A 114,828-nucleotide genomic window follows, 5' to 3' on the forward strand; every position below is an offset into this window, starting at 1 on the left:
GGCATGCTCCTTCTCCTTGGCGGCGGGGTGTACATGCTGAATGTGCATAATATCGATCAATGGGTCTGGAAAACGGGTCTGCTTGCCTTTTGCTCGCTTTTTTGGGTGGTCTATGGAATAGCAGCCCGCATTCCTGTGCTCCATTTATGCGGATGGCTAGCGGCAATTCTCGTCTATGCATGGCTGCTGTCGCAATTTATGGTGGATTCAAAATGGTATGAGATTCAGCTTTACTGGCTGCCGCTTGCTTGCTTGTTCGGCTGGAGCAGCTGGTTTGTTCACCGCTGGTCTAAGCCTGTATCAGCGGTTCTTTTCTTAACCTGTGCGCTGGTTTGGTTTATGCCTGAGCTGTATGCGATGTTTGTGGATGAAGCGATTTGGCTACAGCTGCAGCTCCTTTTCAAAATAGCGCTGGGCGGCGGTATACTATTTTCAATGCGAAAAAAATGGATGGTGTGGATTGTATAATGTTAAAACTTTCTAGACGTCTGCAGCTGATTGCAGATTACGTAACCGCGGGTTCGCGTGTTGCCGACATCGGCTCCGATCATGCGATGCTTCCCGTATATTTGCTCCAAATCGATAAATGTCCTTCAGCCATTGCAGGAGAGCTGAATCGCGGCCCTTTCGAGGCGGCAAGAAAGCAGGGAGCGGATGCAGGTCTTACCGCGCGCCTTACTGTGCGACAAGGAGATGGTTTAAATGTGCTGCAGCCCGGTGAAGCTGATACTGTGACAATCGCCGGAATGGGCGGCAGCTTAATGTGCGATATTTTGGAGGCAGGACATGCAGCCGGGAAGCTGGACGGGGTCATGGAGCTTGTGCTGCAGCCAAATGTAGGCGAAGAAGTGGTGCGTGGATGGCTGCTTAAGCACAATTGGTATTTAAAATCGGAAAGCATCGTTGAAGAAGACGGGAAAATATACGAAGTTATGCATGCGGTTCGAGCATCCGATGCTAAATCGCGCAATCTAGAGCTGTACGATGGTCATTTTCTGAGGCTTGAGCTTCAGGATGAAAATTTATTTAAAGTTTTGAAGCAAATGGGACCGCATTTACTTCGCGATCCACAGCCTGCGCTGTTCAAAAAATGGCGTCATGAGATGAACAAGCTTGACCGCATTTGCGAGCAGCTTGCCGCATCTGAGCTTGCGGAATCCGCTCTTAAGCTTGAACAATTCCAAGCGGAGATGAACGTGATTGAGGAGGTTTTGCAGTGTTTGCCAACGGTCACACCGTAATACAGCTAATGGAACAGCTTGCTCCAAAGCATTATGCGGTTGAGAATGATAAAATCGGCCTTCAGCTGGGCACGTTGAATAAGCCGATTAAGAATATTTTGGTCGCGCTAGATGTAACGGACGCCGTAGTCGATGAAGCTATTGAGCAAGGCGCTGAGCTGATTATCGCTCACCATGCCATTATTTATCGTCCGCTGGCTAAGCTGGATACGTCCACAGCTGCAGGCCGTTTATATGAGAAGCTTATTAAAAATGACATTGCCGTATACATTTCCCATACGAATCTCGACGTGACGGACGGGGGAATCAACGATTGGCTTGCTGACCTTGTTGGCATCGTTCCTGAAGGACGTCAGTGCTTAGAAGAGGTGCACATGGATAAATTGTACAAGCTTGTTGTATTCGTTCCGGAAAGTCATCACGAGCAAGTGCTGCAAGCGATTTGGCGCGCAGGAGCGGGAGAGATTGGCGGTTACAGCAATTGCAGCTTCAATATATCAGGCACAGGGACATTTGTTCCTGGACCGGGAACGGCTCCTTATATTGGCGCACAAGGCAAACTGGAGCGAGTTGATGAAATACGGATTGAAACGATTGTGCCCTACAGCATTCATCGCAAAGCGGTACAGGCGATGCTTAAAGCGCATCCTTACGAGGAGGTCGCTTATGACTTGTATCCCATTGATTTAAAGGGACGTTCGTTTGGACTCGGCCGGGCAGGCAAACTTTCGCAGCCGGTGACGCTTGGCGAGCTTGCAGAGCAGGCAAAGAGGATATTCGATGTTCCGGCAGTCCGCGTAGTCGGATCGCTGGATCAGGTGGTACGCAAGGCTGCTGTACTCGGAGGCGCCGGAGCCAGATATGTACGTCATGCTGTATTTGCCGGAGCGGATGTGCTCATTACCGGAGATATCGATTATCATACGGCTCACGACGCGCTTGCGGCGGGTATGACGATTATTGATCCGGGTCATAACATAGAGAAGGTCATGAAGCAGCAGGTCGCCGATTGGCTTAATAAGCAGCTGATAAGCAGTAAATATGAAACGTCGGCTGCTGCTTCCGTCTTAAATACGGAGCCGTTTACGTTTGTATAATATACGAATAAATAAATTTGGATAAGTTGGCATTCGTTTCAGGGTTGAGCTTTTGTGAAATAACTTGTATACTTAACGATACCAAGGAAAGTTTGACAGACAATCGCTGGCGGCCTTGTTGCCGCGAGAGGAAAGTCCGGGCTCCACAGGGCAGGATGCTGGATAACGTCCAGTCAGCGCGAGCTGAAGGATAGTGCCACAGAAATGGACCGCCGATGGCCGGCTTTTAGCCGGCACAGGTAAGGGTGGAACCGTGGTGTAAGAGACCACGAGGAGCATAGGTGACTATGTTCCTGGTAAACCCCATCTGGAGCAAGACCGAGAGGACGCCGCAGCTTTACGCTGCAGCCTTAGCCTGAGGCGCGTCCGGGTTGGTTGCTGGAGCCGTACAGTAATGTGCGGCCTAGATAGATGATTGTCGCTTCCTCGTGGGAGGGTCGTTCCCGTTTGAACCACTAGAAGTACAGAACCCGGCTTACGACAAACTTTCCGTACGACTTTACACATAAGCAAAGAGCACCCTTCGCTTGCGAAGGGTGCTTTATTGTGTCAGCTGATAATTACTTTTCGTATTTGGACACGATGCGATCCAGCCTGCGTTTAACCTGATCCGGGTAGGTTTGCAGCGCGCCTCCAAATTTCGAAGCGGCTCGAAGAGCTTTGTCGACATCAATTTCACCGTATCCGAAATAATCATCCTTGCCCTTAGCGCCCAAATCAATAGTCGATTTCCTCATAAGCTCCATAACCTCGACGTTGGAAAGCTCAGGGTTGACGGAACGAATCAATCCGGCAAGCGCAGCGACATGCGGGCTCGCCATTGACGTTCCCGACAATGCTGCATACTGACTGCCAGGATAGGTGCTGGCAATACTGTCTCCAGGGGCTGCGACGTCAATATAATCGCCGTAATTTGAGAAAGAAGCCTTTTCCTTATTGCTTTCCGTTGCTGCGACAGCGAATACTTCCGGATAAGCTGCAGGATAACCCGGCCGATCCGTATTATCATTGCCGCTGGCTGCGATCATGACTACGTCACGATCATAAGCATACTTAATCGCATCATGAAGGAAGTCAGCCTGCGCGTAGTTGCCTAAACTCATGTTAATGACTTTCGCGCCGTGATCAACGGCCCAAATAATGCCTTGAGCAACGGAATAGGTAGAGCCGGCGCCGCTGCTGTCCAGCACTTTAACAGGCATAATTTTGTTATACCAAGATATGCCGGCTACGCCTTCACTATTGTTGACTGTTGCGCCGATGATCCCAGAGACATGTGTTCCATGACCGACATCGTCATCCGGATCAGTATCTTCATTTACAATGTTAATGCCTTGTATTAGTTTTCCTTTTAAATCCGGGTGATTGCTTTGTACGCCAGTATCAAGCACCGCGATAATGACTTTGCCGTCTCCTTTGGATACGGTCCAGCCCTTCTCTGTTTCGATGGACGGTAAATTCCATTGATATTCCGAGTAAAGAGCATCGTTTGGAACGATGGAATTCGCAGTTTCATTCGTCAAGTATAAGTAATGCGGTTCTGTGTATTCCGTATTCCATGTTTGCTTGAAATATTGAACAAGCTGATCCGTTTCGATGTTTTTGGAGCGGAAGACGAACGTGTCCCCGATATGTTTAACCGATTCCGCATTGATATCTCGTTTTACGCGATTCAGCTCAGCACCGGAGAGCGGCTTGGCGAAATGGACAACGACATCGCGAACATGATAGTGGCTTGCGTTGCCGTTGTCTTCGCCGCTGCGGACAGCCATATCGGTCGTTGAATTAGGCTTTACGGATTCTATTTTGTAATTCCCCTCTGCCGGATAAGGGATTAACCGAAGATTACGCATTTGGTGCTTTTCAACAGATTTTAAAATATCTTGTTTAATAACACCGACAACGCCGATACTGAGATGCTTGGAATCAGGTACGCCAAGCACCATGTAGCGGCTGCCATCCTTCGCTGTGAAGGCAGGGGATTCAAATTTGGCACCCTTGCTAACTTGGGCTTTGGCATCTGCGACATATGATTCGGCTTGCCGGTTCTTTGTTTGCGGCAGAGTGCCGCGGTTAACGCTCCGTTTGCCCGATATCCAGCTAATGTAGGTCATGTGCATATGCTCATGCATCAAATGTTTAATTTGCTGAACAGCTTCTGTTTTGGAGCCCCCGCTTGCGCTCATCAGCTGTTGAAAGTCCTTGGAGCATTCTGCCTGGCATAGCATGGCAGTTGCTTTCATATCATTTTGCAAGGCAGCCATTTTGAGCGTATGTTCCCGCTTAGCTGAGAAGCTTGACGTTTGCGGCGTATTTTTGATGTCTTTTGGTGTGAATATAGGCGTCGTAGGTATAAGCAGGGCGGCTAAGGCTAAAATTGTAAGGGCACCAATCCATTTTCTCGGCATGCTTGAAACCTCCATTGATCGTTCTAATTAGAGCTAAGTCTAATCTATAGAATCGGATTTTAACGCAGAAAATATGCGACCAAAAGAGTTAAACGCCAGTACCACTTCATTGTAATTTGTGGTACGATAATGATGATTGTAGTTTTTACGTGTGTTTGGATTATGAAAGGGGAATTACCTATATGCCAACTGCTAACGTCAAAGAGCTTACTGAATCAACCCGCACTAAGCTAAAGGACGCGGTAAGTCAACTCGAACCGTTTCTGAATAACAATGCTTTGATTCAATTAACCGGAGAGGATAATGGCGAAGAAGCCCAAACTTTTTACAAAGGCCTGTTATCTGATTTGAGACATTTATTGGTGTTTTCTGAAGTCTCGGTTGAAAAGCTGGGAGTATTGCTCAGAAGGCCCAATTTCGATACGGATTATGCGGAACGCGTGCTGTATGAAGTTTACCATCATTGCGTAAGCGCGTTTTTCTATCCAAAGAATGAATGCTATTCCGAAGATGGCCGTTATGCATATACCGGTCAGGATGCGATTCGATTCCGTTTCAAGCCAAACCGTGATTCACGTGATATCGTACTTAACGTTTCAAAAATTTTCGAGGAGCTGCGTGACGAATTGGCCTACTACGAAAATGACTACATGACACAGCGTCGCATGCAAGGACAAAAATAAGGCAGAATGAATCACCTCCTGTCAGGGAAACTTGATAGTGGAGGTGATTTTTTTATGCCAAATGGCGTGGCCTGTAGTGTAGCTAACTGCAGCTTCTGGAAGGAAGGCAATAACTGCGGCGCAAGTGAAATCCAAATTGAAATTGATCAGCATGCAAGTGCTAATTTCAATGAAGAATTTGCTGCAGATGATCTAGGCTTATTCCATCAGGACCAAGCAAAGACATCCAAGGTAACATGCTGCCAGACCTTTAAACCGAAGGAGTGATGGTCGATGGGAAATTATGAAGACGATTATAAACAATTGTTGGATGAACGAGATCGATCAGTACATGCAAGCCATCCAGTTGTGGGGAAGGACGACTTGCTAGACGTAAATGAAGAAATGGCTGCTGATTTTGCAATCAGCAATCCAGTTGTTGCGGAGCGGGGAGAGGAACGGCACGTGGAACGAGCGGAGCGGACAGAAGCACGTTCGGGCGGCTACGCGCTCGGCTGGGTTTCGCTTGTATTTGCAATTGCGTCATGGTTTATATGGCCGTTGTTGCTTGGAGCTACAGCTGCAGTGCTTGGCTTCATCGCTTACCGGCAAGGCGCACGCGGGCTCGGCGGTTGGTCTATGGCGATCGGGATTATTGCAATGGCATTAAATTTAATTATCGTGCCCTTTTACTATGCTGTAACCTAAACGCAGAAGAAGCTCCATCCCGGGTATCGGGCTGGAGCTTCTTCTTATTTCAGGGCTTGCTCGCGATGCTTTTGTACTTCTACGTTCAAAGCAAGCATTTGCCTGTCGAGCAAATGGATCATATCGGCAGAGTCTTTAAGCTGCTCCTGAATATGTGGCGGAATTTGTTCATTGAATTTATAATAGATCTTATGCTCCAGGCTTGCCCAGAAATCCATGGCGGTCGTCCGGATTTGAATTTCTACAAGGACATTCTCCGTTCGATCCGTAAGGAAAACAGGTATTTCGATTAACAAATGAATGCTTTGGTAGCCATTAGGCTTTGGATTGATTACGTAGTCCTTGATCTCAACGACCCGGACATCGCTTTGCTTGCTGATCATATCTACGATTTGATAAATATCGGTGGAGAAGGAACAAATGATGCGAACGCCGGCTATATCACGAATATGCTCTTTTGCATCCTCAAGTGTTATATCGAGTCCCTTGCGCTGCAGCTTCTTCATAACGCTCTCCGGCGCTTTTATTCGGGTTTTCATATGCTCGATTGGATTATAGTCGTGAATAAATTGAAATTCTTCATTTAAAATGTTAAGTTTCGTTTCGACGGCATCAAGAGCAAATTTATAAGTTAAAAAAAAATGAGCCCATTGCTTTAGTTGGTTAGTTTTCATGTGCAGATCACTCCTGAAATAACAAATATGCATAAATGTAATGGTCAGATGAGACGGTTTCGGAATGTAAAAGGTTGTACTATTATAATGGTCGATATTATATGCCAAGTCAAATTTGTGAAAATGATAAATGTCAACGGACGGGAGAGTTAAAGATGGTGATAGACATCCATAACGTTTCATGGAATCGAAATCATAAATTGATATTGCAAAATATGAACTGGACGGTAAAAGAAGGGGAGCATTGGTGTCTGCTTGGGTTAAACGGCTCAGGAAAAACGACGCTTCTGAATATGATCAATGGTTACATATGGCCGACCGAAGGCAGCATGTCAGTGCTTGGCAAAACCTTCGGCGAATATGATTTGCGCGAGCTTCGCAAAAGCATCGGCTGGGTCAGCACATCGCTGCAGCAGAAGCTGTACGGCAGTGAAACCGCATTGAAGATTGTGCTTAGCGGTAAATTTGCAACCATTGGGCTTTATGACCAGACTGATACCAAGGATTTAGGCCGCGCTGAAGCGTTGATGAAATTGCTTGGCTGTACAGCCTTAATGGAACGTACTTATGATACCCTTTCTCAGGGAGAACGGCAGCGGGTACTCATTGCAAGGGCGCTAATGGCATCGCCTAAGCTGCTTATTTTGGATGAGCCGTGCACAGGTCTTGATGTGTTTGCGCGCGAGCAATTGCTGCAGATGATCGGCACCGTTGCGGCGGAGGAGAATGCTCCTACGATCATATATGTAACGCATCATGTCGAAGAAATTTTACCTTGCTTTACGAAGACGCTATTAATAAAGGAAGGGCAAGTTTTCGCTGCTAATCATACATCGGACGTGCTGACATCAGCTCTGATGAGCGATTTTTTTGAAGTGCCGGTTGAGCTTTTAAGGCGAGACGGGAGAAACTGGCTGTCCGTAAAGGGGGCTTTATGGAATTAGCTTTACAAGAACTGGAGCAGCAGCTTCCTGAACCAAGCAGATGGAAAAAAATTAAAGCATGGTTTAGCAGCCGCTTTACAATCAGAAATGACCGGGATTATTTCGTATGGCGGGTCGCTGCCGGAAGCACCGCATTATTTGGTTCATTAGCGATGCTGGTTGCCGTACTGGGTATGCCGACCGGATTAGGTACTGCCGTAGATATTATTGTTTTTTTAACGCTTAATGCGACTGCTATGAGCATTGCTGCTATATTGTTATCATTCTTTTTTAGTCTCATTTATTTGCCCTTGCCTCGAAGATTTGCCGCTGTATGGTTGTATGTTACAATCGAGACTTATTTGATCTTCTATTATGCCGAGTTGGGTGTGCTTATGTCGATTGTTGGTTCGTTGGCGTTCACGCTTATTGGTGCCTTAGCCGGCAGTTTATTGGGCTGCTTATTAAAACTGAAAATAAAGCCGAGGAACAAGCTTATCCTTGTACTTGGGTTCTCAATTGCAGCAGCAGCGGCTTATGAGTTGGTTGACTGGCCTGGACCGGCCGTCGTACCGCAAAGAGAGGCGGCGCAGAACGAACTAACAGATGAAAGCACCGCTTCATTAAACTTACCTAATCCAGCTGAGCAGGGAAATTTCTCTTTTCAGGCTTTCACTTATGGGAGCGGGCAGGACAAGCATAGAGCGATTTTCGGAGATGAGGTGAATGTGAAATCCGCGTCAGCTGATGCGTCTGCCTATATTAAGAAATGGTCAAAACTCAAAACCTGGTTTTGGGGGTTTGATGAGCATGCGCTGCCCTTAAATGGGCGCGTATGGATGCCACAAGGCCTCGGACCGTTTCCGATCGCATTAATTGTTCATGGGAATCATCTTATGGAGGACTATTCTGATGGCGGATACAGCTACCTGGGTGAACTGCTTGCGAGCAAAGGCATCATTGCGATCTCTATTGATGAAAATTTTCTTAACTACTCGGTTTGGTCGGGGATACCGAACGATGATATGAAGTTGCGGGCTTGGATGCTGCTCAAGCATTTAAAGCAAATCAAGCAGCTAAGCGAAGCGGCGGGTAATCCCTTTGCCGGGCGGGTTGATTTGAAGCATGTCGCTTTGATCGGCCATTCGCGCGGCGGGCAGGCCGTTGCCATGGCGGCGGATGCGGAACGATGGTTTAAGGATGATAAAACTTTGGACAACCTAAACGACATTATCATCGAATCTGTTGTTGCGATTGCCCCAACCGATAAACAAGTTGACGATAAATCGGCCCGCTTATCGGATGTAAATTACTTGACGCTTCAAGGAGCCAGAGATGCAGATGTAAACAATTTCTATGGTGACCGTCAGTTCATCAGAACGACGTTCAAGGAGCAATCTGAAAAATTTAAAGCAGCGTTATATATTGCGGATGCAAACCATAGTCAGTTCAATTCAGAATGGGGAAGGATGGACGAACGCCCGCCCGGCGGCTTGTTCCTAAACCGCAAACAACTGTTGGAGGCTGATGAGCAGCGCCAAATATCTAAGGTGTATGTGTCAGCTTTCCTGCAAGCAACCTTGCTTGGAAACGAGAAATATAAACCGTTGTTTAAGGATTATCGCTTAGGAAAGGCTTGGCTGCCAGACACATTGTATACGAATCGATATGAAGAATCGGCTTTTACCGAAATTGCGCGCTACGACGATGGAAAACGCAAATCTGTGCTTAAGGATGGCGGTAAGGCCAGCGCTGCCGGTATGAAGTCATGGCAGATCGCCGCTGCAGAGGACCGCGACGGGAAAAACAAAGGAACAAAAGGAATCGAGCTGGAGTGGAAGGAACCTGGCGCAGAGTACGAGCTGGAGATTTCATCCGTTACGAGTGCGGAAGCGGATGGGCTAATGAAAGGAAATCTTGTGTTTTCTATGGTGAATCTGGAACGCGATCTAATCTCCCCTAAGGGAAGGGCAGAAACGGCAAACTCCGCTGCGGTGGAGACTGAACTGCCGCCGTTGCCAGCTGTAGAGATAGAGCTTACAACTACCCAGGGGGTCAGCAGGAAGCTGGAGCTTGCCGATATTATGCCTGTTCCACCGTCCGTTTACACGGCGTTTATGAACTTGTCTTGGCTTGAAGAACGGATGAAGAAGGAAAAGTACAAGGAGTCTACAGAACCTGTATTTCAAACCTACATGCTGCCGCTTGAGCAGTTTGGCCCTGATAACAGGCCGATTACAGCCGGGGATATTAACCGGATTACGTTCCGGTTCGTCAATGGTCCCGGGAAAGTTATGCTCGATGATATTGGATTTATGCCATAACAGTATGCAAAAGCGGGATGCCTGATTGCAGGGAGTCCCGCTTTTGCACCCTTCACAATAAAAAATATTCAAAAAATAGCTTTAAATATTTTGTTTTTCTTTACCGTCGTTTTATTTGGTGAGAAGAAGATGGTAGAATGGATGATGCCATTTTATAACATGGTATGTTTTTTTAATCTTTACTAATGAGTTAAGGAGTGATCTCATGACGAATCCTAATGATGAACTGCAGCAAGAGCAGCAGCGTGTAGATGACGTAACGGGTATTATACGTTTTCGGATAGAAGAATTACGTAAACAGGTTGGAGGCATGCGCGGGGATATTGTCGATATTCGTCGAAATTTCTGGGACGATGTTACTCTTAACTTCGAAGATCCGACAGAATCTGCAGAATCGCATGCAAGCATGAAGCAGCAAGCGGAGGTGCTTTCGGAGCGTGAAAGAAGCCACCGGCATGCGGAGGAGCAGCTTAAAACACTATTAAAGCTGGAGCGTTCTCCGTATTTTGGAAGAATCGATCTGATGGAGAGAGGTCAATCAAAATCGGAGCCAATTTATTTAGGTGTCGGCTCACTGCTGGATGAAAGCGGCTATGAGTATTTGATTTATGATTGGCGGGCGCCAGTCTCCAGCCTGTATTATGATTATGGTCCGGGACCGGTGCAATATGAAACGCCAAGCGGGACAATTGTTGGTGAAATGTCGCTCAAACGTCAATTTATTATTCGTAACAGTCAAATCGGCAGCATGTTCGATACGGGCGTCACAATCGGAGATGAGCTGCTTCAGGAGGTTTTAGGCAAACAGTCCGATGCCCAAATGAAAAGTATCGTAGCTACGATCCAGCGGGAGCAAAACCGCATTATCCGCAACGAACGGGCAAGGCTGCTTATCGTGCAGGGAGCAGCGGGAAGCGGTAAAACGTCCGCAGCGCTCCAGCGTGTAGCCTATCTGCTTTACCGCTACCGGGGGTTGCTTAATGCCGATCAAATCGTGCTATTCTCGCCAAATCCGATGTTTAACAGCTACGTGGCAACCGTATTGCCAGAGCTTGGTGAGCAAAATATGCAGCAAACCACCTATCAGCAATACCTTGAACATAGGCTGGGCCAAACGTATGCGCTTGAGGATCCTTTTTCGCAGATGGAATATACGCTGGCTGCTGTTAACGATCAGGGGTATGGGACGAGAATAGCTGCTATCACCTACAAATCCGGAGTATCCTTCATGCATTTGATTGATGGTTACGCGGCAGAACTCGGTCATGCGGGCTTAGCGTTTAAAGCCGTCACGTTTAAAGGCCGCACGTTGATTGCCGAATCGGTTATTGCTGAGCAATTTTATAAATGGGATCGATCGGTTTCGATCGGCAACCGTATGCGTTTAACAGCGGAATGGATGCTGAAGGAGTTAACGAGATTAAGCCGCGAGGAGCGCGAGCAGGATTGGGTGCAGGAGCATATTGAGCTGCTCGATCAAGAGGCATATGCGAAAGCCTATGAGGAGCTGCAGCGGAAAAACCGGTTTGCGGGTCATTCATTTGATGATTTTGAAGCGGAACGGGACTATTTGGCTGCAATGGTTGTACAGGAGAGGTTCAAAAAGCTGCGCAGACGCGTGAAGCGTTTATTATTTCTGGATGTTCCGGCGATTTATAAGCGTTTGTTCGAGAACAATCGGTCTATGCTGGAGTGTTTAAAAGCGGCAGAGCATCAGCTTCCTGACAAGTGGAAGGAAATAAGTGAGCAAACTATTGTAAAGCTGAATAGCGGAACTATTTTTTACGAGGATGCGACACCGTATTTGTATTTGAAGGAAAAACTTGAAGGATTTCATACGAATACATCGGTTAAACATCTATTTATCGATGAGGCGCAGGATTATTCGCCGTTCCAATATCATTACCTTAAACGTATTTTCCCGAATTGTAAAATGACCGTACTTGGTGACCTGAATCAGTCGATTTTTGCGCATGCCGTCGCGGGTAACGGGTTTGAACCTTTATCGGAGCTGTATAGCAGGGAAGAAACGGAGAAGATCGTACTGACAAGAAGCTACCGCTCAACGAAGCCTATCGTGGCGTTCACAAGCCGGATGATTGAAGGCGGCGATCAGATTGAGCCCTTCAATCGGGATGGCAAAGAGCCGACGATAACCAAGGTGGCTGATCATTCGGAGCTAATGAAAGAAATGAAAGGACGAATCGATCAATTGGTAAGACAGGGCTATCAATCGATAGCGGTCATTTGTAAAACGGCTGAAGAGAGTAAACGCGTGTTTTCTGCCTTGCAGAAGCATCTTCCTGAATTGCGTCTTATCGAGAAAGAAACGGTTACCTTTGAAAAAGGAGCTATTGTCATTCCATCATATTTGGCGAAGGGTGTCGAATTTGATGCTGTCATCATTAGCAATGCAAGCAATGAGTTCTATGGACGTGCAAGTGAAAGGAAGCTGTTTTACACGGCTTGCACGAGAGCGATGCATGAGCTTCATCTCTTTCATACCCATGAGCTCACTGCATTTATACGGTAGTCTTATTTTCTAACTTCCGACCAAATTTCATGAACATCAACCTGAAGCTCCGAAGCGATCAGCTCTGCTGTGAGTCTTTGGGGCTTTAATATTTTTCCGTTGCGAAGCTTGGAGATCGTTTGAATCGAAATGCCGGTTGAAGCAGATAAATGACCGGCCGTTATGTCTCTTTTGGCCATCCATATTCGCAGCTTCATCGAGGCTTCGGCTTTGTCGTTTACGGGGCTAAAGCCCCAGATGACAAATGCAAATTCCAACACTTCGCCGAATCCGTCGAAAATAGGTGTGAACGTTAGGGACAGCTCAAGTTCGATGCCGCTAAGCTTATTTGTTTTAAGCTTTAAGCAGCACTCTTTTTTCGACAAATAGGCCTGCTTTAGTACCTTCTTCATAGGGCCATGCTCCGTATCGGTAATGAATTGCAGCAGTGTTTCGTTTTTCATATTTCGGTCTGCTTCAAATAACAGGGGAGCCGGGCCGGCTCTCAATAAACGAACGCGCTGATGGCTGTCAACGATGCCGCTAATCAACACTTTATTTCTCTCCGTTTGCTGCTCAATCCACTTGTAGGGAGTCAGATCCTCAAAAATGATGAAGGCCCGATTGGAATCATCCTTGCTGCTTTTTGGCAGCGGCTGTTGATCGATGCGTACGGGTATTTGGCGCTTTTGCTTCGTATATAGGATGACTTCACTTTTTAACACCTGCCTTGAAGCGTCAAACTTATATTTTTGTAGTAAACAACTGCTTGGCTTGGATTGCAGCTCCTTGAGTGTGTAGCCCGATAATCGAAGAAAGGCATGGTTCGCATCATCGATTTGCACTTTGCGATCGCTCTGGCTCATTAGAAGCATAGGCTGGTCCATCATTTGATAAATTTTGCGGTAAATCGACAATACATGACACTCCTCTAAAATGCATTCAACTTCCTAACAAATAAGTAAAAGTATAAAATAGCCGATGTAGACAAACAACCCCATGAATTTGACATTTTCGTTGCAAATCAAATGACTATTTAAGTTTAATTAATTAAACTCGGTAGCTTAATTCGCACATAGAACGTGCAAATAGTGTCTATTTTGATCTAAATCGCCCGTAATTAACGTATATGAGACTTTATTCTAATTCAGTTTCCCTATAATATGATAGCAGACATTTGCACCGAGCAGGTATGAGCAAATAGGCAAACAATCAGGGGAGACAATGACATATGAACCACTGCAGCATTGAAAACTGTATGAAGCCGATTAAAGCCAAGGATTTGTGCGCGATGCATCATCAACGATTGCTGCGTCACGGCGATCCTCATACCGTAAGACCTCGCCCGGTTAAGCAAGTCTCGAATTGCAAATGGGTGAATTGTCCTAAAATGTCAATTACGAAAGGTTATTGTGCCAAACACTATTACATTCAACGAGTCATAGGCACGTGTTAGATTCATGTTACTTTATATGACATGGAATAAATTAACCTGTCGAAATCTATGAAAAAGACTGTGTTATTTTTCAACAAACCATGTATAATGTGGTTAAAGTGATTCTGGCTCAGCTGACTTTGACTCATCATTGACATCCAAGAGGGGGTGAAACCACGTATGGTTCAAAAGGCACCTAACGGCTTATCACACAAGGATTTATATTTGTTTAACGAAGGAAGCTCCTACCACAGCTACCGTTTTATGGGTGCGCATCTGATCCAAATGGACGGTATTGACGGAGTTCGATTTACAGTGTGGGCACCGAATGCAGCAAAAGTTCGAGTTATCGGCGGTTTCAATAATTGGGACGGGAAGCATCATCCGATGAAACGGATTGGCACCACAGGTATATTTACCTTATTCGTTGCGAATATCGATGAAGGTGAAATGTACAAATACGAGATCGTTACGCCTGAAGGGAACATCATTCGGAAAGCCGATCCCTATGCATTCTATGCTGAGCGGCGGCCTGGAACGGCATCAATCGTATCAAGCTTAAGCGGTTATGAATGGGGTGACGGCGATTGGCAGCTGAAGAAGCGAGAGCTTCCGGCTTTTACCAACCCGCTGCTCATTTATGAGGTTCATGCCGGCTCTTGGAAAATCAAAGGCAAAGAAGATTATTATACCTATGAAGAATTGGCAGACGATCTGATTCCTTATACAGCGGAAATGGGTTATACGCATATCGAGCTAATGCCAATTGCTGAGCATCCGCTAGATCAATCTTGGGGCTATCAGATAACGGGTTTCTATGGCGTAACGAGCAGGTACGGCACGCCAAAGCAACTGATGCGGTTTGTTGACAAATGTCATGAGTACGGAATCGGTGTTATTTTGGACTGGGTGCCCGGACATTTCTGCAAGGACGATCACGGCTTGCGTCTTTTTGATGGAACGCCGATTTACGAGGGTGCTGATTCTAACCGGGCTGAAAAGCCGCTATGGGGGACGCTTTCCTTCGATTTTGGCAAAAACGAGATTGTTAGCTTTCTCATTTCCAATGCGTTATATTGGATGGATATGTATCATATCGACGGCTTGCGTGTTGATGCTGTCGCTAGCATGATTAATTTACATATGGATAAACCGCCAGAAATGCACACTTTCAACTACCTCGGCGGTCCTGACAACTTAGATGCGCTCCGCTTCATTAAGAAGCTTAATGAAACAGTGTTTCATTATTACCCCGATACACTAATGCTTGCTGAAGATTCTTCCGCATGGCCAGGTGTTACAGCACCAACCTATCAAGGCGGCCTCGGATTTAATTTTAAATGGAATATGGGCTGGATGAACGATATGCTGCGCTATATGGAGCTAGATCCGTACGATCGTCCGCACCACCATCATCTCATCACATTTTCACTCCTTTATGCTTTTTCTGAAAACTATGTTTTGCCTCTATCACATGATGAGGTTGTACACGGAAAACGCTCTCTATTAAACAAAATGCCTGGAAGCTATGAAGAAAAATTCGCGCAATTGCGGCTGTTTTACGGGTTTTGGATGTCCCATCCCGGCAAGAAATTGTTATTCATGGGCAGTGAATGGGGCCAGTATGACGAATGGAAAGATGCCGATATGCTGGACTGGATGGTACTCGATTACGATTCGCATCAGCACATGCACCATTATGTGAGAACGCTCAATCACATGTATTTAAATCAGCCCTCGCTTTGGGAGCGGGACAGTGAACCTGATTGCTTCGAGTGGATCGATGTTCATAATGCGGCGCAATCAGTCATATCCTTTATCCGCCGTGGAAATTCGGGTTTTTCGATAATAATTGCTAATTTTTCCAGAAACGACTACCAGCAATTTCGTATCGGTGTTCCAGAGCCAGGTTCTTATCGCTCTTTCATAAATAGTAACGACAAGCAATTTGGCGGAACGGAAACACAAACAAAGCTTTGCTACAGCAGTGAAAACGTCGCTTGGCACGGTCAGGATCAAAGCATTATGCTGCACTTACCACCCCTTACGTTCCAGTATTTTACATTAGAACCGAGGGTATAACATTGAGAGGGAGTTGGTGTCCATGTGCCGAAAAGAAATGATAGCCATGCTGCTCGCAGGAGGCGAAGGTAAAAGGCTAGGCGTACTTACTAAAGATTTAGCTAAGCCAGCTGTCTATTTTGGTGGTAAATACAGAATTATTGATTTTACTTTAAGTAATTGCGCACATTCGGGCATTGATACGGTAGGCGTTTTAACGCAATATCAGCCGCTCGAGCTCAACCGTTATCTTGGTATTGGAAGTCCATGGGGACTTGACCGCCGTGATGGGGGCATGACTATTTTGCCGCCTTACATGAAGCAAAAGGGTGGCGTTTGGTACAAGGGAACGGCGAATGCGATTTACCAAAATATGTCCTTTATTGAACCTTATAATCCAGAATATGTTCTTATTATTTCCGGCGATCACATTTATAAAATGGATTACGAGCTCATGCTGGATCATCATAAGCGCTCTGGCGCTGACGTGACGATCGCTGGCATCGAGGTGGACTGGAAAGAAGCCAGCCGCTTTGGCGTTATGCACATCGACGATGAGGATCGTATAACCGCGTTCGAAGAAAAACCGAAAAATCCGACAAGCAATATCGCATCAATGGGCGTTTATATTTTCACGTGGTCCGAGCTCCAAAAGTATCTGATCTATGATGAGGCAAGCCGTACCTCCAATCATGATTTCGGCAAGGATATTATTCCTGCCATGATGAGAGACGGCAAACGACTTCACTCTTATCCGTTCAAGGGATATTGGAAGGATGTCGGTACGATCGAAAGCTTATGGGAAGCAAACATGGATCTGATCGCGGAGGAGCCGCCGCTTGAGCTTGCGGATTCCGACTGGCGCATTTACTCGGTCAGCCCTAATCAGCCGGCTCAGCATATCGGGGCTACGGCAGAAGTATCCGCTTCTTTAATTACGGAAGGCTGCAAGATTGAGGGCGTCGTAGATCGATCTGTATTGTTCTATGGTGTTAAAGTCGAAAAAAATTCATTGATATCCGAGTCTGTCATCATGCCTAATGTACGCATTGGTGAAGGAGCGCGCATATATAGAGCTATTATTGGTGAAGGGGCAGTCATCGAAGCGGGTGTTACAATCGGAAGCCCGGATGATAGTGCCATTACGGTCATTGCTGTCGACCAATTCGTGACAAACGATCATATGCTGCAGGAGGTTGAGCACTCATGAAGCATAAAGTCATGGGCGTTATAAATTTAATTCACGAGACTGATGAGCTTGAAGGATTAACGGCGGGCCGCTGCCTTGCTACTGTGCCCTTTGGCGCGCGTTACCGCTTAATCGATTTTGTATTATCAAGCATGGTTAATTCAGGCATCTCGAAGGTCGCAGTATTCGCCCATACGAAATATCGTTCGCTTATGGACCATCTGGGATCGGGTAAGCATTGGGATTTGCAGCATCGCCAAAGCGGATTGTTCGTGCTTCCGCCAGCGACTGACGATATCCAAGAGATCAGCCGCGGGGATTTGTATCATTTCTATCAGCAACGCGATTATTTTAACCGCTCATCGTTAGAATATGTGGTTATTACTCGCAGCCACATGGTGTGCAACATCGATTTTGAGAAGGTTATTCAATTCCATTTGGATCGGGAAGCCGATATTACGGTCGTATGCAAGCAGCAGCAGCAGGATCTGTTTGCGGGCAAAGCCCGTAAGGTGAAGCTAAACGAGGAAGGCCGAGTTACTGCAATCCAAGATCATTACGGCCGCATGTCCAGCGATATCAGCTCTATGGAAATGTACGTCATGCGCAAGGACTTGCTCATGGATCTAGTAGAAACTTCTCTTGCCCAAGGTCAGGATCACCTGGTTCGCCATGCGATATTGTCTAGACTCGACAAGTTGAAAGTTTATGGATACATGTATGAAGGTTATTTGGGCGTTGTGAATACGCTGAGCAGCTACTACCGCAATAATATGAATTTGCTTGACCCCGATGTATGGTCGGAACTCTTCTACCAGCCGGGATCGATTTTTACGAAGATCAAGGATGAACCGCCGGCTCGTTATTTAGTTGGCTCCAAAGTTACGAATTCGCTAATTGCAAACGGCTGCCGCATTGAAGGTACCGTCATCAACAGCATATTGTTCCGCGGTGTGCACGTTCAGAAGGGTGCCATCGTTAGTAATAGCATCGTCATGCAAAATGGGGTTATCGGCGAGAACAGCTTTTTGCAGCACAGCATTTTAGATAAAGATGTTCGCGTAGAAGCGGACCGCGATATCCGGGGCGCCGCAAGTTCTCCTTTCTTAGCCGGAAAACGAAAAATTATTTAATTCGATGTTGTCAATTTAGCCAAAATACAAAAAAACAGTTAGTTTGTGCCGCGAAAAATGCGCTTTAACGCAATAGGAAGTCGAAAGCAGTTTCCAATTGGGTTGATGCAAGCGCTCATGCGGCGTCAATAAGGAAGGAGAATCCTATGAACATTTTGTTCGCAACCTCTGAGGCGGTTCCACTAGCGAAGACGGGGGGACTTGCCGACGTTGCAGGGGCGCTCCCTAAGGCGCTGAATAAGCGGGGCGTTGATACCAGAGTTGTATTACCAAAATATGAAGAAATTCCTGATTCGCTCATCGGGCAGTTCGAGCAAATCACTCATTTTACCGTATCGTTTGGCTGGCGCAATCAATACTGCGGATTGTTGAGGGCTGAGCTTGACGGAGTTACTTATTATTTAATCGATAACGAGTTTTATTTTAGGAGAAAAGGGCTTTACGGCTACGGTGATGATGCGGAACGGTTTATTTTCTTCTGCTTTGCGGTGATGGAAGCTGTACGCTACATGGATTTCCATCCTGACATCGTTCATTGCCATGATTGGCAAACCGGGCTTATACCGTTCCTCCTGAAGACGAAACACTACTTCGATCCGGCTTGGGCTTACACCAAATCGGTATTTACAATTCATAACCTGAGATACCAAGGCTTATTCGGCATCGATCAAATGAAGGATTTGCTTGGCGTAGGCGATGAGTATTTTCTAACCGATAGCTTGGGTTTTTACGGTGCCGGGAGCTGCATGAAGGGCGGTCTCGTTTATGCGGACAAACTGACGACGGTCAGCGCGACCTACGCTGAGGAAATTCAGACTGAATACTTTGGTGAAAAGCTGGATCCTCTGCTGCGTTACCGTTCATGGGACTTAACCGGAATTGTGAACGGCATCGACGATGAATTGTTTGATCCTATGAATGACAGCGCGTTAGCGGTTCCTTATAGAAGCTCGCTCAGCCGCAAACGGAAAAATAAAGTGGAGCTGCAACGCGAGCTGGGGCTTCCACAATCCGAGGAAATACCGCTGATTGGAATCGTAACCCGATTAGTCGAACAGAAGGGTATTGATCTTATTGCGGCTACCTTTGAGGAGCTGCTAGAAGAGGACGTTCAATTTGTTATATTAGGTGCCGGTGAAGGGCGCTATGAGCATTTTTTCAATGATGCGGCTTATCGTCATCCCGATAAGGTTGCAGTGTGGATAGGCTATGACGATAATCTGGCACGCCGCATTTATGCAGGCTCGGATATGTTTGCGATGCCGTCGCAGTTCGAACCTTGCGGTCTCAGCCAACTTCTTGCGTTGCGCTACCTTTCCGTCCCGATTGTTCGAGAGACTGGGGGACTTAAGGACACGGTACAAGCCTATAACGAATATACTGGCGAAGGTAATGGCTTCAGCTTCACGAATTACAATGCGCACGATTATATGTATACCGTACGCAGGGCGTTAGCGCTATACCGTAATGAGGAAGTCTGGAAGCAAATCGTGAGTAACGGTGAAAAAGAGGATTATAGCTGGAACCGTTCCGCAAAAGCCTATATATCCGTTTACTCTCAACTTGTACCGCATCGAAAGGAGAAAGAGCCATGGCCCGTCATCTTGTAATCGGCAACGGAAAGATGCTCCTTAATTTGGATCAACACTGTTATATTCGGGATATTTATTATCCGTTTGTTGGACAGCTAAATCATGTGGGCGGACAGTATTGCCGCTTGGGTTTGTGGGTGGAAGGTGCTTTTACCTGGCTGGATGAGCCGGAGTGGAAGTTTGATCTAGATTATATCGAGGATTCCTTAGTAACAAATATTACAGCTAAGCATCATGGTTTAGGCATTGAGCTTCACATGAACGACGGGATTCATCAACGCGAGTGCATTTACATTAAGCGCGTTGTCATCCGGAACAAAACAAACGATACGAGAGAAGTTCGCTTGTTTTTCCATCAGGATTTGATGATCGATGGAACGGAGGTTGGCGATACCGCCGTCTATTATCCGGAAAACCATACGCTTTATCATTACAAGCGGAACAATTATTTTATGTTCAACGGCTTCTCTGATGAAGGCGGCATGACCCAGTATTCGACAGGTATCAAAAGGTTTCAATCCGCAGAAGGAACTTGGCGAGATGCGGAGGATGGCGTACTCATGGGCAATTCTATTGCCCAAGGCTCCGTTGACAGTACGATCAGCTTCCGCACGATCCTTCCTCCAAACGGAGATAAAACGATTTACTATTGGATGTCAATCGGCGAGAACCTTGAAGAAGTAAAAGAGCTGAACCAATACGTACAAGAGAATCATCCGGAGAAGCTGCTCAGCAGAGTCGTCATTTACTGGAAGCATTGGCTTCGCCGCGCAGAATCCAATCTTGGAGATTTGCCGTATGATGTTGTGAAGATGTTCAAGCAAAGCTTGCTGCTCGTTCGAACGCAGGTCGATGAGCGCGGGGCCATATTGGCTGCGAATGATACCGATATTTTACAGTACAATCGCGATCATTACAGCTATATGTGGCCGCGCGACGGCGCTCTTATTGCTGACGCGATGTCAATGGCAGGATATCAGAGCGTCATCGCACCATTCTTTCATTTTTGCGCGCAAGCCTTATCCCCGGAAGGTTATTTGTATCACAAATACAATCCGGACGGTACGGTAGGCTCTAGCTGGCATCCGTATATTGTGCAGGGCAGCAGACGATTGCCGATTCAGGAGGATGAGACGGCGCTTGTGTTGTTCGCCTTGTGGAAGGACTACTCAAGAAATCAGGTCATCGAGCTGCCGCAATCTTTATACAGCAACTTAATTCGGAAAGCTGCAACTTTTTTGAGCTCGTATATGGAGCATTCCTTGTCGCTGCCGAAGCCGAGCTACGACTTATGGGAAGAACGCTACGGCATTTGGACCTATACGGCAGCTTCCGTATACGGCGGTTTGATGGCAGCCTCTTTTTTTACGGATTTATTCGGAGATTACGAACGCAGCGATCATTACAAAAGCACGGCTCAAGCTATCAAACAGGGTATTATTACTCATCTGTGGGATGAGGAAACCGGCCGGTTCGCACGAGGCCTTATTCAGAAGGATAATCGTTGGGTTAAGGATATGACGCTAGAGAGCAGCTTGTTCGGCGTTCTTGAATTTGGCGTGCTTCCCGTTGATGATTACCGTGTCGTGCAGACGATGACGGCGATCAAGGAAGGGCTGCAAGTCAAGACTCATATTGGAGGTATCGCTCGTTATACGAACGATTATTACTTCCAGCAATCCGGTGAAATCGATAAGGTTCCGGGCAACCCGTGGATTATTTGTACGCTTTGGGTAGCCAACTTTGAGATAGATTCAGCTAAGACGCTTGAAGAGCTCGAAGGACCTCGCAATACGCTGCAATGGGTGTCTGATCATGCGCTCAAAAGCGGATTGCTGCCGGAGCAGCTTAATCCATACGACGGTTCTCCATTATCCGTAGCGCCGCTCACCTGGTCGCATGCGACCGTCGTACACAGCGTCAGCAAGTATGCTGAGAAATATAAACGTTTGAAAAGCAAAGCCGAGGCAAGCGGGCTGAAGTAGGAGTAACAATCAATTGAAATAAACGGGAAGAACCCACATGCGATAAACGGCATGCGGGTTCTTCCTGTTTATTTGCTATATGTTTTTTTCAGATATGCATGAAATAAAACGTATGACTCATAATAACTAATTGAATATTCGGCAAAGATAATAAAAAATTTTTCGAAATTTTGTATTGATTTAAGAAATTTTTTTTCATATAATTGAAATGCTTGCGCAGCGTTTTAACCTTAACAAATTAGGAGGGCACACCGCTCATTTTGTCACATGTGAATGATCTTTGTTTAGCCGATAAAAAAAAGGTGAGTCATTGACGCTTCAGTCAACGGTTCACCTTTCATCCTTAAATGAATTGCGTATTAAATTCGCGTTTCGGAAATCGCTTCACGTACTTTATCAAGTGATGTTTTTGCTTTATCTTTGTTGATGATCATGACATTCACATAAAGGGCATCAATTAAGCTGAGCTGTCCGATTCTTGAAGCAAGAGCTTCTGACCGGTACTCGGTTTCATCGGAGCTGGTGTGAAGCGACACATCCGCATTCTGGCTGATTGGTGATTTTGGAAAACCGGTTATGGCAATTGTCTTGGCACCGTTAGCGTTTGCTGTCTGGAGGATACGAATCGTATCTTTATTCGTGCCGGAGTGGGAAATGACGACTGCTGCATCTTCCTTAGTAAGCTGTGCCGCAGACATGAGCTGGAAGTGCGCATCTGTAAACGCAAAAGCCTGTTTTCCCGAACGGATGAATTTATGAAACGCATCCATCGCAATAACGCCGGAACCGCCTATACCGTAAAAATGAACGCGGTTTGCTGCTGCAATAAAGGATACCGCTTTGCCAAAGTCTTCGCCGTCTAGGATTTGAAAAGTATTTTCCAGCGTACGTATATTGGATTTAAATACTTTTTCGGCAATTGCTTTTTCATTGTCATTCTCATTTATTTCTTCATAAATTTGCTGAATAGGCGACATAATTTCAGATGCGAGTGCGATTTTCATAGCTTGATAGCCTTTATATCCGATATGCTTACAAAAACGAAAAACGGTTGCTTCTGCGACATTTAGATCGTCCGCAACCTCATTGATCGTGCTATGAATAATTTTTTCGGGATTATTTAATATGTAGGTAGCGATTTTCTTTTCTTTCTCGCTGAATCTTGCGTAATAAGAACGGATTTTTCCGAGCATGTTTTGCACCATAATAGTTGCTTCCCCTCGCGTAATAGCTTATTTCATGAGAAGTATAACATAAACGGCAAGTCGATCATACATTTCATACATTCGCGCTTACGAAGTTTGCTTTGCGCAAAAAACGACTGGGAGATGAATCACGATGCAAATTGGTATTATTGGTTTAGGTAAAATGGGTTATAATTTGATGCTTAACGTAATGGAACATAGCCATAAAGCCGTAGTATACGACGTAAATACAGATGCGGTCGAAAAAGCAGTAGAGGAAGGGGCCCAAGGCGCTGCTACCATTCAGCAACTGGTTAACTCCTTGCAGGCTCCGCGCGTCATTTGGATGATGGTGCCGGCAGGAGAGCTGACCGACTCGGTTATTGAGCAGGTTAGAGGCTGGCTTGAGGCTGGCGATATTTTGATAGATGGCGGAAATTCTAACTATAAAGAATCGATTAGACGGGCTGAGAAGCTTGCGGAGCAGGGCGTTCACTTCCTGGATGTCGGCACAAGCGGAGGTACATCTGGAGCAAGATCCGGCGCTTGCACGATGATTGGAGGAAATAAAGCGGCATTTGATTCGGTGGAGCAGTTGTTCTCCGACATTTGCGTTAAGGACGGATATTTGCATGCCGGAGACAGCGGCAGCGGCCATTTTTTGAAGATGGTTCATAATGGGGTTGAATACGGCATGATGCAGGCGATTGCGGAAGGCTTCGAGCTGCTGGAAAAAAGCGATTTCGACTTTGATTTCGAGAAGGTCGCACGGGTATGGAACAACGGGTCGGTTATTAGATCGTGGCTGATGGAGCTAACGGAAAACGCGTTTACGAAGGATGCGCGTTTGGATGGCTTAAAGGGTATCATGCATTCCTCGGGAGAAGGGAAATGGACACTCGAAACAGCGTTGGATTTGCAAACCGCAACGCCTGTTATCGCATTGTCGCTTTTGATGAGATACCGCTCTCTGGAGGAAAATACATTCTCGGGCAAAGTCGTTGCAGCGCTGCGCAATGAGTTCGGCGGACATAGCGTTGTTAGCTCTTAATACTGCTGATTGAATATTTGCCGGAAGAACGGTATTGTAATAATGGCAGACATTCGAGCAGGATGCCGGCTGTTGAATGGGCAAATGCAAAGGGAGGTAAAGAGATGAATATGAAATATGTAATCGGTGTTGATATTGGAACGACGAGCACGAAGTCGGTGCTCTTTACGGTTAAGGGTGAAATTGTGGCAAGCCATGGTATAGAATACCCGCTTCACTCACCATCCCCTGCCATTGCGGAGCAGGACCCGGACGAAATTTTTAATGCGGTGCTGGGTACAATCGGACAAACGATTACAAAGAGCAACGTTCAGCCTAAGGATATTTTGTGCGTTTCCTTCAGCTCAGCTATGCATAGTGTAATTGCTGTAGACAATACAGGCACGCCGCTTACGAAATGCATTACGTGGGCAGACAATCGCAGTATCGAATGGACGAATAAAATAAAGAACGAATGGAACGGGCATGAGATTTATTTGCGTACAGGCACGCCGATCCATCCGATGTCACCCTTATCAAAGCTCACATGGCTGCGCCACGACCATAAGGAGCTGTTTGACCGTACTTATAAATTTATTTCGATCAAAGAATACGTATTTTTTAAGCTTTTCGGCCGTTATGTAATCGATTATTCCATCGCTTCCGCGACAGGTATGTTTCATTTGAAAAATTTGCAATGGGACGAGGAAGCATTGCGCGTAGCCGGAGTTACGGCAGACCGGTTGTCCGAGCTTGTTCCTACAACGTATAAGCTGGAGGGCTTGGAAGAGAGCTATGCGAAGCAAATGAATTTGCTGCCGTCCACACCGTTCGTAGTTGGCGCAAGTGATGGCGTGCTGTCCAATCTGGGCGTCAATGCAATCAAGCCGGGTGTAGTAGCGGTTACCATCGGTACGAGTGGTGCTATCCGAGCGGTGACGGACAAGCCGGTAACGGACCCGAAGGGCAGAATTTTTTGTTATGCGCTGACGGAGAACCACTGGGTTATTGGCGGACCGGTAAATAACGGGGGCATGATCTTTAGATGGGTTCGTGATCAGATCGGTACGGAAGAGATCGCCTCAGCAAAGCGGCTTGGCATCGATCCTTATGAGCTGCTTACGGATCTTGCCGCGAAGGCGAAGCCGGGCTCGGATGGACTTATATTCCATCCGTATCTATCCGGCGAGCGCGCTCCGCTTTGGGATGCGAATGCGCGAGGCTCTTATTTCGGACTTGGGCTTCACCATAAGAAGGAGCATCTCATTCGCGCTGCGTTAGAAGGCGTTATTTATAATTTGTACAGCGTGCTAATGGCGCTTGAGGAATTAACAGGCAAGCCGACGAAAATTCAAGCGACAGGCGGCTTTGCAAGATCGGAGCTATGGCGCCAGATGATGGCTGATATTTTCGATCAGGAGCTGCATGTGCCGGAAAGCATCGAAAGCTCGTGTTTAGGAGCAGTCATTCTTGGATTGTACAGCTTAGGAGAGGTTGATTCGCTAGATGTCGTATCCGACATGGTAGGGGGATCGCATTTTCATTTGCCGAACAAGCAAAATGCACAGATCTATTCCGAGCTGATGCGGATCTATATCCGTGTTTCTCGCCTGCTGACTGAGGAATATGCCAACATCGCTGCTTTTCAGCAAAAATGGGTTTAGTTAAATAGGAAAAACAGCCGGGGATGCCGGCTGTTTTTTTGTGTTTTTGGTCTATTTCATGAGCCGTATTTCTTCAAAATAGCCGACAAGGCGAGCATGGGCCATACATAGTTATTGCTCGGATAGTGGACGTACATGCTGCCCGGAAGTAAGGCTCCTGTAGGATAGGTATAGGTCCAATCCCGCCGTTCAAGCGATTGGAGGAGTGCGTTCACCCCACTCTCCAGCGCAGGAGTTGGTTTTGTGTATGCGGCAGTAAGCGCGTCGAGCGCCCAAGCAGTCTGGGAAGGGGTGCTGGCATGAAGCGGCACGTAGCGCTTTACTTTATCGCTAAGGCATGATTCACCCCAGCCTCCGTCATCATTTTGGATGTCTAGAAGCCATTTGATCCCCTTCTTAATGGCTGGATGATCCGCAGGAACACCCACTGCGGTCATTCCTTGAATGGCAGCGCCTGTGCCATGGATGTAAGCAATTCCCCAGCGTCCGTACCAACTGCCATTTCTTGTTTGCTGCGACAGCACCCATTGCACACTGTCATCGAGCCATTGATGGCCGATGGTCATGCCGAGCTCATTGCCCAGAAAGCTGAGAACACGCCCTGTCAGGTCAACCGTCGAAGGATCTGTCGAGATGTCTGCGGAGCCCTCGAACGTAAAGAAGCTTGCCGGCAGCTGATTTCCCTCTCGTTCGAAAGCAGGCCAGCCGCGATCATCATTGCGCATCGCTAATACCCAGTTTAGACCTCTTTGCCAATTGGCGTATAATCCATTTGCGACCGAAGTATAGGGACGAATGGCGCGAAGCGCTGCGGCGCTGTCGTCGACGTCGGGATACAGCGTATTGACGTCGGAGAAGCCCCAGCCGCCAGCCGGTGTATTCTGCAATCGGATGGCCCAGTCGCCTAGACGGTTTTGCTGCCTGTTTAACAAATAAGCGCCTGCCCGTTCCAGAGCGTTGTGGCTAGGCGGAATTCCCGCTTCCCGCAGCGTATAGCTAATCATAGCTGTATCCCAAACTTCAGAGGACGACACTTGAAGATGCGGCCGATCTTTGCAAATGATTGAATAAATTCCTGTCAATAATCGATTAATGGCGGATGATTGAGGGGAATAGTCAAGAGCGAGTAAAGCTAAAATCATCAAAATCGTCGCTGTTGAAAAGGTAAGCAGCGTGCCATTAGGTTCCAGGCGCTCAAACATAAAAGCTTCAGCCTGATCGAGTGCGGCTTTGGAGCTGGATGGAAGCAGGCTGGTCAATGGCAAGCTGGATATAAATTCATTCAAAGCCGATATCCAGGTGGAATCATTCGTAAATGCGCGTGAGCTGCCAACGAATAAATCGGATAAATTAGGCATCGTCACCGGTCTGCGCACGAATTGCTTATTAGCCATAATTAAAGTCGGCACAAGATGAACGCGCGCATGACCGGAGATTGAGAACAGGTCCAAACCGATTCCAAGATCCGAGAAGAAGGCTTCGAGCGGAATCCGCAACAACCTGGGCCATTCGGCTTGGCCCGTAGCAGCAAAGATGACTTGAGTGAGCAAGTTTCTAACCTCTGATAGCCCTCCAAGGTACAGAATGAACTGCTTCGCCATTAACATGCGCGGATCTGCGGCATGGTAGTAGCCCGCATACAGCAGTGCAAAATAGGCCTCGGCAGTCGCCTCCAAATTACCCTCTAACTCGTCCGGATAGATCTTCCATGCACCGTTTGCTTCTTGCTTGGAGGCTATTCGCGCAGCAAGCAAATGAATTAAATGCTCATCCGCTCTTCCAAGCAGACGAAGTAAAATGATAAGATAGCTATCCGTCATCGTTCCTGAATCAAAGCACATCCGCCATACGCCGTCTTGCGACTGCGTCCGGAGCAGATCGGCGGTCATTTCATCTATCCGTGCACGGATCCGGTTCATATCCATTCGGCGCGTTCATCCTTTGCAACTTTATTGCTCTATTTATATGCGCCAGGATGCGTTGACAGTAGGGGATCACAGCATTTACAGCGCGAAAATGGAAAATGCATCCTAGTCTCCGGCCGTTAACAGCCTCTGAATAAACATATTAACAGCCATCGTAGCCGCCCCTTCCTTATGATGAATAATTGAAAAATTACGCTCAAAGCGTTCCTTATTCAGACGCAATTCGTTTAATTCTCCTGATTCCAGCTCTCTTCGGACGATCCAGCGTGAGAGCAGCGCTATGCCTAAGCCGGACACAACCGCCTCTTTAACGCTTTGGCTGCTATTGAAAATATAAGAGCGTTTTAGGGTCAGACCCGCATCCCGCATGAATTGATCACTGAAGGCGCGTGTACCAGAACCGCTTTCTCTCAGCACCCACACTTGATTTTGAAGCATTTCGGTGTCTACAAAGCGTTCCGTTGTTAGCGGGCTAGCTGAAGGAGCGATTAAAATCATTTCATCCTTCATATAGGGTGTAATGACCAAGTCCGTTGCGTTGGTTTCACCTTCAATGAGCCCTACATCCAGTTCATTGGATCGAACCGCTTGTACAATCTCCTCTGTATTTCCGATCGTGACCTGCATGGCAACGAGCGGGTATTGAGCAGCAAATTCAGCGAGCCGTTTAGGAAGCACATATTCGCCTATCGTAAAGCTCGCACCGATTTGAATGGCTCCTGTTACTTTATCCTGCAGCATTTGAATGTCTTGCTTGGCTTCCTCATATAAAGACAAAATTTGCTTCGCTTTTTGATACATCACATCGCCAGCTTCGGTAAGCCGGACCTGCTTAGGAGAGCGGTGCAGCAGCTTTGCGCCAAGCTCGTTCTCCAGATTTCGGATATGCAGGCTTACACCGGGCTGGGAAATATTCAATAAATCGGCTGCTCTTGAAAAATGACGTTGCTCCGTTACGGCAACGAAGACACGCAATGCTTCGATAATCATTAATATCCCTCATTATTATTAGTGATTTAGGCAGTTATACCATAATAATAACGCAAAATTACGTAGAAAACCATTTCAATCATAAGTAATCGTAATGATATAGATAGGAGATAGGTATTTCACTTTCTGCAGCGTGAGCTGTATAGTGAAGGCATAGAGGACAGCAGGTTTAGTCCTGATGCAGAGGTGACGGACATGGCACATAAAAACGGGTTTGCTATCTTTAATTATAAAGGCTTAGGATTTACGCAAGGCTTAGCGATTACCATGTTTATTGCTATTGTTGCAAAATACATCTCGATGCTGCCTTTTTTAAGCGTGATGGGTCAGCTGGTTGCGGCGATTTTACTCGGAATCGTATATAAAGCGTGGGTAGGCGTACCGGAGCCGGCAGTGCGGGGTATTGCATTTTCGAGTAAAGGTCTGCTGCGGATCGGCATTATACTGATTGGACTGCGTTTGAATCTGATCGACATTTTACATGCGGGTCCAAAGGTTTTTGCGATAGCGGTAATCAATATTACATTTACGATTTTTGTTGTATACGGGCTAAGCAAATGGCTGAAAATCGATAAAAAACTGGGCATCTTGACGGCATGCGGAACGGCGATTTGCGGTGCTGCCGCTGTGGTGGCCATTTCGCCGCAATTAAAGGCAAGCGATAATGAAACGGCCATTAGCGCAACGACAGTCGCAATTCTTGGTACGCTGTTTACGCTCGTCTATACGATTCTTTATCCCGTCCTGCAATTAAGCGACGCAGGCTATGGTATATTTTCGGGCGCTACGCTCCATGAGGTTGCCCATGTTATAGCGGCGGCTGCGCCTGGAGGGCAAGAAGCGATTGACCTGGCCGTAATCGTCAAAATGTCGCGGGTAGCGATGCTGGTTCCAGTCTCCATAATGATTGGCCTGTGGAATAGGCTCGGAGCCAATAAACCGGAAAGATTCAGCCTGAAAAAGCTGCAGATTCCTTGGTTTATCGTTGGTTTTCTGGCGATGAGCGGTATGAATACAGCGGGCATCATCCCTGAAGCCCTGACCGTCCAACTGATTGCCGCTGCTTATTTCCTCATCGCAATGGCGATGGCGGGACTTGGCCTTGGCGTTGATCTCGTTATATTTAGAAAGCAGGGCAAAAAACCTTTTGTTGCAGCATTAATCGGTTCCGTATTGTTAGCCGGGCTTGGCCTGCTGCTCGTACACGGCTTTCAATTGGCATAATTCGCGTGCAGCAATAAAGTCCGCATGGATGCAAAAATCCGTGCGGACTTATTATTAGTTTCTCACGAATAAACTGGCTTATATTGTACCGTGACTATGCTGTGGCTTAGAATATGCCAGAGCGCAGAATGATAACCAGCAAAATGAAGAGGACAAGAATAACGCCCGTACTAGTCCAGATGCCTCCGCAAACCGGTGCGCAGCCCGTCCCAACGCCTGCTACAGGGTATCCCATGGTTCATACCTCCTGATTAATATTGTTTTTTGTGATGCATAGCTCACACTGTTAATGTATGCCGGAAACTTTGTTGTGCACTGGACGTTTGTACCGGTGTATATGCATTTACACATATGTCTATGCGGAAACAGCTGTTTTTGCAACGTACAGAGGCCTTGCCAGGCAGCTGACCTTGTTAACAGCCTATTGGAGGGTAGGATTTGGGACGGGGAAACTGACGGATATGTTTGACGCGCGACACGCCGGTAAGGCACATGCCGTTGCCGGCTTGAATGCTGGATGCGGAACCTGCCGTAATAACTTGAATATGGCCGACGGTTATTTTCGGTTTGCAATTGGTTCGCTGAAGCGATATGACCTGTCCGTTATCATATTCGGGATCGTCCAGAAAGGGCAGTGGACGATAGAATAGCGGATACGATTCAAAAAAGACGTCGCCCGCGGCAGTATGGTCCTCTTGCCGCTGCAGCGCAATCCCCCGCACAGTAGCATTCGTTACTGCGCGGTCACCAAGCTGGACGTAACCTGCCTGGGCGACGTTTATAATACAAATCGAGCCTACATTCGCTGTTCGAATCGGGTAAGTGTTCTCGGCTTGTTCTTTCATTACAATCACATTTTCCTAACCTTCGTTTTGTGTATCGTCTGTATCATCAGGTAATGGAAAGGGGGCCATCGGGCTAACGATAACGGACTCGGGCGGCGTATCGAACATGGAATATAAGGAGACGTTGTCGGTGTCTCCCACTTGCAGCATCGATGCAGTTGATATACCGAGTATTTCAATTTGACCAACGCTCAAATGATGGTTTATAACGTTGAATTTTAACATTTATTCCATTCCTCCAGATGCAGGTGTGCCGCTTTGCAGCTGGCGCATGTAAGCGAGCAGCGCAGCATCGGCATCCCTCGTTGTTTTGGCAAGGACTCTTGCGGCGACCGTTTCATCAATATCTGCCGGTTGCTGATCCGCTGTGCTAGTATCCGGTTGCTTCATATAATAATGGATGCGGTTAGGCAGCTGTCTGCGGACATCCTCTATAATAATGCGTCTATGATACGGGTCTAGCGGAATGCTAAACTCTTGCTCGAATGCGAGCAGCCTTTGCGGAGCCGCGTCATCCAAATAACGGTTCATCTCGGTAAAAATAGCGTTGTATGTTTCGCTTGGCGGAGGGATAGACGGGCCTGCGGAAGGAAAAACCTGCGGCTTCGTCACCTCTATCTGCTCAATACTGCCGGGAAAAGACTCACCGTCCGCACCTGGCGCTGTCATGCCGATATTTAAAGTGCCGTCGAGCTTTTCTACCTTTAATTGGTCGAAACGATACTCAATCTTTTCTATATTGTAAGTAGGACGCGCTTCGAGCTTCTTTACCTGCTCGGATAAAGCAGCTACCTTCGCATCAAGTGCTTGAAGCTGCTCCTTCTGCTCATTAAGTTTATGTTGTACTTCAAGAGACCACATTTGCCAAGGGGACAGCTGATTGGGCTGCTGCATGAGACTGCTCCTCCTTCTCGTAAATTGCTCTTTCGTGCCCCTAAGTAGGGTTCGGCAGAGGCACGAAGGATAGGGGACTACCCTCGCCGAGCTGTGGAGCGGGCTCGGTGAACCCGCCTGTATTATAGAGCTGAGACAACGAGCGGATTGACCCGGCGCTGCCGACCTGCAGGACGGAGCTGTTCGATATGTTGTCTACGCGGAACATATGAATCGTGATTTGCTGATGGATCGTTAGACTCATACGACACTCACATCATTATTCGTATTATCCTGTACGTCGGGATCGATGGAGTTCGTAGCGCTGACAGCATTGTTCGAGTTCGCTAAACTGCCGGTCAAGAACGAGCCTGAGCCCGCATAAGTCTTTGTAGCGCTGGAAGGCGATACTTCAAGGGCATCACCGAACTGAACGATGGAACCAGTGCCGGTGCTAACTATTTTGACAAAGCCGATGACAGCTGGCATAAGCATCCTCCTTTTTCATGTGCACTTTTTAAGCTAATTGCTGTACGTGATATATCTTATGCGGCATTCGCCCAGAGGTTCCCGGAGCTTAAGTATCCTGTATGAAGCTGGGCGCATATGATGGTAGGAATGCTGGAAGGCGGGTGTTTGCTGGTGACATCCAAATGGGATGATATGGAGCGATGGTTGGAGAGGCAGCAGTTTCCCAAAGGGTTTGAGCTGCTGCGTGAACCGGATTGGGTGGAGCAATACGTGCGCAAAATGATGACTAGGGCGCTGCCCGAAGCGGCCGGCGCAATAATTGGGGGAGGTTCCGCTACCTTTTCTGAAACACGCCATTTTGTTCATGTTAAAATAAAATTACCGGAAGGCTTTGAAAAAGAGCAGCTGAGGTTGTTTGTGCGTGAGGACCGGCTGCGGCTTGACGGCTTGCCGAATGGCAAAAGCGAGACGATCAAGCTGCCAAAGCTTGTGAAGCCGCGCGTCTGCAAAACGCTTTTAAAGGACAACGTGCTGCAAGTAAAGCTGCAGAAGCGGCCGACCAACCGTAATTATCATGAGGCTATCGTTCGGTGGTAGCGCAAGCTGGACAGGGATCGAGGGCGCATATCCGCCGGATGTGTGCTTTTTTTGTCACGAAATCGACAGGGTTTGCAGCTGGCTAATAGCTGAGCTATCCCTTATAATGTCTAGTGAACATGTACATATTAGCAAACAAGGGAGTGTGTTCGGTGTCACTAGTCGATGTGAGCAGTGTATCTGCTTCGTTATTCATACTCGGTATCGTGTTTATCATGCTAATTTTCGGTTTACTCAGCTTCGGAATTTTACGCATGTTTCAGCAGCGGTTCCGTATGGGCTGGTTTAGCTTCGGCGGTGCGGTTGTCAGCTTCATAGTCTTTATGATTATATTAAACAAGTGGTATCTATAGCCGTTCTATAGCTGCTCACAACCGGAGGAATTGGCTTGTTCTGGACAATCGTATGGTTTTTCGTCAATATGCTGTTTGTCGTATCTATTATTGCGTATTTGTTTATGTATCGCTCTTATACGGAAACGAAGCGGCAATCGGGCGATTTTGCGCTCATCAAACGGCTGAACGCAAGGCGAAAGCTGGTTGGGGTTCTCAGTATCGTGCTATTCGTGGCGATGGCGGCCAGCTTTATGATCAACATGAGATTGAATGGATAAGAGGCTCTCATTGACGAGAGCTTTTTTTTTCGTCATTATGGAGAGAGACAATTATTAGTCCGGAGGTTCGACATATGCATACAATGGAAGACATTATACGACGCATGTCTAGTCAAGGATTACGAATTACGGATCAAAGAAAGACGCTTGCTAGACTGTTTTCGGAGACGCAGGGTTATTTGGCCCCGAAGGAAGTCTATGAATATATGGGGAAATCTTATACCGGTCTCAGCTTTGATACGGTATACCGTAATTTGCGTGTCATGGAAGAGCTGGGCGTGCTGGAGCAGGTTATTTTCGAGGATGGCGGCAAGTTTAAGCTGCATTGCAGGGAGCATGATCACCATCATCATATGATTTGTTTACAATGCGGCATGACTTATCCGATAACCTTCTGTCCAATGGAGCAAACGGCCGTTCCCGAGGAGTTCCGGGTCATCAAGCATAAATTCGAGGTGTTCGGCTACTGCAAGGACTGTATTCAGGATGAATCGCCGGCAAGCTTAGCCTAATGCTGAAACAACGAGTGATGCGAAAGGTGACGCAGGCTCCTATACATTTTTATCAAAAGGTTATATCACCTTTGACTCCGCCGTCATGCCGCTTTTATCCAACCTGCTCGATGTATGCGCTGGAAGCGATCGAGAAGCATGGAGCAGCTAAAGGCTCATGGCTCGCGGTTAAGCGCATCGCGCGCTGTCATCCGTTTCATGCGGGAGGATATGATCCCGTACCGCCTCCAACAGCGGATAAGACAGATGCTCCTTGACAGAGAGGGCTCTGTTTCGGTATATTTTGATTTATAAACGGGTAAAGTGATTACTAGATTTCTCCATATGTCCGAGGAACGGATAAGTACAATAGAACAACTTTTGCAGAGAGCCGGGATTGATGGTGCAAGCCGGTAAGGGACGCTATTGGAATATGGTCCGGGAGGATTCGCTTTCAAGCTGCAGCATATGGTACCGGCTGGGTAAGGGAGCGACGCGAAGCTGGCGTTAACGGCGATAGCCGCCGAGTAGGCGGCACACGAAGCTTTCCCGGAAAGCCTGTTTAACTGGTTTTTCGTGATTGAAATTTGGGTGGTACCGCGTGAGTTCTAACTCTCGTCCCATGATGGACGGGAGTTTTTTGCGTTTTTTTGCAGTGAAAATGGAATAGGGGGATTTCTTTTGACGAAAAAAAATACGTTTTATATTACGACTCCGATTTATTATCCAAGCGATAAGCTCCATATCGGTCATGCTTATACGACGGTAGCCGGAGATGCATTGGCGCGCTATAAGCGTCTTCGCGGGTATGATGTATGGTACTTGACGGGAACGGATGAGCACGGGCAGAAGATTGAGCGAAAGGCAAAGGAAAAGGATCAAACCCCGCAGCAGTTCGTTGACGATATCGTCGCCCTCATTAAGGATTTATGGGCAAAGCTTGAAATTTCCAATGATGATTTCATTCGCACCACGGAAGAGCGCCATAAGCTTGTAGTGGAGAAAATATTTGCTCAGCTTCTAGAGCAGGACGATATTTACAAGGGCACCTATGAAGGCTGGTACTGTACGCCTTGCGAGTCGTTTTTTCTCGAGCGTCAGCTTGATGACGGCAAATGTCCGGACTGCGGCCGCCCGGTTGAGCTTGTGAAGGAGGAAAGTTATTTTTTCCGCATGAGCAAATATGCGGATCGTCTGCTGCAATATTATGAGGACAATCCGGATTTCATTCAGCCGGAATCACGCAAGAACGAGATGATCAACAATTTCATTAAGCCTGGTCTGGAGGACCTGGCCGTATCGCGTACGACTTTTGATTGGGGCGTAAAAGTTCCGGGAGACCCTAAGCATGTCATTTATGTATGGATCGACGCGTTGTCGAATTATATAACGGCACTAGGCTACCGCAATGAAGGAAATGATCTGAAGTACCGCGATTTCTGGCCCGCCAACGTGCATTTGGTCGGGAAGGAAATCGTTCGTTTCCACACCATTTATTGGCCGATCATGCTGATGGCGCTTGATTTGCCTATTCCGAAGAAGGTGTTTGCGCACGGCTGGCTGCTGATGAGGGATGGTAAAATGTCAAAGTCCAAGGGCAATGTTGTTGATCCGGTTATGTTAATCGATCGCTACGGACTAGACGCACTCCGTTATTATCTATTGCGTGAGGTGCCGTTCGGAGCAGACGGAACATTTACGCCGGAAAATTTCGTCGAGCGGATTAACTTTGACTTGGCAAATGATCTTGGAAACTTGCTCAACCGGACGATTGCGATGATCGATAAATATTTTGATGGCGTTATTCCTTCTTTCGCGGGCTCTGTAACAGCTTTCGACGATTCCTTGCAGAAGCTTACGGTCGAAACGATCGCGCAGGTAGAAGCTGCGCTTGAAAACATGGAATTTTCGGTGGCGCTCGCATCGTTATGGCAGCTTGTAAGCCGTACGAACAAATATATCGATGAGACACAGCCATGGGCTCTTGCCAGGGATGAGTCGAAGACTGACGAGCTTGCATCGGTCATGTACCATTTGGCGGAATCGCTGCGCATCGTATCGATATTGCTTCAACCGTTCTTGACGCATTCCCCTCGTGAAATGTGGAAGCAGATTGGCCTGGAGCAAGGCGAGCTGACGTCATGGGAGAGCACCAAGCAATTCGGCTCGCTGCCGGGCGGAACGAAAGTAAGCAAAGGCTCGCCTTTATTTCCGCGTCTTGAAACGGCGGAGGAAGCGGCATTTATCGCTGCTGAAATGGGTGGCGGCGCGCAGACTGAGCAAGCAGCGGATCAGGCAGCCGCATCGAATTCGGATGAGAAGGCTCAGGGCGAAGCTCCGCAGGCGGCAGTAGAGACAAAGGAAGAAATTGCGATTGATGACTTTGCAAAAGTCGAGCTGCGCGTTGCTCAGGTAATCTCGGCAGAGCCTGTGCACAAAGCCGACAAGCTGCTCAAGCTGCAGCTTGATCTTGGCTACGAGCAGCGTCAGGTCGTGTCCGGAATTGCCAAATTTTACACGCCTGAGCAAATGGTTGGCCGCAAAGTGATTTGCGTAACGAACCTGAAGCCGGTTAAACTGCGCGGCGAATGGTCGCAGGGCATGATACTCGCTGCATCGCATGGTGATCAGCTAACGCTGGCTACGGTGCCGGACGGCATGCCAAATGGTGCGGTCGTGAAATAACGGATATATCGTTGCCGAATGATTGAATCAGGAGATGCCCCGGAAGTCGAGATGACTTACGGGGCATCTCTATTTTTTCCGGCCCGTCATGATGCTCTGATCTGCACCTGCAGCAGCCTCCGTATCATATTTCCATCTTTTTTGGTCAATACAAGTAATCAGAGTCCGATACATCGAAGCTGCTTACAGCTTATGAATCTGCATGATGACTATCTTATACGAATGAATATAGTTGACAGTCTATTTCATTGCGTCGTATAATACAAAACGTAATAATAACGATTACGAAAAAGAACGGAATAAGAATGGAGAGAAAAACGAAATGAAAGATTCGAAATCATCGGTACGCTTGATGGCGTTCATGCTGCTCTTAACTGCAATGCTGTTGTTTACGGCAGCTTGCGGCAATAATACGAACAACGCGAATTCACCGGCTAATGTTGACAGCAGCGCCGCAACTGACAATGCAGCAAAAGATCAGATTAGTGTTGTTACCAGCTTCTATCCGCTATACTTTCTAGCTGCTGAAATCGGCGGAGAGCATGTAAATGCGGTAAATTTAGTTTCTGCCGGCGTAGAGCCTCACGACTGGACGCCGAAGAGCCGTGATTTGGACACTGCTTCGAAAGCGCAGATGTTTTTGTATCATGGAGCAGGGTTAGAGGGCTGGGTAGACGATTTTCTGAAAGGGTTGTCGAAGGACAGCACGGTCGTAACGAAAGAGATCAGCGATGGGATTTCGCTTATTGAAGGTACGGAAGAAGAGCATGGACATGAAGAAGAGCATGGGCAAGAAGAAGAACATGCTGACGAGCACGGCAGCATAGATCCGCATACGTGGGTTAGCCCGAAATCAGCTCTAACTCTGGCGGAAAATGTGAAAAATAGCTTGGTAGAAGCAGATAGCGCAAATCAAGCGGATTATGAGAAAAACTTTGCTGCGCTTAAATTGAAGCTGGAAGCTATCGATGCGGATTATACGGCTAAGCTTGCGCAAACGACGAATAAAAACATCGTGACATCGCACCAAGCCTTCGGTTATCTGGCACGTGACTATGGCTTAAAGCAAATTTCCATTATGGGACTGAGCCCGGACGCCGAGCCGCGTGCGCAGGATTTGCTGGACATTGCGAAGTTCGTTAAGGCGAACGACGTAAAATATATATTCTTCGAAGAGTTAGTATCCGACCAGCTGGCACAAACGCTTGCAAGCGAGGCCGACGTGAAGACCATGGTGCTTAATCCGCTTGAAGGCTTAACGCCGGATCAAGCTAAAGAGGGAGAAACCTACCTCACGCTGATGGAGAGAAACTTGCAAAATCTTGTGCAAGCATTACAATAGAACAAAAGGCAAACCTGCGGAGCTGACTCAGCTCCGTATTGCTGTGAGGAGAGAAATTATGGCGCAATCGAATCGAATAATAAATGCGGACGCTAGCTGCCACCAAGAGGTGATCTCATTGGAGGACGTCTCCTTCTCCTTTCAACATCAGACTGTCATTTCGAATCTTAGTTTTGCGGTGAAGGAACGGGACTTCATCGGCTTAATAGGCATGAATGGTGCGGGAAAAACGACGCTGCTACGCATGATCGTTGGCTTGTTGAAGCCGACTAGCGGCACGATTCGTTTATTTGGAGAGAAAATAGACAAGTTTAAGCAATGGGAGCGCATTGGCTATGTTCCGCAGAAAAACACGCTAAACCCGTTGTTTCCGGCCACTGTGCGGGAAGTGGTGCTGTCAGGGCTTTATGGGCGAAGCAAGCTATTTAAGCAAATGAACAAAGCGGATTTTAAAAAATGCGAGGATGCGCTTCATGCGATGGGCATCGATGACTTAAAGGATAAGCGCATCGGTCAGCTTTCGGGCGGCCAGCAGCAGCGTGTTTTCCTGGCTAGAGCGCTGATTAACAATCCATCACTGCTCATTTTGGATGAGCCGACGGTGGGCATTGATACGGAGACGCAGGAGAGCTTCTTCCATATGATCAAGCATATGCACCAGCATCATAATATTACGTTCCTGATGGTTTCCCATGATTTGGAAATGATACGTTCATATCTTGGTCAAGATCCTGCGTCAGCGAACGGGAAGCTCAAGTTTCATATTAAGCATTCGCACGAAACGCAGGATTGCGTGGAGAATGACCTGGCGCACAGTTTAAAAGGTTTAAGGGAACAAATGGAGAGCAGGAAAGAGGTTGTTTTAGTTGGAGATCGTAACGAGTGAGTTTTTTCAAAGAGCCCTTATTGGCGGTTTGCTGATTGGCATAACCGCTCCACTGATGGGCTTATTTCTTGTGCTGCGCAGACTGTCTATGATTGGCGACACCTTATCTCATGTCTCCATTGCCGGCGTAGCGCTGGGCTTCCTTATAGGCGTTTATCCGATTGCGGTAGGTTTGCTGTTCGCCATAGCTGCATCCTTCGCTATCGAGAAGCTTAGAAAAGCCTACAAAACTTACGCGGAGCTTTCCATTGCAATTATTATGTCGGGCGGGGTCGCGCTTGCATCGCTTCTATTTACGATGGGCAAAGGCTTTAACAACAATGTGAACAGTTATTTATTCGGCAGCATTTATACCCTGAATAATACCGATCTATACGTTATTGGCGGCGTTACGATCATCGTACTCGCGGCGATTCGCTTGCAGGTCAAGGAGCTTTTCCTTATTACATTTGACGAGGATGCGGCTGCGGTAAGCGGCTTGCCCGTGAAATTTTATAATGTTATGATAAGCGTGCTTACTGCACTGATTATTAGCGTATCTATTAAAATCGTGGGTGCGCTGCTTGTTTCGGCCTTACTCACGATACCGGCTGCATGCAGCCTGATTATTGCCCGCAGCTTCCGCCAGAGCGTCATTATTGTCGTCATCATCGGTGAGCTGGCCGTTATTATGGGGCTTCTTATCGCTGGAATATGGAATTTAGCGCCTGGCGGTACGATCGTCTTACTGCTTATTGCCGTGCTGCTTTTGCTGCTCGTGTTCCGTCGCGGGGTGCGGGCAGGCAGTTGATTCGGATTGGGGTGAAAGGTTTTGTCAGACATTAACATTTGGCTCGCTTTCGGCGCCGGCTTTGCATCGTTTATTTCGCCTTGCTGCTTGCCTCTGTACCCCTCATATTTATCGTATATTACGGGTATTTCAGTGGCGGATTTGAAGGAGAATTCGAATGCAAAACAAAAACGTATGCGAACGATGTCGCATACGCTGTTTTTCATTTTAGGCTTTTGCACGGTGTATTACGCTTTAGGCTACGGAACGAATGTGTTTGCTGAGTTTTTCAGTGAGTACAGACAGCTGATCAGGCAGTTATCCGCAATACTGATCATTTTGATGGGACTTTTTCTAATCGGATTATTCCAGCCGCAGCTGCTCATGAAGGAGCGGAGAATGAATCTGATTCCGAAAAAAGCGGACTACATAAGCTCCTTTATTTTTGGAATCGGCTTCTCTGCAGGCTGGACGCCATGCATGGGGCCTGCTCTAACGGCTATATTAGGCCTGGCCGCAACGGAACCCGGAACATGGTTTCAATTGACGACAGCTTATGCGCTAGGCTTTGCCATCCCGTTTTTTGTGCTCGCTTTTTTCCTTGGCACGGCAAGATGGATTTTGAAATATTCCGCTTCCGTTATGAAGATTGGCGGAGCCGTCATGATATTGATGGGTATTTTGCTGTTTACCGACCAAATGACCAAAATTACGATCTGGTTGAATATCATTACGCCGGAATGGCTTGCATTTTAATACGAGAGCGCAGCCTTTTAAGTAAAATATTCAATTTTTGCATCTGGAAAATGGTTAAAGATGCGCTCCGGTATAGACTTGCGGAGCGCATCTGCTTGTTTATCGGAGTTATAAGCTCTGTAATGCGCCTCTCCCAGCCGTCATGCCATAGACTCGTGTGCGAAGATGAAGTCGTTAGTTAACCCGCCCCTGCTGCCTTAGCGGCGGCCTAATGCGGTGTGCGAATCTTGACTCAGGAGGCTTGACGTTTTTGCAAGGCGAGCGTTAATTTGTGGAAGAGACGAGCTGATCAAACGGGTATTTTCAAGCGTTTTTTTCGCTTCGTAATCTATTTCGGGATTGAGAGCGGGTTGCAGTGAGCGTAACGAACAGTGTATGATACATAGAGTAACGCCGCGAAACAGGGTGAAGAAGTATGGTTAGGAGGTTCTTCAGTGCCTACACCGAGCATGGAAGACTACTTGGAAAAAATTTATAAGCTGATCGATGAAAAAGGATATGCACGTGTCTCGGACATAGCAGAAGGACTAGAGGTGCATCCTTCTTCCGTCACTAAGATGATTCAGAAGCTCGATAAAGATAATTATTTGATTTATGAGAAGTATCGCGGGCTTGTCCTGACCAATAAAGGCAAGAAGATGGGTAAAAGGCTTGTCGACCGGCACCAGCTGCTAGAGTCTTTTCTAACGACGATCGGCGTACAGGACGAAAATATTTATCAGGATGTTGAAGGAATTGAACATCATTTAAGCTGGGATTCTATAACATGCATTGAAACATTGGTTGAATATTTCCGCCGGGACTCGCAAAGAATGGACGAGCTTCGCGCCGTACGTGCGGAAATGGATAATGAATGATACATAGCATATAGAATAATCAACAAAAAGAAGGACTGCGGCTAACATGCCGCAGTCCTTTCTTTTAAATATAAGAATTTATAAGTTTAACATTTATAAATATGCTTATATTTCACCGCGAAACGAGCTGTTGCCGCCAAAGGACGGCGACAGCCGTTTACGCTAGTCGTTAATGGTATTTAGGCAGATCATCGTCATCCTTGCCGCCTTCAATGACGCGAAACGGCACGGTTTTGGAGCGGGTCTTGTTTGTCTTCGATCTGGCAGAGGCAGAACGACTAGGTTTGACAGAGGTCCTGCTTTGCTGCGAGCCATATCCTCTTAAGAAAGACGGCGGATATTTATACAACAGGAAAATACCGCCAAGCACTACAATCGGAATAATAAATGTGCCTGGACTATTAATAACGCTGTATACGAGACCGATCACCAGCAGCGCCAAAAACGTGATTGACCATACATTCCATTTGCCCGGTATTCTGCTCATTGTAAATACCGCCTTTCTGTTCTTCGTAAATTTATTTCATTTGCCTATCAAGCTCAAGCATGCGTTTAAATGAAGCGATGGAAACCGCCACCTGCTCGTCGCGCGGTTCTTTAGTCGTAAGCAGCTGCAGCCACAAGCCCGGATAGCCGAGGTAGCGCAGAACAGGAAATTCACGCAAAGCATTCGTCCAGCGCAGCACCTCATATGATATGCCGAGAACGAGTGGAAGCAGAAGAATACGGATGTAAATACGTTCCCAAATCGAATCCCATGTGAAAAATGGAAGCGAGTATACGACAACGCCCACTATGACAGTAAACACGATAAAGCTGGAGCCGCAGCGATAGTGGAGTCTGCTATATTTTTGCACATTGCGAATGGTAAGCTCCTCGCCTGCTTCATAAGCGCTGATTACCTTATGTTCAGCGCCATGATACTGGAACAGCCGCTTAATAAGCGGAGTCATGGAGATGAAGTATAAGTAAGCGAGCAATAAAATAATTTTGATAAGTCCTTCTAATAAATTATGACCGACCTTGTTGTCAAATACCCCGGCAAACAGTAATTCTTCAATCGCTGCAGGTGCAGCGGTGAATATGAGCTTGCCGAAAATAAAGGACAGTACGCCTGCCACGGCCACGCCGACCAGCATACTGAGACTCCAGCCTGTTTTTTTTTCTTCCTTCGCCTTGGCGGCTTGCACGGCCTTAACTGTATCCTGTTCTTCGCCGGCCTCATCCTCCGCGTATGTTTCCATAGAGAAGTTCAAATGCTGCGAGCCTTTGGCGCTTGATTCCAAGATGCCTACAACGCCCCGGACGAACGGGATTTTTTTTAAAACCTGGATCCAGCTCTTGGTAGTACGGGGAACCTCATAAAATACGATTTCATCATTTTTGCGTCGGACAGCCGTTACGTTAACGTGTTTGCCAGCAAACATTACGCCTTCAATAACCGCTTGTCCGCCATATATACTTCGGGAGTCTTGCGGCAAGAGCTTGTCACCTTCCTTGAGTGGAATATCGTCTTAGCTGTTACGACGAATGTACCTTTAACTTTGTAATCTATTGTACTTGATCTATCGGTCAATTGCCAACGTCAGCATGCTGGAAGCGAAATGCGGGTTAATGAAAGCCAGCTATTGAAGTCAGCGGTTACGGATCGGAATTTTTTCACATACTAAGCCAGGCAACAATGCAAATCATAGTGGAGGGTGACCAAATGGCTAAGGAAAAGCAGCGGAAAGATCATGACAAGCAGGAACATCATACAAATCCATGGCTTTACTCGATCAAAATCGGCTTTTTCGCAGGTCTTATATGGGGAATCGTGCGATGGATGTTTTACGAAATGAAATTTACGAAGGTGCTGCCCGGCTTTGCGGCGGATCCTTTCTTTCGGTCTTCCTTTCTTAAGACCGGATGGGGAGAGGTCGTAGGGATAGGCGCATTCGTACTATTTTCAATCGCCGCATCGTTACTTTACACAATAGCGCTTGGCAGATTGCGCGGTCCATGGCCAGGCGTTTTGTACGGCGCCGCTTGGTGGGCCATTCTATTTATCGTCGTCGGCCCGATGCTCGGCATTATGGAGAGCATTAGAATAGCAGGCTGGAATACGCTTTACACCGAGATTTGCGTATTTCTTCTTTGGGGCGTGTTTATCGGTTATTCCATTACCTTTGAGTTCACTGACGAAGCATCGAGGGAACCAATTAACGCGGAGTAACGAGTTCTACTTCTCAAGGAGCGGACATTTGTGGTAAAATGGCAATTGATCTTTAAACCTATGATGGATTCGGTTGCTTGGAGGCGCATATATGCACAGAATCGTTGTTTTGAACGGGCCGAACTTAAACATGCTCGGCATTCGTGAGCCCGGGGTATACGGGACAGAAACGCTTGCATCGATCGAATTGCTCTTGAAGGATAAAGCCGAAGCGCTTGGCGCCACGCTTGCCTTTTTCCAAACGAATCATGAGGGTGAAATGATTGACCGAATACATAGTTTGTATGGCAAAGCAGACGGTATCGTCATTAACCCCGGCGCTTGGACGCATTACAGTTATGCGCTGCGCGATGCTCTTAGCACAGTGGGTCTGCCGGTCATCGAGGTGCATATGTCGAACATTCACAAGAGAGAAGCGTTCCGCCATGTATCCGTCGTCGCTGCAATCGCAGTCGGTCAAATTGCCGGCTTTGGGTCTCACAGTTATGAACTCGGCCTTACTGCGCTCGTACGTCATTTGCAAAAATCGCAATGAGTATAAGAAGGGGTGAAGCGGTTATGCCAAACGATAGAGTAATGCGACTGCGCCAGCTGATGGAAGAGCATCACTTTGAAGCGATATTAATTGGAAGCGGGCACAACCGTCGCTACATAAGCGGCTTTACCGGCTCTTCAGGCATGGTGCTGATCACTTTGAGCGAAAGCTATTTGCTTACCGATTTTCGCTATCGTACGCAAGCGCCTCAGCAGGCGGCAGGCTTCCAAATCGTCGAGCACGGGTCAAGTCCGCTTGAGGATGTTCTCGGGCTTCTGCGTCAAGGCAAGCTGACGAAGCTGGCTTTCGAGCAGGATCATGTCGTATACAGCGAATTTACGGCATGGACGAAAACGTTGAACGGCATCACGCTCCAGCCTGCTTCAGGATTGGTTGAACGGCTTCGTATTATAAAGGACGAGTCTGAGCTGCAAATTATGCAGGAGGCAGCGGGCCTAGCGGACAGCACCTTCAATCATATTTTGAAACTGATCCGCCCGGGAGTCCGTGAAACGGAAATCGCGCTTGAGATGGAAGTGTATATGCGAAAGCATGGCGCAACATCCTCTTCCTTCGACACTATCGTAGCCTCGGGGGAGCGCTCCGCGCTGCCGCATGGAGTAGCCAGTGATCGCATAATCGGCAATAATGAGTTTGTGATGCTTGATTTCGGCGCTTACTATAATGGCTATTGCTCTGATTTGACCCGGACAGTGGTGGTTGGAACGCCAACAGCGAAGCATCTTGAGATCTACCATATTGTTCTCGAAGCGCAATTGCATGCACTGGAGCATATTAAGCCGGGCATGACCGGTCGTGAAGCGGATGCGCTAACTCGCGATATCATTACGAAATACGGCTATGGCGATCTGTTTGGACATGGAACCGGGCATGGACTCGGCATGGAAATTCATGAAGCGCCGAGATTGTCCAAATTAAGCGAAACGATTTTAACCCCCGGCATGACGGTCACGGTTGAACCCGGCATATACGTACCTGGCTTCGGCGGCGTGCGCATAGAGGATGATATCGTTATTACGGAAACCGGTATTAAAATATTAACCTCATCCCCGAAGGACTTGATCACTCTGGGTTAGGACTATTCATTCAGGAGGGAATCAGCAATGATTTCAGTAAACGATTTTAAAACAGGCTTGACCGTGCAAGTAGACTCAGATATTTTCACCGTTCTAGACTTTCAACACGTTAAGCCGGGTAAAGGCGCGGCTTTCGTTCGCTCCAAGCTGAAAAACCTTCGCAATGGTAACGTTGTTGAGAAAACGTTCCGTGCGGGCGAGAGCATCGGACGCGCGATTATCGAAAACCGTGAAGTACAATATTTGTACAACTCCGGTTCGGAGTACACGTTTATGGATAATGAAACGTATGACCAATTTAACTTGGACAAGAAACAGCTGGAATGGGAGCTTAACTTTCTGAAAGAAAACATGAACGTTAACATCTCAAGCTACCAAGGCGAAATTCTCGGTATTCAAATGCAAAACAGCGTTGAGCTGAAAGTTATTGAAACAGAGCCGGGTGTGAAAGGCAATACGGCACAAGGCGCTACGAAAATGGCTAAGGTTGAGACCGGCCTGAACGTTCAAGTTCCACTGTTCATAAACGAAGGCGACGTTCTGCTCATCGATACTCGCGAAGGCAAATACATCTCGCGCGCTTAGTAAGCAGCTTAATTCAACCGTCCGATGCAACTCGGACGGTTTTTTTGTAGGCGGATATACCCAAGGGACCGTCTGTTGTGTTATAATATTGTCTTGTATGTACATGTCAGGGTTGGGAGTGAATCAGCTTTGTCGTTGATAGTGATGAAGTTTGGCGGCAGCTCCGTGGGAACGCCGGAGCGGATGCAGCGCGTAGCGAAAAGAATAATTGACAGGCAGCAGGAAGGCAACGATATCGTTGTCGTCGTTTCTGCCATGGGAGATACGACAGACGATTTAATCGATCAGTCGAAACAGCTTAATCCAAATCCGCCGGCGCGGGAAATGGATATGCTATTAACGGTTGGAGAGCAAATATCGATAGCTTTGCTGTCGATGACCGTTCACCAGCTTGGAGCTAAGGCCGTATCCTTTACCGGCTGGCAGGCAGGCATCCGCACAGAAGCGGTGCATGGCAAGGCGAAGATGACGAACATTCACCCTGAGCGCGTATTTAAAGCGCTGGAGCAGGGCAATGTAGCCATCATTGCAGGTTTCCAAGGGATGACGGAAGACGGTGAAATTACGACACTCGGCCGCGGCGGCTCTGACACGACGGCAGTTGCAATGGCAGCCGCGATGAAAGCAGACGTTTGCGAGATTTATACGGATGTGGACGGCATTTATTCAACCGATCCCCGCGTCGTAAAAAATGCACGTAAGTTAAACGAGATTTCGTATGATGAAATGCTTGAGCTCGCTAATTTGGGAGCTGCTGTATTGCACCCGCGTGCGGTGGAATACGCTAAGCATAACAATGTTAAGCTTGTTGTGCGTTCAAGCTTTACCCAAAACGAAGGTACAAGTGTGAAGGAGGAAGCGGTCATGGAGCAAGGCGTGGTCGTTCGCGGCATCGCGTTTGACAAAAATGTAGCTAGAATTAGCATTATGGGTGTTGAGGATGTACCGGGCGTACTTGCCAATGTGTTTGGTGCACTGGCAAGCAACGGCATCGATGTCGACATTATCGTACAAAGCGGTGTGCAGGACGGTAAGGCCGATTTCTCCTTCACTCTCTCCGGCGACGACAAGGATAAGGCGATCTCGGTTATCGAGGGTGTCCGCAGCAAGGTGCCATACCGTGAGACTACTTCAGAATCAAACCTTGTGAAGGTATCCATCGTAGGCGCAGGCATGGTCAGCAATCCGGGTGTTGCAGCGAAAATGTTCGCAACGATTTCATCGCTTGGCGTCAGCATCAAGATGGTAAGCACCTCTGAAATCAAATGCTCTTGCGTGATTACGGCTGAGCCTTTGAGCGACGTTGTGCGTGCGCTTCATACTGCTTACGGTCTTGATACCGAAGTGCAGGCGTTTGTAGGCGGTCCTCAGGAACGCCGTTAATAGAATAGGCTAAAGAGAAGGCACTTTCCGTACTGACGGAACGTGCCTTTTTTAGTGCGCAAGCGATCAGGATCTTGTTAGCTGATCTCCATTCAATCTCGGAACCTCATGGTAAATATCGATGGCGGAGCACGCCTCAATATCTTTTTTCATCCCCATCTTCATTAGTTTTTTTCCCGTCATTCCATTCATTATTGTCTCTTTTACTTGAGCCGACCGATTTCGGTACAGCGCCAGCATGGCGGTGCCAAAATCGTCCATTTCAACGGTAACTTGGCTTAAGCTATGAAGCTTATCAAGCACAAGCCCGGCGCATAAGCCATCCTCAATCGCAAAATCATCATGACTTCCCGCGCACAAAATAACGACATCGCGCCGAAGCTCGGCAGCCACGCGGGCGCAGGCCTCCGCATTCAGCAGCGATGCGGTAAGCACATGATCCGCCCGCATCGATTTATGGATCGCCCTTGTGCCGTTCGTAGTCGTTAGCACAATTCTTTTGCCTGCGACGACCTGCTCGGTGTACTCATCCGGCGAGTTGCCCAGATCAAAGCCGGCGATTTTTCGGCAAAATCGTTCGCCTCCAAGCAAATCTCCCGGACGCTGAAGCGCCCTTGCCTCCATTACGGTTTCAGCAGGGATGACGCATAATGCGCCAGCTGCGATTGCCGTTATGATTGTGCTTGTCGCCCGCAGCACGTCGATGATAATAGCCGTCTTATGATGAAATTTAGCGGAGCTGGCTTCATTCACACTTGATATAACCTGCACTTGCATGTTGGATATACCGCCTTTCCTAAGCTCAATCCTTTACTATATGCGTCTTCCTATGGGCAGGTGTCCGGCATGAAAGACAGACAAGCGTGCATATGAATAAGGAACAAGCTGGATTGCGAAGGGAGGTCATTTAATATCGTGCTTAATAAAATTGTACTGACCATGGCGTCACTACGGCTTATGTCAGGCACCATCGAAATTTGCGCCGCGCTGCTGATGCTCCGGTTGAACCAAATCGACAGAGCGCTGGTCGTTAACTCATCGCTTGCTTTAGTAGGTCCGCTCATTCTTGTTGCGACGACTACCGTTGGACTCGTCGGAATTTCCGACAAGCTGTCGCCTTCTAAATTTCTATGGGTAGGTGCCGGCGTCATCTGCCTGATGATCGGTATTATGAAAAAATAATAGATTGTAAATCTAGCAAACGATGAACGGGGCAGACATATTTTCGCATCGAAAGCATACAAATAGGAACTACGAAGGACAAACATCCGGGAGTGATGATGGCATGCTGGCACGCATCGTGCACTTACTGCCTTTGGAGCTAAAGACGCTGCTGGAGCGGCTTCCTGAACCTATGCAGGAGCAGCTAGAGGAAATACGGATTCGAGAAGGACGGCCGCTTGAATTAGGGTTTCGGGGGCAGTCTCGATTTATGATGATTGACGGGTCGCTGCGCCAAGCTGCCGACGGAGCATACAAGCCATCGGCAGATACATGCCGCAAGCTGCTCGAACGCATTACCAACTATTCCTTGTACGCCATGGAGGAGGAGCTCCGCAGAGGCTTTATCACCGTCTCGGGCGGTCATCGTATTGGACTGGCTGGCAGGACTATACTCGACAGCGGTGTTGTACGGGGCATTCGCGATATTGGCGCTTTCAATATCCGGGTAGCCAGAGAAGTGATCGGCGCTAGCGCCCACCTGCTGCCTAAGCTGATCGACCGTACTAGAAAAACGCTGCATTCGACGCTTATATTAGCTCCTCCGCAGCAAGGTAAAACGACGCTCGTGCGGGACATAGCCAGATCCGTCAGCTATGGCTTGTGGCCGACCCTGGAAGCGAGCGGCTGGCAAGGAAGAAAGGTCGGCATCGTCGACGAGCGGTCGGAGATTGCAGCCTGCGTCCGCGGCATCCCGACATTCGACGTAGGCCCGCGAACCGATGTGATGGATGCCTGTCCTAAGGCGGAAGGCATGATGATGCTTTTGCGCTCCATGTCGCCCGAGGTGCTGATTGCCGACGAGATCGGCAGGCCGGAGGACGGCGAAGCCATTCGTGAGGCCAGTCATGCGGGCATCAGCGTCGTCGCAACTGCACATGCCTACGATTTGCAGGATGCAAGAGGCAGGCCCGTGCTGCTGAAGCTGCTTGAAGAAGGAGCATTTACGTACGTCGTTGAGCTAAAGCGCACCGACCAGGGCATCATGCACCGCGTGGTGCCTGCGGAAGCAATCGCCCTACGGGCTTCCAGCCGCGAGCATCCGTCAGCATCCCGCTCAGCCGCAGATACGATGCATGCATTCTCGGGGCGACATCGAGCTGATGACCCGTGATCAAGCTGCTAGGCGCGGTTCTAATCTTGTTTGCAGGCACGATGATCGGCTTCCAGCAAGCAGCAAAATTCGCCGAGCGACCAAGGCAGCTGCGGCAGCTCGCGCATGCGCTGCAGCGGCTGGAGACGGAAATCGGCTATGGCCACACACCTTTGCCGGAGGCGCTGGAGAGAACAGCAGCAGCTGCACCAGAGCCGCTCGCGTCCATTTTTCGCAAAGCGGCTAGCGGTATCTGGGAAACGGAAAGCTTTACTTTCCGTGATAGCTGGGAGCAGGCGATAAAATCACAGTGGGAAGCGACTTCGATGCGGAAAAACGAGCAGGCCGTGCTCATTCGGCTAGGCTCGACGCTAGGGATCAGCGATAAGGAAGATCAAATGAAGCATATACATCTAGCGTTATTGCAGCTGAAAGCCGAGGAGGACGCAGCGAGAGAGGATCAGGGGCGTTATGAGAAGATGTGGAAAAGTCTCGGTATTTTGATCGCTGTGCTGATCGTCATTTTGATGGTGTAGTGGGGTGCGGCATAGATGAACATGGATGTGAGCGCCATTTTCCAGATTGCCGGAATCGGAATTGTTATCGCGATGATACATTCGGTACTTAAGCAAATGGGGAAGGAAGATATGGCGCATTGGGTAACGGTCATTGGTTTCGTCGTCGTACTGTTTATGGTTGTTCGGCTCCTGAATGAACTGTTCCAAGAAATAAAAACGATTTTTTTGTTCCAGTAAAAAAACGTCTTAAGTCGGACGTGCATGCGAGCAGGTGAGCGGAATGGAAATGATTCAAATCGTCGGCCTTGGACTTATGGCTACAGTACTCATACTGGTTGTTCGGGAGCAAAAGCCGATGTTCGCTTTTCTGCTCGCCGCGTTTACAGGCTTGTTTATCTTTCTGTATGTGATCGGAAAAATCGAAATCGTCATATCCGTGCTGGAGGATCTGGCAAATCGATCGGGTATCCCGTCCATTTACCTGAAGACGATCTTGAAAATAATCGGCATTGCGTACATTGCGGAATTTGGGGCGCAGATCGTTAGAGACGCAGGCCAAGAGGGCATTGCATCGAAAATCGAATTTGCCGGCAAAGTTTTTATTCTCGTCATGGCTGTTCCGATTATAAGCGTGATCGTCGAGACCGTTATCGGGCTGCTGCCGGATGGGAGCTGAAGCCTATGATTAAGCTCATTCCTGCAAGAGACCGGGCCAAGCTGATACTCTTCATTTTTACTGCGACGTTTCTGTTCTCCTTTGTTCCAAATGTCGGTTATGCGGGAGCCGGGGAAAGCGGTGCACCGGCTGGGGAAAGCCGCGCTGGGGCGGATCAGCTTTCCAAGGAGCTGGCAGCGGAGCAATTAGGCACTCTAGAAACGGAATCTGTCGAGTCTTATTGGAATAAGCTTCGGAGTGAATACGGCGGATTTTTTCCGGATCAGCATATTCCAAGTTTCGCCCAGATGATTCTTCCAGGCGGCGATGGCCTTAAGATTACGGATGTATTGCAAGGGCTGCTCCGGTATTTGTGGCATGAGGTGCTCTACAATGGCAAGCTCCTCGTAACCGTTGTGATGCTGACGGTGTTCAGCATGGTGCTGGAGACGCTGCAAAACGCTTTTGAACGAAATGCAGTCAGCAAGGTTGCCTATTCCATTACGTATATGGTGCTTATTATTATCGCGGTAAACAGCTTTCATGTTGCAATGGGCTATGCGAAAGGCGCGATAGAAAGCATGATTCAATTCATGCTGGCGATGGTGCCGCTGCTGCTTACGCTGCTTGCATCGATGGGCAACGTCGTAACGGTATCCGTCCTGCATCCGCTGATCATTTTTATGATTCATGCAGTCGGTACGCTCATCTACACGCTCGTATTTCCGCTTCTGTTTTTTTCGGCGGTTCTCCATATTGCAAGCGCATTGACAGAGAAATTCAAAGTCACGCAGCTGGCAAACCTATTGCGGAATATAAGCGTAGGCATGATGGGCGTTCTGCTGACCGTATTTCTTGGCGTCATTTCCGTACAGGGAGCAGCTGGAGCGGTTACGGATGGCGTTACGCTGCGGACAGCCAAATTCGTTACGGGGAGTTTCGTGCCTGTCGTGGGAAGGATGTTCTCCGATGCGGCGGATACGGTCATCTCGGCATCTATGCTTGCCAAAAACGCGATTGGATTGGCCGGTGTTATTATCCTGCTGTTCATCAGCGCGTTCCCTGCGATCAAAATATTGACGCTCGCGCTCATCTATAACATTTCTGCAGCTGTTATGCAGCCGCTGGGAGATTCGCCGATCGTAAGCTGCCTGGCGACGATCGGGAAGACGATGATCTATGTATTTGCAGCACTGGCAGCTGTCAGTCTCATGTTTTTCCTTGCGGTTACAATCATTTTGACTGCAGGGAATGCGGCGTTGATGGTTAGGTAAGGAAGGAGACGAGTGCTGTGATGGCTTGGTTAAGCGACTGGCTGAGAGACATCATCGCAGTCATTCTGCTGGCGGTGTTCGTCGAGCTTCTGCTCCCCAACAAAGCGATGCAGCGTTATGCGAGGCTCGTAGTCGGATTATTTATTTTGCTGACGATTCTCTCCCCGATATTAAAGCTCATGCAAAGCGACATTGGTGCGAAGCTGGATGAAGGAATGGAGAAATGGAGTGAATCGGCCATGACGGGGGAAGGGCAGATGGCCGGATTGAACCAGATTACGCGCGATGCTGAAGCAATGAGTGAGAAGCGCAATCTCGATGCCGCTAAACTTACGGAACGAACACTGGAGGAATCCATTCGAAATGAATTGATCGAGAAAGCAGCAGCACCGGTGGCAGAGGTGGATGCGATGCTGAAGTGGGTAACGATTTCCGGTAAGCAAACACCCTATATAAGCCAAGTAACCGTTACTCTCAAAGCGGACGATCAGAAAAAAGGTTTATCCAAGGAAGATTCTGCAGTCGAAGCCGTGCAGCCGGTAGTCGTAGATGTTGAGATCGAGCCACGGGACGATACCTTGCCGCTCCCGAGCAGCAAGGATTCATCCGGCGGAAAAGAAGGCTCTGATGAACCGGAGGGCAAATGGTCGAGAGCGGACCCGGCTGCAGCTGCTGCAATTAGCAGCTTGATTACAAAGGGCTGGGGCGTTGATGCGGAACAAATTGTCGTAAGGAAGCCTGCGGAACAACACACGAACGAATGAAAGGTTAACGATGGAGAGGAGGTATGGCGCGGTGGCCAAATGGCTGGAAGGCATAGAATCAGCGGTTAGCGGCGGTCCCGGCGGTCCGAAGCGTGTACGGACGCTTCGAATATTGCTAATCGTTGGAGGGATTGGCGCAGCGCTAATGATTATGAATTCTTTTTTGACGTATAAGCAAGTAGAACCCTCGGCACAGGATCCGAATCCTCCGCCCCAGACAGAGCCAGCATTGGGCCATTCGGTGTCGTCATCAGGCTCTATGTTCGCTGCGATCGAGCATCCGTTGGAGACAAGGCTGAAAGAGATTTTGGAGAAAATCGTAGGCGTTGGAACAGTGGATGTGCTCGTAACGGTTGATTCGACGGAAGAAATAGTCGTTGGGCGACATGAAAAAGATTCAAAGCAGGTCACGGATGAGAATGATCCGAACGGCGGTAAACGGTATATAACCTCAAATACGGAAGACGGACAGGTCGTATTGTACGAGGTTTCGGGAGACCAGAAGCCGATCATCACCAAAACGATTAACCCGCGCATTCGAGGTATACTTATCGTTGCCAAAGGCGCTGAAAACGCCACAGTCAGACGTCTTATCGTCAATGCGGTCGAGAGGGGCATTAACGTACCGGTTAACCGAATTTCTGTTGTGCCGAGCAAACAATAAACTAAATTGAATGGTTGGGGAGGATGTTCTCATGAACACGAAAAGACAAACGGTATGGCTCGTATCAATGCTTAGCTTAATGGTGGTATTGTCGGCGTATTACTTATTTACGCAAGACGTGGAATCGCCGGAAGTGTTGACTGACGGCTCCCAAACGGAGCAGGCTGCGCAAAATGCGACGGAGGCTGCTGCGAATGGCGATGGTCTGGTTGTGAATGAAGTGGAGAAGCCAGCCGGTGATGTCGTTCTAAGCGATGCAGATAAAGAGGCATTGAATCTAATCGAGGAGCAGGGATTAGCGGCAGGCAGCGTATTCAGCGAACTGCTCGCGAAGCGGGAGCTGAAAAACACAGAGGAAGAAAATCGTATAATGGCAGCCATTGCGGAGACGCAAACCAAGCAGGAGGAGTCCGTTGCCGCCATCGCCGAGCTTGATATGCTGGAAGAGAAAAACGCTAAATTAACAGGTATGGAGTCGGAGCTGCAGAAGCTGTATGAAAATGTAGTTATCGATGAGCAAAGCGATAAATTCAATGTCGTAGTCTCCAGCGACAAGCTGGAGAAAAAGCAGGCTGCCGACATCATCAAATTGGTGATGAGCACCATGCAAGTCGGTGCGGACCAAGTATCTGTCCGATATATTCCTTAAGCGCCTGTAAGCTCTAAAAAGTAAAAGAGGCCTTGTCGTCCCCGGCATGTCAGCGGGTGGCGGCAAGGCCTTCTTTTGTGTTATCATCGATTGCCGAACAAAAAATGATTCGTGTTCAGGCTTGTTTATGATATAATGTTAAACGTTATGTGTAAGAATTGGTTATATTGGCATGGAAACCATGATGGTTACCTGCTATGGAAGCAATGTTGCTATCGCAAATTTAAGGAGTGAAAATATTCATGTTCAAATTGAGCGAGATCAAAGAGTTGATCAAATTGGTTGATCAAACTTCCGTTCATGAGCTGGAAATCGAAAACGAAGGGACTCGCCTGCTCATCCGCAAGCCTGGCAAAACAGAAGTGGTGAATGTGCAAGCAGCCCCAATTACGCATACATACGCGCCTGCACCTTTACAAATTCAGTCAGCCGCACCGGCGGCGCAGCCTCAAGCTGTGCAAGAAGCGGCTCCAGTACGTCCATCGACAGATCATTTGCATCAAATCGTATCTCCAATGGTAGGCACGTTCTACAGCTCGCCGACTCCGGAAGCATCCGCCTTCGTCAAAATCGGCGATCGCGTCAGTGAGAAGAGCGTCGTTTGTATTCTGGAAGCGATGAAGCTGATGAATGAGCTGGAAGCAGAGGTACGCGGTGAAATCGTGGAAATTTTGGTTTCTAACGGCCAGCTTGTCGAGTACGGTCAGCCATTGTTTCTTGTTAAGCCGGAATAATCAAGTGAGTTAACGTCCGTTCAGGGAAACTGTCGTTTGAAAGGGGTTCCTACGTGAAATTTCACAAAATATTAATTGCAAACCGCGGTGAAATTGCGGTTCGAATTATTCGCGCTTGCCGCGAGCTTGGTATTAGCACAGTCGCTGTTTATTCTGAAGCAGATCGTGATTCGCTGCATGTACGGTTAGCCGATGAAGCTTACTGCATTGGACCGACCGCGTCAAAGGACAGCTATTTAAACTTAACGAACATTATGAGCGTTGCTACAATAACGGAATGTGATGCTATTCATCCCGGTTATGGCTTTCTAGCTGAAAACGCTGACTTTGCGGAAATTTGCGAGTCATGCAATATCACATTCATCGGTCCATCCCCGGATGCGATAAATAAGATGGGTGATAAAGCGGTTGCCAAACTGACGATGAAAACGGCCGATGTGCCGATCATCCCGGGCTCTGACGGTCTCGTAGAGAACATGGATGAAGCCATTAGCGTAGCCCGTGAAATCGGCTATCCGGTCATTATTAAAGCTACGGCTGGCGGCGGAGGCAAAGGCATTCGGATCGCGGAAGATGAGACGACGCTCGTACAGCAAATTACGACTGCTCAGCAGGAAGCTCAGAAGGCATTCGGCAATGCAGGCGTTTATCTCGAAAAATATTTGACGGGCATGAAGCACGTTGAAATTCAAATTATGGCCGACAAGCACGGCAATGCCGTTCATTTGTTTGAACGCGATTGCTCGGTGCAGCGCAGACGCCAAAAGCTGGTTGAAGAAGCGCCTTGTTCCGTATTGTCTCCCGAGCTTCGCGAGCGAATGGGACAAGCGGCCGTTCGCGCGGCGTTAGCGGTTAACTATTCAGGCGCCGGTACGCTGGAGTTTTTGCTCGGACCAGATGGAAACTTTTATTTCATGGAAATGAATACGCGTATTCAAGTTGAACATCCCGTAACCGAGATGATTACGAACGTGGATTTGATTAAAGAAATGATATCGGTAGCAGAGGGAAATCCTCTTTCCTTCACACAAAGCGACCTGAAAATTAACGGCTGGTCCATTGAGTGCCGAATAAACGCTGAGGATTCAGAGCGGAATTTCATGCCATCCCCGGGAACGATTCCGTTCTACTTGGCGCCTGGCGGCGCAGGGGTGCGTGTGGACAGCGCCGTATATCCCGGCTATACCATTTCACCGCACTACGATTCGATGATCGCGAAGCTGATCGTTTGGGGCGCGACTCGCGAAGAAGCGATCGCAAGAATGAAACGGGCATTGTCTGAATTTGCAATCGAAGGTATTCGGACGACGATACCGTTCCATCTGAAGCTTCTAAATCACTCCAAATTCGTAAGCGGAAACTTTGATATAAAGTTCCTCGAAGAGCATGATATTAACGCTCCGGAATGAACTTACGACTAAGATGTGAACAACTAGTATAGTTTGTCATATTTCTTGCCGAATGTTATAGTATATTAACAAGATGCGGTTTATTGCTTGGCTTGAGGCCAAGTACGCGCAACTTTAAGGAGGTGTACAGCCATCATGAGTACGATCGCTGCGGAGTATGAGAGAACGGACATTGGAACGATTCAAATTGCACCTGAAGTCATCGAAGTTATCGCTGGATTAGCTACGGTTGAAGTGGATGGAGTGGCTGGAATGAGCGGCGGATTTGCTGGAGGCATCGTTGAGCTTCTTGGCCGCAAAAATTTATCCAAGGGTGTTAAAGTTGAAGTGGGTCAACGTGAAGCTGCGGTAGATGTGAACATCATCGTTGAGTATGGCATCCGTATTCCCGAGATTGCTTCGGAAATACAGCTCAATGTGAAACGTTCTATCGAGATGATGACGGGACTCCACGTTGTTGAAGTGAACGTACATATTCACGATGTACATTTCAAGGCGCCTGATAAACCGGAAGAAGAAGAGATTCAACACAGAGTCAAATAGATAATGCTATCTAATTAAATTCCGTACAACCCCCTCGTGAATGGGCATGCCGCTCGGCGCAAGGGGGTTTTCATTCGGCTTGGCAGAAGGAGGCGCTACGTTGGTTAAGGTCGTGGACAAGCTGCTTTTGTTTTTGTATAGCATTGCAATCGGATGTGTATCCGTATTTTTGCTATCCATTGGGTTTGGCTGGATATCGCAAGATCTATTAAATGATCTGGCTGACGATTTATATCGTGTTAATTCCATCCAAATTACGTTAGCTGTAACGGGTGTCATCCTTTTTATACTTAGTTTAAGATTTTTTATCGTATCACTTCAGCGCGGGTCGGCTTCCGCTCCGTCTATTGATCAAAGAACAGACTTCGGCGACATTCGCATTTCTCTTGAGACGATCGAAAACTTGGCATTGAAGGCCGCTTCCCGTCAGCGTGGCGTTAAGGATTTGCGCGCTCGCATTCGCGCGACGGATGCTGGACTTGATATCGTGATTCGTGCGGTTGTTGACGGCGAAAGCTCCATACCGGTGCTGACAGAGGAAATTCAACGCGCCGTGAAGGAGCATGTAGAGGATATAGCCGGTATACCTGTAACGAACGTTGCGGTATATGTTGCGAACATCATTCAAACAGGCACGTTCAAGAGTCGCGTGGAATAGAGGTGAGTTTGCTGATGTGGAGGGAGTTCTGGGCTATCTATGGGAAGCGCGCAGCTGGCGCTGCGATAGGGCTTTTTTTCGGATTGTTATATTTGTTTGTCGGTTTTTGGGACATGCTCTTTGTAGGGCTGCTTGTCTCAATCGGTTATTGGATCGGCTTGCAGAAGGAAACAAGCAGCGGACCTATCTTTCCATGGCAGCGGCTTTGGTATTCGTTGTTAGAAAGATTTCGGCCGTTTAAATGATCCTGTGGTCTCCTCCGTACTCCGGATTTCGGAAAGCCGCTTATTCGGGGCAGGGAGGAGATCATAGGTTTTTTTTGAAATATAGAGTTTACAAGAAAAAACCATTTTATCGGCATAAAGCTGCCGCGGAGGTCACATGAAACGTAGATTAGCAAGAGAAATTGCAGTATCAAGCTTATATCAAATGGAAATGAATGAGGTTTCAGCATCAGATGCTGTCGACATGCTGATGGACGAGCTTCGTCAAGAAAATGAAATAGGTGCCGATCCGGCTGAGGCAGGCAGCACGGCCGAGTTCGCACGTGAGCTTGTTTCCGGCGTTATGGAGCATAAGCAAGCTATTGACGGTATGCTGCAGCAGTTTTTGACTGGCTGGCATATCGATCGATTGTCACGTGTCGACCGTCAAGTGCTGAGATTGGCTAGTTATGAGATCGTATTCCGCGACGACGTGCCGCCTAAAGCCGCGATCAATGAAGCGATTGAACTTGCGAAGCATTTTGGAACAGAGGAATCCGGCAAATTTGTGAATGGCGTGCTAGGAAAATTGCTGCTGGAAATTGAAGAGTTGAAATCTTAATCACGAAAATCAAACAATCATCGATGCAAAGGAGACTGGAGCTATGTGCGCACAAATCATTGAAGGAAAGAAAATATCCGACCTTATACGTGAGGAAATGATTACGGAAACTGCAGCCTTGAAAGAAAGAGGTGTCGTTCCTGGCTTGGCAGTCGTACTCGTTGGCGAAGATCCTGCTTCTAAAGTTTACGTAGGTTCTAAGGAGAAAGCTTGTCTGCAGCTTGGTTTTTATTCTGAAGTACATCGGCTTTCTGCTGAAACAACTGAAGAAGAGCTGCTTGCGGTCATTGACCGTTTGAACAATCAGGTTACGATTAACGGTATTCTCGTTCAATTGCCCCTTCCAAAACATATCAACGAGAAGGCCGTTATTGATGCGATTCGCGTAGATAAGGATGTAGACGGCTTTCATCCGGAAAGCGTCGGCAATTTGGTTATCGGCGATGACAGCTTACTGCCTTGTACTCCTGCAGGCGTTATTGAGCTTATTAAGCGGAGCTGCGTCGACATATCTGGAAAACATGCAGTCGTTATCGGGAGAAGCAATATCGTCGGCAAGCCGGTAGCCATGCTGCTGCTCCGCGAGAATGCGACGGTTACTATTTGTCATTCTCGTACAGCAAACATGGAAGAAATCGCTAAGCAAGCGGATATTCTCGTGGTTGCCATCGGGAAAGCAAAAGCAATCGACAGCAAATTCGTCAAACCGGGTGCGATTGTCATTGACGTAGGCATTAACCGTCTGCCGGATGGCAAGCTTGCGGGAGATGTAGATTTTGACGATTGTTTGGATACGGCAGGCTTCATTACTCCGGTGCCTGGCGGAGTTGGTCCTATGACCATTACTATGCTAATGAAAAATACGATTACAGCGGCAAAAAGGGCAAACGGAATCAAGGAGTGACGGTACGCATGGCGGATCAGCCTCGAATTTATTCGATTAAAGAGCTTAATCGCTATATCCGGATGAAGATGGAGTCGGATTCACTGCTAGGTGATATTTGGCTGCGCGGCGAGATATCGAATTTCACGCATCATTCCAGCGGGCATATGTATTTTACTTTAAAGGATAGCGATAGCCGGATAAAGTCCATTATGTTTGCATCACATAATCAACGGCTGCCCTTTATTCCTAAAGAAGGCGCGAAAGTGATAGCCAGAGGCAATATATCGGTTTATGAACGAGATGGCAATTATCAATTTTATGTCACCTCGATGCAGCCCGACGGCATAGGGAGCTTGTATCTTGCGTTCGAGCAGCTTAAAAGCAAGTTGAATGCGGAAGGGCTGTTCGCCGAATCGCGCAAACGCCCAATTCCGCTTTTTCCGCGTGCTATAGGCGTCATTACGTCGCCTACGGGAGCTGCCGTAAGAGATATTATCATTACTTTACAACGGCGTTATCCTTTAATACCTATTTATGTTTATCCCGTACTCGTTCAAGGAAACCAAGCGGCGCCTTCGATCGTAAAAGCGATAGAAGCGATGAACCGTTTTGGCGAAGCCGACTTATTAATCGTTGGGCGCGGCGGAGGCTCGCTTGAAGAGCTGTGGGCGTTCAACGAGGAAGCGGTCGCCCGCAGCATTGCCGCTTCTCGTATTCCGGTCATAAGCGCAGTTGGGCATGAGACGGATTTCACGATTGCTGATTTTGCAGCTGATTTACGAGCAGCTACGCCAACAGCGGCTGCCGAGCTTGCTGTTCCGAGTATTGCAGAATTACAGCAGCAGCTGCAGCGCCAGCAACAGCGGCTCGTCCATGGCATCCGTTACCGTGTCCAGGAAGATAAAGAGAAGCTGCAGCGTCTTCGCCGCTCGCCATTTTTCTTATATCCGCGAAAGTATTTGCTGGAGCAGGCAGAGCGTTTAGACCGACTGTCGGAGCAGCTTGAGCAGCGGACTAAGCGGATAGCCGAACGTGGACATACAAGGCTCGCAAGGCTTCAAACCACATTGGCCGGGCATCATCCAGGCGAGCGGGTGGCTTTTGCGGCTAAACGTTGGCAAACGGCTAACAAGCAGCTTGAGCATGCGATGAGCATTGCCGTTAAAGATAAGAAGCTCCAGCTGCTTAGCTCAATTAAACAGCTGGACGCATTAAGTCCATTAAAGGTCATGTCCAGAGGATATAGTCTCGTATATGACGAGCAGGAGCGGCGATTAATTAAATCGATTCGCGATGTGAAGCCAGGCGACATCGTAAAGGTGAAGGTAGCAGACGGTCAGCTTGACTGTCATGTAGGTTCATTGAGAGGAGATCAATTAGATGGCAGCAACGAATAATAGTGAGCTCACTTTTGAGCAGGCAATGGAGCGATTGGACTCCATTGTATCCAAGCTGGAGAACGGCGATGTTCCGCTTGAAACAGCAATTGAATTGTTCCAAGAAGGCATGAAGCTGTCCCAGCTGTGCGGAGGCAAGCTGGAGCAGGTCGAGCGCAAAATCGAATTGTTGATCGAAACGGAGCATGGTTTCCAGAAAAAAACGTTTGCAGATGTAAACGAGGATAAAGGGGAATAAGCTTGAACGAGAGGGCATCCATTAAAGCGTACTTATCGAAATGCGCGGAGCTGACCGAAGCTTCGCTTAAACAATCGGTTCCGAACTCGTGGGACGTTCCGGTACAGCTGAGGGAGGCAATGCAGTATTCGCTTGAAGCAGGAGGCAAACGCCTGAGACCAGCGTTAGTGCTATCGGCTGCCGAAGCGGTATTTGGCCGTACGGCAACCTTCGATGCCGCTCTGCCAGTAGCTTGCGCCGTAGAGTTTATACACACATATTCTTTGATTCATGACGATTTGCCTGCCATGGATAATGATGATTTCCGCAGAGGAAAGCCGACGAACCATAAGGTATTTGGTGAAGCGATGGCGATTTTAGCCGGGGACGCGCTGCTTACGCATGCGTTTCATTTAATTCCTCAAGCGGCGCGCCAAGGCGGTATTGCCGCAGAAGCGGCGCTTGCCATCGTAGAAGATCTCGCCAAGTTGGCGGGTGCTCCCGGAATGGTTGGAGGCCAGGTTGCCGATATGCTTGGGGAGCAAGGAATCACTTCCATCAGTGAGCTGGAATACATCCATCTTCATAAAACAAGCGATCTTATTGTGTTCTCGGTTACGGCTGGCGGCCGAATCGGAGGAGCTACAGATAAGCAGCTTGAGCTTCTAGCAACATATGGCCGAAATATCGGTCTTGCTTTTCAAATTCGGGATGATATATTGGATTTGATCGGCGATGAGCAGAAGCTGGGAAAGAAAACAAATAGCGACGTTCAGCAGAATAAAGTAACGTATCCTTTCCTAATCGGAATAGAAGAGAGCAAAGCTCAGGTTGAGCGGCTAACCCAGGAGGCGAAAGCGGCTGTGCTGGATGCGGGGTTGCTCGCTCCGGACCGACTTCTTGAAATTGCGGATTATCTCGTTGGGCGCGATCATTGAGAATGTAATGCTTTTTCCATTGTGGTTGGGAATCAAAGCTCAATGTGCTATAATAGGAAAAATGTAGATGTTCATGGGACAGCAGTTAAAGGCTGTCCGCGAAAGCGAGGAAAGTAACGTGCTGCTTGACCAGATTAACGGACCTCAAGATTTGAAAGCTTTGACAACCGCTCAGCTAGAGCAACTGGCCGCTGAAATCCGTCAGTTTCTTATTGAGAAGCTTTCCGTTACGGGTGGTCATCTCGCTCCTAACTTAGGAGTTGTAGAGCTGACCCTAGCCATGCATTATTTATTTAACAGCCCAGAAGATAAGTTTATTTTTGACGTCGGGCATCAATCATATGTACACAAAATATTAACCGGACGCAAGGACCGGTTTGATACGCTGCGTAAATATAAAGGGCTATGCGGTTTCGTCAAACGGGCGGAAAGCGAGCATGACGTTTGGGAAGCCGGACATAGCAGCACATCCTTGTCAGCTGCAATGGGAATGGCGCTCGCCCGTGATTTGAAGGGTGAGAGCAATCGCGTAGTTGCTGTTATCGGTGACGGCGCCCTTACCGGCGGCATGGCTTTAGAAGCGCTTAATCATATCGGACACGAGAAGAAAAATTTGATTGTCATCTTGAATGATAATGAGATGTCTATCGCTCCAAACGTTGGCGCATTGCATCACTATTTAGGTAAAATACGTACTGATCATCATTATCATAAAGCTAAGGACGAGCTTCAGTTATTGCTGAATAAAATACCGGCCATCGGAGGAAAGCTTGCTAAAACAGCCGAGCGCTTTAAGGATAGCTTGAAGTATTTGCTCGTAAGCGGCATTCTGTTCGAGCAATTCGGATTTACTTATTTGGGTCCTGTAGATGGTCATGATATTGAGCAGGTGCTTGATATTATGCGCCAAGCGGATTCGATGCCGGGTCCCGTGCTTGTTCATGTATTGACTGTAAAAGGGAAAGGCTATTCGCCTGCTGAAGCGGATTCGTTCAAATGGCATGGCATCACGCCATATAAGATTGAATCTGGTCAAGTGGTCAAGGCTGTTGGTCCTCCCGTTTATACAGATGTATTCGGCGAAATGTTAATTGAATTAGCCGAGAAGGACGATCGAATTGTCGCTGTAACTCCTGCAATGCCAGGCGGCTCCGGATTGCTCAAATTTGCAGCGAGGTTCCCTAATCGCATGATTGATGTGGGAATTGCCGAGCAGCATGCGGCTACGATGTCGGCAGCGCTTGCGATGGAAGGAATGAAGCCCGTTTTCGCGGTGTATTCAACTTTCCTGCAGCGCGCATATGACCAAGTCGTGCATGATATTTGCCGTCAAAACCTTAACGTTATTTTTGCGATTGACCGTGCGGGCTTCGTTGGAGCAGATGGCGAGACTCACCATGGCGTTTATGATATATCATTTTTAAGGCATATTCCGAATTTGGTTATTATGATGCCTAAGGACGAGAATGAGCTCAGACAAATGCTTAAGACTGCCGTTGATTATGATGACGGGCCGATCGCCGTACGTTATCCGCGTATTGCGGGCTTAGGCGTGGAGATGGAGTCTAATCCGCAAGCTTTGCCGATTGGCACTTGGGAGACGGTTCGAGCAGGAGATTCCGGCGTTATTTTGGCAATTGGCCCCATGCTGCAGGTTGCCGAGGAAGCGGCTGAACTCCTCAAGCGAGAAGGATTGAGCGTTCAAATCATAAATGCCAGATTTATTAAGCCGCTCGATGAGCAGATGCTGTTATCGCTTGCTGCGGAAGGCAAGCATATGATCGTGCTGGAGGAAGGCGCGGAGCTTGGCGGTTTGGGAAGCTCAGTTCTTGAATTTTATTCACTCAAAGGCATTTACGGCCTGTCCGTTCGTATTATCGGCGTGCCTGATGTATTCGTTGAGCACGGTACGATCAAGGAGCAAAGAAAAGAAATTGGTTTAACGGCTGAGAGAGTAGCTACCGAGTTCAAAGCCATGCAGCCAAAGCGCATGAAGCGAGTTACTGGCCAACAGTAACGTTTGAGGGAGAAAGATGACAACTACAGCGAAAGAACGGATAGATGTGCTTCTGGTGGAGCGCGGCTTTTATGAAAGCAGGGAAAAAGCGAAAGCGGCTTTAATGGCCGGGCTCGTGCTTGTAAATGACGAGCCTGTCGACAAAAGCGGAATGAAAGTGGCGCGTACGGCAGATATTAAGGTAAAGGGTGCTCTGCATCCTTACGTCAGCCGTGGCGGATTGAAGCTGGAGAAGGCGATTCGGAAGTTCGGTATCGATTTGAACGGACGCGTCATGCTCGATATAGGCGCATCGACAGGCGGATTTACGGATTGCGCTCTTCAGAACGGCGCATCATATGTATATGCTATCGATGTTGGCTACAATCAGCTTGATTGGTCGCTTAGACAGGATGAACGGGTAAATGTCATGGAGCGTACCAACTTTCGCTATACAGAGCCTGCTGATCTGGTCGGACCGCCTCCTACGTTTGCTTCAATCGACGTATCCTTCATATCGTTGAAGCTCATTTTACCTGCTTTATCCACCTTGTTATCGGTTGGCTCCGGGATTGTCGCATTAATAAAGCCGCAATTCGAAGCAGGACGCGAGAAGGTAGGTAAATCAGGTGTCGTTCGTGACTCCGCTGTGCATAGGGATGTGCTGCGGACAGTTCTGACTGCGGCAGCAAAGCTGGGTTATAGCTTGCAGGATATTACGTTTTCTCCTATTACGGGAGGAGAGGGAAATATTGAATTTTTGGCCTATTGGACATGGTCCGCTGAGCCGAGCGCTGTAATTCCTGATGATGCTGCGTTAACGGAATTGGTAAAGCAAGCGAACGAAACCTTTACTACAAACAAATAAGATGAAGAAACCAGGAAGGTGTCGAGCAGAGTCATAGCTGCCCGGCATCTTTTTTACTTTACAGCAGCCAACTTGATTTGTTAAACTATAGAAACCAAACAAATGTTCGGTATAGTAGATATACAGGAGAATGCCCCCAGCATAGCGAACGATTAAGTAAACAATCCATTTGCGAATGGGGGATGCTGATGGGCACATACGGTGATTGGTTTATTATGCTTTTTGCCGGTTGTTTGGCTGTAGTTTGGCTGTTCAGAGTATTTCACCGCTGGCTGCACGAGCCTGCAAGCGTCAAGCGTCTTAAGCTTGGTAAAGGCGGCGTGCTCACGGAAGATGATGAGAACATTTTATTGCTTGAGCAAGCTGGATATGAGGTAAGCTCAGGAAAGCATTTAGTTCCGATTCCAATCAAGCTGGATGATGTGCCGCTTGGAAGAGGAAGTCGGTTATATATTGATTATATAGCGGAAATGGATCATTGTACGTATATCGTCAAGACTGCACGTGATCGGATGCCGATGGAATGGACGGCTAGTGGAGTTAGGGACCGTTTGCTTGTTTATTCGCTGCTATTGCCCGAATGCGACGGCATATTGTTCGTTGACGCGAAGGAGAAAGTCATCCGCAAAATAACGTTTCACATCTCAGACCAATAAATCATGGAGGTTTTTTTATGAAGGGGATTCGCCAATATCGAATCAAGGAAATTATTACAAACCGTATGATTGAGACACAGGAGGAGCTTGTGGAAGCGCTGCGCGCAACCGGCATGCAGGTAACTCAGGCAACCGTATCGCGCGATATGAAGGAATTGATGCTTATTAAGGTGCCGGCAGGTGAAGGGAAATACAAATATTCTATTCCGCAGGAGCATCAGCGCCAAAATCCGATCCATAAGCTAAAGCGTGCGCTGCTTGATCATTTTGTGCATATTGATTTCACTGATAACCTTGTTGTCATGAAGTGTCTGCCGGGAACGGCAAATGCAATTGGAGCTTTGGTCGATAATATGGAATGGCCAGAGGTTATGGGTACAATCTGCGGGGATGATACGATCTTGATGATCTGTCGCACCAAGACGCAGAGTGGAGAAGTTGTGGAACGCTTGCTTGAACTATTGAACTAAAACGAGGGGGAAATTAAACCATGCTGCGTGAGTTATCTATAAGAAATTTAGCGGTAATTGAAGAAGTGAACGTTACATTTCATCATGGATTTCATGTGTTAACAGGTGAAACAGGGGCAGGCAAATCGATTCTAATTGATGCGCTAAGCTTGCTGGCTGGCGGTAGAGGCTCCGCAGACATGGTACGGTATGGATGTGAAAAAGCCGAGATGGAGGCGTTGTTTGATCTCCCTGGCAGCCATCCTGTTTGGGTTGTGTTAAATAAGCTCGGTGTACATGCCTCCTGCGAGGAGATGCTGGTCATCAGGCGCGAGCTTTCGTCACATGGCAAGAGCAACAGCCGTGTAAACGGTCAACTCGTTACGATGACGATGCTTCGGGAAATTGGTGAATACTTAGTTAATATTCATGGTCAGCATGAACATCAATCATTGCTTCGAACAGATCAGCATTTGGAATGGTTAGATATGTTCGCAGGCGATTTGTTAATCGAACGAAAGCAAAATTACAGAAACGTATTTAAAGAGCTGCAGCAAACCAGAGCATCGCTGCGAGAGCTGGAAAATTCAACGAGACAAAACGTTCAGATGCTCGATTTGTATCGTTTTCAGATTGAAGAAATTACGAATGCCCAGCTTAAGCCTATGGAAGATGAATTACTTGCCGAACAGCGGCGCAAGCTACTGTATGCGGGGAAAAGAATGGATGGGGTGTCTGAGGCATACTCGCTGTTATACGGAGGCAAAGGTCTCGATATGGTTAGCAAAGCGGTTGCGAAGCTGATTGATATTCAGACCTATGATGCAGTGAAATTAAGCCCGTTACTGGAGCAGCTTCAATCTGCCTTTTATCAAGCGGAGGATGCAGCTTTCCAGCTGCGCGATTATCGTGATGGTATAGAATCTGATCCCGACCAGCTGTCGCAGGTGGAGGACAGACTTGATTTAATAAATGGTTTGAAGCGGAAATACGGGGAAACGATACCTGATATATTAGCATATTTAGATCGTACAATTATTGACCGTGACAAAATCGAAAATCGCGATCAGCTGCTTGAGGAGCTTCGATTAGAAGAAATAAGGCAGTATAATCAAGCATTGGTTTTAGCTCAAGAATTATCTCAGCTTCGCGAGCATGCGGCTGCGAAGCTGTCTGAAGCAATCGAGAACGAGCTAGGACAGCTTCAAATGCCATCCGCTAAGTTTCGTGTGCAAATCGATACGACCTTTGACGGGTCAGGAGAGCCGAAGCAAATTCGGCTGCACATTAATGGAATGGATGAAGCGATTTTTATGCTGTCAACAAATCCGGGTGAACCTTTGAAGCCGCTAAGCAAAATTGCATCCGGTGGAGAAATGTCACGCATTATGCTTGCCCTAAAGAGCATTTTTGCAGAGATCGATCAAGTTCCTGTCCTTATATTTGATGAGGTTGATACGGGCGTAAGCGGCCGGGCGGCGCAAGCCATCGCAGAGAAGATGTCGCAGCTCGCAATGAAGTGCCAGGTGTTCTCGATTACTCATTTACCTCAAGTAGCATGCATGGCAGACCACCATTATGAAATACGGAAGCAGGTCATTGAGGACCGAACCTCTACTTCGGTAACGGAATTGATCGGTACAATGCGTATTGAAGAGCTGGCTCGCATGCTTGGCGGTGTAGAGGTAACTGAAAAAACTCGACATCATGCACAAGAAATGCTTGATTTGGCTCATCGACAGAAGGGAGCGTAATGGAAGCCAATTAGGGAATGTTTTTGCGGACATAAAACAACAGGGTGAGGGTAACTTAAAGGTACGCCAATGGCGATATAGCCTTTAACGTCATGCGATGGAATTACAGGGAGCGTGAAATCATTGAACTCCAATCAAAGGAAGCGATGGTTTGGCCTAGTTCTCGTTTTCTTCATTTGCATGATCGGAATCTCCACCCCGTTTCAACATTTTGCCGCAATTCCGAATGAACTTCGTTTATTCTCTGGGCAGCTGAAACGATTACAATACGGAGTACCCGTTCATGCAGAAGTAACGGTCGACCCTCAGATGCTTCAGATTAACGGATCAACCAGTCATTCTTTATCCGTAAATTTGAATGAAACACTGTCACTTCAGCCGAATCAAAGCGGTCAAACCAAAATGAAAGTGAAATTATTTGGTAAAATTCCATTTAAGACTGTAAAAGTAAATGTAGTGCCTGATTTACGAGTGATACCCGGTGGGCAAACAATTGGAGTCAAAGTCAAATCATCCGGCATTTTAGTTGTGGGTCATCATCAGGTCGCTGGCAGTGATGGCATGAAGCAATCGCCTGGAGAGGCTGCAGGACTTCGGCTGGGCGATTTGATTGTTAAGATCAACGGCACAAGCATCAATCAAGTACACAGAGTTGCAGAGCTAAGCGAGAGGGCTGGTAATGACAAGAAGCCGCTTGAAGTTACCTATAAGCGTGACGGACAATTAAGCATTACTCGGCTAAGCCCTGTATTTGATGCAGAAGATAAGGCTTGGCGGTTAGGCTTATACATTCGTGATTCAGCAGCTGGGGTAGGAACATTAACATTTTATGCTCCCGATCAAGGCGTATATGGGGCACTCGGACATGTTATAACCGATATGGATACACAAACGCCGATAGATGTAGGCGAAGGTCAAATATTACAATCGAGCGTCACGTCCATTAACAAGAGCCAAAATGGCGAGCCGGGAGAAAAAAGAGCGCATTTTGTAAAAGAGAGCAAAATATTAGGCAATGTTGAACGTAATACTCCGTTTGGCATTTTCGGCAAAATGAATGAAGTGCCAACGCACAGCTACAGTGCAAAAACAGTGCCCGTAGCCTTTGCCGAAGATGTCAAAGAAGGGCCAGCGCAAATTTTGACTGTTGTAAATGGACAAAAGGTTGAGCGCTTTGATATCGAAGTTGTCCATGTATCAAAGCAAACCGGTCCAGCCACTAAAGGTATGGTCATTAAAATTACGGACAAGCGTCTGTTAAGCAAAACCGGCGGTATCGTTCAAGGTATGTCGGGCAGTCCGATTATACAGGATGGCAAGTTGGTTGGTGCCGTTACTCATGTGTTTGTGAATGATCCGTCCTCAGGGTATGGCTGTTTTATCGAGTGGATGCTGCAGGATGCAGGCGTATTATTGAAGTCGGCTAACGGTCGAATTGGCGAGGCTGCGTAATGGTTGCAATTTAATGCGAGACGTCTGCTTGGGCTTTATGGAGCCATGGCAGACGTTTTTTTTTATTTTTTGCCGGTTATCTAAAAACCGCGTGATGCATATAATAAGCAAAGAATTTTGTCGAAGAAGAGCGAAGATAATCGTTACATGTAATAAATTTTTAATTATATCGAATCAACTTAAAAAAATAAAGAAAAATAATTTTCGACAGAAGGAATTCAACTCCACGTGTCGAAAACTTTAAGAAGACAACAAGTGAGCGATATCATGAATATCATTTAAGGGAGGACCACAACTTGCATAAGATCGAAGTATTATTAGCAGACGACAACCGTGAATTTACTAACCTGTTATCGGAGTACATATCCGAACAAAGTGATATGAGTGTGAGTGGAGTTGCGTACAATGGAGAAGAGGTCTTAAGACATTTGGAGGAAACAAGAAAAGTTCCTGATGTGCTTATTCTTGATATTATTATGCCGCATTTAGACGGATTGGGCGTTCTTGAGCGTTTGAAAGAAATCAACATGTCCCCGATGCCGAAAATCATTATGCTGACAGCCTTTGGTCAAGAAAACATTACCCAAAAAGCGGTGCAGCTTGGCGCTTCCTACTACATTTTGAAGCCGTTCGACATGGATATTTTAGCAAATCGTATCCGTCAGCTTGTTGGTAACCCAACGTATTCGTCGACGGGAAGCTTTTCAACGAGCTCTTCCTCCTTGAAATCCAACGTCGTGCCAATTGCTAAAGGAAAAAATCTGGATGCTAACATCACGAGCATCATTCATGAAATCGGAGTGCCTGCTCATATTAAAGGGTATCAGTACTTGCGAGAAGCGATCACGATGGTTTACAACAATATCGAAATTCTTGGCGCGATCACAAAAACGCTTTACCCGGCTATTGCCGAAAAATTCAAAACAACGCCGTCCCGCGTTGAACGCGCGATCCGGCACGCGATTGAAGTCGCCTGGACACGCGGCAACATTGACAGCATTAGCCACTTGTTCGGCTACACCATCAACATCAGCAAGTCAAAGCCAACGAATAGTGAATTTATTGCGATGGTCGCAGACAAGCTGCGGATTGAGCATAAGGTAAGCTAGATGGGAGCTTTGTGAGGAATGGAGGGGATGGTAACATGCCCGTAAATTCCGAGAGTCGCGTTTTGAAACCGTTTCACATTTTTAGAAACGCTGCTGCTTACAACCGCTGTTTATTGGGTATCCATAACCAATGAAGGCGGTTTTTTGCATCTGAAACAAAAAAAGGCCATCATAGGATGCCTCAATTGTAAACGACTCTTCGGTTTAAATAAACATTGCTGCCATATTTCTTGATTAAACCCGACGATTCTGCTTTGATATAGCTATGTATTTCTATTAAGCGCTGACTTTGCGGTTGAATCGTTTCTTTTACCTTCCCGTCGACGGTAACGTCGAATACGATTTTCATGACTGCACCTCATTTTCTTTTGTTGCTCTAATCATAGTACAGTTGTATTTCGGCATAATAAAATAAAATAGTGTAATTTGTAATCTTATTTAGAAAAAATCATCGCATTGTAAACGAATGATTTGAGGTGATAGGATGAAAGCGGTTTACGCAGGCAGCTTTGACCCGATTACGCTCGGTCACGTATCCGTTATTGAGAGAGCGTTCCAATTGTTTACCGAGGTTCATATTATCGTCGCTAATAACCGATCGAAGAAGCATTATTTTACGATTGAACAACGAACGGAGCTCGTTGCTTTATCCGTACCGCAGGATGAAAAAATTCAAATTATACCCTATGAAGGCATCGTAGCTGATTATATCAACGAGCATAACATTAATGTTGTCATACGGGGGATTCGAAATGCAACCGATCTCGAATATGAGCTGCAGCTAGAGCAATATATCCGCAATACAACGATGGCTGATACGATCTACTTATCTCCTTATACACATTACATGCAAACGAGCAGCTCTCTCGTCAGAATGTTTCTGATGTCCGACAAGACGGAGCTGGCTGCTTCCTATATGGTGCCGAAGGCGTACATGCAAATGCTTGAGTACGTGGAGTAGCTTCAGGTTCCATGCAAGCAGGCGCAAAAAAACCGCTGGTCTTGGATCGATCTTGACCCGTGGACACTGCGGTTTTGTATGTGTATTGAGCTGTGTACTACATATTTATATTAGCTTTGCGGCTTCGGCGGGCGAGGGCGCTTTTCTTTGAAACGGGGTGCGACATAATTCCGTTTACGGTCCCGGAAAAAAGTCCAGCCTGCGATAAAGCCAGCCCCTGCGGCGAACATGATAAATCCGAGCAAAAACTTCAACCAATCAAAGTCGGGCGTAATGGCGTCATTGCCGAAATCGGAGAAATAAACGAATACGGAATCTTTCATTTTGAGAAAGCCGAAGCAGGCCAGCAGTCCTGGAATAACTAGCAAGAGGATAGCAATAAAGCGCGCAGTAACTAATTTCATAAAAACAGTTTCTCCTTATCGGTCAAAATATACAGTTAGCTCTATCATACCTTTTTATACGCAGCGTGTCCATTTCAGAAAGGACGATGCTATCGCCGGTAAAAACAGGTACAATAAGGATGTATGTCATGTTACAATGCGGATGGGCAAGATGGAGCCACGCCACGGAACATTAGGCTTTACCAGCATATATTGAAAGTATTTATGGAGGGAATTAGATTATGGCAATACAGGTGGACGTAGCTGTACTCGGAGGCGGACCTGGCGGATATACGGCAGCCATTCGAGCAGCTCAGCTAGGCAAAAAGGTAGCGATTATTGAAATGGACAAGTTAGGAGGAACTTGTTTACATAAAGGCTGTATTCCAAGTAAATCACTGCTTCGCAGTGCGGAAGTATATTCAACCTTGCTCGAAGCGAGCTCATACGGCATTCAGGTTGCAGAGGGCGCTATTTCACTCGATTACAATAAAGTGCAAGAACGGAAGGACCAAACGGTAGAACAGCTATACCGCGGGCTTCAAGGATTAATGCAGAAAAACGGGATACAGATCATTCAAGGCAAAGGAAGAGTGATCGGTCCTTCGATTTTCTCGCCCAAGAGCGGGTCGCTGGCGGTCGAGCTTCCGGATGGGGAAATGGAGTCTGTCGTATCGACTAATCTGATTATCGCGACTGGCTCAAGACCTCGTTTATTGCCGGGGTTAACTCCCGATGGTGAATATATTTTGTCTAGCGATGAAGCGTTAGTGATGGACAAACTGCCTGGCTCAATCATTATTGTGGGTGGAGGCGTGATCGGTGTGGAATGGGCGTCGCTGCTGCAGGATTTTGGCGTTCAGGTTACGCTGGCGGAAGCGGGCTCACGCTTGCTGCCAGGCGAAGACACGGAGGTTTCCGCTGAGCTGGCCAGAGTGCTGAAGAAGCGCGGGGTACGCGTTCTGACAGGCGTTCAGCTTCAGACTGACCAGTATAAAGGCGAAAACGGAGAAGTATCGATCGTGGCAGCAACACCGGAAGGGGACGTATTGCTTACTGCGGAGAAGCTGCTGATTTCCGTCGGACGTAATCCGAATGTAGAAGGGATCGGCCTTGAAAATACTGACATTCGCACAACTAACGGCGCGATTGAAGTGAATGGTTTCGGTCAAACGAGCGAGCCGCATATTTATGCGATCGGCGATGTTACCGGCGGTGTTCAGCTCGCGCATGCTGCTGCACATGAGGGATTAATCGCCGCGGAGCATATTAACGGAGAGAAGCCGGATGCCATTCAGCCTCATTTGATTCCAAGATGTATATATTCCCGTCCGGAAATCGCTTCTTACGGTCTAACGGAGGATGGAGCCCGTGCGAAGGGGCATGACATCAAGACGGGGAAAATTCCGTTTCAAGCGATTGGCAAGGCACTCGTGTTAGGAGAGAAGGATGGCTTTGTCAAGGTGATTGCTGACCGGAAAACAAATGACATCGTCGGTGTCCATATGATCGGAGCTCATGCGACAGATCTTATTTCTGAAGCAGCGCTGGCAGGGGTTCTTAATGCAACGCCATGGGAGGTCGGTCAAATGATCCATCCGCATCCTACGCTTGCAGAGGCGCTGGGAGAAGCGATGCTGGCTGTTGACGGCAAAGCAATATCGTTCTAAGTATGACTGTTTTCTTTTTGGATCAAATGGAGTTATAATGTATATGATCAAGTCTTAGTACCAGGTTATAATAGCGCAAAAAAAAGGAGGAACAATTTATGACCCAATCTGCTGGGCAAAATGTTCGTCATTTGGAATTAGGGCTTAGCAATGAGCAAGCAATTGATATGTATGTAACGATGGTGACTGCGCGTAAGTTTGACGAGCGGATGCTGCTTCTACAGCGTGCCGGTAAAATTAACTTCCACGTTTCCGGTGTCGGCCAAGAGGTGGCACAGGTTGCGGCAGCTTTTGCGCTTGACCGTGATAACGATTATTTTTTACCGTACTATCGGGATTATGGCTTAGTACTCTCGGTAGGCATGACGGTGCGCGATTTACTGTTGTCGGTGTTCGCGAAAGCGGAGGACCCGAATTCAGGCGGACGCCAAATGCCCGGCCATTTCGGCTCGAAGAAGCTGCGGATTGTGACGGGCTCAAGTCCAGTTACTACGCAGGTTCCTCATGCGGTAGGCATTGCGCTTGCTGCGAAAATGAAAAAAAAGCAGCTCGTCAGCTTCGTAACGTTTGGAGAAGGGTCGAGCAACCAGGGCGACTTCCATGAAGGCTGCAACTTTGCGGGAGTGCATAAGCTTCCTGTCATTTTTATGTGTGAAAATAATCAATATGCAATCTCCGTACCTGTCCATAAGCAGCTTGCCGGAACGGTCGCTGACCGTGCGCTCGGCTATGGCTTCCCTGGACTTCAGGTTGACGGCAACGATGCTCTAGAAGTGTTCCGGGTTGTAAAGGAAGCGCGCGAGCGCGCAATTGCTGGAGAAGGCCCGACACTAATTGAAGCGCTTATGTACCGGATCTCGCCTCATTCTACATCAGATAACGATCTTGCCTATCGTACGAAGGAAGAGGTTGATCTCAATCGTGCGAAAGACGGCATCCCTAAATATATGCAATACCTGATCGATTGCGGCATTTGGTCAGAGGAGCTTGAGGCGGAGCTTCAAGTCAACGTTCGCAAGGTGCTTGACGAGGCTACAGAATATGGCGACAAAGCACCTTTCCCGACGCCGGAATCTACATTGCTTCACGTATATGCGGATGATGCTGAGCAAGGGGGTGGGGAATAATGGCAGTAATCGAATATATTGATGCCATTCGCCAAGCGATGAAGGAAGAAATGGAACGTGATGAGGACGTCTTCGTTCTGGGTGAGGACGTTGGACTCAAAGGTGGCGTGTTCACGACAACGAAAGGTTTGCTGGAGCAATTCGGCGAGCATCGGGCGCTTGATACGCCGCTTGCGGAATCTGCGATTGCAGGCGTTGCAATCGGTGCGGCGATGTATGGCATGAAGCCGATCGCAGAAATGCAATACTCCGATTTTATGTTCCCGGCAACCAATCAAATCATCAGCGAAGCAGCCAAAATCCGTTACCGCTCGAACAATGATTGGACGTGTCCGCTCGTTATCCGCGCGCCCATCGGCGGCGGTATTTTCGGCGGCCTGTATCATTCGCAATGTCCGGAATCTGTGTTTTTCGGCACACCCGGTTTGAAAATTGTCGCTCCATATCGTGCTTACGATGCGAAGGGACTACTGAAGGCCGCTGTTCGCGACCCGGACCCGGTCATTTATTTTGAAAATAAAAAATGCTATAAGCTCATTAAGGGCGAGGTTCCCGATGATGATTACATCGTTCCGATCGGGAAAGCGAATGTGCTTCGCGAGGGCGATGACATTACCGTTATCGGTTATAGTCTTCCGCTTCATTTCGTAGAGCAGGCAGCCGAAGAGCTTGCAGGCGAGGGGATCAACACGCATATCCTTGACTTGCGGACGCTTCAGCCGCTCGATAAAGAAGGCATTCTTGAAGCCGTGCGAAAAACAGGCAAGGTGCTTATTGTCCATGAGGATAATAAAACGGGCGGTGTAGGCGCTGAAGTATCAGCCATTATCGCAGAAGAGCTTCTTTATGAGCTGGATGCTCCAATTATGCGACTTTGCGGGCCGGATGTACCGGCAATGCCGATCAATCCTCCGGGCGAGAAGTTTTTTATGCTAAATAAAGAAAAAGTGAAAGAAGCCATGCGGCAGCTTGCGCTTTATTAAAATATAAGAAAGTATAAGCAACGCTTTTATACAAAGCTTATATGTCAACGTGAACGCTTGCTGTGCCGCCAGAGGACGGCGGTATCCGTTTACGCTGGGCCAGTAGGGAGATGTGAATGATGAAAACAATGACGGAAATCGTCGTGCCGCAGCTTGCGGAATCGCTCGTATCAGCCACCATTGATAAATGGGTGAAGCAGCCGGGTGATTGGGTTGAGCTTTATGAACCTGTCTGTGAAATAATAACGGATAAAGTAAATGCGGAATTGCCTTCCACTGTGGCCGGCAAGCTTGTCAAAATTTTAGTCGGCAAGGGTGAGACCGTTCCGGTCGGCACACCGATTTGCATAATCGAGACGGAAGGATCGGCAGATCATGCGGGAAGCGGGGCAGCGGATTCTGGGGCGGAAAACGCCGGAAATGTTTCCGTATCGCCAGCAGCTGAACTTGATTCGGAAGACGCGCCGATGCGCAACCGGTTCTCGCCGGCCGTGCAGCAGCTGGCGGCAGAGCACGCAATCCGATTGACCGATGTTCCCGGAACGGGGCTTGGCGGACGTATTACACGTAAGGACGTACTTGCTTATGTTGCGGCCGGCGCCGGAAAAGCGAATATCACTTCGAGCGGTAACGCAGCCGCGCAAGCGCCTAATACGGTAGATGCGGCGGCACAGGTGCGTTCCTCGGGGATGCATTTGACGGAAACGCCGAGGTTTCCCAAAATTGAGGTTGAAGGCGCATCCGGGCTTGGCCGCGGTGATAACTTTATTGATGTAACGCCTATTCGCAATACGATTGCCCGCAATATGAGGCAAAGCGTGAGTGAGATTCCACATGCATGGACGATGATTGAAGTGGATGTGACGAATCTGGTTCTGCTTCGGAATAAGCTTAAAGATGATTTCATGAAACGCGAAGGCATTAATTTGACTTATTTGGCTTTCCTGCTCAAAGCTGTCGTAAATGCGATCAAAGACGTGCCTATCATGAATTCCATGTGGGCGGTGGATAAAATAATCGTCAAGCGGGACATTAACATCGCGCTTGCAGTCGGTACGGAGGATTCCGTGCTCACTCCGGTTATCAAAAATGCCGATCACAAAAACGTTGCCGGATTGGCAAAAGAAATCGAGGAGCTCGCCCGTAAGACGAGAGAAGGAAAGCTGACGCTGTCTGATATGCAGGGGGGCACCTTTACCGTCAACAATACAGGATCCTTCGGATCAATTTTGTCATATCCGATCATTAACTACCCGCAAGCTGCCATTTTAACATTTGAATCAATCGTGAAGCGTCCAGTCGTTATTAATGACATGATTGCGGTTCGTTCGATGGCTAATTTATGTCTGTCGCTCGATCACCGGATTTTGGACGGCGTCATTTGCGGTCGTTTCTTGCAGCGCGTAAAGGATAATTTGGAGAGCTTTAACCTCGAAAGCAAATTGTATTAGAAAAGGGGAACACCATCATGGCTGAAGCGGACAACGCAAATGTCTTAAGACGGCTGGATGCCCAGTATATCGGCTTGCTTGATTACGCTCAGGCGTGGGAGCTGCAAAAAGCATACGTAAAACAAATTGATCAGGGGGAGCGCGAGCAGTCGCTGCTCCTTCTTCAGCATCCGCCAACCTATACAATGGGTTCTGACAAACATCCCGAGCACTTGCTTCTAGATGAAGCAGAGCTTAAGGAGCGCGGCATTGCTTTGTTCCAAATCGATCGCGGGGGGGATATTACCTATCACGGACCCGGTCAGCTGGTTGGTTATCCGCTGCTTTATTTGGAAGCTGAAGGCCTTGATTTACACGCTTATTTGCGCAGTCTCGAGCAAGTCATTATCAATTGGCTTGCCGAGTACGGTATAGAAGCGGGAAGAAAGCCGGAATATACAGGAGTGTGGGTCGGTGACCAGAAGATTGCTGCCATCGGGGTGAAATTTAATAAAGCCCGGCAGCGGCGGGGCTTTATTACGAGTCACGGCTTTGCTCTAAATATCAAATCAGGGATAGCCGCAGAAGGGTTTAGCGGAATCGTCCCTTGCGGAATCCAACAATTCGGCGTAACCTCATTCAATGATTTAACCGGGCTCGAGCTATCGGTTGAGGAAGCGGCGAACCAATTGCTCCCTCATTTTGTGAAAGAATTCAAATGTGAGTTGGATCTAGTAAAGAAATAGCGAACCAAGACCAGCTACCAAAGTGGATAAAATCAGTGCGGTAACGACTAAAATAGCTACAATCCGGATCAATCGCTGTTTGCGCATTTGGAAAACCCCTTTCTTGATTTGGAACGTCATGGCTGTCTATGAGCTTGTCATTTACTCTATTGTATACGAAAGTGACGAACGGAGGAAACGTTAATGATTGCAAAAGAACGGCTAGTTAATGAATTTATGGAATTGGTGAGAGTAGATAGCGAAACGAAGCATGAGCAGGAAATAAGCCGTGTCCTTAAGCAAAAGTTCGAAGCGCTTGGTTTGCAAATTAGCGAGGATGATGCCGCGGCAAAGACGGGCCATGGAGCAGGCAACCTATTCGCGATTTGGGAAGCAGAGGGTGCGGACGCAGCAGCACCGACCATTTTTTTCACCTGTCATATGGATACAGTTACGCCTGGCGTGGGCATTAAACCGCAGCTTGACGCTGATGGATACATAAGAAGCGATGGCACGACTATTCTCGGCGCCGATGACAAGGCCGGTATATCAGCTATATTTGAGGCCATACGCGTCGTTAAGGAGCAGTCCATTCCGCATGGCCGCATCCAATTTGTCATCACGGTTGGCGAGGAGTCGGGTCTTTTAGGCGCACGCGCGCTTGACGCGTCGAAGCTGGAGGCGAAGTTCGGGTATGCGCTGGATTCAAACGGAGCAATTGGCGATATCGCGGTGGCAGCGCCAACGCAGGCTAAGGTTACAATCAAAATGTATGGACGGTCGGCGCATGCAGGCGTAAATCCGGAGGATGGCATAAGTGCAATTCAGGTTGCGGCGAAGGCGATCGCGAGAATGCGGCTTGGCCGCATCGATAATGAAACGACAGCAAACATTGGCCGGTTTGAGGGCGGCGGCGCTACGAATATCGTGTGTGACTTCGTAAAGCTGGATGCTGAAGCGAGAAGCATTGTTCAGCATAAGCTGGACAATCAAATCGAAGCGATGCGCAAAGCTGTGGAGAGTGCGGCAGAGGAGTTTGGAGCACGCGGCGAGCTGGAAAGCGAAATTATATATCCAGCCTACCAGTATGATGATGAGGATTCCGTCGTACAGCTGGCGAAAAAAGCAATCGCAGCAATCGGTCGAACGCCGCGTACATTTCACTCCGGCGGAGGCAGCGACGCGAATATTTTTAACGGCTTAGGAATCCCTACCGTAAATTTGGCTGTCGGTTATGAGCATATTCATACGACAAAGGAACAGATTAAGGTAGAGGATTTGGTCAAAACGACCGAGCTCGTTGTAGAAATTATGAAACAAGCTGCTTTTGCGGAGTAAGCAAAGGTTGATCATTTTATGGAAAATGATTGCAGCTTGCGGAATTTGCTAGCTGTAACATGACAGAAAGCCCTTCAATCCTAGAGCTCAGCGTTAGCTGAACGCGGATGGAGGGTTTTTGTCTGCTTGACAGGCCCGGACTAATTCGTTTTTTCCAAAGGAACGCGGCGCACGCTGATGACGTTTGTATATTCGGTCATTGGAGTTCTAGATAGCGATGCGGCAGACAGCTTGCGAAGCTGTTGACGTATTTCCCAGCCTTTTCCTACTAAACGTAAATGGTTCAACCCAACATATTGTTTCATATTATTCGCCCCTGTCGTTTTGATATAATGATAGTTATGCAGGGGCAGGACAAGTTATGCTCACGATAAGCAAACACATTTAAAGGAGCGATTACGATTGGAAGAGCAACAACGAGCAGCGTTATGGCGTGAGGAAACGATTAAGACAGATCCGATTTTTGAAGGCAAATTGATTTCGCTGCAGGTAGATACGGTTGCGCTGGCAGATGGCCGGACCGCAACAAGGGAAATAGTAAAGCATCCCGGCGCGGCGGCAGTCATGGCGCTATTGGATGGCAAACTGCTTGTAGTCGAGCAATTCCGCAAGCCGCTTGAAAAATTTCAGATCGAAATTCCGGCGGGCAAGCTTGATCCTGGCGAAGACCCGCTCACCGCGGCTGCCCGCGAGCTGGAGGAGGAAACAGGCTACCGCTCGAACGATCTTAAGCTCCTAAGCGCTTTCTATACCTCACCGGGATTCGCAGATGAGAAGCTGTATATCTACTTCACCGACAAGGTCGAGCAAGGCGTCCAAAACCCCGATGAGGATGAAGATCTAAAGGTCGAAGCGATCACCCTTGAGCAAGCCGAAGCCTACATACAAGAAGGCCGCATAAGCGATGCAAAAACGATACTAGCCATCTACGCTTGGAAACTATACACCCTGACAGGTCGGCTCTAGCCGACCTTCCCCCACAACATACCCGTCATACCTCCATGAACGTCCTCATACATTAGAAAGACAACCTCTCTATAAAAAATATTGATGTTAGAATGTCTAAATTCATCATAAACAAATGCACTTAACCGACATCTAAGCTCTCCTTGTGGTCAAACTTCCAGCGTATCCCGCAGGGACGAAAGCGGTCTACCTCAGACGTTACACTCAATACCGCAACTAGGCCTCCTACGTTATTCCAATTGCAGGGTCCAGAGGGTGCAACCCTTGGGGCCCTCCCTTGGAAGGGAGGGTTTGGGTGGGTTCGAAAAGCACTTAGAGTTGGGTCGTTTCTTAAGGATTCGAAAAGCTTTAAAATGTTGTAAATGGTTTTAAGGGGTTGGGGTTGGGAAATTGTCTTCATGATTAGGGAGTATTCTGAGCGTTCAAAAGCCCTTGAGGGCTCTGGAGAAGTCCTTCAACAAAGGGGTGGGTTCCACAATCGTGAAAGGTTTGGTGACTATGGCAAAAAATCAGTTATCATTGTATGTATTTGTATCGGTTTTATTTGTAGTTGGCGTTATATTCGGCGCGTTAATGGTTAATGCGCTTACGCTTGAGCAGCAGCAGGAGCTGGCTCAGGACGTGAATCAATATGTTCAGCTGATGAATGCGAAAATCGGCGCGGGAGAGGCGCATGCATTCTGGGAACGGTTTTTTTTTCACAGCAAGTGGCTGCTTCTATTGTGGCTGCTCGGCATCACGGTTGTCGGAATTCCAGGCGTGCTTGCGCTTAATTTTTTGAAGGGTGCTCTGGTAGGATTTTCGGTAGGGACGCTCATTAATCAGTATGCATGGAAGGGAGTACTCTTCTCTCTCGTATCGATCGCGCCGCAAAATATAATCGCTGTTCCGGCGATGATCATCATGAGCGCTGCTGCCATCTCGTTCTCCATGTTTGTTATCAAAAACAGGCTTCTCCGGCAGAAGGGTGAGCTAGCCCCTCAGCTGGGTTCTTATACATCGACCGCTGTGCTGATGCTCATTCTTTTTGCTGGTGCGGCGCTGTTAGAAACCTTTATTTCTCCTGCTCTAATCGCTTTGGTTACACCTCTTCTTTCGTCTGCGATCGCCACAAACTGACACCAAAACGTTTGACTTTATGACAGGTTAGCACCTATAATGAGAGGAAACGTTTCCTGAAATAGGCACAGTCATGCGGTAGGGGGGAATTCATGGAAGCCCGGATTGAGAAGATCAAACAACAGTTGCAGTCGCAGGGCTACAAATTAACCCCGCAGCGCGAAGCAACGGTGCGTGTTTTACTTGAGAATGAAGACGACCACCTGAGCGCTGAAGATGTATTTATGCTAGTAAAGGATAAAGCCCCAGAAATCGGACTTGCAACGGTTTATCGGACATTGGAATTGCTAAGCGAAATGCATGTTGTCGAAAAATTGAATTTCGGCGATGGGGTAGCGCGTTACGATCTGCGTACGGACAGCAACAAACATCATCACCATCACTTAATATGCGTGCAATGTGGAACAATGGATGAAATTAAGGAAGACTGGCTTTTGCCATTAGAAGAACGGCTTGAGCAGGAATACGGATTTTTTGTTATCGACCACCGCCTTGATTTTCAAGGTATTTGCCATCGATGCAAAGAAAAAAACGATAACGCAAAACCGACTGAAAATCAAACTTAAACGGCTTGGCTGCCCAGCATAACTGGACGGCAAAGCCGTTTTGGCATTTTTATCAGGCTTTAAAGATTCGATCAAGCTGCATCAGACCTGCGCCCTGTGCGAGCGAGCTGTAATTTTTCAGCTTAAGCGCCCGGTTTCGAAGCCTGGTTTTTACCGCGTTCGGGCTTAAGCCCGGTTTTCCAGCCAGCAGCAAAGCGGCTCCGCCTGAAACATGTGGCGCAGCCATACTCGTGCCGGAAAGTTTTATATATTTGCCGTTTAGCCAGGTCGATAATATATTTACGCCCGGTGCTGAAAGTCCGATCCCGCGGCCTCTGCTGCTGAAGCTGGCAATTTTATTCAAACGAGTAGAAGCGGCAACAGCAATCGTCTCAGTAAAAGAAGCAGGCTCGTCAATTTTTCCGCTTGAGCTCCCTGAGTTACCTGCCGAGGCTACGATGACAATCCCTTGCTTAGCTGCACGCTTTATCGTATTGTGCAGCGTATTGCTGCTCTGGGAGCCAAGGATGCCAAAGCTCATATTTATAACATGCATCCGGTTATTGATGCACCAATTGATTCCTTCGATAATATCCGAAACAAACCCCGAACCGTTCTTATCGAGAGCTTTAACTGCGTACAATTTCACTGCTGGAGCGGTACCCGTTATTTTGCCGGCTATGCCGATTGCTGCGATGATTCCTGCTACATGAGTGCCGTGTCCATTGTCGTCTGCGAAGGAGCGCCCATTGATCGTGTTTTTTCCTCCGGCTAACCGCAAATTGGGATGAGCGGCTATTCCAGTGTCGATAATCGCGACTTTTATTGATTTTCCTCTCGTTATAGTCCATGCGGCGGGTGCTTTTATACGCTTAATATTCCACGTAACAAGAGCGCTCTTATTTGCATGGTTCAATAATGGCGTTGAGGGGCGTTGACATGCGATTGGCTTTTTAAGTATTAAGCAGTGAGCGCGGATTTTGAAGTCTTTTTCAATTAGCTTAATGTGAGGGTTTTTCGCTAACGCCTTCAATGAAGTTCTCTTATGAAAATGGCAACCGATAATTCGGCTGCTTGAAACGGTCTTGAACGGATTGACTCCTAATTCCTTAAGCTGCTTTAGGCATCGCCTATAAGACTGTCCTGAACGAAACGTTAACAGCTTGCGGTGGGTATGTTTAGAAGGTTTACATGATGTGCAGCTTTTAAATATCGCTTTAAGTTTAAACAATGGACGTGGAACCCCCTAAAATGGCATTTTACTCCTTCAGTTTATGAGGGTGACCGCATTTCCGTATGGGTTACTGTCAATTACGCACATATTTTTTGAAATATAACAAAGCATAGAAAGGATCAGTGTTTTTATTATAATTCACCGTGAAATGGCGGCAAGGACGATCATTCCTGACTGATCGTTCATACAACATAATAAGAGTATATTTAAGTTGTGAGATTAGGAAAAAGCCTGGGAGGAAATAGACATGATTGTGGGAGTTCCGAAGGAAATTAAACAAAGCGAATATCGTGTCGCCTTAACCCCTGCAGGCGTTACGATGCTGGTTGCAGCCGGACATCGCGTGCTCGTCGAATCGGGAGCAGGGAGAGGAAGCGGCTTCGCGGATAGTGATTATGAGAGTGAAGGAGCCGAGCTTATAAGCACGGCGGCGGAGGTTTGGTCACGAGCTGAAATGATCATGAAGGTTAAGGAGCCGCTTCCAGAGGAATTTGCTTATTTTCGCGAAGGCTTGCTGCTGTTTACTTATTTGCATTTAGCAGCGGCTCCCGAATTGACGAAAGCTCTCGTCGATAAAGGCGTTACGGGTGTTGCTTATGAGACGATTCAGCTAGCTAACGGCAGCCTGCCGCTGCTCACGCCTATGAGTGAAGTGGCAGGGAGAATGTCTGTTCAGGTAGGCGCGCAATTTTTAGAAGCATTTAACGGCGGAAGAGGCGTGCTGCTTGGCGGGGTGCCGGGTGTACCGCCTGCGGAGGTCGTTATCATCGGCGGCGGCATCGTGGGCACGAATGCTGCGAAAATTGCGCTTGGAATGGGTGCCAACGTGAGCATTTTGGAGAGAAGCGCCGATCGCATGAGGTACTTGGACGATACGTTTGGCGGAAGAATTCATACGCTGATGTCCAGCCCTTATCAGATAGCCGAAGCCGTTCTGAAAGCCGATTTGTTGATTGGAGCTGTTCTTATACCGGGTGCGCGGGCTCCTCATTTGGTGACGGAGCAAATGGTGCAAAGCATGAAGAAAGGAGCGGTAATCGTAGATGTTGCAGTCGATCAAGGCGGCTCAATAGCAACCGTTGACCGGCCGACTACCCATAAGGATCCGATTTATGTGAAGCATGGCGTTGTTCATTATGCGGTTGCCAATATTCCGGGCGCGGTGCCTCGTACATCGACATTTGCATTGACGAATGTGACGATGCCTTATGCGGTAGACTTGGCAAATCACGGCATGGAGGCAGTGCGAAAAAGCATACCGCTGCAAAAAGGAGTCAATACCCATGCCGGAAAAGTAACCTATGAACCGGTTGCGGTCGCTACCGGCTTGCCTTTTACACCGCTTGAAAAATGGATGGACAGTGTTCCCTATGACAGCCTGCAGGAATGATGGCATATTCGCATAAGCCTCCTCATATGGTGATATGGATGGACAATCGTATCGGCATTATAAGGAGGCTGGTTTGCATGGTTTTTTCTATCCGGAAATGGACGAGCCGCATCGTTTTTATCGTTATTTTTGCTGTATTGCTTCTTGCCGTAACGGGGAGCTACCGCTGGCTGGCCGATGCGATTTCTCCTGTTCACCCCTATCGGGAACCCAAGGGGGCTGCCCTAAAAGTATTTGTTACGGATCCAAACTCGCCTGACAGCAAAAATGCCGCCGACCGGCTGCGATGGTTTTATTGGTACGGAGAGTAAAGGTTTGTACAGGTTGCACAGATTATCGGATCAAGCAGGATTTATGGCGTCGAATGTTGAATGGTTTTGTAGAATAAGGTTGTCAGTAAGTTGCCTTATGTGAAAGGAATTCCAATGAAGGATTATTTAAATCATTTTATTCAATATTTACGCATGGAACGGGGATTGTCTGTAAATACGCTGTCATCCTATAAACGGGATTTGAATCAATTTATTTTCTATGTGGAAGCGCAAGGTCTTACTGCGCTGGCCGCCGTGCAAAGACACCACATTACAAGGTATATGCTGCATTTGAAGGAACAAGGAAGGAAGGCAACGACACTATCCCGGCATATTGTATCCGTCCGAGCCTTTTTTCTCTATTTGGTTACCGAAGGACTCATTGTGAACAATCCGTCCATTTATCTGGAGGCGCCCAAGCAAGAGAAGAAACCGCCGAGCATATTAAGCGTTGCTGCTATCAGCACGCTGCTAGAGACACCTAACAGCGCAAGCGCTGCAGGCAAACGGGATAAAGCGATGTTGGAGCTTATTTATGCAACGGGAATTCGTGTGTCTGAACTTGTGTCGCTCAATATGGAGCATATTAATTTGCAGATGGGGTTCATTCAATGTATCGGCACAGGCCTCAGGGAAAGAATTGTTCCTTTCGGTCGGCTCGCCGCAGACGCATTAACAGATTATCTGCAAACAGGCAGAAATGAATTGTTGACGCTTAGAGAGTCGGAATCCGCTCTGTTTCTTAATCATTTGGGTACTCGTTTAACAAGACAAGGGTTTTGGAAAACGATAAAGAAGTACGCGAAGGAAGCTGGAATTGAGGAAGAAATTACGCCTCATACGCTAAGACATTCGGTCGCAGCACATTTATTGGACAATGGCGCCGATATTCGGGCCGTTCAGGAGCTGCTGGGGCATGCGGATATTTCGACCACGCTCAAGTATTCGCAGGTACCCAAAACGCGTATGAAGGAAGTATATAACCGAGCCCATCCGCGAGCTTAAACGGACTGGCGACGCTGCATGCACGGACAGAGGAGGGAGTCATACATATGAAATTTGATCGTATTGCGGTAATCGTATTGGACAGCGTTGGAATAGGCGAGCTTCCTGATGCGGAGTCGTTCGGCGATTCGGGCTCGCACACGCTTGGTCACATCGTGGAGAGCGTACCCCGTATGCAGCTTCCGCATCTGAGAAGATGGGGACTGGACCGTATAGCTTCTATACATGATTGGCGCCCGGGACCGGAAGGGCCGGCAGCCTATTATGGTAAAATGGCCGAGGTGTCGGTGGGCAAGGATACGATGACTGGCCACTGGGAGCTGATGGGTCTCGAAATGACCGTTCCGTTCCAAACCTTTCCAGAAGGCTTTCCCCCAGAACTGCTTGGTCCGTTCGAGGAACGAACAGGCCGCAAAGTTATCGGGAACAAGCCGGCAAGCGGCACCGACATTTTGGATGAGCTTGGTGCCGAGCAAATGGAGAGCGGCGCGTGGATCGTCTATACATCTGCAGATAGCGTATTTCAAATTGCAGCCCATGAGGATGTCATTCCACTCGAGGAGCTTTACCGTGCTTGCGAAATTGCGAGAGAGCTGACGATGGATGAGCGCTTTACGGTCGGGCGCGTCATTGCAAGGCCCTATATAGGCAAGCCTGGCGCCTTCAAACGTACACCTAATCGTCATGATTACGCTGTGAAGCCGCCTCAGCCAACTGTTTTGAATGCATTGAAGGAAGCGGGCTTTGATTCGATCGCCATTGGGAAAATCAATGATATTTTTGATGGGGAAGGTATTACAGCTTCCACTTCTACCAAAAGCAACGCAGATGGCATCGACAAGACGATTGCGCAGCTTAAACAGCCTTTTAAAGGACTTCTATTTACGAATCTCGTTGATTTCGATTCCCTTTATGGCCATCGCCGCGATCCAGCGGGTTATTCAGCCGCGTTGGAGGAATTTGATCATGCGGTTCCCGAGTTGGAGCAGCAGCTAGGCGAGAGGGACTTGCTTATCGTTACAGCCGATCACGGGAATGACCCTGTGCATCCGGGCACGGACCATACTCGCGAATACGTGCCGTTATTATTGTATAGCCCTTCATTTACACAACCGGGTCAGCTCGGCGTACGCTCAACCTTCTCGGATCTTGGAGCAACGATCGCTGAAAATTTCGGTGTACAGGCGCCGCCAAACGGGACAAGTTTCCTTTCCGAGCTTATTATTGCAGATCACAGGTAATGATATTTATTTTTTGAATAGCGCGTTGTTAGAATTTATATTGGGAGGAATATCAATATGAGTACAATAACTTCGGCAAGACTAACTGCAGCGCATATAAAAGAAGCGGCAAAGTTTATCGGGGCACAATCCGGGCAAAGGCCTGAAATCGGATTGATCATGGGTTCGGGACTCGGTGTGCTTGGTGACCATTTGGAGGATGCGGTGACGATTCATTATCAAGATATCCCTCACTTTCCCATTTCTACGGTCGAAGGCCATGCCGGCGAGCTAATGATCGGAACGCTATCGGGCAAAACGGTATTGCTTATGCGCGGACGTTTTCATATGTACGAAGGATATGGTCCGGAGCTAACCGCATTCCCGGTTCGTGTAATGAAGGCGCTGGGCGTAAAAACATTGCTGGTTACGAATGCTGCAGGAGGCATCAACACGGATTATGAATCGGGTAATCTTATGCTAATCTCTGATCATATTAATTTAACCGGCAAAAATCCGTTAATCGGTCCGAATGACGATGAGCTCGGCGTACGGTTCCCGGATATGTCGGAAGCATACAGCAAGCGTCTGCGTGCTATCGCTCGCGAGATTGCTGAAGCACAGGGCATTCCGCTGCGTGAAGGAATTTATGCCGGATTGCTGGGACCAACCTATGAAACGCCTGCAGAAATCCGGATGCTGCGAGTGCTGGGTGCCGATGCTGTCGGAATGTCGACTGTTGCCGAAGTGATCGCGGCGCGTCATTCGGGAATCGAAGTGGTTGGAATTTCCTGTATAAGCAATATGGCCGCGGGTATTTTGGATCAACCGTTGTCTCATGCAGAAGTTATGGAAACGACTGAGCGTGTCAAGTCCCAATTTTTGGGACTTGTTACGGCGTTAATCGCTGTCATGTAAGGTTTTTTGTAACACAATTGTAACAATTGCGTCGACTCAATATGACAGTGTTTTTTTTGTGAATCGTCGTATAATGTCCATGATTAAAGAAAGATGGAGTGGAAAAAGACATGGACAAGCAATTAATCACGCAGATGGAGCTGTTGCGTAAAAAGATGGTAGAAGCGGCTCTGTTGAATGAAAGCCTGCAGCATATGGACGTAATCATGCTAAGCCAATCACTTGATGAGATTATTGTCCAGGTGCAAAGAGAACAACGTTCTTTATAAAGAGCTCAATAATGGAATGGTGAATGGAGAGGTAAACATGCGGTCGGTAGATCTTATTCAGAAGAAAAGAGACGGTGGCGAGCTGACCGCGTCGGAGTTAACATTTTTGATTGATGGCTATTCTCGGGGTGATATACCTGATTATCAGCTGTCGGCATGGGCGATGGCAGTCTTTTTCCGTGGTATGACGGCTAGGGAGACAGCAGCGCTAACGCTGGCAATGGCTAATTCAGGTGACCAAGTTGATCTCGGTCCTATTAGCGGAATTAAAGTAGATAAACATAGTACGGGCGGCGTTGGCGATAAAACAACATTGATACTTGCGCCTTTGGTTGCTTCAGTAGGGATTCCCGTTGCGAAAATGTCCGGTCGCGGCTTAGGCCACACCGGTGGTACGATCGATAAGCTTGAATCGATTGAAGGTTTCCGGACTGAGCTGTCAAGAGAGAAATTTATGACGCAGGTGAACGATATCGGATTATCCGTAATTGGTCAAAGCGGTAATCTTGCACCAGCAGATAAGAAGCTGTATGCACTCCGCGATGTCACGGCTACTGTAGAGTCGATTCCGCTTATTGCAAGCTCGGTCATGAGCAAGAAGATCGCTGCAGGAGCGGATGCGATCGTGCTTGATGTAAAGACGGGCAGCGGCGCTTTTATGAAGACACTGGAGGATTCCGAGAAGCTGGCGCAGGCGATGGTTGAAATCGGGACAGAGGTTGGCCGAAATACAGCAGCTGTTATTAGCGATATGGATCAGCCGCTGGGCTATGCAATCGGAAACGCGCTAGAGGTTCTTGAATCGATTGAAACGCTCAAAGGTAACGGGCCGGAAGACCTTACTGAGCTTTGCTTGACATTAGGAGCTCATATGGTCGTATTGGGCGGGAAGTCAGATTCCATTGAAGCGGCGAAGCAGCTGCTTCGCGATCAAATTACGAACGGGGCGGCATTAGCGAAGTTCAAAGCCTTTATTGCTGCGCAGGGCGGGGATGCTTCGATTGCGGATGATCCTGCAAGACTTCCGCAGGCGCCGGTCATTGCTCCGGTGAAAGCAGAGGCTTCCGGTTTTGTTAATACGATCGAAGCAGAGCAGCTCGGTCTTGCTGCTATGCTTCTTGGCGCGGGAAGAGCAACAAAGGATGCGGTCATTGATTATGCGGTTGGCGTTACACTGCGTAAGAAGGTTGGTGATTCCGTGGAAGCTGGCGAAACGCTCGCGCTGCTTCATGTTCGCGAATCAAACGAGTCTGTAAGCGAGGTTGCGGAGCGGGTACGCCAAGCGTATACGATCCGAGCAGAGAAGCCTGAGATGCGCGCGTTATTGCTCTCAGTCATAACTTCTGAAGGCATTACCCGATATACTTAAGTTTACGATGAATCGAAATCCGCCCCGGCATGCCGGGGCGGATTTTTTGTTGCATAATTAGCTCTAGCTAATGGAATAATTTCCAACTTAAAAGTCAACACTGAAAAGAGAAATATAAGCGAATTGTGCGCAATCGTAATTTGCATCACAAACCAAACAAGTGGTGGCTTACGAAGCTAGTTTAATCGAATGCTTCTTTGGAGCCATCATAAACTTTCAGGAGGAGATCTAGTTGAAAAATCGTTCTATCAAGCTATGTATTCTTTTTCTCGCTTTCGTGATTGCGCTGCCAGCGGCCGCGTTTGCTGCTGTGGAGCCAACGCCGGCTCCCCATGCGCAAAAGCAAGCGCCTTCTGTTAATCTGGCGCCGACGGCTCGTTCCGCGATTCTGATGGATGCGGACAGCGGGACCGTTATTTATGAAAAAAATAGCCACGATAAGCTGCCGCCCGCAAGCATTACCAAAATTATGACGCTTCTTCTCATCATGGAGGCCCTTGATGACGGTAAGATCAAAATGACAGACAAAGTGCAGACAAGCGAATATGCGGCATCGATGGGAGGCTCTCAAATCTTTCTCGAACCGGGAGAAGAGATGAGCGTTGAAGATATGATCAAAGGCATTGCGCTTGCATCCGGTAACGACGCCTCGGTGGCAATGGCCGAGAAGCTGGCCGGCACTGAGCAGCAATTCGTAGCGATGATGAATGAGAGGGCGAAGCAGCTCGGCATGAACGATACCCAGTTTAGCAATCCGAACGGCTTGCCTGTAGCGAATCATTTCTCATCAGCGCATGATATTGCGGTTATGTCGATGGAGCTCCTTAAGCATTCCGAAGTAACGAAATATACAGGGCTTTATCAGGATTATTTGCGCAAAACGTCCGAGAAGCCTTTCTGGCTTGTAAATACGAACAAGCTGGTACGGTTCTATAGCGGAGCGGACGGCCTGAAAACGGGCTTTACCAGTGAAGCGAAGTACTGCTTGTCGGCTACGGCCAAGCGAGATAATATGCGGGTCATCGCAGTCGTAATGGGAGAGCCGGACACGAAGACTAGAAACGCTGAAGTTTCGCAAATGTTTGATTATACGTTTGCGCAATATATGAATCACCCAATAATCAAAGAAGGAGATTCGATGGGCACGCTCCAAATCGAGAAGGGCACAACGCCTGAGCTTCCGCTCATAGCTAAGCATCCATATAGCGTGCTTCTCAAAAAAGGCAGCCAAACGAAGGATATTCGTTACGAGCTGAAAATCAACGGGACTCTGAAGGCGCCGGTCCAAATCGGCCAGCCGATAGGCAAGCTTGTCGTTTATCAAGGCGAGCATGTACTGAAGGAATTTGACGTGGATGCGCCGTTATCGGTCGAACGTGCAGGCTGGTGGAAATTGCTGAAGCGATCCTTCTCCGGATTGTTTTAGTAGACGGCTTTTTAGGCGCGGTAACATTTGATTGACTTCGCACATTTTGTCAGCTGATAGCGGTATGCTTCTAGTTTTGTCGTCATGCAGGAAAAGGTCACCATTTTGGAGAATTGCTAGTTCTATCTCGGCAAGTGTAAACGTCTGCAGCTGTTTTATGGCAGACCGGCATACGTTACACGGTGAAATGTAAGTAAGGAATACAGGTTAGCTTATTCTTACTTATGTTTGGAAAAAACCAAACCTAGAGGAGATGAACAGCATAATGAGTCTGCAAGCAGAACTGGAGCAATACCGCAATGTGCTGATCGTAAGGCTTCGGGGCGAGCTGGATCACCATACCGCCGATGTCGTGCGCTATAAGATGGAGGAGGCCCTTCTACGCGGCAGCAGCGAGCACGTCATTCTCAGTTTGAAGGAGTTGCAATTTATGGACAGCTCCGGTCTGGGCGTTATATTGGGACGTTACAAGCAGGTGAAGAGCAAGGGCGGGAAAATGGTCGTCTGCGACGTAAATCCAAACGTTTATCGCTTGTTTGAAATGTCTGGCCTGTTCAAAATATTGACCATTCATGAAAACGAACGTACCGCAATTTCCAGTTTGGAGGTGGTGTCATGAACGGATCCAATGAAATGACGCTTTCCTTCAGCGCCCGCTCGGAAAACGAAGCCTTCGCACGAATAGCGGTCGCTGCATTTGTGTCTCAGCTCGATCCGACGCTCGAGGAGCTGAATGATTTGAAGACCGCCGTTTCCGAGGCCGTGACGAACGCGATTATACATGGCTATGAAAGCGATTCTTCTTGCAAGGTTACAATCGAAGCGAGAATCGAGGGAGATTCCGTCTCCATTACTGTGTCGGATAACGGACGTGGCATCGAAGATTTGGAACTGGCGCGTCAGCCGCTGTTCACATCAAAGCCGGAGCTTGAACGCTCGGGAATGGGCTTTACGATCATGGAAAACTTTATGGACCGTTTCGAGGTTTCAAGTACGATAGACGGCGGAACTCGCGTGGCGATGCTGAAACGAATCGAATCGAAAAAAGCGCTCTACAATTAGCGCATAGGGGTTGAACCTCATGGATGTCAATCTAAAGCAGACGGCTCAGCCATACTTGGATGACGCGGAAGTAAAGCGGCTCATAGCGTTAAGTCAAACCGGCGATACGCTTGCAAGGGATACACTCGTTCAGTGCAACATCCGGCTAGTTTGGTCAGTCGTTCAGCGGTTTATCAATCGCGGTTATGAGCCCGAGGATTTATTTCAGATCGGATGCATCGGATTGCTTAAGTCCGTAGACAAATTCGACTTGTCCTATGATGTGAAGTTTTCTACTTATGCGGTTCCGATGATCATTGGGGAAATCCAACGGTTTTTACGCGATGACGGCACGCTAAAGGTCAGCAGATCCCTAAAGGAAACCGCCAATAAGGTGCGCAAAATGAAGGATGAGCTGTCTAAGACATTAGGCCGCTTGCCCACCATTAGCGAGGTTGCGGAGCGGCTGGGCATTACGCCCGAGGATGTCGTATTCGCACAGGAAGCGAACAAGCCGCCGACGTCCATACACGAAACGGTGTTTGAGAATGACGGCGACCCCATCACGCTGATGGATCAGATTGCCGATGAATCTCAGGAACGGTGGTTTGACAAGCTTGCGCTGGTTGAAGCCATTGAAGGTCTGAGCGAGCGTGAACGATTAATTGTATACTTGCGTTATTACCGCGACAAAACGCAATCCGAGGTAGCGAGCAGGCTGGGTATATCGCAGGTGCAGGTATCGCGGCTTGAGAAAAAAATATTACAGTCCATCAAAGACCAAATCGCCCTTTAAGGCGGTTTGGTTTTTTCTATTTTTTACCTCATATTGCATGAGTATCCGAATCGACCTTTTCTCATACTAAAAGGGAAACATAAACAAAAGTTCAAGCAGAAGGGAAGCTGTCAAATGGCAACACCCAACCATTCGGTCCTCTATCTGCGTCTAAAGAAACGAATCTACATGAAACCGAATCAACGCGTCACCTTAGGGCAAGCGGCCAGGCTGCTGGCTGAGGACGATTCGTTTGAGAAGCGGTTGAAGGAGCTAGTCCTTTACGAACATAAGAAGTTGGACGGCAACCGTGTCGTTATCGACGTGCTGCAAATCGTCAAAGCTATAAGGCAGCTGGAGCCGGATTTAACGGTTGAAGCCTATGGGGATCCACAGGTTCTCGTGATGATAGCGGAGAAGCCGGTAAAGCCGCGAATTACAGTGCTCATCCTGGCATGGCTGCTTCTGTTTTTTGGAGCGGGTCTCGCGATCATGAACTTTCATACGGATGTCAGCATGAAAGAAGTTCATATTCGGATCGTCGAGCTGATTACCGGAAAGCGTACCGATCATCCGCTATGGTTTCAAATCCCATATTCGCTGGGGATCGGGCTTGGAATGGTGTTGTTCTTTAACCACTTCCGCAAACGGTTCAACGAAGAGCCGAACCCGCTTGAGGTTGAGCTGTATATGTATCAGGAAAATGTGAATGCTTATGTCATTGCCGACGAAATGCGCAAAAAGTCGGATTACGACCAGACAAAGGATAACGGACATGATTAATGCATTAGCTAATATTTTTGTAGCTCTGCTTGGCTTGGCGGGTGGTCTTGCAGTAGGCAGCGGACTGGTGGCCTTGCTTATCGTGCTCGATCTTATACCACGCCTCGCTCAAATCGCAAAAGCCTATCGTATGTCCATATGGTTCGAGACGGCTATTATATGCGGCTCGCTATACTGGACATTTGCTGATTTTATGAATTGGAGACTGCCATTGCCCCCGGGCGTTTTTTTGACCGGAGCAGGTCTGTTCGACGGCATATTTATCGGGATGCTGGCTGCTGCATTGACTGAGGTGATGAACGTGCTGCCGATTTTGGCAAAAAGAATGAATTTATCTGACTATATGGTCGGGCTCGTAATGGCGATGGTGCTCGGGAAAACGTTAGGCTCGTTATTCGATTGGCTTGTATACCAGTGGTAGTTTATAAAGGACGAGGTGAAGGCGAATGAAGGATAAACATTCAGACCATGATCATGAACATGAACATGATCAAGGGCAAGAGACAATGTCTTCTTTTTCGGAGGTTTACGGGGAGCAGCAGCAAGAGGAATCGGGAGTGGCGTTAAATGAAGCGTCATTCGTTCGTACGAATAAGAGACAAAGGATCGGGAGTGGCGTTTCAGAGACTGCCCGGAAGGAGGAGAAATCACCGATTCCCGATCACTTGGATACCGTGCTCGATCGATTGGAGAAAGAGATTGGCTATAAAACAAGCTTTGACGTGGTCGTAAGAGAGATGACGTTTGGCGAAAAGCGTACGGCCATGCTTTGTATGAACGGTTTGGCGAAGGACAGTATTCTGACTGAGGTACTCAAGCGGCTGACTTTCCTGCAGCCGGAGGATCTGTCAGCTCACGCGTTTCATTCTTTCCTTGATTTGTACGTGCCTGCCGCTCAGGTATCGAAAGAAGATGACTGGAACAATATGCTGATTGCTGTGTTATCTGGAGGAACGGCTTTGTTTATCGATGGCGAGTCAAGCGTCGTCATGATCGATGCCAAAGCTTTTCCAGCACGCGGTCCGGAGGAGCCGTCACTCGAGAAGGTCGTTCGCGGAAGCAGAGACGGCTTCGTGGAAACGTTGATGGTTAATGTATCGCTTGTTCGCAGACGCTTGCGTGACCCGCAGCTCCGTTATGAAATTGTACGGGTGGGTGAGAGAACGCAAACGGATGTATGTATCGCTTATATCAATGACATCGTTGATAAAGAGCTGCTCAAATCGGTTAAGGAAAAAATTTCGATGGTAAAGATCGACGGCTTGCCGCTTGCAGACAAGCAGCTCGAGGAGGCTACCGTAAAGCGGGGCTGGAGTCCGTTCCCGCTTGTCCGCTATACAGAGAGGCCCGATACGGTAGCTTCCCAACTGCTGGAAGGCTATGTGGCGGTATTCGTTGATACATCACCAAGCGTCATGACGCTTCCGACAACATATACGGATCTCATGCAGCATGCTGAGGAAAATCGTCAGACGCCGTTTATTGGCACCTATTTGCGATGGGTGAGATTTCTCGGTATTTTTGCTTCGCTGTTTATGCTGCCTCTATGGCTGCTATTCGTTATGCATCCTGAATTGAAGCCGCCGGCGCTCGAATTTTTGGGACCTAACAAAACGGGTAAACTGCCGCTGGTCGTACAGTTTCTGCTTGCAGAGATCGGCGTCGATTTGCTGAGGATGGCGTCGGTACATACGCCAAGCTCACTCGCAACAGCAATGTCGCTCGTTGCAGCGATTTTAATTGGTGATATTGCGGTACAAACCGGTATTTTTGTGAATGAAGTTATTTTGTATATGGCCGTTGCCGCAATCGGAATGTTCACGACTCCGAGCTATGAGCTGGGCTTGGCTAATCGAATCGTCCGGCTTATTCTTATCGTTTCGGTTGCGGCGTTTAGCGTCTCTGGTTTCGTTATTGCCACAACTGTAATTATGCTGATGCTGGTCATGGAGCGTTCATTCAACCGGCCGTACTTGTGGCCGATCATCCCCTTTGATATGAAAGCGCTGTGGAGCATTATCATCCGTCAGCCGGTGCTCTACAACCGGACACGTCCCAATATTTTGAAGGCGCAGCAGATCGATAAGATGCCAAAAACGGAGTAGATTCATAAAATGCAAATGAAATGTGAATTTATCCATTTCGTAGAGCGGGTAGATTGCGTTATACTATTGCTATTGATGCAAATTCTATCCGTTCTATCTGCATGCAGATAGAAGAAAGCTGAGGGGAAACTATGTACCTGCATGGAACTAGTAATATTAACGCAAATGGACATTTGGAAATTGGCGGCTGCGATGTAGCTGATTTGGCTGCACAGTTTGGCACGCCACTATATATTGTGGACGAGGCTCTTGTACGTCAACGTGCGAGCGAGTACATTGAAGCTTTCAAAGCTTCCGGACTTCGCTTCCAGGTCGCTTACGCCAGCAAAGCGTTCAGCGTAATGGCAATGTGCGCGATCGCTGAGCAAGAGGGGCTTTCCCTTGACGTTGTATCCGACGGCGAGCTTTATACGGCTATGCAAGCTGGCTTCCCGGCTGAACGCATTCACTTCCACGGCAACAACAAAACGCCTGAAGAAATCAACATGGCGCTGGATGCAGGCATCGGCTGCTTCGTTGTTGACAATTTTTCCGAGCTGCAGCTTTTAAACGCGCTTGCAGGCGACAAAGGCAAGAAAGTGAATATTTTGCTTCGTATTACGCCAGGTGTCGAAGCTCATACACATGATTACATCTCGACTGGCCAACAGGATTCAAAGTTTGGCTTTGACCTTGGCAATGGCGCAGCGAAACAAGCTATTCAAGAAGCTCTAGCTTTGCCTAACCTCGTTATTTTGGGCGTGCATTCCCATATTGGTTCGCAAATTTTCGAGGTTGAAGGCTTCCGTATGGCAGTGGACAAGGTAGCTGATTTCGCTGTTGAAATCCGTAACGAGCTTGACCTGACGTTTAAAGTAATCAATCTTGGCGGCGGCTTCGGCATTCGTTATGTAGAAGGGGATACTCCACTTCCGATTAGTGAATATGTAGCGGCAATTACCGGCGCGATTATTACGAATTTTACAAAAGCAGAATTCCCGCTTCCTGAAATTTGGGTAGAGCCCGGCCGCAGTATGGTTGGTGATGCAGGAACTACTTTGTACACTGTCGGTACTAGCAAACATATCCCGGGCGTCCGCAAATACATCGCGGTTGACGGCGGCATGACGGACAACCCTCGCCCTGCGCTTTACCAATCGAAATATGAGGCGGTACTGGCTAATCGTGCGAATGATCCTGCAGAAGAAACGGTTTCTATCGCGGGAAAATGCTGCGAGAGCGGCGATATGCTTATTTGGGACTTGGAATTGCCTAAAGCTGAGAAAGGCGACTTGCTTGCTGTTTTCTGTACAGGTGCTTATAATTATGCAATGGCGAGCAACTATAACCGCATTCGTCGTCCGGCTGTCGTTTTTGTAAAAGACGGGCATGCTGACCTTGCAGTTAAGCGTGAATCGCTTGAAAATATCGTATGTAATGACGTCATTCCGGCTAGACTTCAAAAATCACCGCTTGCGAAATAAGGGTGATATTGGTAACGTAGTCTTATCTGGATAAAAGAAAGGTAGATGCAGCAATGGCAAAACAAGCAAAAATCACACTAGCAAACGGCGGAGAGGTTCTAATCGATCTATTCGATCAAGACGCGCCAAACACAGTAGCAAACTTTGAGAAGCTTGCTAACGAAGGCTTCTACAACGGTCTTACGTTCCACCGCGTGATCCCGGGCTTCGTCGCACAAGGCGGATGTCCGAAGGGTAATGGTACAGGCGGTCCCGGCTACACAATCAATTGTGAAATTAACCCGAACAAGCATGAGCGCGGTACGCTAGCAATGGCACATGCTGGCCGCAACACAGGCGGCAGCCAGTTCTATATCGGCTACGCTCCACAGCCGCATTTGGATGGCGGACATACTGTTTTCGGAAAAGTATCGAAGGGTATGGAGTTTGTTGATGCTTTCAAAGGCGGAGACAAAATGGAAAAGGTTGAAGTTGAATCGATTTAGTGTTAAGATACTAACTATAATTATGTAAGTGCAGCTTTCCTTCGGGGTCAGGTGAAATTCCTAACCGGCGGTGATCGGGAAGGTACAGTCATATCGGATAACCGGTGCCTGTGCCTCTCGTCAGTCCGTGACCCGGGCTAATGAGCTTTTTCTATTCGTATTATTGCGTATAGAAGCGATTTAGAACGGTGGACCTGGTGCAAATCCGGGACCGACAGTATAGTCTGGATGGGAGAAGGAGATGCTTCGACAGCTATAATATTCAGCTTATTTTGTGTGTGTTTTATTTCACATGCAAAGTAGGTTTGTTTCTTTAGCGTATTTTACAAACCGTATTCGCATGATTTGCGAAAAGGCATGTAGTCGGCAATTAAAACCGACAACGCCGATCGGTTTTGTCGTAGTTCTCAAATTCTTTTTCGTCACCCCTGTCGGATCGTATGCCGATAGGGGTGTTTTTTGTACGTGGATATTTTAAACGACGAGTATTACATGCGGTTAGCGTTAGAAATGGCTTCTAAAGCTTCCGGCCAAACAGGAATCAATCCTGTCGTCGGATGTGTCGTGGTGAAGGATGGACGAATAATCGGAATTGGCACGCATTTAAAGCGCGGTACCGGACACGCTGAAGTGCATGCCCTTCAGATGGCAGGGGACGAAGCGGCAGGCGCTACCGTGTATGTAACATTAGAGCCGTGCAGTCATTTCGGCAAAACGCCTCCCTGCTGCGAGCGCATCATCGCTGCGAAAGCGGCGAGGGTAGTGGTTGCAAGCGGTGATCCGAATCCAGAAGTGTCAGGCCGGGGTATCGCCAGGCTGCGCGAAGAGGGAATTGACGTTGCCGTAGGCGTGCTTGAACAGCAGTCCCAGCAAATGAACGAAAAATTCAATAAGTATATAACGACAAGGCTTCCCTTCGTTACCTTAAAAACCGCTAGCACGCTTGATGGTAAAATCGCAACCCGGACTGGTGATAGCCGCTGGGTGACAGGTACAGCGGCGCGCGAGCAGGTACATACACTGCGCCATCAGCACGAAGCGATTATGGTTGGAATCGGTACGGTGCTTGCAGATGATCCGTTATTGAATACGCGGGCATCCGTTCCGGCCATCGATCCGGTCCGAATTATCGTAGATTCGAAGCTTCGATTGCCGCTGAATGCAAGGGTAGTTACCGATCGAACGGCACGGACCATTGTATTAACCTCCAGTGAGGCAAGCGAGGATAGACGTCAAGCTTTAGAGGCTGCGGGCATTGAAGTTGTCACTTGCGGGATTGGGGCGAGGGTGGATCTAAGTGACGGGATGAAGAAGCTCGGAGAGCTTGAGATCGGTTCGATCCTTCTCGAGGGCGGCGGACAATTGAACGGTGCGATGCTGGAGGCATATCTTATCGATAAAATTGTACTCTACTATGCAGCCAAGATTATCGGGGGAACTGAAGCGCCGGGAACGTTTACTTTCGCTGGAATCGAGAAAATGGCAGATGCGGTCCAGCTGGAACGCGTAAATGTGGAAATGGCCGGCGAAGACATTTGCGTCTCCGGCTATCCTGTTTACGAGAGGTAAGGAGCGCTAGAGGGTAATTAGGTTTTGTTTATGAAGCAGATTTACGGTCACAAACCTTGGTTTATGCTTACGAAGTAGGTTTTGCATTGGCAAAACCTTGGTTTATGCTTACGAAGTAGGTTTTGCATTCGCAAAACCTTTAGGGAGGAAGCCCATGTTTACCGGATTAGTGGAAGAAGTGGGGAAAATGAAAGGGATAACGAAGCAGGGCGAGGCGATGCGTCTAGTCATTGGGGCAACCCATGTTACGGATGGCGTAAAGCTTGGAGACAGCATATCAGTTAACGGCGTATGCCTTACAGTTACGTCGTTTGACAAAGCTTCATTCTCTGCAGACGTGATGCCTGAAACGTTTCGCAAATCCAATCTTCACCAGCTCCGTGCAGGTGAACGAGTGAATTTAGAGCGTGCGATACAGGCGGGCGGGCGGTTTGGCGGTCATATCGTACAGGGTCATGTTGATGGCACTGGAAAAATAGTAAACCGGGAAACGGACGCCAATGCTGTTGTCTATAAGGTTCAGTTAGACGACGCAGACATGCTCCGCTACGTCATTCCGAAAGGCTCCATTACAATAGACGGCATCAGTCTTACTGTGGTAGACACAGCAGTACAATCCTTTTCCGTATCGATCATTCCGCACACCCTTGATGAAACCGCCCTACAACATAAGTATGCGGGCGACACTGTTAATATCGAATGTGACGTTATCGGCAAATACGTTGATCATCTGCTGCAATTTAAAAGACCAGAAACTGCACAGGCAGGTTCTAAGTTGACAACATCATTTCTTATGGAAAATGGATTCTTATAAATTTTTATATTAATTTATTTTAAACCATCATCAAGCGTGTCCCGCAGGGACGAAAGCGATCCTACACAGTACCAGCTCACAACCGCCTCAGCCTCTCTCACGTCAGTCCAATTGCATGTGTCCAGAGGACGCAGTCCTTGGGGCCCTCCCTTGGAAGGGAGGATTTGGGTGGGTTCGAAAAGCCTTTAAGGTTTGGTTGTCACATTGGTTGTCATAAAGGAGGGAATCCCAAATGGAACAAACAGATAAAATCCCATTTGATAAAATCGAAGATGCGCTTCATGATCTTAAGCTTGGGAAGCCGGTTATTGTCGTGGACGACGAGGATCGGGAAAATGAGGGTGATCTTATTGCGCTAGCGGATCAAACGACGCCAGAGATCATTAATTTCATGATCTCGGAGGCACGCGGCCTCGTGTGCGTTCCAATCACGCAGGAGCGTGCCGAACAGCTTGATCTGCCGCCAATGGTTACGCATAATACCGATTATCATGGAACGGCATTTACCGTATCGGTCGATTATGTGGGAACGACAACCGGCATTTCCGCATTTGAGCGCTCGGAAACGGTCAAAGCGCTTATTGATCCTACAACTAAAGCATCGGATTTCCGCAGACCCGGCCACATTTTCCCGCTTATAGCAAGGTCGGGAGGAGTTCTTCGCCGCGCAGGCCATACCGAAGCGGCAATCGATCTCGCCGTTATGTGCGGCTCGACTCCGGCTGCGACAATTTGCGAAATCATTAACGAAAACGGGACGATGGCACGTTTGCCTGATCTGCTCGTCTTTAAGGAAAAGCACAACCTGAAGCTCATCACGATTCAAGATTTGATCCAGTACCGCAATGCGATGGAAAAGCTTGTAGAGCGTGCAGTTGATGTAAAGCTTCCAACTGATTTTGGTACATTCCGCGCGATTGCATACACGAACTTCGTTGACAACAAGGAGCATATCGCGCTTGTTAAAGGCGAAATCGATCCTGAACGTCCGGTGCTCGTGCGCGTTCATTCCGAATGCCTTACAGGAGATGTCTTCCATTCACACCGCTGCGATTGCGGCCCGCAGCTTGAAGCGGCGCTGAAGCAAATTGAAGTGGAAGGAAGCGGCATTCTTCTTTATATGCGTCAAGAAGGAAGAGGTATCGGTCTTATTAACAAATTAAAAGCTTATGAGCTTCAAGAGCAAGGACTGGATACGGTAGACGCAAATTTAAAGCTTGGCTTTCCAGCCGATTTACGCGATTATGGAATAGGCGCGCAAATTTTAAAGGATCTTGGCGTTCGCCAAATGCGTTTGCTTACGAACAATCCTCGTAAGATTAAAGGTCTAGAAGGTTATGGGCTGGAGGTTGTAGAGCGCGTACCGATCCAAATGGATGCAAACGAGGACAATAAAAGCTATCTGCGTACGAAGAAATCGAAGCTTGGACATTTGCTCCGCTTTGAAGATATTGATTATATCATTTAAAATAACGGAAGGAAGATGATAAAATGGCACGTATTTATGAGGGACATTTAGTATCGGAAGGTTTAAAATATGGAGTAGTAGTAGGCCGTTTCAATGAGTTTATTTCAAGCAAGCTGCTTGGAGGCGCGCTGGATGCATTTAAACGTCATGGCGCACAGGATTCTGACGTTGATGTAGCATGGGTACCAGGAGCATTCGAAATTCCGTTAATCGCACAAAAAATGGCTGAGAGCGGCAAGTACGATGCGGTTATTACTCTTGGCGCCGTTATTCGCGGATCAACTCCGCATTTTGATTATGTTTGCAACGAAGCGGCCAAGGGTGTAGCGGCAATCGCATTAAAAACAGGTATCCCGACTATTTTCGGCGTACTGACAGTTGATTCGATTGAACAAGCGATTGAGCGTGCCGGTACGAAAGCCGGCAATAAAGGGTATGAAGCAGCAGCTAGTGCAATAGAAATGGCGAACTTGTCGAAGCAATTGCAAGGCTAAGCTGCAGAGATAAGGCTAGGCGGGAGGAATAGTAAGTGTCGGTGCTTTATAAGCTGGATACTTTTGAAGGGCCGCTTGATCTATTGCTTCACTTGATCGACAAAGCCGAAATCGATATCCATGAAGTATCTATCAGCGAGATTACTATACAATATATGGATTACTTGCATGCGATGAAGGAGCTGGAGCTTGAAGTCACTAGTGAGTTTCTAGTCATGGCGGCAACCCTCTTGGCGATAAAGAGCAAGCAGCTTCTTCCAAAGCCTCCCGTATTTGAGGATGATTACGAGGATTGGCCGGATGACGGATTAGATCCGCGCGATGAGCTCATCCAGAAGCTCGTAGAATACCGGAAATTCAAGCAAATTGCCGAGCAGCTGCGCGAGAAGGAATTCGAGCGCAGCCTTGTCTTTTCGCGGGAGCCGGAGGATATGACGCCATTCATGAAGCAGGAGAAGGTTAATCCGGTCGAAGGTATTCATCTATCGGATTTAATCGTTGCCTTTCAGAAGGCGCTGCGCCGAGCGGCAAGACGAAATATCGTTGCAACGGTACATCGCGACGAAATCTCAGTCAAGGACCGGATTCGCGATATTGTCGATGTGCTGAAGCAATTTGAAACGGTTCGTTTTTCGCGGCTTATTCGTGAAAATATGGACAGGCACGAAATCGTGGTTACTTTTCTAGCCATTCTGGAGCTAATGAAAATGAAGCATATTCGTTGCTTTCAGCATCAGTTGTTTGACGACATCGTCATTCATTGGAGAGGAGAGTCGCCGCAAATTGGATTATCCGAAATTGAAGACAATTATTGAGGGCCTGCTGTTCATGGCAGGCGATGAGGGGTTGACGAAGCGTCAGCTCGCCGACATTTTAGAGCTTGATGCCGATCTAGCCTCCGATTTGGTATACGATTTGCAGCGTGACTTGGAGCGCGAGGGGCGCGGTATTCAAATTGCGGAGGTTGCAGCTTCGTATCGGCTGACGACACATTTGGAGCATGCGCCTTATTTTGAACGAATGGCCTATACGCCAACGCGCTCACAGCTCTCTCAAGCGGCTTTAGAAACGCTGTCCATCGTCGCCTACCGTCAGCCGATAACTCGAATATCGATCGAAGAGATTCGCGGCGTTAAGAGCGACAGAGCTATTCAATCACTCGTATCCAAGGATTTGATCGAGGAGGTCGGCCGCGCCGAGCAGATTGGCAGGCCAATTTTGTACGGAACAACAAAATCATTTTTAGATTATTTTGGATTACCGTCAATTAAAGAGCTGCCGGAGCCGGGAAATGTTGATATCGATGATGCGCTGGAGGAACAGACACAGATGCTGTTCGAGCGGCTGGACGGCCAGCAGATGACAATTGAAGAAATTAAGGAATGAGATTTGACCGCCGGGTCATACTATATTCAACCCATATTAGGGAAACGGAGGAAGCATGATGATGCTCAGTTACCCTTACGGTTGGATAACGGCGGCCGGTCTCTTTTTTTTGCTCATTTTAACAGTTATTCTAAACTCCCAGGTTGTCATAAAAGGACATTTGCGGCGGGAAGGAGACAAAGATGATGCAGAATTAAACATAAAAGCACTATTTGGAATTATCCAATACCGAATGAAGATACCAATTATGAAGTTTACCGGTACATCCGTTCAACGTAAGGAGCAAGTATCGACGACGATCGGAGGCTTTGACTCATGGAAGCAATTCAATGAGGATATCGATGCGGAGAAGGTTTTAAAATCCATTGATAAATTTAAGCATATTTTACAAATCACACGAGATTTAAAGGGCTTTGTCAGACAAACGCTGACAAAGGTACGTCTTATGGAATGGAATTGGACAACGTCGGTCGGAACGGGAGACGCGATGTGGACAGCTATGGCAACGGGACTCGTCTGGTCAGTGAAAACATCGATCATTGGCGTATTGTCTCAAATGGTTAGGCTGAAAGCAGAGCCGAATATGAATGTACAGCCGAATTATCAACGATCTGCTTTTACAACGGAATGGTCATGCATAGCTCAAATCCGCTTCGGTTATGCTATCCTTGCCGGACTTCAGCTTCTAGTCCGGATGAAGAAAATGAAAGGAGGCGTCAAAGCATGGCAGAACATCCTATTCAAGGCTTAATGCAAACCGCAATGGAAAATATTAAAGAGATGGTTGACGTCAATACGATCGTCGGCGATCCCGTACAAACACCGGATGGCAGCATCATCATGCCGATCTCAAAAGTAGGATTCGGCTTTGTAGCAGGGGGCAGTGACATCCGGTTAGATGATTCGGAGCATAAAGGCGGAGCGCAGACTGATGCGCAGCATGCTTCCGTATCTATGCCTTTCGGCGGCGGCAGCGGCGGCGGTGTTTCGATTACGCCAATTGCGTTTCTAGTCGTAGGTACGCATGGTGTGAAAATTGTACCACTTGATACGCAAACACATCTGCTCGATCGGGTAATCGATTCTGCACCGTATGTTTTTGATAAACTTCAGACGATGATGAAGCAGCCGGCAAGCACAGCAGCAAATGCCAATCCGTCCCATACCGTAATCACCGGACGTGTCGATACAACCGATCACCTCTTTTGACATAACTGCCCGAGAGGGCAGTTTTTCATTTTTTGTTTAGCTTTATTTCGTCTAGTGCAACGTGTACAGGCATATACTGAAATATACAAGCAGAAGTTATCTACAATCACGGTGAGAGGGGTAAGTATGGGCATGTATTTCAAAAAGCTGCAGCGGATTACTGTGATTGGTTTATTGGCAGTATTGGTAGCAGGGACAAGCCTGGGGCCGGCTGTAAGCGCAAATCCCGGTCCGCTGCATACGAATGCGAAAGCTTCGGCGCTTATTGATGTCGAGTCAGGCAGATTGTTGTACAGCAATAACGGCGATACATCGATGAGAATAGCAAGCTTAACGAAAATAATGACAGCGATCGTAGCCATTGACCATGGGAAGCTGACTGATATGGTAAAGACAAGCAAGCGTGCTGTTGGCAAGGAGGGCTCCTCGATCTATCTTCAGCTTGGCGAAGAAATGAGCCTTCTTAATATGCTTTATGGGCTAATGCTAAGATCCGGAAATGACGCTGCAACAGCTATCGCCGAGCATGTCGGCGGCTCCGAAGAGGGCTTCGTTCATTTGATGAACGAGAAAGCGGCTTTTCTTGGCCTAAAGCATACACAATTTAAAAATCCGCATGGTCTTGATGAGGAAGGTCATTATTCTTCAGCCAATGATTTGGCCAAGCTTACCGCATATGCTTTGAAAAATGATGTATTTGCCGAAATCGTAAGCACACGTGAAAAAAAGGTGCCTAACCCGCATGATAAATGGGCGTACAGCTATACGAATAAAAATAAAATGTTATCCATGTATGAAGGTGCGGACGGAGTAAAGACCGGCTATACAAAAAAAGCGCTCCGCTGCTTAGTCAGCTCGGCAACAAGACAAGGCCAGCAGCTTGCTGCCGTAACTATAAATGACAGGGACGACTGGCTTGATCACCGGAAGATGCTCGATTGGGGTTTTGGCAATTATCCGCTGCATGAAATTGCGGCAAAAGGCCAGCTGATTGCAGGTTATCCGTTAACTGTCGGACAATCGTTCAAGTATCCTTTGACGGAGCAAGAATCGCATGATATCCGGTCGCGTTTGGTTTTGTATGACGCCAATACGCTGCGTTATTCATTAGGAGAACGAGGGTTGCTGGAGTGGTATATGAAAAACGATCGCATTGGCGCTGTTCCCGTTTATGATGTTGCAAGCGGCAGGCTGAAGCTGCCGACGGCTTCGCCAAAAGCACAACAAACGCTAGTCGATTTCAAAATGGCTGTCAAGCATGATGAACGCGGACGGCTGGCAGGTACGATCTCAAAAATATTTGACGCATTATTTAAGTATTAAAGGCAAGCAGGCGCGGGAGACGCTGAATGGTAAGGAGTAACGGTGCATGGATGGGGAGGCGGCTTGAATGGTAAATTGGATTTGGTTGTTTTTTATCGTAGCGAGCGTAGTTGTAGCTGCGATAACCGGCAAGATGGATGCGGTGACGCAAGCTGCCTTCGAGGGAGCCAAATCAGGCGTCACCGTCAGCTTTGGTTTAATTAGCATTATGGTGTTTTGGCTGGGAATGATGCGGATAGCGGAGGACGCAGGACTGCTGCAAAAATTGGCGCGAATGCTCGGGCCGATTGTGCGAAAGCTTTTTCCTGACGTTCCCCGCAATCATCCGGCAATCGGATACATTATGAGTAACTTAAGCGCTAACTTGTTCGGACTAGGAAATGCAGCAACACCTATGGGCATAAAAGCTATGCAGGAGCTGCAGAAGCTAAATCCTGATCCTGAGACTGCAACTCCCGCGATGTGCACGCTTCTCGCACTCAATACATCGAGTATAACAATCATTCCGACCACGCTTATCGCCATTCGGATGAATTACGGTTCAGCTAATCCGGCTGAAATTATCGGAACGACGATTGCGGCAACCTTTGTTGCTACATCCGCTGCGATATTAGCCGACCGCTATTACAGAAGGAAGTCTCCGCCGCCACCGATAGCTCCAATTCTGCAAAAGAATCCGAAATTAAAGGCGGCTCCGCCGGTTGCAGGGGGTGAGCCTGTTGTATAATCTGTTCACGAGTTTATCGGCTTGGATGATTCCGGCAATTATTGTATTTATTCCGCTTTATGCAGCTCTTAGACGAAAGGTGCCCGTTTATGAAACGTTTGTTGAGGGAGCTAAGGACGGCTTCGGTACAGCCATCAACATTATTCCTCATTTAGTCGGCATGATGGTTGCCATCAGCATGTTCCGCGCATCGGGCGCCTTGGAATTAATGCTGTCAGCCGTGCGGCCGCTGTTTGATTGGGCGGGAATTCCAAGCGAGGTGCTGCCGCTCGGTATACTTCGTCCGTTAACCGGGGCAGGATCATTAGCCTTTACTACCGATCTCATTCAGACCTTCGGACCGGATTCGATGATCGGCAGAATCGCATCAACTATTCAAGGCAGTACAGATACGACATTATACGTACTTACCGTTTATTTCGGAGCGATTGGCATTCGCCGGACGCGTTATGCGTTAAAGGTAGGCTTATTTTCGGATTTGGTCGGGTTTTTTGCTGCAATTTTCATTTGCTTATACATATTCGGGTAGGGAAGCTTGTACTTTGTTCTTCATATCGTTATGATGGAGATTGAGGTGAAAGCATTGGAACGTTTACAGAAAATATTAGCCGCAGCGGGAATAGCATCCCGTCGCAAATGTGAAGAAATGATTTTAGCCGGGATGGTTGAAGTTAACGGTGAGAAGGTTACGACGCTTGGCGTCAAGGCGGATCCTGCTGTAGATGCTATTACGGTGAATGGCAAGCCGATTCGGAGCGAGAAGAAGCTGTATCTCATGCTCAACAAATCCAAAGGAGTCATCACAAGCGCCAAGGATCMTCAAGGGCGTAAAGTGGTGTCCGATTTTTTGCCAGGTATTAAAGAGAGAGTATATCCGGTCGGTCGATTGGATTACGATACGGAAGGACTTCTCCTATTAACGAATGATGGCGAATTTGCCAATTTGTTAACGCATCCGAGCCATCACGTACCTAAAACTTATCGCGCGACGGTTAAGGGAGTACCGCACGGCAGTGATTTGGAGAAATTAGAAAAAGGAATTAAGCTTGAAGATGGCATGACTGCTCCTGCATCAGTGGAATACCATGACGTCGACACAGAGAGCAATGAAGCGACGATTACGATTACGATTTTTGAAGGCCGCAACCGTCAGGTTCGCCGCATGTTTGAGGCAATCGGACATAAGGTGATCAGGCTGAAGAGAATACGTTTTGGCGAGCTTGGGCTTGAGAATCTGGGTAGAGGCAAGTACCGCCATTTGACGCCTCAGGAAATCAAAGAACTGCTTGCAATCGCTCAAAGCAAGACACATAAAGTTCATAAAAAGTAATCGGCGGCGGCAGTAATTGCCGTCGACTTTTCGTTATAATGGTAATATTCGTGGCTGTTCAGAAAGAAGCTGGTGGTGAATGCAATGATGGGAAAATCGCGCAAGACGGTCCAAATAATCATATTGATCGCCGTCTTGATTATTGGTGGATATGCAATTGGATCTACCTTATTTGCCGCGGATGATAAAGGCCCTCTAAAGGAAGGCAGCAAGCCGCCGGCGTTCAAGCTTGTCGACTTAGATGGCAATACGCAGCAATTGTCTGATTACCAAGGGAAAGCTGTCGTCGTCAATTTTTGGGGTACGTTCTGTCCGCCCTGCGTGAAGGAAATGCCGGAGTTTGAACGACAGTATGCGAAATGGAAGGACCAAGGCCTCGTCATTTTGGCGATTAATTTAAGCGAGGATACGTTAACGGTCAATAACTTTGTTCGCCGCTTTGATTTAAATTATCCGATTTTACGCGATGTGAATCGTCAAACGGAACGCAATTACGGGCTAAAGTCATATCCTACTACTTTTTTCATTAAACCGGACGGTTCGATCATGGAAATCAAAGTGGGCGGCATGACGGAAGTGGAAATTGACGAACGGATTGAACGGCTGCTTCAGCTGTAGGAGGTTTTACTTTGTTAGTGGTTGAAAACACAAAATGCGAGTGCGGCCATCAAAATTCGGTCGGAACCGTATTGTGCGAGAGCTGCGGCAAGCCGCTCGAGAACAATGATCTATCGGATTTGCCGTTAGAGATGCGGTATGACGGGGTGGCCCGCCGATCGCAAAAGAGCAATCCAAACCTCATTGATAAGATATGGAATTTTTTTTCTTCAGTCAAAATCGCGATTTATTTGATCGTCTTTACTTTTTTGACAGCGATGCTTGGCACAATTTATCCGCAGGAAAACACTTTTGTGAACAATTTTGATCCATCGGTTTATTATGAGGAAACATACGGCTTGCCCGGAAAACTGTATTACTTATTCGGCTTGTCGCATACTTACGAAACCTGGTGGTTCATCGGATTGCTTGTCATGATCGGTACATCTTTAGTCATTTGCAGCCTTGACCGGGTGCTGCCGCTTTATCGGGCGCTCAGCAAGCAGCAAATACGTAAGCACCTGCAGTTCATTCACAGGCAAAAAATAGTGTACAAGCATACGGTTGAAGGCGACGCTGAGCAGTGGACGGAGACGTTTGGGGCACAGCTGAAACGCAAGGGCTACCGTATTCACCGGGATGGCTCCGCCCTGCTTGCGGAGAAAAACCGGTTTAGCCGCTGGGGTCCTTATATCAATCATATCGGTCTTATTCTGTTTCTGCTAGCCATACTTGCAAGGAGCATACCGGACTGGCAGATGGATAGCTACATTACAATTCCGGACGGCGAAACGGTGCAAATTACGGATACGAATTATTTTGTTAAAAATGAAAAGTTTACGGTCGAGTATTACAAAGATGAGGAATTGCCAGCCCAGCTCAAGGGCACAGCCCGCGCGAAGCTATTCGAAACGAAAGCGGTATTATATGAATGCGTTAGCAGCTGCAATGATCAAACGCAGAAGCCGGTGCTTAAGGAAGTGAAGCGGCATAATATCATCGTAAACGAACCGCTTAAATACAAAGGGCTTAAGCTGTACCAATTCGACTTTGATACGACACCACGTTTGAATGCCGTTCATCCTATTCTCGTGAATAAAGAGACAGGGGAAAAATACGGCCCGTTCGATCTACCGATGAAGGACTCTGCTCTCCAGCATAAGCTTGGGCCGTATACACTTGATTTATATGCCAATTACATGGAATTCGCGATTGGCGACAACGGGGAACCAACTACCTTATCGCGTGATCCGATCGCTCCGGCGTTTATTTTTACAGTAAAAGGGCCAGGATTGGATCCGGAAGGCGAGCCGTACATGTATTTCCCGATGCAGAAGGATAAGGTGAAATTTTCGCAGGATGCCATTAACCATGGGGTAGCGGATAAAATTGAAATTCGGGTTGACGGGATGGAAAATGTAGACTTTTCCGAAGCGTCCACTTACTTAAATGTACGTATGGATAAGGCGCTGCCTTATGTCTGGATTGGAGCCGTTTTCTCAATGATTGGTCTGTTAATGGGATCCTATTGGCAGCATCGCCGAATATGGCTGCGCATCGATGACGGAGAGCTCTCATTAGGCGCACATACGAACAAAAACTGGTACGGTATGCGCTCAGAAGTAGCGGGAGCGCTTCAAAAAATAGGGATAACCGTAGATCCGAAGTTGCTTGATAACGGAGGGAACAACGCGTGAGTTTAGTTGATTTTAGCAGCGACGCATTTATCGTCGCATTTTTTCTTTATTGTTTTGCTTTTATGTTTTATGTGATTGCGATTGCGGGCAAGAAATGGAGCAACCGCGATCCGCAGCAGCATGAGAAGCGCTGGGGACGGATAGCCTTTATAACGTCCAGCCTCGGTTTAGCGTCGCATTTGACCTTCTTCTTCACAAGATGGGCAGGAAGCGGCCAAATTCCGACAAGCAATATGTATGAGTTTATGACGTTTCTCGGAATGGCGATCATGATCGCTTTTACAATTGTTTACAGTATTTACAGAAAGCCTTTGCTCGGCATGTTCTCCTTGCCGTTAACCGTTATTATCGTCGCGTACGCTTCTGTATTTCCGCAAGAGGTGCAGCCGCTAATTCCGGCCCTTAACAACTATTGGCTGAAAGTACATGTTACGACGGCTGCTCTAGGCGAAGCGTTTTTTGCAGTCGGATTTGCAGCAGGTTTAATGTACTTGCTGCGTGTAGTCGATTTTAAAGGTAAAACGAAGGAAGCGAAGAGATCTCAGTTTTGGGTGGAGTTCTCATTATACTCGATCATTCTTATCGTTGGTTTTATCGTAGCCGTATTCGCTTTCCGCGGTATGGGCTATGAAGCGCAATTCGTTCAAGAAAAATCGGTCATCGACTCCAAAGGTGCGGAGACGACGACCTCGGAGACAGTCGATTATTCACTGCCGCCAATCGTTAAGCCATTTAACAGCGATATTGTCAAATACGAGCCGTTTCTGGGAATGAAGCAACCAATATTCGAAGCGCCTTACTGGATGAACGGCGCTAATTCCGGCCGCAAGCTCAATACGGTGTTGTGGTCCATCATTGCAGGCTCGTTACTTTACGGATTGCTGCGACTTGCATTTCGTAAGCCGCTCGGCGCTGTCATTCATCCAGTCATGGAGGGCGTTGATCCGGATGATTTGGATGAAATCAGCTACAGATCAATTGCCATTGGTTTTCCGATCTTTACGCTTGGAGCATTAATATTCGCGATGATTTGGGCTAATATTGCATGGGGCCGCTTCTGGGGCTGGGATCCGAAGGAAGTGTGGGCACTGATTACATGGTTGTATTATAGCGCATATTTGCATTTCCGTTTATCACGCGGCTGGCAGGGACGTCCATCCGCCTGGCTTGCCGTAATCGGGTTTGTCGTCGTATTGTTCACGCTTGTCGGGGTTAACCTCGTCATAGCAGGGTTACATTCATATTCTGGTGTTTAGGATCTAGATGGAGAGGAGTCTTGTCTTATGTCTGATTATTCAAGCCGTATTTTGGTCGTAGATGATGAAGAACGCATTCGCCGTCTGCTCAAAATGTATTTAGAGAAGGAAGGCTATACAATCGACGAGGCGGAAGACGGTGAAACGGCGCTTAGACTGGCATCGAATACCGATTACGCGCTCATTCTGCTTGATGTGATGCTGCCGGGAATCGATGGCGTAGAGGTGTGCTCGCGTCTGCGCCAAGTGAAGGCTACTCCTGTCATTATGCTAACCGCAAAAGGCGAAGAGATGAACCGCGTTCAGGGCTTTGAGGTCGGAGCAGATGATTATGTCGTTAAGCCTTTTAGCCCGCGCGAAGTGATCTACCGTGTAAAAGCTATTTTGAGACGTTCTTCGGCTACGGCGTTTCTTACAAAAGAAATCAATTCAAGCAACAACATCGTATTTCCTCATCTTGTTATCGAGCATGACGCGCATCGCGTGACTGCCGGCGGACAGGAGGTAAGCTTAACGCCTAAGGAATATGAGCTGCTTCATTATTTGGCTGTATCGCCTGATAAGGTGTTCTCGCGTGAGGAACTGCTCAAGGATGTTTGGAATTACGAGTTTTTCGGAGATTTGAGAACAGTCGACACACATGTAAAACGTTTGCGGGAGAAGCTGAACAAAGTGTCGCCCGATGCCGCCTCAATGATTACGACCGTATGGGGTGTCGGCTACAAGCTTGAGGTGCCTAAGTAAATGAATTTATGGCAGCGCTTGGCCGGTAAGCTTTGGCGCAGTGTAGTCGGTAAGCTTTGGGCGACGATTATGCTGCTTGTTGCGGTTGTATTACTAATTGTAGGTGTTTTTCTACTCCAGTATGTCGATATCTGGTTTGAAGATAATTCACATGATAGCTCGCATCAGGTGAAAGTACTGTTCGTTCTTACCGCGATTGTTGGTTTTTTATTATCGACCTTCTTTGCTTTTTTCTTATCCAAAAAAATTCAGCAGCCGCTGCTTCAGCTTAAGGATGCTGCCGTTTCGATCTCTCAGGGGAATTATTCGACCAGAGTTAACATCCGGTCCAGTGATGAGATCGGTGAGCTCGCGAATACGTTCAATCATATGACGGAACAGCTGGATAAGCTTATACACGACCTCAATCATGAGAAAAATCATCTGGCCAGCATTTTGAGGAGTATGGGCGATTCTGTTATTACATTTGACGCTGATGGAAGAGTGATCCTTACGAATCCGAGCGGTCACTTGCTCATTAGCCAATGGTCGGGTATGGAATTGGCTTGGCAGGAGGATATATTTGACAGTACTTCCTCGTACTCCGAAGTTCCGATTCCGCTTCGCGAGCTGTTTCAAAGCGTTATGGAAGAGGGACGAGATGCAACTGACAAGATTCATGTGCTTAGCAGCGTTTGGTCTGTTGTTATGGCTCCGCTGCAGTCTAAAGGCGTTGTTCGCGGAGCTGTTGCCGTCATCCGTAACGTGACGGAAGAGCATAAGCTCGAGAAGCTAAGAAGAGATTTTGTGGCGAACATTTCGCATGAGATTAGAACGCCGCTGTCTATGCTGCAAGGCTACAGTGAAGCGCTGCTTGATGATATTGTCGTCTCTGAAGAGGATCGTAAGGAACTGGTTCAAGTCATCTATGATGAATCGCTGCGAATGGGCAGGCTTGTGAACGATTTTCTCGATATTGCCCGTATGGAAGCCGGCCATGTCGATATGAACTTCCAAGAGATCGATCTGAAGCATGTTTTGAAGCGCGTGCACCGGAAGTTCCAGGTCTATGCGAAGGAGCGTGAGGTTAAATTGCTGGCTGATCTGCCGCATGAGCCTTTGCTTGTCAAGGAAGCGGATGAGGACCGGCTTGAACAGGTGCTGACTAATTTGCTGGATAATGCTTTGCGTCATACGCCGTCAGGAAAGTCCATTACCATTGCAGGCAAGCAGGAAAACGTAAACGGCAGCCAGTATGTTCAGCTTAGTGTCAGAGACGAGGGACAAGGCATCCCTTCTGAAGATGTGCCATATATATTCGAACGCTTCTACAAGGCGGATAAGGCGCGTAAACGCGGATCATCAAGCGGTACGGGACTAGGGCTCGCAATCGTCAAAAACCTAATCGATCTTCACCATGGACGAATCGTCGTCGAAAGCAGTGAAGGAATAGGCACTTCATTTACGTTACTGCTTCCTGTCGAAGCTCATCAGTAGTTGTCAAAGCGCTCCTTCGGGAACGCTTTTTTTGTAGAAAGCAGAAGATAATTCTTGTTGTTCGTGAAACAAAAAAAAGAGCTTGCCGGTTCAAGCCGGCAGGCTCTCTTTAATAGGTTAGCTATTCATTAAAAGAGTGTTATTTCTTTTGCTGTGTTAAGCTCAGGCATGTTCGTAAGCTGCACAAGCACATCTTTAGGCGTATCTTTATCAACTCGAAGCACCATGATCGCGGAACCGCCAACAAGCTGGCGACCTACTTGCATCGTAGCGATGTTAACATCGTTATTGCCGAGCAGCGTTCCTACGCGTCCGATAATACCAGGCTTATCGTTATGCGAGATAAGAATGAGATTGCCTTCCGGTGTTACGTCAACTGGGAACTTATCGATTTGTACGATGCGAGGACCGTAGCCAGTCAATAATGTACCTGATACAACGCGCTCTTCCTTCTTCGTGCGAAGTGATACGGTAACGAGATTCGTGAAGTCCTTCGAAGCATGCGATTTTTGAATAACGATATTAACGTCGCGTTCTTTCGCAAGGTGCATCGAGTTGACGACATTGACATTCTCGGAGCCAAGGTGATGAGCGAGAACACCGCGAACGATATGGCGCGTAAGCGGCTGCGTATCAACCTCTGCAAGCTCGCCCGCGAAGCCAACAACGATTTCAGTAACGGCGCCTTCAGTCGATTGCGCAATAAAGCTGCCAAGCTTCTCGCCAAGAACAAAGTACGGCTGAAGAATGCTTCGCAGATTTGCCGGAATCGGAGGCATGTTAACTGCATTGATGAACGGCTCGTTGCGAAGGATATGAAGCACTTGCTCCGATACGTCAATCGCTACGTTTTCCTGTGCTTCTACAGTAGATGCGCCAAGATGCGGCGTAACGATAATTTTCGGATGCTTCAAGAAAGGATGATCCTCAGCAGGAGGCTCCACTTCAAATACGTCAAATGCTGCGCCAGCTACTATTCCTGCATCGATAGCGTCTACCAAAGCGATCTCATCGATGATACCGCCGCGTGCGCAGTTTATGATACGCATGCCGGGCTTCATTACTTCAAATTGCTTTTTGCCGATCATATGCCGAGTTTCAGGAGTCAGCGGCGTATGTACGGTCATGAAATCTGCGTTACGGACAATATCGTCTACGCTTGCTAGCTTTACGCCAATTTTTTCTGCTCTTTCTTCTGTCATGAACGGGTCATAGCCCATAATTTCCATTCCGAAAGCTTTTGCGCGCTTAGCAACTTCGCTTCCGATACGGCCCATGCCGAGTACGCCAAGCGTTTTGCCGCGAAGCTCTACGCCGAGGAACGATTTGCGGTCCCATGTGCCGTTAACGGTTTTCATATACGCTTGCGGGATATGGCGGGCAACGGCCATCATCATCGCAAAGGTATGCTCACAAGTCGTAATCGTATTGCCGTCAGGTGCATTGATTACGATGACACCGCGCTGAGTAGCTGCATTTAGGTCGATGTTATCTACACCAACGCCTGCACGGCCAACTACTTTAAGCTGCTTACCAGCTTCCATAATCTTTGGAGTTACGCGCGTTTGGCTGCGTACGAGCAACGCATCGTATTCGCCAATAATGGCAACCAATTCGTCTTCGCTTAATCCAGGTTTTTTGTCGACTGCGACATCTGACGCATCAACAAGCTGCTGAATGCCTAAATCGCTGATTGGATCGGAAACTAACACTTTAAACATGTGAAGTATGCCTCCTAAATTAGGGCGAAGCTTGAAGCTTCGCTGAATATGAACAGAAAAACCCTCAACCCGGCACCGTTGTGCAGCAGCGGGACGAGAGTTTGATCATCGATCTCAGACTTTTCTATTTTAATGCAAGGAGATGGACAAAAGCAATCCTCAAACTTGCCGAAATGTGAAAATTTCGTTATGATTCAAGCATCATAAGCATCAAAATACGACATTGGAGGTCTTAATGCGTGACAAAGTGGCAAGATGTGACACCGCAATTTTTGCTTGAATTGCT

Annotated in this window: 123 protein-coding genes, 1 other RNA gene and 1 riboswitch (2 of these 125 cut by a window edge); of the genes, 104 read left to right on the plus strand and 20 right to left on the minus strand. The window is 47.8% G+C overall.

All coding sequences use genetic code 11. The features are described from left to right. From ASG81_RS00540 to rnpB, 4 genes are all read left to right on the plus strand, one after another. A protein-coding gene (locus ASG81_RS00540) for a hypothetical protein (RefSeq protein ID WP_056627540.1) crosses the window boundary here: on the plus strand, nt 1–468 show its 3' portion. It extends 366 nt beyond the left edge of the window; the window shows 468 of its 834 coding nt (coding positions 367–834); the start codon falls outside the window, past its left edge; the stop codon is at nt 466–468. Next, nucleotides 468–1,241 carry a tRNA (adenine(22)-N(1))-methyltransferase gene (locus ASG81_RS00545; protein ID WP_056627544.1) on the plus strand — a complete coding sequence of 258 codons (774 nt, stop codon included), beginning with the start codon at nt 468–470 and terminating at the stop codon, nt 1,239–1,241. Before ASG81_RS00540 ends, ASG81_RS00545 begins: the two co-directional genes overlap by 1 nt. Then, nucleotides 1,217–2,338, plus strand: coding sequence for a Nif3-like dinuclear metal center hexameric protein (locus tag ASG81_RS00550; RefSeq protein ID WP_056627547.1), 1,122 nt, complete (start codon nt 1,217–1,219; stop codon nt 2,336–2,338). The genes ASG81_RS00545 and ASG81_RS00550 overlap by 25 nt, the downstream gene beginning before the upstream one ends. An 87-nt stretch (nt 2,339–2,425) precedes the next feature. Beyond that, nucleotides 2,426–2,831, plus strand: an RNA gene (rnpB, locus tag ASG81_RS01830) — RNase P RNA component class A. A 67-nt stretch (nt 2,832–2,898) separates the two neighbouring features. Here rnpB and ASG81_RS00555 read toward each other — a convergent pair. After that, nucleotides 2,899–4,746 carry a S8 family peptidase gene (locus ASG81_RS00555; protein ID WP_056627549.1) on the minus strand — a complete coding sequence of 616 codons (1,848 nt, stop codon included), beginning with the start codon at nt 4,744–4,746 and terminating at the stop codon, nt 2,899–2,901. 182 nt (nt 4,747–4,928) lie between these two features. On the opposite strand from ASG81_RS00555, the gene ASG81_RS00560 reads away from it, so the two are divergent. The 3 genes from ASG81_RS00560 to ASG81_RS00570 are packed head-to-tail and all read left to right on the plus strand — an operon-like array spanning nt 4,929 to nt 6,116. Beyond that, the gene (locus ASG81_RS00560) at nt 4,929–5,429 is read left to right on the plus strand and encodes a YpuI family protein (RefSeq protein ID WP_056627551.1); all 501 of its coding nucleotides are present in this window, start codon (nt 4,929–4,931) and stop codon (nt 5,427–5,429) included. A 54-nt stretch (nt 5,430–5,483) separates the two neighbouring features. Continuing rightward, a complete protein-coding gene (locus tag ASG81_RS00565) occupies nt 5,484–5,696 on the plus strand; it encodes a DUF1540 domain-containing protein (RefSeq protein ID WP_056627554.1) in 213 nt (70 codons plus the stop codon). Between the two features lie 6 nt (nt 5,697–5,702). Beyond that, the gene (locus ASG81_RS00570) at nt 5,703–6,116 is read left to right on the plus strand and encodes a hypothetical protein (RefSeq protein WP_056627557.1); all 414 of its coding nucleotides are present in this window, start codon (nt 5,703–5,705) and stop codon (nt 6,114–6,116) included. Nucleotides 6,117–6,160: 44 nt separating this feature from the next. Here the strand turns inward: ASG81_RS00570 and ASG81_RS00575 are convergent, their stop codons facing one another. After that, on the minus strand, nt 6,161–6,790 hold the full coding sequence (locus tag ASG81_RS00575) for a GTP pyrophosphokinase (protein ID WP_056627559.1): 630 nt from the start codon (nt 6,788–6,790) through the stop codon (nt 6,161–6,163). Nucleotides 6,791–6,945: 155 nt separating this feature from the next. Here ASG81_RS00575 and ASG81_RS00580 point away from each other — a divergent pair, with 155 nt between their 5' ends. The 3 genes from ASG81_RS00580 (at nt 6,946) to helD (ending at nt 12,570) form a co-directional block, all read left to right on the plus strand. Then, nucleotides 6,946–7,734 carry an ABC transporter ATP-binding protein gene (locus ASG81_RS00580; RefSeq protein WP_081417041.1) on the plus strand — a complete coding sequence of 263 codons (789 nt, stop codon included), beginning with the start codon at nt 6,946–6,948 and terminating at the stop codon, nt 7,732–7,734. Continuing rightward, the gene (locus ASG81_RS00585) at nt 7,725–10,037 is read left to right on the plus strand and encodes a hypothetical protein (protein WP_056627563.1); all 2,313 of its coding nucleotides are present in this window, start codon (nt 7,725–7,727) and stop codon (nt 10,035–10,037) included. Before ASG81_RS00580 ends, ASG81_RS00585 begins: the two co-directional genes overlap by 10 nt. A 205-nt stretch (nt 10,038–10,242) precedes the next feature. Then, a complete protein-coding gene (gene helD, locus ASG81_RS00590) occupies nt 10,243–12,570 on the plus strand; it encodes an RNA polymerase recycling motor HelD (RefSeq protein WP_056627566.1) in 2,328 nt (775 codons plus the stop codon). A gap of 2 nt (nt 12,571–12,572) precedes the next feature. Here helD and ASG81_RS00595 read toward each other — a convergent pair whose 3' ends face one another. Next, nucleotides 12,573–13,466 carry a helix-turn-helix domain-containing protein gene (locus tag ASG81_RS00595; RefSeq protein WP_056627569.1) on the minus strand — a complete coding sequence of 298 codons (894 nt, stop codon included), beginning with the start codon at nt 13,464–13,466 and terminating at the stop codon, nt 12,573–12,575. 698 nt (nt 13,467–14,164) lie between these two features. Here ASG81_RS00595 and glgB point away from each other — a divergent pair. From glgB to ASG81_RS00620, 5 genes are all read left to right on the plus strand, one after another. Beyond that, nucleotides 14,165–16,066, plus strand: a complete 1,902-nt coding sequence (glgB, locus tag ASG81_RS00600; RefSeq protein ID WP_056627572.1) for a 1,4-alpha-glucan branching protein GlgB — start codon at nt 14,165–14,167, stop codon at nt 16,064–16,066. 22 nt (nt 16,067–16,088) lie between these two features. Further along, the gene (locus ASG81_RS00605; protein ID WP_056627578.1) at nt 16,089–17,255 is read left to right on the plus strand and encodes a glucose-1-phosphate adenylyltransferase; all 1,167 of its coding nucleotides are present in this window, start codon (nt 16,089–16,091) and stop codon (nt 17,253–17,255) included. Next, entirely contained in the window at nt 17,252–18,367 is a 1,116-nt protein-coding gene (gene glgD, locus ASG81_RS00610) for a glucose-1-phosphate adenylyltransferase subunit GlgD (RefSeq protein ID WP_056627581.1), read from the plus strand. Before ASG81_RS00605 ends, glgD begins: the two co-directional genes overlap by 4 nt. 146 nt (nt 18,368–18,513) lie before the next feature. After that, on the plus strand, nt 18,514–19,977 hold the full coding sequence (glgA, locus tag ASG81_RS00615; protein WP_056627584.1) for a glycogen synthase GlgA: 1,464 nt from the start codon (nt 18,514–18,516) through the stop codon (nt 19,975–19,977). Beyond that, on the plus strand, nt 19,959–21,944 hold the full coding sequence (locus ASG81_RS00620) for a glycoside hydrolase family 15 protein (RefSeq protein ID WP_056627587.1): 1,986 nt from the start codon (nt 19,959–19,961) through the stop codon (nt 21,942–21,944). The genes glgA and ASG81_RS00620 overlap by 19 nt, the downstream gene beginning before the upstream one ends. 359 nt (nt 21,945–22,303) lie before the next feature. Here ASG81_RS00620 and ASG81_RS00625 read toward each other — a convergent pair whose 3' ends face one another. Then, nucleotides 22,304–23,149, minus strand: a complete 846-nt coding sequence (locus tag ASG81_RS00625) for a MurR/RpiR family transcriptional regulator (protein WP_056627591.1) — start codon at nt 23,147–23,149, stop codon at nt 22,304–22,306. A gap of 133 nt (nt 23,150–23,282) precedes the next feature. Between ASG81_RS00625 and gnd the strand changes: the two genes are divergently transcribed. After that, nucleotides 23,283–24,179, plus strand: a complete 897-nt coding sequence (gene gnd / locus ASG81_RS00630; RefSeq protein ID WP_056627595.1) for a phosphogluconate dehydrogenase (NAD(+)-dependent, decarboxylating) — start codon at nt 23,283–23,285, stop codon at nt 24,177–24,179. Between the two features lie 104 nt (nt 24,180–24,283). After that, a complete protein-coding gene (gene gntK, locus ASG81_RS00635; RefSeq protein WP_056627598.1) occupies nt 24,284–25,822 on the plus strand; it encodes a gluconokinase in 1,539 nt (512 codons plus the stop codon). Nucleotides 25,823–25,878: 56 nt separating this feature from the next. Here gntK and ASG81_RS00640 read toward each other — a convergent pair whose 3' ends face one another. Both ASG81_RS00640 and ASG81_RS00645 read right to left on the minus strand, forming a co-directional pair. Then, entirely contained in the window at nt 25,879–27,747 is a 1,869-nt protein-coding gene (locus tag ASG81_RS00640; protein WP_235548689.1) for a prenyltransferase/squalene oxidase repeat-containing protein, read from the minus strand. A 105-nt stretch (nt 27,748–27,852) separates the two neighbouring features. Then, the gene (locus tag ASG81_RS00645) at nt 27,853–28,737 is read right to left on the minus strand and encodes a LysR family transcriptional regulator (RefSeq protein ID WP_056627601.1); all 885 of its coding nucleotides are present in this window, start codon (nt 28,735–28,737) and stop codon (nt 27,853–27,855) included. Between the two features lie 195 nt (nt 28,738–28,932). On the opposite strand from ASG81_RS00645, the gene ASG81_RS00650 reads away from it, so the two are divergent. Further along, a complete protein-coding gene (locus ASG81_RS00650; RefSeq protein ID WP_056627604.1) occupies nt 28,933–29,961 on the plus strand; it encodes a YeiH family protein in 1,029 nt (342 codons plus the stop codon). A 106-nt stretch (nt 29,962–30,067) separates the two neighbouring features. Here ASG81_RS00650 and ASG81_RS31775 read toward each other — a convergent pair whose 3' ends face one another. From ASG81_RS31775 to ASG81_RS00670, 6 genes are all read right to left on the minus strand, one after another. Further along, on the minus strand, nt 30,068–30,196 hold the full coding sequence (locus ASG81_RS31775; protein ID WP_200961395.1) for a sporulation protein YjcZ: 129 nt from the start codon (nt 30,194–30,196) through the stop codon (nt 30,068–30,070). A gap of 178 nt (nt 30,197–30,374) precedes the next feature. Then, entirely contained in the window at nt 30,375–30,806 is a 432-nt protein-coding gene (locus tag ASG81_RS00655; protein ID WP_056627609.1) for a spore germination protein GerPE, read from the minus strand. A gap of 15 nt (nt 30,807–30,821) precedes the next feature. Then, nucleotides 30,822–31,031, minus strand: a complete 210-nt coding sequence (locus ASG81_RS00660) for a hypothetical protein (protein WP_056627611.1) — start codon at nt 31,029–31,031, stop codon at nt 30,822–30,824. Continuing rightward, on the minus strand, nt 31,032–31,700 hold the full coding sequence (gene gerPC / locus ASG81_RS00665) for a spore germination protein GerPC (RefSeq protein ID WP_056627614.1): 669 nt from the start codon (nt 31,698–31,700) through the stop codon (nt 31,032–31,034). A 40-nt stretch (nt 31,701–31,740) separates the two neighbouring features. Next, nucleotides 31,741–31,944 (minus strand): spore germination protein GerPB, encoded by a 204-nt coding sequence (locus tag ASG81_RS29525; RefSeq protein ID WP_081417043.1) that lies wholly within the window; start codon nt 31,942–31,944, stop codon nt 31,741–31,743. Beyond that, nucleotides 31,941–32,168 carry a spore germination protein gene (locus ASG81_RS00670; RefSeq protein WP_056627617.1) on the minus strand — a complete coding sequence of 76 codons (228 nt, stop codon included), beginning with the start codon at nt 32,166–32,168 and terminating at the stop codon, nt 31,941–31,943. The genes ASG81_RS29525 and ASG81_RS00670 overlap by 4 nt, the downstream gene beginning before the upstream one ends. Nucleotides 32,169–32,285: 117 nt before the next feature. Here ASG81_RS00670 and ASG81_RS00675 point away from each other — a divergent pair, with 117 nt between their 5' ends. The 11 genes from ASG81_RS00675 to mntR all read left to right on the plus strand — a co-directional run bounded on the left by ASG81_RS00675 (nt 32,286) and on the right by mntR (nt 41,146). Continuing rightward, the gene (locus ASG81_RS00675) at nt 32,286–32,747 is read left to right on the plus strand and encodes an Hsp20/alpha crystallin family protein (RefSeq protein ID WP_235548690.1); all 462 of its coding nucleotides are present in this window, start codon (nt 32,286–32,288) and stop codon (nt 32,745–32,747) included. 152 nt (nt 32,748–32,899) lie between these two features. After that, nucleotides 32,900–33,100 (plus strand): hypothetical protein, encoded by a 201-nt coding sequence (locus ASG81_RS00680; protein WP_056627620.1) that lies wholly within the window; start codon nt 32,900–32,902, stop codon nt 33,098–33,100. 35 nt (nt 33,101–33,135) lie between these two features. Beyond that, the gene (locus tag ASG81_RS00685; RefSeq protein WP_056627623.1) at nt 33,136–33,360 is read left to right on the plus strand and encodes a hypothetical protein; all 225 of its coding nucleotides are present in this window, start codon (nt 33,136–33,138) and stop codon (nt 33,358–33,360) included. 74 nt (nt 33,361–33,434) lie between these two features. Beyond that, a complete protein-coding gene (locus tag ASG81_RS00690; protein WP_056627626.1) occupies nt 33,435–33,872 on the plus strand; it encodes a Fur family transcriptional regulator in 438 nt (145 codons plus the stop codon). A 17-nt stretch (nt 33,873–33,889) separates the two neighbouring features. Next, nucleotides 33,890–34,129, plus strand: coding sequence for a membrane protein insertion efficiency factor YidD (gene yidD / locus ASG81_RS00695; RefSeq protein ID WP_056628290.1), 240 nt, complete (start codon nt 33,890–33,892; stop codon nt 34,127–34,129). Nucleotides 34,130–34,532: 403 nt separating this feature from the next. Continuing rightward, nucleotides 34,533–36,536, plus strand: a complete 2,004-nt coding sequence (gene metG, locus ASG81_RS00700) for a methionine--tRNA ligase (protein ID WP_056627629.1) — start codon at nt 34,533–34,535, stop codon at nt 36,534–36,536. Nucleotides 36,537–36,858: 322 nt separating this feature from the next. After that, the gene (locus ASG81_RS00705; protein WP_056627631.1) at nt 36,859–37,878 is read left to right on the plus strand and encodes a metal ABC transporter solute-binding protein, Zn/Mn family; all 1,020 of its coding nucleotides are present in this window, start codon (nt 36,859–36,861) and stop codon (nt 37,876–37,878) included. A gap of 58 nt (nt 37,879–37,936) precedes the next feature. Further along, a complete protein-coding gene (locus ASG81_RS00710; protein ID WP_056627634.1) occupies nt 37,937–38,764 on the plus strand; it encodes a metal ABC transporter ATP-binding protein in 828 nt (275 codons plus the stop codon). Continuing rightward, complete coding sequence (locus tag ASG81_RS00715; protein ID WP_056627637.1) at nt 38,745–39,554, plus strand: metal ABC transporter permease; 810 nt, start codon at nt 38,745–38,747, stop codon at nt 39,552–39,554. Before ASG81_RS00710 ends, ASG81_RS00715 begins: the two co-directional genes overlap by 20 nt. Nucleotides 39,555–39,575: 21 nt before the next feature. Further along, nucleotides 39,576–40,289, plus strand: a complete 714-nt coding sequence (locus ASG81_RS00720; protein ID WP_056627640.1) for a cytochrome c biogenesis CcdA family protein — start codon at nt 39,576–39,578, stop codon at nt 40,287–40,289. A gap of 434 nt (nt 40,290–40,723) precedes the next feature. Continuing rightward, a complete protein-coding gene (gene mntR, locus ASG81_RS00725) occupies nt 40,724–41,146 on the plus strand; it encodes a transcriptional regulator MntR (protein ID WP_056627644.1) in 423 nt (140 codons plus the stop codon). 169 nt (nt 41,147–41,315) lie between these two features. Here mntR and ASG81_RS00730 read toward each other — a convergent pair whose 3' ends face one another. Both ASG81_RS00730 and ASG81_RS00735 read right to left on the minus strand, forming a co-directional pair. Next, nucleotides 41,316–41,633: a hypothetical protein gene (locus ASG81_RS00730; protein WP_056627647.1), complete on the minus strand. Its 318-nt coding sequence runs from the start codon at nt 41,631–41,633 to the stop codon at nt 41,316–41,318. A 31-nt stretch (nt 41,634–41,664) separates the two neighbouring features. Next, nucleotides 41,665–42,627, minus strand: a complete 963-nt coding sequence (locus tag ASG81_RS00735) for a DUF1385 domain-containing protein (RefSeq protein ID WP_200961396.1) — start codon at nt 42,625–42,627, stop codon at nt 41,665–41,667. Between the two features lie 227 nt (nt 42,628–42,854). Between ASG81_RS00735 and ASG81_RS00740 the strand changes: the two genes are divergently transcribed. The 5 genes from ASG81_RS00740 (at nt 42,855) to ASG81_RS00760 (ending at nt 46,961) form a co-directional block, all read left to right on the plus strand. Further along, complete coding sequence (locus ASG81_RS00740) at nt 42,855–43,361, plus strand: YqhR family membrane protein (protein WP_235548691.1); 507 nt, start codon at nt 42,855–42,857, stop codon at nt 43,359–43,361. A gap of 91 nt (nt 43,362–43,452) precedes the next feature. Beyond that, nucleotides 43,453–43,896, plus strand: a complete 444-nt coding sequence (gene aroQ, locus ASG81_RS00745; protein WP_056627655.1) for a type II 3-dehydroquinate dehydratase — start codon at nt 43,453–43,455, stop codon at nt 43,894–43,896. A gap of 23 nt (nt 43,897–43,919) precedes the next feature. Beyond that, complete coding sequence (locus ASG81_RS00750) at nt 43,920–44,993, plus strand: M24 family metallopeptidase (RefSeq protein ID WP_056627658.1); 1,074 nt, start codon at nt 43,920–43,922, stop codon at nt 44,991–44,993. A 27-nt stretch (nt 44,994–45,020) separates the two neighbouring features. Then, a complete protein-coding gene (gene efp / locus ASG81_RS00755; protein ID WP_056627660.1) occupies nt 45,021–45,578 on the plus strand; it encodes an elongation factor P in 558 nt (185 codons plus the stop codon). A 129-nt stretch (nt 45,579–45,707) separates the two neighbouring features. Next, complete coding sequence (locus ASG81_RS00760; RefSeq protein ID WP_056627667.1) at nt 45,708–46,961, plus strand: aspartate kinase; 1,254 nt, start codon at nt 45,708–45,710, stop codon at nt 46,959–46,961. Between the two features lie 66 nt (nt 46,962–47,027). Here the strand turns inward: ASG81_RS00760 and ASG81_RS00765 are convergent, their stop codons facing one another. Beyond that, complete coding sequence (locus tag ASG81_RS00765; protein WP_056627669.1) at nt 47,028–47,738, minus strand: 2-phosphosulfolactate phosphatase; 711 nt, start codon at nt 47,736–47,738, stop codon at nt 47,028–47,030. Nucleotides 47,739–47,876: 138 nt separating this feature from the next. Between ASG81_RS00765 and ASG81_RS00770 the strand changes: the two genes are divergently transcribed. The 26 genes from ASG81_RS00770 to spo0A all read left to right on the plus strand — a co-directional run bounded on the left by ASG81_RS00770 (nt 47,877) and on the right by spo0A (nt 69,690). Next, on the plus strand, nt 47,877–48,143 hold the full coding sequence (locus tag ASG81_RS00770; RefSeq protein WP_056627671.1) for a YqhV family protein: 267 nt from the start codon (nt 47,877–47,879) through the stop codon (nt 48,141–48,143). Nucleotides 48,144–48,246: 103 nt separating this feature from the next. Next, the gene (gene spoIIIAA / locus ASG81_RS00775) at nt 48,247–49,296 is read left to right on the plus strand and encodes a stage III sporulation protein AA (RefSeq protein WP_056627674.1); all 1,050 of its coding nucleotides are present in this window, start codon (nt 48,247–48,249) and stop codon (nt 49,294–49,296) included. Continuing rightward, entirely contained in the window at nt 49,293–49,811 is a 519-nt protein-coding gene (gene spoIIIAB, locus ASG81_RS00780) for a stage III sporulation protein SpoIIIAB (RefSeq protein ID WP_056627676.1), read from the plus strand. Before spoIIIAA ends, spoIIIAB begins: the two co-directional genes overlap by 4 nt. A gap of 15 nt (nt 49,812–49,826) precedes the next feature. Continuing rightward, nucleotides 49,827–50,030, plus strand: a complete 204-nt coding sequence (spoIIIAC, locus tag ASG81_RS00785; protein WP_053376756.1) for a stage III sporulation protein AC — start codon at nt 49,827–49,829, stop codon at nt 50,028–50,030. Between the two features lie 43 nt (nt 50,031–50,073). Then, nucleotides 50,074–50,469 (plus strand): stage III sporulation protein AD, encoded by a 396-nt coding sequence (gene spoIIIAD / locus ASG81_RS00790; protein WP_056627679.1) that lies wholly within the window; start codon nt 50,074–50,076, stop codon nt 50,467–50,469. A 5-nt stretch (nt 50,470–50,474) separates the two neighbouring features. Then, nucleotides 50,475–51,722, plus strand: a complete 1,248-nt coding sequence (spoIIIAE, locus tag ASG81_RS00795; protein WP_081417044.1) for a stage III sporulation protein AE — start codon at nt 50,475–50,477, stop codon at nt 51,720–51,722. 20 nt (nt 51,723–51,742) lie between these two features. Beyond that, the gene (spoIIIAF, locus tag ASG81_RS00800; RefSeq protein ID WP_056627682.1) at nt 51,743–52,486 is read left to right on the plus strand and encodes a stage III sporulation protein AF; all 744 of its coding nucleotides are present in this window, start codon (nt 51,743–51,745) and stop codon (nt 52,484–52,486) included. A gap of 31 nt (nt 52,487–52,517) precedes the next feature. Beyond that, nucleotides 52,518–53,150 (plus strand): stage III sporulation protein AG, encoded by a 633-nt coding sequence (gene spoIIIAG / locus ASG81_RS00805; RefSeq protein WP_056627685.1) that lies wholly within the window; start codon nt 52,518–52,520, stop codon nt 53,148–53,150. A gap of 31 nt (nt 53,151–53,181) precedes the next feature. Beyond that, nucleotides 53,182–53,799, plus strand: coding sequence for a SpoIIIAH-like family protein (locus ASG81_RS00810; RefSeq protein WP_056627688.1), 618 nt, complete (start codon nt 53,182–53,184; stop codon nt 53,797–53,799). Nucleotides 53,800–54,041: 242 nt separating this feature from the next. Next, nucleotides 54,042–54,533 (plus strand): acetyl-CoA carboxylase biotin carboxyl carrier protein, encoded by a 492-nt coding sequence (gene accB, locus ASG81_RS00815; RefSeq protein WP_056627690.1) that lies wholly within the window; start codon nt 54,042–54,044, stop codon nt 54,531–54,533. A 53-nt stretch (nt 54,534–54,586) separates the two neighbouring features. Beyond that, entirely contained in the window at nt 54,587–55,942 is a 1,356-nt protein-coding gene (gene accC, locus ASG81_RS00820; RefSeq protein ID WP_056627691.1) for an acetyl-CoA carboxylase biotin carboxylase subunit, read from the plus strand. Between the two features lie 135 nt (nt 55,943–56,077). Then, nucleotides 56,078–56,485, plus strand: coding sequence for an Asp23/Gls24 family envelope stress response protein (locus tag ASG81_RS00825; protein ID WP_056627694.1), 408 nt, complete (start codon nt 56,078–56,080; stop codon nt 56,483–56,485). Between the two features lie 100 nt (nt 56,486–56,585). Next, nucleotides 56,586–57,143, plus strand: coding sequence for an alkaline shock response membrane anchor protein AmaP (amaP, locus tag ASG81_RS00830; protein ID WP_056627696.1), 558 nt, complete (start codon nt 56,586–56,588; stop codon nt 57,141–57,143). Between the two features lie 14 nt (nt 57,144–57,157). After that, the gene (locus ASG81_RS00835; RefSeq protein ID WP_056627699.1) at nt 57,158–57,388 is read left to right on the plus strand and encodes a DUF2273 domain-containing protein; all 231 of its coding nucleotides are present in this window, start codon (nt 57,158–57,160) and stop codon (nt 57,386–57,388) included. Between the two features lie 136 nt (nt 57,389–57,524). Next, on the plus strand, nt 57,525–57,968 hold the full coding sequence (gene nusB, locus ASG81_RS00840; RefSeq protein WP_056627702.1) for a transcription antitermination factor NusB: 444 nt from the start codon (nt 57,525–57,527) through the stop codon (nt 57,966–57,968). A gap of 43 nt (nt 57,969–58,011) precedes the next feature. After that, nucleotides 58,012–58,872: a bifunctional methylenetetrahydrofolate dehydrogenase/methenyltetrahydrofolate cyclohydrolase FolD gene (folD, locus tag ASG81_RS00845; RefSeq protein WP_056627705.1), complete on the plus strand. Its 861-nt coding sequence runs from the start codon at nt 58,012–58,014 to the stop codon at nt 58,870–58,872. Between the two features lie 8 nt (nt 58,873–58,880). Continuing rightward, nucleotides 58,881–60,251, plus strand: coding sequence for an exodeoxyribonuclease VII large subunit (gene xseA / locus ASG81_RS00850; protein WP_056627707.1), 1,371 nt, complete (start codon nt 58,881–58,883; stop codon nt 60,249–60,251). Beyond that, nucleotides 60,235–60,489 carry an exodeoxyribonuclease VII small subunit gene (xseB, locus tag ASG81_RS00855; protein WP_056627709.1) on the plus strand — a complete coding sequence of 85 codons (255 nt, stop codon included), beginning with the start codon at nt 60,235–60,237 and terminating at the stop codon, nt 60,487–60,489. The genes xseA and xseB overlap by 17 nt, the downstream gene beginning before the upstream one ends. 2 nt (nt 60,490–60,491) lie before the next feature. Further along, on the plus strand, nt 60,492–61,406 hold the full coding sequence (locus ASG81_RS00860; protein ID WP_056627711.1) for a polyprenyl synthetase family protein: 915 nt from the start codon (nt 60,492–60,494) through the stop codon (nt 61,404–61,406). Between the two features lie 67 nt (nt 61,407–61,473). After that, entirely contained in the window at nt 61,474–63,423 is a 1,950-nt protein-coding gene (gene dxs / locus ASG81_RS00865) for a 1-deoxy-D-xylulose-5-phosphate synthase (protein ID WP_442952793.1), read from the plus strand. A 16-nt stretch (nt 63,424–63,439) separates the two neighbouring features. Continuing rightward, complete coding sequence (locus ASG81_RS00870; RefSeq protein WP_056627713.1) at nt 63,440–64,270, plus strand: TlyA family RNA methyltransferase; 831 nt, start codon at nt 63,440–63,442, stop codon at nt 64,268–64,270. Between the two features lie 188 nt (nt 64,271–64,458). After that, complete coding sequence (locus ASG81_RS00875; RefSeq protein ID WP_056627716.1) at nt 64,459–64,926, plus strand: hypothetical protein; 468 nt, start codon at nt 64,459–64,461, stop codon at nt 64,924–64,926. A gap of 17 nt (nt 64,927–64,943) precedes the next feature. Continuing rightward, nucleotides 64,944–65,396 (plus strand): transcriptional regulator AhrC/ArgR, encoded by a 453-nt coding sequence (gene ahrC, locus ASG81_RS00880; protein ID WP_056627719.1) that lies wholly within the window; start codon nt 64,944–64,946, stop codon nt 65,394–65,396. 20 nt (nt 65,397–65,416) lie between these two features. Next, nucleotides 65,417–67,129, plus strand: coding sequence for a DNA repair protein RecN (gene recN, locus ASG81_RS00885; protein WP_056627723.1), 1,713 nt, complete (start codon nt 65,417–65,419; stop codon nt 67,127–67,129). Between the two features lie 123 nt (nt 67,130–67,252). Then, a complete protein-coding gene (spoIVB, locus tag ASG81_RS00890) occupies nt 67,253–68,581 on the plus strand; it encodes a SpoIVB peptidase (protein ID WP_056627727.1) in 1,329 nt (442 codons plus the stop codon). A gap of 296 nt (nt 68,582–68,877) precedes the next feature. Beyond that, entirely contained in the window at nt 68,878–69,690 is an 813-nt protein-coding gene (gene spo0A, locus ASG81_RS00895; protein ID WP_056627729.1) for a sporulation transcription factor Spo0A, read from the plus strand. Between the two features lie 181 nt (nt 69,691–69,871). Here spo0A and ASG81_RS30520 read toward each other — a convergent pair whose 3' ends face one another. Next, nucleotides 69,872–70,039: a mechanosensitive ion channel protein MscL gene (locus ASG81_RS30520; protein ID WP_155971054.1), complete on the minus strand. Its 168-nt coding sequence runs from the start codon at nt 70,037–70,039 to the stop codon at nt 69,872–69,874. Between the two features lie 135 nt (nt 70,040–70,174). Between ASG81_RS30520 and coaD the strand changes: the two genes are divergently transcribed. Then, nucleotides 70,175–70,651 (plus strand): pantetheine-phosphate adenylyltransferase, encoded by a 477-nt coding sequence (coaD, locus tag ASG81_RS00900; protein ID WP_056627732.1) that lies wholly within the window; start codon nt 70,175–70,177, stop codon nt 70,649–70,651. 110 nt (nt 70,652–70,761) lie between these two features. Here coaD and ASG81_RS00905 read toward each other — a convergent pair whose 3' ends face one another. Further along, nucleotides 70,762–71,055 carry a DUF2627 domain-containing protein gene (locus ASG81_RS00905; protein WP_056627735.1) on the minus strand — a complete coding sequence of 98 codons (294 nt, stop codon included), beginning with the start codon at nt 71,053–71,055 and terminating at the stop codon, nt 70,762–70,764. A 221-nt stretch (nt 71,056–71,276) separates the two neighbouring features. On the opposite strand from ASG81_RS00905, the gene lpdA reads away from it, so the two are divergent. The 6 genes from lpdA (at nt 71,277) to ASG81_RS00935 (ending at nt 78,307) form a co-directional block, all read left to right on the plus strand. Further along, on the plus strand, nt 71,277–72,704 hold the full coding sequence (gene lpdA, locus ASG81_RS00910; protein WP_056627738.1) for a dihydrolipoyl dehydrogenase: 1,428 nt from the start codon (nt 71,277–71,279) through the stop codon (nt 72,702–72,704). Between the two features lie 98 nt (nt 72,705–72,802). Next, entirely contained in the window at nt 72,803–73,831 is a 1,029-nt protein-coding gene (locus ASG81_RS00915) for a thiamine pyrophosphate-dependent dehydrogenase E1 component subunit alpha (RefSeq protein ID WP_056627741.1), read from the plus strand. Next, complete coding sequence (locus tag ASG81_RS00920) at nt 73,831–74,814, plus strand: alpha-ketoacid dehydrogenase subunit beta (protein WP_056627744.1); 984 nt, start codon at nt 73,831–73,833, stop codon at nt 74,812–74,814. The genes ASG81_RS00915 and ASG81_RS00920 overlap by 1 nt, the downstream gene beginning before the upstream one ends. A 119-nt stretch (nt 74,815–74,933) precedes the next feature. Next, on the plus strand, nt 74,934–76,265 hold the full coding sequence (locus tag ASG81_RS00925) for a dihydrolipoamide acetyltransferase family protein (RefSeq protein ID WP_056627746.1): 1,332 nt from the start codon (nt 74,934–74,936) through the stop codon (nt 76,263–76,265). 17 nt (nt 76,266–76,282) lie between these two features. Then, nucleotides 76,283–76,990: a lipoyl(octanoyl) transferase LipB gene (lipB, locus tag ASG81_RS00930; protein ID WP_056627748.1), complete on the plus strand. Its 708-nt coding sequence runs from the start codon at nt 76,283–76,285 to the stop codon at nt 76,988–76,990. A gap of 183 nt (nt 76,991–77,173) precedes the next feature. After that, complete coding sequence (locus ASG81_RS00935; RefSeq protein ID WP_056627751.1) at nt 77,174–78,307, plus strand: M20/M25/M40 family metallo-hydrolase; 1,134 nt, start codon at nt 77,174–77,176, stop codon at nt 78,305–78,307. Nucleotides 78,308–78,447: 140 nt separating this feature from the next. On the opposite strand, the gene mciZ is transcribed toward ASG81_RS00935, so the two are convergent. Further along, complete coding sequence (gene mciZ / locus ASG81_RS29530) at nt 78,448–78,612, minus strand: Z-ring formation inhibitor MciZ (RefSeq protein WP_081417046.1); 165 nt, start codon at nt 78,610–78,612, stop codon at nt 78,448–78,450. Between the two features lie 97 nt (nt 78,613–78,709). Here mciZ and ASG81_RS00940 point away from each other — a divergent pair, with 97 nt between their 5' ends. From ASG81_RS00940 to fur, 3 genes are all read left to right on the plus strand, one after another. Beyond that, nucleotides 78,710–79,273 carry an NUDIX hydrolase gene (locus tag ASG81_RS00940; RefSeq protein WP_056627754.1) on the plus strand — a complete coding sequence of 188 codons (564 nt, stop codon included), beginning with the start codon at nt 78,710–78,712 and terminating at the stop codon, nt 79,271–79,273. Between the two features lie 498 nt (nt 79,274–79,771). Continuing rightward, nucleotides 79,772–80,392 (plus strand): stage II sporulation protein M, encoded by a 621-nt coding sequence (spoIIM, locus tag ASG81_RS00945; protein WP_056627758.1) that lies wholly within the window; start codon nt 79,772–79,774, stop codon nt 80,390–80,392. 92 nt (nt 80,393–80,484) lie between these two features. Next, nucleotides 80,485–80,958 carry a ferric iron uptake transcriptional regulator gene (fur, locus tag ASG81_RS00950; protein WP_056627761.1) on the plus strand — a complete coding sequence of 158 codons (474 nt, stop codon included), beginning with the start codon at nt 80,485–80,487 and terminating at the stop codon, nt 80,956–80,958. A 52-nt stretch (nt 80,959–81,010) separates the two neighbouring features. On the opposite strand, the gene ASG81_RS00955 is transcribed toward fur, so the two are convergent. Then, nucleotides 81,011–81,970: a S8 family peptidase gene (locus ASG81_RS00955; RefSeq protein ID WP_056627763.1), complete on the minus strand. Its 960-nt coding sequence runs from the start codon at nt 81,968–81,970 to the stop codon at nt 81,011–81,013. Between the two features lie 448 nt (nt 81,971–82,418). Here ASG81_RS00955 and ald point away from each other — a divergent pair, with 448 nt between their 5' ends. The 33 genes from ald (at nt 82,419) to ASG81_RS01115 (ending at nt 112,821) form a co-directional block, all read left to right on the plus strand. Further along, nucleotides 82,419–83,561, plus strand: coding sequence for an alanine dehydrogenase (gene ald / locus ASG81_RS00960; protein ID WP_056627766.1), 1,143 nt, complete (start codon nt 82,419–82,421; stop codon nt 83,559–83,561). 77 nt (nt 83,562–83,638) lie between these two features. Beyond that, a complete protein-coding gene (locus ASG81_RS00965; RefSeq protein ID WP_056627770.1) occupies nt 83,639–83,872 on the plus strand; it encodes a YqzK family protein in 234 nt (77 codons plus the stop codon). A 114-nt stretch (nt 83,873–83,986) separates the two neighbouring features. Further along, the gene (xerD, locus tag ASG81_RS00970; protein ID WP_056628301.1) at nt 83,987–84,877 is read left to right on the plus strand and encodes a site-specific tyrosine recombinase XerD; all 891 of its coding nucleotides are present in this window, start codon (nt 83,987–83,989) and stop codon (nt 84,875–84,877) included. Nucleotides 84,878–84,924: 47 nt separating this feature from the next. Continuing rightward, entirely contained in the window at nt 84,925–86,118 is a 1,194-nt protein-coding gene (gene deoB / locus ASG81_RS00975; protein ID WP_056627773.1) for a phosphopentomutase, read from the plus strand. Between the two features lie 57 nt (nt 86,119–86,175). Beyond that, complete coding sequence (locus ASG81_RS00980) at nt 86,176–87,015, plus strand: purine-nucleoside phosphorylase (RefSeq protein WP_056627776.1); 840 nt, start codon at nt 86,176–86,178, stop codon at nt 87,013–87,015. A gap of 110 nt (nt 87,016–87,125) precedes the next feature. Further along, nucleotides 87,126–87,284 carry an aspartyl-phosphate phosphatase Spo0E family protein gene (locus tag ASG81_RS29535; protein WP_081417048.1) on the plus strand — a complete coding sequence of 53 codons (159 nt, stop codon included), beginning with the start codon at nt 87,126–87,128 and terminating at the stop codon, nt 87,282–87,284. 37 nt (nt 87,285–87,321) lie between these two features. After that, nucleotides 87,322–88,653 carry a pyrimidine-nucleoside phosphorylase gene (locus ASG81_RS00985; RefSeq protein ID WP_056627779.1) on the plus strand — a complete coding sequence of 444 codons (1,332 nt, stop codon included), beginning with the start codon at nt 87,322–87,324 and terminating at the stop codon, nt 88,651–88,653. A gap of 232 nt (nt 88,654–88,885) precedes the next feature. Next, on the plus strand, nt 88,886–90,079 hold the full coding sequence (locus ASG81_RS00990; RefSeq protein ID WP_056627782.1) for a D-alanyl-D-alanine carboxypeptidase family protein: 1,194 nt from the start codon (nt 88,886–88,888) through the stop codon (nt 90,077–90,079). Nucleotides 90,080–90,344: 265 nt separating this feature from the next. Continuing rightward, on the plus strand, nt 90,345–90,698 hold the full coding sequence (spoIIAA, locus tag ASG81_RS00995) for an anti-sigma F factor antagonist (RefSeq protein ID WP_056627784.1): 354 nt from the start codon (nt 90,345–90,347) through the stop codon (nt 90,696–90,698). Further along, nucleotides 90,695–91,141 (plus strand): anti-sigma F factor, encoded by a 447-nt coding sequence (spoIIAB, locus tag ASG81_RS01000; protein ID WP_056627787.1) that lies wholly within the window; start codon nt 90,695–90,697, stop codon nt 91,139–91,141. Before spoIIAA ends, spoIIAB begins: the two co-directional genes overlap by 4 nt. A gap of 19 nt (nt 91,142–91,160) precedes the next feature. Next, nucleotides 91,161–91,916 carry an RNA polymerase sporulation sigma factor SigF gene (gene sigF, locus ASG81_RS01005; protein ID WP_056627790.1) on the plus strand — a complete coding sequence of 252 codons (756 nt, stop codon included), beginning with the start codon at nt 91,161–91,163 and terminating at the stop codon, nt 91,914–91,916. A 114-nt stretch (nt 91,917–92,030) separates the two neighbouring features. Next, the gene (locus tag ASG81_RS01010) at nt 92,031–92,678 is read left to right on the plus strand and encodes a stage V sporulation protein AA (protein ID WP_056627793.1); all 648 of its coding nucleotides are present in this window, start codon (nt 92,031–92,033) and stop codon (nt 92,676–92,678) included. After that, nucleotides 92,671–93,099 (plus strand): stage V sporulation protein AB, encoded by a 429-nt coding sequence (locus tag ASG81_RS01015; protein WP_056627796.1) that lies wholly within the window; start codon nt 92,671–92,673, stop codon nt 93,097–93,099. Before ASG81_RS01010 ends, ASG81_RS01015 begins: the two co-directional genes overlap by 8 nt. A 25-nt stretch (nt 93,100–93,124) precedes the next feature. Then, the gene (locus ASG81_RS01020; protein WP_235548692.1) at nt 93,125–94,783 is read left to right on the plus strand and encodes a spore germination protein; all 1,659 of its coding nucleotides are present in this window, start codon (nt 93,125–93,127) and stop codon (nt 94,781–94,783) included. Nucleotides 94,784–94,914: 131 nt separating this feature from the next. Beyond that, nucleotides 94,915–96,246 carry a diaminopimelate decarboxylase gene (gene lysA / locus ASG81_RS01025; RefSeq protein ID WP_056627799.1) on the plus strand — a complete coding sequence of 444 codons (1,332 nt, stop codon included), beginning with the start codon at nt 94,915–94,917 and terminating at the stop codon, nt 96,244–96,246. 53 nt (nt 96,247–96,299) lie between these two features. Beyond that, the gene (locus tag ASG81_RS01030) at nt 96,300–96,731 is read left to right on the plus strand and encodes a peptidylprolyl isomerase (protein WP_056627802.1); all 432 of its coding nucleotides are present in this window, start codon (nt 96,300–96,302) and stop codon (nt 96,729–96,731) included. 33 nt (nt 96,732–96,764) lie between these two features. Then, a riboswitch (FMN riboswitch) is annotated at nt 96,765–96,975 on the plus strand. 221 nt (nt 96,976–97,196) lie between these two features. Beyond that, entirely contained in the window at nt 97,197–98,300 is a 1,104-nt protein-coding gene (gene ribD / locus ASG81_RS01035; protein WP_056627805.1) for a bifunctional diaminohydroxyphosphoribosylaminopyrimidine deaminase/5-amino-6-(5-phosphoribosylamino)uracil reductase RibD, read from the plus strand. Nucleotides 98,301–98,454: 154 nt separating this feature from the next. After that, complete coding sequence (gene ribE, locus ASG81_RS01040; protein ID WP_056627808.1) at nt 98,455–99,114, plus strand: riboflavin synthase; 660 nt, start codon at nt 98,455–98,457, stop codon at nt 99,112–99,114. 232 nt (nt 99,115–99,346) lie between these two features. After that, nucleotides 99,347–100,582, plus strand: coding sequence for a bifunctional 3,4-dihydroxy-2-butanone-4-phosphate synthase/GTP cyclohydrolase II (locus ASG81_RS01045; protein ID WP_056627811.1), 1,236 nt, complete (start codon nt 99,347–99,349; stop codon nt 100,580–100,582). Between the two features lie 23 nt (nt 100,583–100,605). Further along, complete coding sequence (gene ribH / locus ASG81_RS01050; RefSeq protein WP_056627814.1) at nt 100,606–101,076, plus strand: 6,7-dimethyl-8-ribityllumazine synthase; 471 nt, start codon at nt 100,606–100,608, stop codon at nt 101,074–101,076. Between the two features lie 35 nt (nt 101,077–101,111). Then, nucleotides 101,112–101,891 (plus strand): segregation and condensation protein A, encoded by a 780-nt coding sequence (locus tag ASG81_RS01055; protein ID WP_056627817.1) that lies wholly within the window; start codon nt 101,112–101,114, stop codon nt 101,889–101,891. Continuing rightward, nucleotides 101,860–102,462 carry an SMC-Scp complex subunit ScpB gene (gene scpB, locus ASG81_RS01060; protein ID WP_056627820.1) on the plus strand — a complete coding sequence of 201 codons (603 nt, stop codon included), beginning with the start codon at nt 101,860–101,862 and terminating at the stop codon, nt 102,460–102,462. The genes ASG81_RS01055 and scpB overlap by 32 nt, the downstream gene beginning before the upstream one ends. Nucleotides 102,463–102,517: 55 nt before the next feature. Beyond that, entirely contained in the window at nt 102,518–103,213 is a 696-nt protein-coding gene (locus tag ASG81_RS01065; RefSeq protein WP_081417049.1) for a DUF2953 domain-containing protein, read from the plus strand. After that, on the plus strand, nt 103,186–103,671 hold the full coding sequence (gene ytfJ / locus ASG81_RS01070) for a GerW family sporulation protein (protein WP_056627826.1): 486 nt from the start codon (nt 103,186–103,188) through the stop codon (nt 103,669–103,671). Before ASG81_RS01065 ends, ytfJ begins: the two co-directional genes overlap by 28 nt. A gap of 132 nt (nt 103,672–103,803) precedes the next feature. Then, nucleotides 103,804–104,994, plus strand: coding sequence for a D-alanyl-D-alanine carboxypeptidase family protein (locus ASG81_RS01075; protein WP_056628311.1), 1,191 nt, complete (start codon nt 103,804–103,806; stop codon nt 104,992–104,994). A 67-nt stretch (nt 104,995–105,061) separates the two neighbouring features. After that, complete coding sequence (locus tag ASG81_RS01080) at nt 105,062–105,721, plus strand: nucleoside recognition domain-containing protein (protein ID WP_056627829.1); 660 nt, start codon at nt 105,062–105,064, stop codon at nt 105,719–105,721. A gap of 25 nt (nt 105,722–105,746) precedes the next feature. After that, a complete protein-coding gene (locus ASG81_RS01085; RefSeq protein WP_081417064.1) occupies nt 105,747–106,250 on the plus strand; it encodes a spore maturation protein in 504 nt (167 codons plus the stop codon). A gap of 54 nt (nt 106,251–106,304) precedes the next feature. Continuing rightward, nucleotides 106,305–107,051: a pseudouridine synthase gene (locus ASG81_RS01090; protein ID WP_056628315.1), complete on the plus strand. Its 747-nt coding sequence runs from the start codon at nt 106,305–106,307 to the stop codon at nt 107,049–107,051. Nucleotides 107,052–107,135: 84 nt separating this feature from the next. Further along, nucleotides 107,136–107,669, plus strand: a complete 534-nt coding sequence (gene resA, locus ASG81_RS01095; protein WP_327205135.1) for a thiol-disulfide oxidoreductase ResA — start codon at nt 107,136–107,138, stop codon at nt 107,667–107,669. Between the two features lie 17 nt (nt 107,670–107,686). Continuing rightward, nucleotides 107,687–109,345 carry a cytochrome c biogenesis protein ResB gene (gene resB / locus ASG81_RS01100; protein ID WP_056628321.1) on the plus strand — a complete coding sequence of 553 codons (1,659 nt, stop codon included), beginning with the start codon at nt 107,687–107,689 and terminating at the stop codon, nt 109,343–109,345. Continuing rightward, a complete protein-coding gene (gene ccsA / locus ASG81_RS01105; protein WP_056627837.1) occupies nt 109,342–110,601 on the plus strand; it encodes a cytochrome c biogenesis protein CcsA in 1,260 nt (419 codons plus the stop codon). Before resB ends, ccsA begins: the two co-directional genes overlap by 4 nt. Before the next feature lie 27 nt (nt 110,602–110,628). Then, the gene (locus ASG81_RS01110) at nt 110,629–111,345 is read left to right on the plus strand and encodes a response regulator transcription factor (protein ID WP_053376699.1); all 717 of its coding nucleotides are present in this window, start codon (nt 110,629–110,631) and stop codon (nt 111,343–111,345) included. Beyond that, the gene (locus tag ASG81_RS01115; RefSeq protein ID WP_056627842.1) at nt 111,346–112,821 is read left to right on the plus strand and encodes a HAMP domain-containing sensor histidine kinase; all 1,476 of its coding nucleotides are present in this window, start codon (nt 111,346–111,348) and stop codon (nt 112,819–112,821) included. Nucleotides 112,822–112,949: 128 nt separating this feature from the next. On the opposite strand, the gene serA is transcribed toward ASG81_RS01115, so the two are convergent. Continuing rightward, nucleotides 112,950–114,542, minus strand: coding sequence for a phosphoglycerate dehydrogenase (gene serA / locus ASG81_RS01120; RefSeq protein WP_056627845.1), 1,593 nt, complete (start codon nt 114,540–114,542; stop codon nt 112,950–112,952). 239 nt (nt 114,543–114,781) lie between these two features. Between serA and ASG81_RS01125 the strand changes: the two genes are divergently transcribed. Beyond that, nucleotides 114,782–114,828, plus strand: the start of a protein-coding gene (locus ASG81_RS01125) for a rhodanese-like domain-containing protein (RefSeq protein ID WP_056627848.1). Its footprint extends 280 nt past the window's final position; the window shows 47 of its 327 coding nt (coding positions 1–47); the start codon lies at nt 114,782–114,784; the stop codon falls past the right edge of the window.

Source organism: Paenibacillus sp. Soil522, assembly GCF_001428245.1.
In the GTDB taxonomy this organism is placed as follows: Bacteria; Bacillota; Bacilli; order Paenibacillales; family Paenibacillaceae; genus Pristimantibacillus.

What these genes read in the sequence shown, in the direction of transcription:
- lysA (WP_056627799.1), top strand. Translation starts at nt 94,915, where the DNA reads ATGTACCTGCATGGAACTAGTAATATTAACGCAAATGGACATTTGGAA.
- resA (WP_327205135.1), top strand. Translation starts at nt 107,136, where the DNA reads ATGATGGGAAAATCGCGCAAGACGGTCCAAATAATCATATTGATCGCC.
- glgD (WP_056627581.1), top strand. Translation starts at nt 17,252, where the DNA reads ATGAAGCATAAAGTCATGGGCGTTATAAATTTAATTCACGAGACTGAT.
- xerD (WP_056628301.1), top strand. Translation starts at nt 83,987, where the DNA reads ATGAAGGATTATTTAAATCATTTTATTCAATATTTACGCATGGAACGG.
- lpdA (WP_056627738.1), top strand. Translation starts at nt 71,277, where the DNA reads ATGGCAATACAGGTGGACGTAGCTGTACTCGGAGGCGGACCTGGCGGA.
- ASG81_RS01065 (WP_081417049.1), top strand. Translation starts at nt 102,518, where the DNA reads ATGATGATGCTCAGTTACCCTTACGGTTGGATAACGGCGGCCGGTCTC.
- gerPC (WP_056627614.1), bottom strand. Translation starts at nt 31,700, where the DNA reads ATGCAGCAGCCCAATCAGCTGTCCCCTTGGCAAATGTGGTCTCTTGAA.
- ASG81_RS01015 (WP_056627796.1), top strand. Translation starts at nt 92,671, where the DNA reads ATGATTAATGCATTAGCTAATATTTTTGTAGCTCTGCTTGGCTTGGCG.
- deoB (WP_056627773.1), top strand. Translation starts at nt 84,925, where the DNA reads ATGAAATTTGATCGTATTGCGGTAATCGTATTGGACAGCGTTGGAATA.
- ahrC (WP_056627719.1), top strand. Translation starts at nt 64,944, where the DNA reads ATGAAGGGGATTCGCCAATATCGAATCAAGGAAATTATTACAAACCGT.
- mciZ (WP_081417046.1), bottom strand. Translation starts at nt 78,612, where the DNA reads ATGAAACAATATGTTGGGTTGAACCATTTACGTTTAGTAGGAAAAGGC.
- recN (WP_056627723.1), top strand. Translation starts at nt 65,417, where the DNA reads ATGCTGCGTGAGTTATCTATAAGAAATTTAGCGGTAATTGAAGAAGTG.
- ASG81_RS00925 (WP_056627746.1), top strand. Translation starts at nt 74,934, where the DNA reads ATGAAAACAATGACGGAAATCGTCGTGCCGCAGCTTGCGGAATCGCTC.
- ASG81_RS00835 (WP_056627699.1), top strand. Translation starts at nt 57,158, where the DNA reads ATGTGGAGGGAGTTCTGGGCTATCTATGGGAAGCGCGCAGCTGGCGCT.
- ASG81_RS00645 (WP_056627601.1), bottom strand. Translation starts at nt 28,737, where the DNA reads ATGATTATCGAAGCATTGCGTGTCTTCGTTGCCGTAACGGAGCAACGT.
- ASG81_RS00730 (WP_056627647.1), bottom strand. Translation starts at nt 41,633, where the DNA reads ATGAGCAGAATACCGGGCAAATGGAATGTATGGTCAATCACGTTTTTG.
- ASG81_RS00920 (WP_056627744.1), top strand. Translation starts at nt 73,831, where the DNA reads ATGGCAGTAATCGAATATATTGATGCCATTCGCCAAGCGATGAAGGAA.
- glgB (WP_056627572.1), top strand. Translation starts at nt 14,165, where the DNA reads ATGGTTCAAAAGGCACCTAACGGCTTATCACACAAGGATTTATATTTG.
- ald (WP_056627766.1), top strand. Translation starts at nt 82,419, where the DNA reads ATGATTGTGGGAGTTCCGAAGGAAATTAAACAAAGCGAATATCGTGTC.
- spoIIM (WP_056627758.1), top strand. Translation starts at nt 79,772, where the DNA reads ATGGCAAAAAATCAGTTATCATTGTATGTATTTGTATCGGTTTTATTT.
- spoIIIAC (WP_053376756.1), top strand. Translation starts at nt 49,827, where the DNA reads ATGAACATGGATGTGAGCGCCATTTTCCAGATTGCCGGAATCGGAATT.
- efp (WP_056627660.1), top strand. Translation starts at nt 45,021, where the DNA reads ATGATTTCAGTAAACGATTTTAAAACAGGCTTGACCGTGCAAGTAGAC.
- ASG81_RS00545 (WP_056627544.1), top strand. Translation starts at nt 468, where the DNA reads ATGTTAAAACTTTCTAGACGTCTGCAGCTGATTGCAGATTACGTAACC.
- ASG81_RS01030 (WP_056627802.1), top strand. Translation starts at nt 96,300, where the DNA reads ATGGCAAAACAAGCAAAAATCACACTAGCAAACGGCGGAGAGGTTCTA.
- ASG81_RS30520 (WP_155971054.1), bottom strand. Translation starts at nt 70,039, where the DNA reads ATGAAAATCGTATTCGACGTTACCGTCGACGGGAAGGTAAAAGAAACG.
- ASG81_RS01110 (WP_053376699.1), top strand. Translation starts at nt 110,629, where the DNA reads ATGTCTGATTATTCAAGCCGTATTTTGGTCGTAGATGATGAAGAACGC.
- ASG81_RS00585 (WP_056627563.1), top strand. Translation starts at nt 7,725, where the DNA reads ATGGAATTAGCTTTACAAGAACTGGAGCAGCAGCTTCCTGAACCAAGC.
- spoIIIAE (WP_081417044.1), top strand. Translation starts at nt 50,475, where the DNA reads ATGATTAAGCTCATTCCTGCAAGAGACCGGGCCAAGCTGATACTCTTC.
- spoIIIAF (WP_056627682.1), top strand. Translation starts at nt 51,743, where the DNA reads ATGGCTTGGTTAAGCGACTGGCTGAGAGACATCATCGCAGTCATTCTG.
- ytfJ (WP_056627826.1), top strand. Translation starts at nt 103,186, where the DNA reads ATGGCAGAACATCCTATTCAAGGCTTAATGCAAACCGCAATGGAAAAT.
- fur (WP_056627761.1), top strand. Translation starts at nt 80,485, where the DNA reads ATGGAAGCCCGGATTGAGAAGATCAAACAACAGTTGCAGTCGCAGGGC.
- ASG81_RS00660 (WP_056627611.1), bottom strand. Translation starts at nt 31,031, where the DNA reads ATGTTAAAATTCAACGTTATAAACCATCATTTGAGCGTTGGTCAAATT.
- ASG81_RS00915 (WP_056627741.1), top strand. Translation starts at nt 72,803, where the DNA reads ATGACCCAATCTGCTGGGCAAAATGTTCGTCATTTGGAATTAGGGCTT.
- gnd (WP_056627595.1), top strand. Translation starts at nt 23,283, where the DNA reads ATGCAAATTGGTATTATTGGTTTAGGTAAAATGGGTTATAATTTGATG.
- ASG81_RS00560 (WP_056627551.1), top strand. Translation starts at nt 4,929, where the DNA reads ATGCCAACTGCTAACGTCAAAGAGCTTACTGAATCAACCCGCACTAAG.
- ribH (WP_056627814.1), top strand. Translation starts at nt 100,606, where the DNA reads ATGGCACGTATTTATGAGGGACATTTAGTATCGGAAGGTTTAAAATAT.
- ASG81_RS00985 (WP_056627779.1), top strand. Translation starts at nt 87,322, where the DNA reads ATGCGGTCGGTAGATCTTATTCAGAAGAAAAGAGACGGTGGCGAGCTG.
- ASG81_RS31775 (WP_200961395.1), bottom strand. Translation starts at nt 30,196, where the DNA reads ATGGGATACCCTGTAGCAGGCGTTGGGACGGGCTGCGCACCGGTTTGC.
- ribE (WP_056627808.1), top strand. Translation starts at nt 98,455, where the DNA reads ATGTTTACCGGATTAGTGGAAGAAGTGGGGAAAATGAAAGGGATAACG.
- xseA (WP_056627707.1), top strand. Translation starts at nt 58,881, where the DNA reads ATGGCGGATCAGCCTCGAATTTATTCGATTAAAGAGCTTAATCGCTAT.
- ASG81_RS00750 (WP_056627658.1), top strand. Translation starts at nt 43,920, where the DNA reads ATGCCAAACGATAGAGTAATGCGACTGCGCCAGCTGATGGAAGAGCAT.
- glgA (WP_056627584.1), top strand. Translation starts at nt 18,514, where the DNA reads ATGAACATTTTGTTCGCAACCTCTGAGGCGGTTCCACTAGCGAAGACG.
- ASG81_RS01045 (WP_056627811.1), top strand. Translation starts at nt 99,347, where the DNA reads ATGGAACAAACAGATAAAATCCCATTTGATAAAATCGAAGATGCGCTT.
- ASG81_RS01115 (WP_056627842.1), top strand. Translation starts at nt 111,346, where the DNA reads ATGAATTTATGGCAGCGCTTGGCCGGTAAGCTTTGGCGCAGTGTAGTC.
- ASG81_RS00980 (WP_056627776.1), top strand. Translation starts at nt 86,176, where the DNA reads ATGAGTACAATAACTTCGGCAAGACTAACTGCAGCGCATATAAAAGAA.
- ASG81_RS00690 (WP_056627626.1), top strand. Translation starts at nt 33,435, where the DNA reads ATGCATACAATGGAAGACATTATACGACGCATGTCTAGTCAAGGATTA.
- ASG81_RS00675 (WP_235548690.1), top strand. Translation starts at nt 32,286, where the DNA reads ATGATGGTAGGAATGCTGGAAGGCGGGTGTTTGCTGGTGACATCCAAA.
- accB (WP_056627690.1), top strand. Translation starts at nt 54,042, where the DNA reads ATGTTCAAATTGAGCGAGATCAAAGAGTTGATCAAATTGGTTGATCAA.
- spoIIIAA (WP_056627674.1), top strand. Translation starts at nt 48,247, where the DNA reads ATGCTGGCACGCATCGTGCACTTACTGCCTTTGGAGCTAAAGACGCTG.
- ASG81_RS00575 (WP_056627559.1), bottom strand. Translation starts at nt 6,790, where the DNA reads ATGAAAACTAACCAACTAAAGCAATGGGCTCATTTTTTTTTAACTTAT.
- ASG81_RS01020 (WP_235548692.1), top strand. Translation starts at nt 93,125, where the DNA reads ATGAAGGATAAACATTCAGACCATGATCATGAACATGAACATGATCAA.
- lipB (WP_056627748.1), top strand. Translation starts at nt 76,283, where the DNA reads ATGGCTGAAGCGGACAACGCAAATGTCTTAAGACGGCTGGATGCCCAG.
- spoIIAB (WP_056627787.1), top strand. Translation starts at nt 90,695, where the DNA reads ATGAACGGATCCAATGAAATGACGCTTTCCTTCAGCGCCCGCTCGGAA.
- ASG81_RS01080 (WP_056627829.1), top strand. Translation starts at nt 105,062, where the DNA reads ATGGTAAATTGGATTTGGTTGTTTTTTATCGTAGCGAGCGTAGTTGTA.
- ASG81_RS00620 (WP_056627587.1), top strand. Translation starts at nt 19,959, where the DNA reads ATGGCCCGTCATCTTGTAATCGGCAACGGAAAGATGCTCCTTAATTTG.
- ASG81_RS01075 (WP_056628311.1), top strand. Translation starts at nt 103,804, where the DNA reads ATGTATTTCAAAAAGCTGCAGCGGATTACTGTGATTGGTTTATTGGCA.
- ASG81_RS01085 (WP_081417064.1), top strand. Translation starts at nt 105,747, where the DNA reads ATGATTCCGGCAATTATTGTATTTATTCCGCTTTATGCAGCTCTTAGA.
- yidD (WP_056628290.1), top strand. Translation starts at nt 33,890, where the DNA reads ATGCGAAAGGTGACGCAGGCTCCTATACATTTTTATCAAAAGGTTATA.
- ASG81_RS00935 (WP_056627751.1), top strand. Translation starts at nt 77,174, where the DNA reads ATGATTGCAAAAGAACGGCTAGTTAATGAATTTATGGAATTGGTGAGA.
- serA (WP_056627845.1), bottom strand. Translation starts at nt 114,542, where the DNA reads ATGTTTAAAGTGTTAGTTTCCGATCCAATCAGCGATTTAGGCATTCAG.
- ASG81_RS00565 (WP_056627554.1), top strand. Translation starts at nt 5,484, where the DNA reads ATGCCAAATGGCGTGGCCTGTAGTGTAGCTAACTGCAGCTTCTGGAAG.
- ASG81_RS00555 (WP_056627549.1), bottom strand. Translation starts at nt 4,746, where the DNA reads ATGCCGAGAAAATGGATTGGTGCCCTTACAATTTTAGCCTTAGCCGCC.
- gntK (WP_056627598.1), top strand. Translation starts at nt 24,284, where the DNA reads ATGAATATGAAATATGTAATCGGTGTTGATATTGGAACGACGAGCACG.
- spoIIAA (WP_056627784.1), top strand. Translation starts at nt 90,345, where the DNA reads ATGAGTCTGCAAGCAGAACTGGAGCAATACCGCAATGTGCTGATCGTA.
- helD (WP_056627566.1), top strand. Translation starts at nt 10,243, where the DNA reads ATGACGAATCCTAATGATGAACTGCAGCAAGAGCAGCAGCGTGTAGAT.
- ASG81_RS00810 (WP_056627688.1), top strand. Translation starts at nt 53,182, where the DNA reads ATGAACACGAAAAGACAAACGGTATGGCTCGTATCAATGCTTAGCTTA.
- xseB (WP_056627709.1), top strand. Translation starts at nt 60,235, where the DNA reads ATGGCAGCAACGAATAATAGTGAGCTCACTTTTGAGCAGGCAATGGAG.
- ASG81_RS00705 (WP_056627631.1), top strand. Translation starts at nt 36,859, where the DNA reads ATGAAAGATTCGAAATCATCGGTACGCTTGATGGCGTTCATGCTGCTC.
- coaD (WP_056627732.1), top strand. Translation starts at nt 70,175, where the DNA reads ATGAAAGCGGTTTACGCAGGCAGCTTTGACCCGATTACGCTCGGTCAC.
- ASG81_RS00965 (WP_056627770.1), top strand. Translation starts at nt 83,639, where the DNA reads ATGGTTTTTTCTATCCGGAAATGGACGAGCCGCATCGTTTTTATCGTT.
- folD (WP_056627705.1), top strand. Translation starts at nt 58,012, where the DNA reads ATGTGCGCACAAATCATTGAAGGAAAGAAAATATCCGACCTTATACGT.
- ASG81_RS00580 (WP_081417041.1), top strand. Translation starts at nt 6,946, where the DNA reads ATGGTGATAGACATCCATAACGTTTCATGGAATCGAAATCATAAATTG.
- sigF (WP_056627790.1), top strand. Translation starts at nt 91,161, where the DNA reads ATGGATGTCAATCTAAAGCAGACGGCTCAGCCATACTTGGATGACGCG.
- ASG81_RS00740 (WP_235548691.1), top strand. Translation starts at nt 42,855, where the DNA reads ATGGCTAAGGAAAAGCAGCGGAAAGATCATGACAAGCAGGAACATCAT.
- ASG81_RS00825 (WP_056627694.1), top strand. Translation starts at nt 56,078, where the DNA reads ATGAGTACGATCGCTGCGGAGTATGAGAGAACGGACATTGGAACGATT.
- nusB (WP_056627702.1), top strand. Translation starts at nt 57,525, where the DNA reads ATGAAACGTAGATTAGCAAGAGAAATTGCAGTATCAAGCTTATATCAA.
- ASG81_RS00875 (WP_056627716.1), top strand. Translation starts at nt 64,459, where the DNA reads ATGGGCACATACGGTGATTGGTTTATTATGCTTTTTGCCGGTTGTTTG.
- spoIIIAD (WP_056627679.1), top strand. Translation starts at nt 50,074, where the DNA reads ATGGAAATGATTCAAATCGTCGGCCTTGGACTTATGGCTACAGTACTC.
- ASG81_RS00765 (WP_056627669.1), bottom strand. Translation starts at nt 47,738, where the DNA reads ATGCAAGTGCAGGTTATATCAAGTGTGAATGAAGCCAGCTCCGCTAAA.
- ASG81_RS00650 (WP_056627604.1), top strand. Translation starts at nt 28,933, where the DNA reads ATGGCACATAAAAACGGGTTTGCTATCTTTAATTATAAAGGCTTAGGA.
- ASG81_RS00655 (WP_056627609.1), bottom strand. Translation starts at nt 30,806, where the DNA reads ATGAAAGAACAAGCCGAGAACACTTACCCGATTCGAACAGCGAATGTA.
- ASG81_RS00640 (WP_235548689.1), bottom strand. Translation starts at nt 27,747, where the DNA reads ATGGATATGAACCGGATCCGTGCACGGATAGATGAAATGACCGCCGAT.
- ASG81_RS00905 (WP_056627735.1), bottom strand. Translation starts at nt 71,055, where the DNA reads ATGAAATTAGTTACTGCGCGCTTTATTGCTATCCTCTTGCTAGTTATT.
- ASG81_RS00710 (WP_056627634.1), top strand. Translation starts at nt 37,937, where the DNA reads ATGGCGCAATCGAATCGAATAATAAATGCGGACGCTAGCTGCCACCAA.
- ASG81_RS29525 (WP_081417043.1), bottom strand. Translation starts at nt 31,944, where the DNA reads ATGAGTCTAACGATCCATCAGCAAATCACGATTCATATGTTCCGCGTA.
- dxs (WP_442952793.1), top strand. Translation starts at nt 61,474, where the DNA reads ATGTTCATGGGACAGCAGTTAAAGGCTGTCCGCGAAAGCGAGGAAAGT.
- ASG81_RS01010 (WP_056627793.1), top strand. Translation starts at nt 92,031, where the DNA reads ATGGCAACACCCAACCATTCGGTCCTCTATCTGCGTCTAAAGAAACGA.
- ASG81_RS00605 (WP_056627578.1), top strand. Translation starts at nt 16,089, where the DNA reads ATGTGCCGAAAAGAAATGATAGCCATGCTGCTCGCAGGAGGCGAAGGT.
- ASG81_RS29535 (WP_081417048.1), top strand. Translation starts at nt 87,126, where the DNA reads ATGGACAAGCAATTAATCACGCAGATGGAGCTGTTGCGTAAAAAGATG.
- ASG81_RS00625 (WP_056627591.1), bottom strand. Translation starts at nt 23,149, where the DNA reads ATGGTGCAAAACATGCTCGGAAAAATCCGTTCTTATTACGCAAGATTC.
- ASG81_RS00570 (WP_056627557.1), top strand. Translation starts at nt 5,703, where the DNA reads ATGGGAAATTATGAAGACGATTATAAACAATTGTTGGATGAACGAGAT.
- aroQ (WP_056627655.1), top strand. Translation starts at nt 43,453, where the DNA reads ATGCACAGAATCGTTGTTTTGAACGGGCCGAACTTAAACATGCTCGGC.
- ASG81_RS00870 (WP_056627713.1), top strand. Translation starts at nt 63,440, where the DNA reads ATGACAACTACAGCGAAAGAACGGATAGATGTGCTTCTGGTGGAGCGC.
- ASG81_RS00670 (WP_056627617.1), bottom strand. Translation starts at nt 32,168, where the DNA reads ATGCCAGCTGTCATCGGCTTTGTCAAAATAGTTAGCACCGGCACTGGT.